This window comes from Halopseudomonas pachastrellae (assembly GCF_900114765.1).
GTDB classification, from domain to species: Bacteria; Pseudomonadota; Gammaproteobacteria; order Pseudomonadales; family Pseudomonadaceae; genus Halopseudomonas; species Halopseudomonas pachastrellae.
Window position 1 is genome coordinate 56,038 of the sequence record NZ_FOUD01000009.1, and the last position, 109,325, is coordinate 165,362.

General features: G+C 62.9%; 106 protein-coding genes, 1 other RNA gene, 1 pseudogene and 1 riboswitch (1 of these 109 running past the window's edge). Of the genes and pseudogenes, 57 read left to right on the top strand and 51 right to left on the bottom strand.

Annotation, left to right across the window (positions count from 1 at the left end):
* Positions 1-221 carry the 5' end (the start) of a DUF3530 family protein gene (locus BM116_RS08605; protein WP_083725769.1) on the bottom strand. 751 nt of this gene lie to the left of the window's left edge, so only the first 221 of its 972 coding nucleotides appear in the window; the start codon lies at positions 219-221; the stop codon falls past the left edge of the window.
* 93 nt (positions 222-314) lie between these two features.
* On the opposite strand from BM116_RS08605, the gene rpe reads away from it, so the two are divergent.
* From rpe to BM116_RS08645, 8 genes are all read left to right on the top strand, one after another.
* Positions 315-989 (top strand): ribulose-phosphate 3-epimerase, encoded by a 675-nt coding sequence (gene rpe, locus BM116_RS08610; protein WP_083725767.1) that lies wholly within the window; start codon positions 315-317, stop codon positions 987-989.
* Position 990: 1 nt separating this feature from the next.
* Positions 991-1,668 (top strand): phosphoglycolate phosphatase, encoded by a 678-nt coding sequence (locus BM116_RS08615; RefSeq protein WP_083725765.1) that lies wholly within the window; start codon positions 991-993, stop codon positions 1,666-1,668.
* A 175-nt stretch (positions 1,669-1,843) separates the two neighbouring features.
* Positions 1,844-3,322 carry an anthranilate synthase component I gene (gene trpE / locus BM116_RS08620; RefSeq protein WP_090475111.1) on the top strand — a complete coding sequence of 493 codons (1,479 nt, stop codon included), beginning with the start codon at positions 1,844-1,846 and terminating at the stop codon, positions 3,320-3,322.
* A 12-nt stretch (positions 3,323-3,334) separates the two neighbouring features.
* A complete protein-coding gene (locus BM116_RS08625) occupies positions 3,335-3,931 on the top strand; it encodes an aminodeoxychorismate/anthranilate synthase component II (protein WP_090475114.1) in 597 nt (198 codons plus the stop codon).
* 18 nt (positions 3,932-3,949) lie between these two features.
* On the top strand, positions 3,950-4,996 hold the full coding sequence (gene trpD, locus BM116_RS08630) for an anthranilate phosphoribosyltransferase (RefSeq protein WP_083725762.1): 1,047 nt from the start codon (positions 3,950-3,952) through the stop codon (positions 4,994-4,996).
* Positions 4,993-5,787, top strand: coding sequence for an indole-3-glycerol phosphate synthase TrpC (trpC, locus tag BM116_RS08635; RefSeq protein ID WP_083725760.1), 795 nt, complete (start codon positions 4,993-4,995; stop codon positions 5,785-5,787). Before trpD ends, trpC begins: the two co-directional genes overlap by 4 nt.
* A 169-nt stretch (positions 5,788-5,956) precedes the next feature.
* Complete coding sequence (locus BM116_RS08640) at positions 5,957-6,532, top strand: cytochrome b (RefSeq protein ID WP_083725857.1); 576 nt, start codon at positions 5,957-5,959, stop codon at positions 6,530-6,532.
* A complete protein-coding gene (locus BM116_RS08645; protein WP_083725758.1) occupies positions 6,529-7,104 on the top strand; it encodes a YceI family protein in 576 nt (191 codons plus the stop codon). The genes BM116_RS08640 and BM116_RS08645 overlap by 4 nt, the downstream gene beginning before the upstream one ends.
* Positions 7,105-7,313: 209 nt before the next feature.
* On the opposite strand, the gene BM116_RS08650 is transcribed toward BM116_RS08645, so the two are convergent.
* A complete protein-coding gene (locus BM116_RS08650; RefSeq protein WP_083725756.1) occupies positions 7,314-8,228 on the bottom strand; it encodes a LysR family transcriptional regulator in 915 nt (304 codons plus the stop codon).
* A gap of 308 nt (positions 8,229-8,536) precedes the next feature.
* On the opposite strand from BM116_RS08650, the gene BM116_RS08655 reads away from it, so the two are divergent.
* Positions 8,537-9,721 carry an acyl-CoA dehydrogenase gene (locus BM116_RS08655; RefSeq protein WP_083725755.1) on the top strand — a complete coding sequence of 395 codons (1,185 nt, stop codon included), beginning with the start codon at positions 8,537-8,539 and terminating at the stop codon, positions 9,719-9,721.
* Positions 9,722-9,879: 158 nt separating this feature from the next.
* The gene (locus BM116_RS08660) at positions 9,880-11,058 is read left to right on the top strand and encodes a CaiB/BaiF CoA transferase family protein (RefSeq protein WP_083725754.1); all 1,179 of its coding nucleotides are present in this window, start codon (positions 9,880-9,882) and stop codon (positions 11,056-11,058) included.
* Here the strand turns inward: BM116_RS08660 and BM116_RS08665 are convergent.
* Positions 11,048-11,824, bottom strand: a complete 777-nt coding sequence (locus BM116_RS08665; protein WP_083725753.1) for a GntR family transcriptional regulator — start codon at positions 11,822-11,824, stop codon at positions 11,048-11,050. The genes BM116_RS08660 and BM116_RS08665 overlap by 11 nt on opposite strands.
* 203 nt (positions 11,825-12,027) lie before the next feature.
* Between BM116_RS08665 and BM116_RS08670 the strand changes: the two genes are divergently transcribed.
* The 3 genes from BM116_RS08670 to dld all read left to right on the top strand — a co-directional run bounded on the left by BM116_RS08670 (position 12,028) and on the right by dld (position 16,670).
* On the top strand, positions 12,028-13,722 hold the full coding sequence (locus BM116_RS08670) for an L-lactate permease (protein ID WP_083725752.1): 1,695 nt from the start codon (positions 12,028-12,030) through the stop codon (positions 13,720-13,722).
* 69 nt (positions 13,723-13,791) lie between these two features.
* Positions 13,792-14,931 (top strand): FMN-dependent L-lactate dehydrogenase LldD, encoded by a 1,140-nt coding sequence (gene lldD / locus BM116_RS08675; protein WP_083725751.1) that lies wholly within the window; start codon positions 13,792-13,794, stop codon positions 14,929-14,931.
* Positions 14,928-16,670 carry a D-lactate dehydrogenase gene (dld, locus tag BM116_RS08680; RefSeq protein ID WP_083725750.1) on the top strand — a complete coding sequence of 581 codons (1,743 nt, stop codon included), beginning with the start codon at positions 14,928-14,930 and terminating at the stop codon, positions 16,668-16,670. The genes lldD and dld overlap by 4 nt, the downstream gene beginning before the upstream one ends.
* Before the next feature lie 21 nt (positions 16,671-16,691).
* On the opposite strand, the gene BM116_RS08685 is transcribed toward dld, so the two are convergent.
* From BM116_RS08685 to ahcY, 9 genes are all read right to left on the bottom strand, one after another.
* Positions 16,692-17,354, bottom strand: a complete 663-nt coding sequence (locus BM116_RS08685; protein ID WP_083725749.1) for a lysophospholipid acyltransferase family protein — start codon at positions 17,352-17,354, stop codon at positions 16,692-16,694.
* 7 nt (positions 17,355-17,361) lie between these two features.
* Positions 17,362-18,318, bottom strand: a complete 957-nt coding sequence (locus tag BM116_RS08690; RefSeq protein WP_211276257.1) for a phosphatidate cytidylyltransferase — start codon at positions 18,316-18,318, stop codon at positions 17,362-17,364.
* Entirely contained in the window at positions 18,318-18,974 is a 657-nt protein-coding gene (locus BM116_RS08695; RefSeq protein WP_083725748.1) for a CDP-alcohol phosphatidyltransferase family protein, read from the bottom strand. Before BM116_RS08695 ends, BM116_RS08690 begins: the two co-directional genes overlap by 1 nt.
* A complete protein-coding gene (locus tag BM116_RS08700; protein WP_083725747.1) occupies positions 18,971-19,384 on the bottom strand; it encodes a hypothetical protein in 414 nt (137 codons plus the stop codon). Before BM116_RS08700 ends, BM116_RS08695 begins: the two co-directional genes overlap by 4 nt.
* Before the next feature lie 110 nt (positions 19,385-19,494).
* Positions 19,495-20,094: a DUF3617 domain-containing protein gene (locus BM116_RS08705; RefSeq protein WP_083725746.1), complete on the bottom strand. Its 600-nt coding sequence runs from the start codon at positions 20,092-20,094 to the stop codon at positions 19,495-19,497.
* A 326-nt stretch (positions 20,095-20,420) separates the two neighbouring features.
* On the bottom strand, positions 20,421-22,052 hold the full coding sequence (locus tag BM116_RS08710; RefSeq protein WP_083725744.1) for a DEAD/DEAH box helicase: 1,632 nt from the start codon (positions 22,050-22,052) through the stop codon (positions 20,421-20,423).
* A 192-nt stretch (positions 22,053-22,244) separates the two neighbouring features.
* Entirely contained in the window at positions 22,245-22,973 is a 729-nt protein-coding gene (locus BM116_RS08715; protein WP_083725742.1) for a substrate-binding periplasmic protein, read from the bottom strand.
* Positions 22,974-23,096: 123 nt separating this feature from the next.
* Positions 23,097-23,939, bottom strand: a complete 843-nt coding sequence (gene metF / locus BM116_RS08720) for a methylenetetrahydrofolate reductase [NAD(P)H] (RefSeq protein ID WP_083725740.1) — start codon at positions 23,937-23,939, stop codon at positions 23,097-23,099.
* 166 nt (positions 23,940-24,105) lie between these two features.
* Entirely contained in the window at positions 24,106-25,509 is a 1,404-nt protein-coding gene (ahcY, locus tag BM116_RS08725) for an adenosylhomocysteinase (protein ID WP_083725738.1), read from the bottom strand.
* 20 nt (positions 25,510-25,529) lie between these two features.
* A riboswitch (S-adenosyl-L-homocysteine riboswitch) is annotated at positions 25,530-25,612 on the bottom strand.
* Positions 25,613-25,715: 103 nt separating this feature from the next.
* Here ahcY and BM116_RS08730 point away from each other — a divergent pair.
* Positions 25,716-26,177, top strand: a complete 462-nt coding sequence (locus tag BM116_RS08730; protein ID WP_083725736.1) for a c-type cytochrome — start codon at positions 25,716-25,718, stop codon at positions 26,175-26,177.
* A 170-nt stretch (positions 26,178-26,347) separates the two neighbouring features.
* Here BM116_RS08730 and metK read toward each other — a convergent pair whose 3' ends face one another.
* Entirely contained in the window at positions 26,348-27,532 is a 1,185-nt protein-coding gene (gene metK, locus BM116_RS08735) for a methionine adenosyltransferase (protein WP_083725734.1), read from the bottom strand.
* On the bottom strand, positions 27,529-28,545 hold the full coding sequence (locus tag BM116_RS08740) for an ArsR/SmtB family transcription factor (RefSeq protein ID WP_083725730.1): 1,017 nt from the start codon (positions 28,543-28,545) through the stop codon (positions 27,529-27,531). Before BM116_RS08740 ends, metK begins: the two co-directional genes overlap by 4 nt.
* A 219-nt stretch (positions 28,546-28,764) precedes the next feature.
* Between BM116_RS08740 and tkt the strand changes: the two genes are divergently transcribed.
* The 7 genes from tkt (at position 28,765) to BM116_RS08775 (ending at position 36,401) form a co-directional block, all read left to right on the top strand.
* On the top strand, positions 28,765-30,765 hold the full coding sequence (tkt, locus tag BM116_RS08745; protein WP_083725729.1) for a transketolase: 2,001 nt from the start codon (positions 28,765-28,767) through the stop codon (positions 30,763-30,765).
* 108 nt (positions 30,766-30,873) lie between these two features.
* Positions 30,874-31,911, top strand: coding sequence for an erythrose-4-phosphate dehydrogenase (gene epd, locus BM116_RS08750; RefSeq protein WP_083725728.1), 1,038 nt, complete (start codon positions 30,874-30,876; stop codon positions 31,909-31,911).
* A 72-nt stretch (positions 31,912-31,983) separates the two neighbouring features.
* Positions 31,984-33,144 (top strand): phosphoglycerate kinase, encoded by a 1,161-nt coding sequence (locus tag BM116_RS08755; protein ID WP_083725727.1) that lies wholly within the window; start codon positions 31,984-31,986, stop codon positions 33,142-33,144.
* A 239-nt stretch (positions 33,145-33,383) separates the two neighbouring features.
* Positions 33,384-34,448 carry a class II fructose-bisphosphate aldolase gene (fba, locus tag BM116_RS08760; protein ID WP_083725726.1) on the top strand — a complete coding sequence of 355 codons (1,065 nt, stop codon included), beginning with the start codon at positions 33,384-33,386 and terminating at the stop codon, positions 34,446-34,448.
* 50 nt (positions 34,449-34,498) lie between these two features.
* The gene (locus BM116_RS08765; protein WP_083725725.1) at positions 34,499-34,783 is read left to right on the top strand and encodes a hypothetical protein; all 285 of its coding nucleotides are present in this window, start codon (positions 34,499-34,501) and stop codon (positions 34,781-34,783) included.
* 30 nt (positions 34,784-34,813) lie between these two features.
* Complete coding sequence (locus BM116_RS08770) at positions 34,814-35,287, top strand: hypothetical protein (protein ID WP_083725724.1); 474 nt, start codon at positions 34,814-34,816, stop codon at positions 35,285-35,287.
* 19 nt (positions 35,288-35,306) lie between these two features.
* The gene (locus BM116_RS08775; RefSeq protein WP_083725723.1) at positions 35,307-36,401 is read left to right on the top strand and encodes a PQQ-dependent sugar dehydrogenase; all 1,095 of its coding nucleotides are present in this window, start codon (positions 35,307-35,309) and stop codon (positions 36,399-36,401) included.
* Here the strand turns inward: BM116_RS08775 and BM116_RS08780 are convergent, their stop codons facing one another.
* Positions 36,402-37,427, bottom strand: coding sequence for a helix-turn-helix transcriptional regulator (locus BM116_RS08780; protein WP_083725722.1), 1,026 nt, complete (start codon positions 37,425-37,427; stop codon positions 36,402-36,404).
* A gap of 153 nt (positions 37,428-37,580) precedes the next feature.
* On the opposite strand from BM116_RS08780, the gene BM116_RS08785 reads away from it, so the two are divergent.
* Complete coding sequence (locus BM116_RS08785) at positions 37,581-38,780, top strand: alkane 1-monooxygenase (RefSeq protein ID WP_083725721.1); 1,200 nt, start codon at positions 37,581-37,583, stop codon at positions 38,778-38,780.
* A complete protein-coding gene (locus BM116_RS08790; protein WP_083725720.1) occupies positions 38,777-38,944 on the top strand; it encodes a rubredoxin in 168 nt (55 codons plus the stop codon). The genes BM116_RS08785 and BM116_RS08790 overlap by 4 nt, the downstream gene beginning before the upstream one ends.
* Before the next feature lie 12 nt (positions 38,945-38,956).
* Here BM116_RS08790 and BM116_RS08795 read toward each other — a convergent pair whose 3' ends face one another.
* The 5 genes from BM116_RS08795 to BM116_RS08810 all read right to left on the bottom strand — a co-directional run bounded on the left by BM116_RS08795 (position 38,957) and on the right by BM116_RS08810 (position 44,663).
* Positions 38,957-40,831: an SLC13 family permease gene (locus BM116_RS08795; RefSeq protein WP_083725719.1), complete on the bottom strand. Its 1,875-nt coding sequence runs from the start codon at positions 40,829-40,831 to the stop codon at positions 38,957-38,959.
* Positions 40,832-40,911: 80 nt separating this feature from the next.
* Positions 40,912-42,291, bottom strand: coding sequence for an ATP-dependent RNA helicase DbpA (gene dbpA / locus BM116_RS08800; RefSeq protein WP_083725717.1), 1,380 nt, complete (start codon positions 42,289-42,291; stop codon positions 40,912-40,914).
* Between the two features lie 67 nt (positions 42,292-42,358).
* Complete coding sequence (locus BM116_RS18835; RefSeq protein WP_169847242.1) at positions 42,359-42,523, bottom strand: hypothetical protein; 165 nt, start codon at positions 42,521-42,523, stop codon at positions 42,359-42,361.
* A 162-nt stretch (positions 42,524-42,685) separates the two neighbouring features.
* Positions 42,686-43,639 (bottom strand): sensor domain-containing diguanylate cyclase, encoded by a 954-nt coding sequence (locus tag BM116_RS08805; RefSeq protein WP_083725715.1) that lies wholly within the window; start codon positions 43,637-43,639, stop codon positions 42,686-42,688.
* Positions 43,640-43,658: 19 nt separating this feature from the next.
* A complete protein-coding gene (locus BM116_RS08810; protein ID WP_083725713.1) occupies positions 43,659-44,663 on the bottom strand; it encodes a response regulator in 1,005 nt (334 codons plus the stop codon).
* Between the two features lie 394 nt (positions 44,664-45,057).
* On the opposite strand from BM116_RS08810, the gene BM116_RS08815 reads away from it, so the two are divergent.
* Positions 45,058-46,158: a GGDEF domain-containing protein gene (locus BM116_RS08815; protein ID WP_083725853.1), complete on the top strand. Its 1,101-nt coding sequence runs from the start codon at positions 45,058-45,060 to the stop codon at positions 46,156-46,158.
* 69 nt (positions 46,159-46,227) lie between these two features.
* On the top strand, positions 46,228-47,358 hold the full coding sequence (gene ald, locus BM116_RS08820) for an alanine dehydrogenase (protein WP_083725711.1): 1,131 nt from the start codon (positions 46,228-46,230) through the stop codon (positions 47,356-47,358).
* A gap of 22 nt (positions 47,359-47,380) precedes the next feature.
* Here the strand turns inward: ald and BM116_RS08825 are convergent, their stop codons facing one another.
* Positions 47,381-48,280, bottom strand: a complete 900-nt coding sequence (locus BM116_RS08825; RefSeq protein WP_083725709.1) for a 1-acylglycerol-3-phosphate O-acyltransferase, YihG family — start codon at positions 48,278-48,280, stop codon at positions 47,381-47,383.
* Positions 48,281-48,459: 179 nt separating this feature from the next.
* On the opposite strand from BM116_RS08825, the gene lnt reads away from it, so the two are divergent.
* Positions 48,460-50,082 (top strand): apolipoprotein N-acyltransferase, encoded by a 1,623-nt coding sequence (lnt, locus tag BM116_RS08830; RefSeq protein ID WP_139056958.1) that lies wholly within the window; start codon positions 48,460-48,462, stop codon positions 50,080-50,082.
* A gap of 10 nt (positions 50,083-50,092) precedes the next feature.
* Here the strand turns inward: lnt and BM116_RS08835 are convergent, their stop codons facing one another.
* Positions 50,093-51,307, bottom strand: coding sequence for a BaiN/RdsA family NAD(P)/FAD-dependent oxidoreductase (locus tag BM116_RS08835; protein ID WP_090475116.1), 1,215 nt, complete (start codon positions 51,305-51,307; stop codon positions 50,093-50,095).
* A 111-nt stretch (positions 51,308-51,418) separates the two neighbouring features.
* On the opposite strand from BM116_RS08835, the gene BM116_RS08840 reads away from it, so the two are divergent.
* Positions 51,419-51,646: a VF530 family protein gene (locus tag BM116_RS08840; protein WP_083728435.1), complete on the top strand. Its 228-nt coding sequence runs from the start codon at positions 51,419-51,421 to the stop codon at positions 51,644-51,646.
* 20 nt (positions 51,647-51,666) lie between these two features.
* On the opposite strand, the gene BM116_RS08845 is transcribed toward BM116_RS08840, so the two are convergent.
* Positions 51,667-52,107 carry a YqaA family protein gene (locus BM116_RS08845; RefSeq protein ID WP_083728434.1) on the bottom strand — a complete coding sequence of 147 codons (441 nt, stop codon included), beginning with the start codon at positions 52,105-52,107 and terminating at the stop codon, positions 51,667-51,669.
* 334 nt (positions 52,108-52,441) lie between these two features.
* On the opposite strand from BM116_RS08845, the gene BM116_RS08850 reads away from it, so the two are divergent.
* Positions 52,442-53,569, top strand: coding sequence for an MFS transporter (locus tag BM116_RS08850; RefSeq protein ID WP_407920309.1), 1,128 nt, complete (start codon positions 52,442-52,444; stop codon positions 53,567-53,569).
* Here the strand turns inward: BM116_RS08850 and BM116_RS08855 are convergent.
* The 4 genes from BM116_RS08855 to BM116_RS08870 all read right to left on the bottom strand — a co-directional run bounded on the left by BM116_RS08855 (position 53,541) and on the right by BM116_RS08870 (position 56,867).
* Positions 53,541-54,161, bottom strand: a complete 621-nt coding sequence (locus BM116_RS08855; protein WP_083728432.1) for a glutathione S-transferase family protein — start codon at positions 54,159-54,161, stop codon at positions 53,541-53,543. The genes BM116_RS08850 and BM116_RS08855 overlap by 29 nt on opposite strands.
* 49 nt (positions 54,162-54,210) lie before the next feature.
* On the bottom strand, positions 54,211-54,996 hold the full coding sequence (locus tag BM116_RS08860; RefSeq protein WP_083728431.1) for a sulfite exporter TauE/SafE family protein: 786 nt from the start codon (positions 54,994-54,996) through the stop codon (positions 54,211-54,213).
* A 105-nt stretch (positions 54,997-55,101) separates the two neighbouring features.
* Complete coding sequence (locus BM116_RS08865) at positions 55,102-55,908, bottom strand: metallophosphoesterase family protein (protein ID WP_083728430.1); 807 nt, start codon at positions 55,906-55,908, stop codon at positions 55,102-55,104.
* Complete coding sequence (locus BM116_RS08870; protein WP_083728429.1) at positions 55,905-56,867, bottom strand: diacylglycerol/lipid kinase family protein; 963 nt, start codon at positions 56,865-56,867, stop codon at positions 55,905-55,907. Before BM116_RS08870 ends, BM116_RS08865 begins: the two co-directional genes overlap by 4 nt.
* A gap of 161 nt (positions 56,868-57,028) precedes the next feature.
* Between BM116_RS08870 and BM116_RS08875 the strand changes: the two genes are divergently transcribed.
* Positions 57,029-57,568 (top strand): cytochrome b, encoded by a 540-nt coding sequence (locus BM116_RS08875; RefSeq protein WP_083728428.1) that lies wholly within the window; start codon positions 57,029-57,031, stop codon positions 57,566-57,568.
* A 23-nt stretch (positions 57,569-57,591) separates the two neighbouring features.
* Here the strand turns inward: BM116_RS08875 and BM116_RS08880 are convergent, their stop codons facing one another.
* Positions 57,592-58,290, bottom strand: a complete 699-nt coding sequence (locus BM116_RS08880; protein ID WP_083728427.1) for a phosphatase PAP2 family protein — start codon at positions 58,288-58,290, stop codon at positions 57,592-57,594.
* A gap of 45 nt (positions 58,291-58,335) precedes the next feature.
* Positions 58,336-59,169 carry a hypothetical protein gene (locus BM116_RS08885; protein ID WP_083728426.1) on the bottom strand — a complete coding sequence of 278 codons (834 nt, stop codon included), beginning with the start codon at positions 59,167-59,169 and terminating at the stop codon, positions 58,336-58,338.
* Positions 59,170-59,360: 191 nt separating this feature from the next.
* Between BM116_RS08885 and BM116_RS08890 the strand changes: the two genes are divergently transcribed.
* Positions 59,361-59,900: a DUF3087 family protein gene (locus BM116_RS08890; RefSeq protein WP_083728425.1), complete on the top strand. Its 540-nt coding sequence runs from the start codon at positions 59,361-59,363 to the stop codon at positions 59,898-59,900.
* Here BM116_RS08890 and BM116_RS08895 read toward each other — a convergent pair.
* The 4 genes from BM116_RS08895 to BM116_RS08910 all read right to left on the bottom strand — a co-directional run bounded on the left by BM116_RS08895 (position 59,890) and on the right by BM116_RS08910 (position 63,927).
* Positions 59,890-60,846: a quinone oxidoreductase family protein gene (locus tag BM116_RS08895; RefSeq protein WP_083728424.1), complete on the bottom strand. Its 957-nt coding sequence runs from the start codon at positions 60,844-60,846 to the stop codon at positions 59,890-59,892. The two genes, BM116_RS08890 and BM116_RS08895, sit on opposite strands and share 11 nt — an antisense overlap.
* Before the next feature lie 51 nt (positions 60,847-60,897).
* Positions 60,898-61,212 (bottom strand): antibiotic biosynthesis monooxygenase family protein, encoded by a 315-nt coding sequence (locus BM116_RS08900; RefSeq protein WP_083728423.1) that lies wholly within the window; start codon positions 61,210-61,212, stop codon positions 60,898-60,900.
* Positions 61,213-61,227: 15 nt separating this feature from the next.
* On the bottom strand, positions 61,228-61,506 hold the full coding sequence (locus BM116_RS08905) for a DUF2845 domain-containing protein (RefSeq protein WP_083728422.1): 279 nt from the start codon (positions 61,504-61,506) through the stop codon (positions 61,228-61,230).
* Positions 61,507-61,749: 243 nt separating this feature from the next.
* Positions 61,750-63,927, bottom strand: coding sequence for a malate synthase G (locus tag BM116_RS08910; RefSeq protein ID WP_083728421.1), 2,178 nt, complete (start codon positions 63,925-63,927; stop codon positions 61,750-61,752).
* Positions 63,928-64,103: 176 nt separating this feature from the next.
* Between BM116_RS08910 and BM116_RS08915 the strand changes: the two genes are divergently transcribed.
* A complete protein-coding gene (locus tag BM116_RS08915; RefSeq protein WP_083728420.1) occupies positions 64,104-65,036 on the top strand; it encodes a phospholipase BipL in 933 nt (310 codons plus the stop codon).
* A 15-nt stretch (positions 65,037-65,051) separates the two neighbouring features.
* On the opposite strand, the gene BM116_RS08920 is transcribed toward BM116_RS08915, so the two are convergent.
* Entirely contained in the window at positions 65,052-66,389 is a 1,338-nt protein-coding gene (locus BM116_RS08920) for a sensor histidine kinase (protein ID WP_083728419.1), read from the bottom strand.
* Positions 66,390-66,456: 67 nt separating this feature from the next.
* Here BM116_RS08920 and BM116_RS08925 point away from each other — a divergent pair, with 67 nt between their 5' ends.
* Entirely contained in the window at positions 66,457-68,448 is a 1,992-nt protein-coding gene (locus tag BM116_RS08925; protein WP_083728418.1) for a TonB-dependent receptor domain-containing protein, read from the top strand.
* A gap of 23 nt (positions 68,449-68,471) precedes the next feature.
* Here BM116_RS08925 and BM116_RS08930 read toward each other — a convergent pair whose 3' ends face one another.
* Entirely contained in the window at positions 68,472-69,155 is a 684-nt protein-coding gene (locus BM116_RS08930; protein WP_083728417.1) for a response regulator transcription factor, read from the bottom strand.
* A gap of 106 nt (positions 69,156-69,261) precedes the next feature.
* On the opposite strand from BM116_RS08930, the gene BM116_RS08935 reads away from it, so the two are divergent.
* From BM116_RS08935 to BM116_RS08945, 4 genes and pseudogenes are all read left to right on the top strand, one after another.
* Positions 69,262-69,573, top strand: coding sequence for a hypothetical protein (locus BM116_RS08935; RefSeq protein ID WP_083728416.1), 312 nt, complete (start codon positions 69,262-69,264; stop codon positions 69,571-69,573).
* Between the two features lie 5 nt (positions 69,574-69,578).
* Positions 69,579-70,259: pseudogene (locus tag BM116_RS19255) on the top strand (PepSY-associated TM helix domain-containing protein); the annotation flags it as partial.
* 194 nt (positions 70,260-70,453) lie between these two features.
* Entirely contained in the window at positions 70,454-71,161 is a 708-nt protein-coding gene (locus BM116_RS19260) for a PepSY-associated TM helix domain-containing protein (RefSeq protein WP_268874570.1), read from the top strand.
* Positions 71,158-71,496 (top strand): DUF3325 family protein, encoded by a 339-nt coding sequence (locus BM116_RS08945; RefSeq protein WP_083728415.1) that lies wholly within the window; start codon positions 71,158-71,160, stop codon positions 71,494-71,496. The genes BM116_RS19260 and BM116_RS08945 overlap by 4 nt, the downstream gene beginning before the upstream one ends.
* Before the next feature lie 4 nt (positions 71,497-71,500).
* On the opposite strand, the gene BM116_RS08950 is transcribed toward BM116_RS08945, so the two are convergent.
* Positions 71,501-72,247 (bottom strand): DUF2059 domain-containing protein, encoded by a 747-nt coding sequence (locus BM116_RS08950; RefSeq protein WP_169847303.1) that lies wholly within the window; start codon positions 72,245-72,247, stop codon positions 71,501-71,503.
* A gap of 190 nt (positions 72,248-72,437) precedes the next feature.
* Here BM116_RS08950 and BM116_RS08955 point away from each other — a divergent pair, with 190 nt between their 5' ends.
* Together BM116_RS08955 and BM116_RS08960 are read left to right on the top strand one after the other, a co-directional pair.
* Positions 72,438-73,073, top strand: a complete 636-nt coding sequence (locus tag BM116_RS08955; protein WP_083728413.1) for a 2OG-Fe(II) oxygenase — start codon at positions 72,438-72,440, stop codon at positions 73,071-73,073.
* 32 nt (positions 73,074-73,105) lie between these two features.
* The gene (locus tag BM116_RS08960; protein WP_083728412.1) at positions 73,106-73,579 is read left to right on the top strand and encodes a 2-thiouracil desulfurase family protein; all 474 of its coding nucleotides are present in this window, start codon (positions 73,106-73,108) and stop codon (positions 73,577-73,579) included.
* A 247-nt stretch (positions 73,580-73,826) separates the two neighbouring features.
* Here the strand turns inward: BM116_RS08960 and serA are convergent, their stop codons facing one another.
* Positions 73,827-75,056 carry a phosphoglycerate dehydrogenase gene (gene serA, locus BM116_RS08965; protein WP_083728411.1) on the bottom strand — a complete coding sequence of 410 codons (1,230 nt, stop codon included), beginning with the start codon at positions 75,054-75,056 and terminating at the stop codon, positions 73,827-73,829.
* A 176-nt stretch (positions 75,057-75,232) separates the two neighbouring features.
* Here serA and BM116_RS08970 point away from each other — a divergent pair, with 176 nt between their 5' ends.
* From BM116_RS08970 to BM116_RS08980, 3 genes are read left to right on the top strand one after another with little or no spacing between them, the layout of a single operon-like run.
* Entirely contained in the window at positions 75,233-76,624 is a 1,392-nt protein-coding gene (locus tag BM116_RS08970) for an FAD-binding oxidoreductase (RefSeq protein ID WP_083728410.1), read from the top strand.
* 54 nt (positions 76,625-76,678) lie between these two features.
* Positions 76,679-77,347 (top strand): fumarylacetoacetate hydrolase family protein, encoded by a 669-nt coding sequence (locus tag BM116_RS08975; protein WP_083728409.1) that lies wholly within the window; start codon positions 76,679-76,681, stop codon positions 77,345-77,347.
* Positions 77,348-77,399: 52 nt separating this feature from the next.
* Positions 77,400-78,293 carry an SdiA-regulated domain-containing protein gene (locus BM116_RS08980; protein ID WP_083728408.1) on the top strand — a complete coding sequence of 298 codons (894 nt, stop codon included), beginning with the start codon at positions 77,400-77,402 and terminating at the stop codon, positions 78,291-78,293.
* A gap of 14 nt (positions 78,294-78,307) precedes the next feature.
* Here the strand turns inward: BM116_RS08980 and rpiA are convergent, their stop codons facing one another.
* Positions 78,308-78,982 carry a ribose-5-phosphate isomerase RpiA gene (gene rpiA, locus BM116_RS08985; RefSeq protein ID WP_083728407.1) on the bottom strand — a complete coding sequence of 225 codons (675 nt, stop codon included), beginning with the start codon at positions 78,980-78,982 and terminating at the stop codon, positions 78,308-78,310.
* Between the two features lie 128 nt (positions 78,983-79,110).
* Between rpiA and ilvA the strand changes: the two genes are divergently transcribed.
* Positions 79,111-80,625, top strand: coding sequence for a threonine ammonia-lyase, biosynthetic (ilvA, locus tag BM116_RS08990; RefSeq protein WP_083728406.1), 1,515 nt, complete (start codon positions 79,111-79,113; stop codon positions 80,623-80,625).
* On the opposite strand, the gene BM116_RS08995 is transcribed toward ilvA, so the two are convergent.
* The 6 genes from BM116_RS08995 to BM116_RS09020 form a co-directional block, all read right to left on the bottom strand.
* On the bottom strand, positions 80,613-82,475 hold the full coding sequence (locus BM116_RS08995; protein ID WP_083728405.1) for a diguanylate cyclase: 1,863 nt from the start codon (positions 82,473-82,475) through the stop codon (positions 80,613-80,615). The genes ilvA and BM116_RS08995 overlap by 13 nt on opposite strands.
* A gap of 97 nt (positions 82,476-82,572) precedes the next feature.
* Positions 82,573-83,028, bottom strand: a complete 456-nt coding sequence (locus tag BM116_RS09000; protein ID WP_083728404.1) for an EVE domain-containing protein — start codon at positions 83,026-83,028, stop codon at positions 82,573-82,575.
* A gap of 262 nt (positions 83,029-83,290) precedes the next feature.
* Positions 83,291-83,878: a 5-formyltetrahydrofolate cyclo-ligase gene (locus BM116_RS09005; protein ID WP_083728403.1), complete on the bottom strand. Its 588-nt coding sequence runs from the start codon at positions 83,876-83,878 to the stop codon at positions 83,291-83,293.
* Positions 83,879-83,885: 7 nt separating this feature from the next.
* Positions 83,886-84,063, bottom strand: a non-coding RNA gene (ssrS, locus tag BM116_RS09010) — 6S RNA.
* Positions 84,064-84,135: 72 nt separating this feature from the next.
* Positions 84,136-84,438: a cell division protein ZapA gene (locus BM116_RS09015; protein ID WP_083728402.1), complete on the bottom strand. Its 303-nt coding sequence runs from the start codon at positions 84,436-84,438 to the stop codon at positions 84,136-84,138.
* Positions 84,435-84,644 carry a TIGR02449 family protein gene (locus BM116_RS09020; protein WP_065335686.1) on the bottom strand — a complete coding sequence of 70 codons (210 nt, stop codon included), beginning with the start codon at positions 84,642-84,644 and terminating at the stop codon, positions 84,435-84,437. The genes BM116_RS09015 and BM116_RS09020 overlap by 4 nt, the downstream gene beginning before the upstream one ends.
* A 246-nt stretch (positions 84,645-84,890) precedes the next feature.
* On the opposite strand from BM116_RS09020, the gene BM116_RS09025 reads away from it, so the two are divergent.
* The 9 genes from BM116_RS09025 to gcvP all read left to right on the top strand — a co-directional run bounded on the left by BM116_RS09025 (position 84,891) and on the right by gcvP (position 96,884).
* Positions 84,891-85,463, top strand: a complete 573-nt coding sequence (locus tag BM116_RS09025) for a UPF0149 family protein (RefSeq protein WP_235846723.1) — start codon at positions 84,891-84,893, stop codon at positions 85,461-85,463.
* Between the two features lie 11 nt (positions 85,464-85,474).
* Entirely contained in the window at positions 85,475-86,809 is a 1,335-nt protein-coding gene (pepP, locus tag BM116_RS09030; protein WP_083728401.1) for a Xaa-Pro aminopeptidase, read from the top strand.
* Positions 86,806-88,002 (top strand): 2-octaprenyl-6-methoxyphenyl hydroxylase, encoded by a 1,197-nt coding sequence (gene ubiH / locus BM116_RS09035; RefSeq protein WP_090475120.1) that lies wholly within the window; start codon positions 86,806-86,808, stop codon positions 88,000-88,002. The genes pepP and ubiH overlap by 4 nt, the downstream gene beginning before the upstream one ends.
* A 3-nt stretch (positions 88,003-88,005) precedes the next feature.
* Positions 88,006-89,232: an FAD-dependent monooxygenase gene (locus BM116_RS09040; protein ID WP_083728842.1), complete on the top strand. Its 1,227-nt coding sequence runs from the start codon at positions 88,006-88,008 to the stop codon at positions 89,230-89,232.
* 392 nt (positions 89,233-89,624) lie between these two features.
* Positions 89,625-90,626 (top strand): extracellular solute-binding protein, encoded by a 1,002-nt coding sequence (locus BM116_RS09045; protein ID WP_083728844.1) that lies wholly within the window; start codon positions 89,625-89,627, stop codon positions 90,624-90,626.
* 79 nt (positions 90,627-90,705) lie between these two features.
* Positions 90,706-92,349 (top strand): ABC transporter permease, encoded by a 1,644-nt coding sequence (locus BM116_RS09050; RefSeq protein WP_083728846.1) that lies wholly within the window; start codon positions 90,706-90,708, stop codon positions 92,347-92,349.
* Positions 92,350-92,424: 75 nt separating this feature from the next.
* Entirely contained in the window at positions 92,425-93,510 is a 1,086-nt protein-coding gene (gene gcvT / locus BM116_RS09055) for a glycine cleavage system aminomethyltransferase GcvT (protein ID WP_083728848.1), read from the top strand.
* Positions 93,511-93,539: 29 nt separating this feature from the next.
* Positions 93,540-93,920 carry a glycine cleavage system protein GcvH gene (gene gcvH / locus BM116_RS09060; protein WP_083728850.1) on the top strand — a complete coding sequence of 127 codons (381 nt, stop codon included), beginning with the start codon at positions 93,540-93,542 and terminating at the stop codon, positions 93,918-93,920.
* A 78-nt stretch (positions 93,921-93,998) separates the two neighbouring features.
* Entirely contained in the window at positions 93,999-96,884 is a 2,886-nt protein-coding gene (gene gcvP / locus BM116_RS09065; protein ID WP_083728852.1) for an aminomethyl-transferring glycine dehydrogenase, read from the top strand.
* A gap of 11 nt (positions 96,885-96,895) precedes the next feature.
* Here the strand turns inward: gcvP and creC are convergent, their stop codons facing one another.
* From creC to BM116_RS09085, 4 genes are all read right to left on the bottom strand, one after another.
* A complete protein-coding gene (gene creC / locus BM116_RS09070; RefSeq protein WP_083728854.1) occupies positions 96,896-98,359 on the bottom strand; it encodes a two-component system sensor histidine kinase CreC in 1,464 nt (487 codons plus the stop codon).
* The gene (gene creB / locus BM116_RS09075; RefSeq protein WP_083728876.1) at positions 98,356-99,060 is read right to left on the bottom strand and encodes a two-component system response regulator CreB; all 705 of its coding nucleotides are present in this window, start codon (positions 99,058-99,060) and stop codon (positions 98,356-98,358) included. Before creB ends, creC begins: the two co-directional genes overlap by 4 nt.
* A gap of 80 nt (positions 99,061-99,140) precedes the next feature.
* The gene (locus BM116_RS09080) at positions 99,141-99,707 is read right to left on the bottom strand and encodes a class GN sortase (RefSeq protein WP_083728856.1); all 567 of its coding nucleotides are present in this window, start codon (positions 99,705-99,707) and stop codon (positions 99,141-99,143) included.
* Complete coding sequence (locus tag BM116_RS09085) at positions 99,700-101,676, bottom strand: marine proteobacterial sortase target protein (protein ID WP_083728858.1); 1,977 nt, start codon at positions 101,674-101,676, stop codon at positions 99,700-99,702. The genes BM116_RS09080 and BM116_RS09085 overlap by 8 nt, the downstream gene beginning before the upstream one ends.
* A 208-nt stretch (positions 101,677-101,884) precedes the next feature.
* Between BM116_RS09085 and mgtE the strand changes: the two genes are divergently transcribed.
* Complete coding sequence (gene mgtE, locus BM116_RS09090) at positions 101,885-103,507, top strand: magnesium transporter (RefSeq protein ID WP_083728860.1); 1,623 nt, start codon at positions 101,885-101,887, stop codon at positions 103,505-103,507.
* 8 nt (positions 103,508-103,515) lie between these two features.
* Here mgtE and BM116_RS09095 read toward each other — a convergent pair whose 3' ends face one another.
* Complete coding sequence (locus tag BM116_RS09095) at positions 103,516-103,926, bottom strand: PH domain-containing protein (RefSeq protein WP_083728862.1); 411 nt, start codon at positions 103,924-103,926, stop codon at positions 103,516-103,518.
* 165 nt (positions 103,927-104,091) lie between these two features.
* Between BM116_RS09095 and BM116_RS09100 the strand changes: the two genes are divergently transcribed.
* The 5 genes from BM116_RS09100 to BM116_RS09120 are packed head-to-tail and all read left to right on the top strand — an operon-like array spanning position 104,092 to position 107,738.
* Complete coding sequence (locus tag BM116_RS09100; RefSeq protein ID WP_083728864.1) at positions 104,092-104,571, top strand: MarR family winged helix-turn-helix transcriptional regulator; 480 nt, start codon at positions 104,092-104,094, stop codon at positions 104,569-104,571.
* Complete coding sequence (locus BM116_RS09105) at positions 104,568-105,629, top strand: HlyD family secretion protein (RefSeq protein ID WP_083728866.1); 1,062 nt, start codon at positions 104,568-104,570, stop codon at positions 105,627-105,629. Before BM116_RS09100 ends, BM116_RS09105 begins: the two co-directional genes overlap by 4 nt.
* Before the next feature lie 9 nt (positions 105,630-105,638).
* Positions 105,639-106,676, top strand: a complete 1,038-nt coding sequence (locus tag BM116_RS09110; RefSeq protein ID WP_083728868.1) for a DUF2955 domain-containing protein — start codon at positions 105,639-105,641, stop codon at positions 106,674-106,676.
* A gap of 35 nt (positions 106,677-106,711) precedes the next feature.
* Positions 106,712-107,410, top strand: coding sequence for an SDR family oxidoreductase (locus BM116_RS09115; protein ID WP_083728870.1), 699 nt, complete (start codon positions 106,712-106,714; stop codon positions 107,408-107,410).
* Between the two features lie 16 nt (positions 107,411-107,426).
* Positions 107,427-107,738: a DUF6482 family protein gene (locus BM116_RS09120; RefSeq protein WP_083728872.1), complete on the top strand. Its 312-nt coding sequence runs from the start codon at positions 107,427-107,429 to the stop codon at positions 107,736-107,738.
* A 167-nt stretch (positions 107,739-107,905) separates the two neighbouring features.
* Here the strand turns inward: BM116_RS09120 and BM116_RS09125 are convergent, their stop codons facing one another.
* On the bottom strand, positions 107,906-108,850 hold the full coding sequence (locus tag BM116_RS09125; RefSeq protein WP_083728874.1) for a sodium-dependent bicarbonate transport family permease: 945 nt from the start codon (positions 108,848-108,850) through the stop codon (positions 107,906-107,908).
* A gap of 238 nt (positions 108,851-109,088) precedes the next feature.
* A partial coding sequence (locus tag BM116_RS09130; protein ID WP_175494034.1) for a transposase occupies positions 109,089-109,325 on the bottom strand: 237 nt, incomplete at its 5' end.

Here is a 109,325-nt window from a genome sequence, read left to right on the forward strand (position 1 = left end):
GCTGGCAGAAACAGGCCAAATAGCGACTCGCCGTTGAACTCCAGCTGTCGTTGCTCCTCGGTTGGCGTTTCACGCTGTAGCACGTCGCGGTACAGGGCGCTGCGTGACAGCGCATCGACGCGTTCGCTCGGCGCACTGATCGCACCGGCATCGGGCTCAGGCTCTTGGGCGGCGGCGTGGTTGGCGAGGCAGAGCAGCGCAATCAGGGCTGGCAGGCGCATGGGCAGGTTCCGTTAGGGTCTGCGCCGAGTATAACAGCGGCGGATGGGGTACACTGGCGGCCTTTTCCGTGTTCGTTTCTGTCGAGGTTTGCCATGCCTGATTACGCCATCGCGCCGTCCATTCTGTCTGCCGATTTTGCCCGTCTTGGTGAAGACGTCGACCGGGTGCTGGCAGCGGGTGCCGATATTGTTCACTTTGATGTCATGGACAACCACTATGTGCCCAACCTGACCATTGGACCGATGGTGTGCACTGCGCTGCGCAAGTATGGCGTAACGGCGCCGATCGATGTGCATCTGATGGTTAAGCCGGTCGACCGTATCATCGGCGACTTTCTCGAAGCCGGTGCCAGCTATATCACCTTCCACCCGGAAGCCTCCGAGCACATTGACCGGTCATTGCAGCTGATCAAGAACGGCGGCGCCAAGGCTGGCCTGGTATTCAACCCGGCGACCTCGCTGGATGCCCTCAAGTACGTGATGGACAAGGTCGACATGGTGCTGCTGATGAGCGTGAACCCGGGCTTTGGTGGCCAGAAGTTTATTCCGGGCACGCTGGACAAACTGCGTGAAGCCCGCGCCCTGATCGACGCCAGCGGCCGTGAGATTCGTCTGGAAATCGATGGTGGCGTGAACGAGCAGAACATCCGCGCCATCGCTGAAGCGGGCGCCGATACCTTCGTTGCCGGCTCCGCGATCTTCAACAAGCCGGACTACAAGGCCGTGATCGACAGCATGCGCGCGGAGCTGGCGCAGGTAAAACGCTGACATGCCATTGCGCGATCTGTTTGCTGGAGAACTGCCAAAGCTGGTGATGTTTGATCTGGACGGCACCTTGATCGACTCGGTGCCGGATCTGGCGGGCGCGGTTGATGTGATGCTGGGCCAGTTGGGGCGCGCGCCGGCGGGTGTCGACAAGGTGCGTCACTGGGTCGGCAATGGCGCGCGGGTACTGGTGCGCCGGGCGCTGGCCGACGATATCGAGCACGCATCCATCAGCGAAGGCGAGACCGAGCAGGCGCTGGCGCTGTTTCTTGAGGCCTATGCCGGCGACCATTCGCGCAGCACCCTGTACCCGGGGGTGCGTGTCTTTCTTGATGCCCTGCAGCAGGCCGGTGTGCCGCTGGCGCTGGTCACCAACAAGCCGAGCCGCTTTGTGCCGGAGCTGCTCGCCGACAAACAGCTCGACGGGTATTTCTGCTGGCTGGTGGGCGGCGATACATTGCCGGTGCAGAAGCCCGATCCGGCTGCGCTTAACTGGGTGATGCAGCAGGCGGGCGTGGTGGCGTCGCAGGCGCTGTTTGTTGGCGACTCGCGTAGCGACGTGCTGGCAGCCAAGGCAGCCGGGGTGCCGGTGGTGGCGGTCAGCTACGGCTACAATCACGGCCAGCCGATTGCCGCCGAAAACCCCGACCTGCTGGTTGATTCGCTAGACGCGCTCATATAGGCTTGCTCGAGTATCCCCTCCAGTGATGGATCAGCCGTGTTTGTCAGCAACCGCAAACTGATGAGAGTTATCAAGGCGCTCGCCCGCTGGCGTTGGCGTACCTGAACTGTCTCGCTCGCCCCTGAGTGCGAGCACCCCTGTTTGCGTGTGACTTACCCTGCCTTTGAGGCTGATCATGACCCGAGACGAATTCCTTCGCCTGGCTGCCCAGGATTGCAACCGTGTACCCGTTGTACGCGAGGTGCTGGCAGACCTTGAAACCCCGCTTTCTACCTATCTGAAACTGGCCGATGGTGCCTACTCCTACCTGCTCGAATCAGTGCAGGGCGGTGAAAAGTGGGGGCGCTATTCCATCATCGGCCTGCCGGCGCGTACCGTGCTGCGCGTTGATGGCCACACCGCCACCGTGCTGGTCGACGGCGTCGAGCAGGAGCGTCACGAGTGTGCCGATCCGCTGGAGTTTGTAGAAACCTTCAAGGCCCGGTACCGGGTGCCGAGCATCCCCGGCTTGCCGCGTTTCAACGGTGGTCTGGTGGGCTACTTCGGTTACGACTGCGTGCGTTACGTCGAGCCGCGCCTGGCGGCCACCGTTAATCCGGATGTGCTGGGCACGCCCGACATCCTGCTGATGGTGTCGGATGAAGTCGTGGTGTTCGACAACCTGGCCGGCAAGCTGCACGCCATCGTGCTGGCCGACCCCTGCGCCGACGATGCCTTCGAGCAGGCCAATGCGAGGCTGGATCAACTGCTTGAGCAGCTACGGCAGCCGACGCCGCCGCGCAAGCTGCTGGACCTCGCCGCGCCGGTCGACACCGATCTGGATTACCGCGCCAGCTTCACCCGTGAGGACTACGAGCGGGCAGTCGACACCATCAAGGAATATATCCTTGCCGGCGACTGCATGCAGGTGGTGCCGTCCCAGCGCATGAGCATCGACTTCAAGGCCGAGCCGATTGATCTGTACCGCGCGCTGCGCAGTCAGAACCCGACGCCGTATATGTATTTCTTCAACTTCGGTGATTTTCACGTGGTTGGCAGCTCGCCCGAAGTGCTGGTGCGCGTTGAAGAGGGTGAAGTCACCGTGCGCCCGATCGCCGGCACCCGCCCGCGTGGTGCGACCGAAGAGGCCGATCTGGCGCTGGAGCAGGATCTGCTGTCCGACGCCAAGGAGATCGCCGAGCACCTGATGCTGATCGACCTGGGCCGCAACGACGTGGGCCGCGTGGCTGAGATCGGCAAGGTTAAGGTGACCGAGAAGATGGTCATCGAGCGCTACTCCAACGTGATGCACATCGTCTCCAACGTGCAAGGCCAGCTCAAGCCGGAGCTGACCGCGATGGACGCCCTGCGCGCCATTCTGCCGGCCGGCACCCTGTCCGGTGCGCCGAAGATTCGGGCGATGGAAATCATCGACGAGCTGGAGCCGGTCAAGCGCGGTGTCTACGGCGGCGCGGTTGGTTACTGGGCGTGGAACGGCAACATGGACACCGCTATCGCGATTCGTACCGCGGTGATCAAGGATGGTGAGCTGCATGTGCAGGCCGGTGGCGGCATTGTTGCCGACTCGGTGCCCGCGCTGGAGTGGGAAGAGACCATCAACAAGCGTCGCGCCATGTTCCGTGCGATTGCACTAGCTGAACAATCGGCCCGGTAAAGGAGAAAAGCCATGCTGCTGATGATCGATAACTACGACTCCTTTACCTACAACGTGGTGCAGTACCTCGGCGAACTGGGGGCTGACGTTAAAGTCGTGCGCAACGACGAACTGACCGTCGCCGAGATCGAAGCCCTCAACCCCGAGCGCATTGTTGTCTCCCCCGGTCCGTGCACCCCCAACGAAGCAGGCGTCTCGGTGCCGGTGCTCAAGCACTTTGCCGGCAAGCTGCCGATTCTCGGCATTTGCCTTGGCCACCAGAGTATCGGTCAGGCCTTCGGCGGTGACGTGGTGCGTGCCCGTCAGGTCATGCACGGCAAGACCAGCCCGGTCTACCATGAAGGCTTGGGCGTGTTCGCCGGCTTGAACAACCCGCTGACGGTGACCCGTTATCACTCGCTGGTGATCAGTCGCGATACGCTGCCCGATTGCCTGGAGCTGACCGCCTGGACGCAGCACGACGACGGCAGCGTCGACGAGATCATGGGTGTGCGCCATCGCGACTACATGATCGAAGGGGTGCAGTTTCACCCCGAGTCGATCCTCTCCGAGCAGGGACACGAGATGCTCGCCAACTTCCTCAAGCAGCAGGGCGGCCTGCGCCGCTGACCAGCAAGGAGAGACGGTATGGATATCAAGACAGCGCTCGGTAAGGTAGTCGATCAACTCGACCTCTCCACCGAAGAGATGCAGGACGTCATGCGCCAGATCATGACCGGTCAGTGCACCGACGCGCAGATCGGCGGCTTTCTGGTTGCCCTGCGCATGAAGAGCGAGACCCTCGACGAGATTACCGGCGCGGCCTTGGTCATGCGCGAGCTGGCCTCCGGGGTGAAGATCAACGCCGAGCGCCTGGTCGACACCTGCGGCACCGGCGGTGACGGCGCCAACATCTTCAACGTGTCCACCGCCGCTGCGCTGGTGGTGGCCGCTGCCGGTGGCAAGGTTGCCAAGCACGGCAACCGCGCCGTGTCCGGAAAGAGCGGCAGCGCCGATCTGCTGGAAGCCGCCGGTGTGAATCTCAATCTGACGCCCGAGCAAGTTGCGCGCTGTGTGGAAAGCGTTGGCGTGGGCTTCATGTTCGCGCCGGCCCATCACGGCGCCATGAAGCACGCGATCGGCCCGCGCCGTGAGCTGGGCATGCGCACCATCTTTAATATGCTGGGCCCCATGACCAACCCCGCCGGGGTTAAACATCAGGTTATCGGTGTGTTTACCCAGGCGCTGTGCCGCCCGATTGCCGAGGTGCTCAAGCGCCTTGGCAGTGAGCACGTGCTGGTGGTGCACTCCAAAGATGGCCTGGACGAGCTGAGCCTAGCGTCGACCAGCTATATTGCCGAGCTGAAAGACGGTGAAGTGCGCGAGTACGAGGTCAGCCCGGAAGAGCTTGGCATTCAGAGTCGTTCACTGATCGGCTTGACCGTCGACGATGCAGCCGCGTCGCTCAAACTGATTCGCGACGCACTTGGTAAGCGCGAAACAGAGGCGGGTGAAAAGGCCGCCGACATTATTATTCTCAACGCCGGTGCCGCGCTGTACGCGGCAGATCACGCCACCAGCCTGGTCGAAGGCGTCAAGCTTGCCTCCGATGCGCTCTACTCCGGGCTGGCGCGGGAGAAACTCAACGAACTCATCGCCTTTACCGAGGTATTCCGGGAGGAAGCAGCACAATGAGTGTGCCGACTATTTTGCAGAACATCGTCGCGCGCAAGCACGAGGAAGTGGCAGAGCGCCTCCAGCGCCGCAGTCTGGCTGAGTTGGAGCAACTGGCCGCAGCGGCATCGCCCACCCGCGGCTTTGCCAAGGCTATCCAGAATGCCGCAGCAGCGCGTCGGCCCGGCGTAATTGCCGAGATCAAGAAGGCGTCACCGAGCAAGGGCGTGCTGCGCGAGGACTTTCAACCGGCCGAAATCGCGGCCAGCTACGAGGCGGGCGGTGCGGCCTGTCTATCGGTGCTGACCGATGTGGACTTCTTCCAGGGGCACGATGACTACCTGCAGCAGGCGCGCGCCGCGTGCTCACTGCCGGTTATCCGCAAGGATTTCATGGTTGATCCGTATCAGATCGTCGAAGCCCGTGCGCTGGGCGCCGACTGTGTGCTGCTGATCGCCGCCTGCCTGGATGACGTGCAAATGAGCGAGCTGGCAGCGACTGCGAAGCAACACGGTCTGGATGTGCTGGTTGAAGTGCATGACGCGGCCGAGCTGGAGCGCGGCCTCAAGCTGGACACGCCGCTGATCGGCATCAATAACCGCAACCTGCACACCTTTGAGGTGACCCTGGATACCACGCTTGAGCTGCTGCCGCAGATTCCGCAGGGCAAGATCCTGGTAACCGAGAGCGGCATTTTGCACCGCGCCGACGTCGAGCTGATGCTGGCGCACGAGGTGTATGGCTTTCTGGTGGGTGAGGCGTTTATGCGTGCGGTTAATCCGGGGCAGGAGCTCAAGCGTCTGTTCTTCTGACGCGGTTTGCCTGGCTGTGACAAAACCTCCTTCGGGAGGTTTTTTGTGCCTGCAGGGCGGCTGCGTGGCGGACGGAAATATCGAGAAATCTGTTTGGAGTGAACCAAATTTTGCGCTTTTTATCTCACTTACTCGATGGGATTATCGCCCCATCGAAAGCGAGGTCATGATGCAGTGGCGTAACAGCAGCGACAGATTTGGTCTGGTAACCGGCAGCCTGCATTGGCTGATGGCACTACTGGTGATTGGCCTCACGGCGCTGGGGCTGTGGATGACCAGCCTGACGTATTACAGCCCCTACTACACCAGTGCGCCGTCCTGGCACAAAAGTCTGGGCTTGGTGTTTGCTGCCCTGTTGGTGCTGCGGCTGATCTGGCGTGCGGCAACCCCGTCGCCAGGGCACCTGGCGAGCCATAAGAACTGGGAGCGCCTGCTGGCGTCCGGTGCGCAGTGGCTGATGTACGGCGCCATGCTGCTGATCGTGACCAGCGGCTATCTTATTTCAACCGCCAAGGGCAGCGGTGTTAGCCTGTTTGGCTGGTTTGAGGTGCCGGCGCTGGTCAGCGGCTTGCCCGAGCAGGCCGATGTCGCTGGTGCTGTGCATTACTGGTTGGCGCTGGGCTTGCTCGCTCTGGCGGGTCTGCACGCGCTGGGTGCGCTCAAGCATCACCTTATCGACAAGGACAACACTCTGCGGCGCATGCTGGGCATGCGGCTGCTCAACGCAACGGAGAACGGCAAATGAAGAAACTGATGGTAGCAGCCACCCTCGGTGGTCTGATGATGGCAGGTGGCGCGGCGCAGGCAGCGGACTACCAGATCGACAAGCAGGGGCAGCACGCCTCGGTCAACTTCAAGATCAGCCACCTGGGTTACAGCTGGATCTATGGCCGCTTCAACGATTTCGAAGGCACCTTCAGCTGGGATGCCGACAAGCCGGAAGCCAGTGCCATCAACGTGACCGTCAACACCGAGAGTGTCGACACAAATCACGCTGAGCGCGACAAGCACATCCGCAGCGAAGACTTCCTCAATGTGGCCGAGAACGCTACCGCCACCTTTACCTCGACCGGTGTTGAAGTGACGGGTGACAACAGTGCCAAGGTATCTGGCGACCTCACCCTGAACGGCGTGACCAAGCCGGTGGTACTGGATGCCAACTTTATCGGTGAAGGCGATGACCCGTGGGGCGGCTACCGCGCCGGTTTTGACGCGACCACAACGCTGAAACTGGCCGACTTCGGCATCGACTACAACCTGGGCCCCGCCTCGGAAACCGTCGAGCTGATCCTCACGGTAGAAGGCGTTCGCCAGTAATCGCAACAAGCTTCATGTGTGCTTCAGGGGCCTTCGGGCCCCTTTTTTTGAGCTGCAAGCGGCAAGCTTCAAGCTGCAAGCAAAACCCGCGTGTTGGCGAGTCGTGCGGGTTCTCTTTGGGCTGAGATAGCTGCTCGATGCTGCGGAAAATCCCAGAAAGCTGCCGTCAATGCCATCCTGCTTGAAGCTTGAAGCTTGAAGCTTGAAGCTCAGAGCTTGAGGTTTGCGGCTTCTTTAACCCAGGCGTGTGCCTGCTGCAAAATCCAGTCGCGGAACGCCAGGAGTGCAGCTGACTCCGCCTTGCGCTCGGGGATTACCAGGTAGTAACCGTTATCGGTTTCAAAGCTGCGCGGGCAGGGGCTGATGAGTCGGCCATCGGCCAGCTCCTGGCGAATCAGAAACGGCGGAATCAGCGCAACGCCCATGCCGTGCATCGCCGCCTGTGCGAGCATCGAGAACAGTTCCAGTCGGGTGCCGTTGAGGTCGTGCTCAACACGCATATCGGCGGCCGCAAACCACTGGCGCCAGGCATAGGGGCGGGTGGTCTGCTGCAACAGCGGCAGGCGAGCGATGTCGTCTGGAGACAGTTCGCTGGCTGGTGCAATCAGCGCCGGGCTGCAGACCGGAATCGGCGCCTCGGGCATAAGGTAGTGGGTCTGGGTACCGGACCAGTCGCCATCGCCGAAGTAAATGGCCGCATCAAACTCCGTATCAGCAAACAGGAACGGCCGCGTGCGGTTGGTCAGGTTGACCGTGATTTGCGGATGCTGGCTGAGAAAGTGACCGAGCCGTGGCAGTAGCCATTGAGTGCCGAAGGTCGGCACCAGCGCCACTTCCAGCGTCGCCGTGCCCTGGTTGCCCATGACCGAGAGAGTGTCGCGCTCCACGGCGTCCAGTCGGCTGGCAATGCGCCGGCTGTAGATATGCCCAGCGTCGGTCAGCTTCACGCCGCGGCGGGTACGGCGGAATAACTGGATATCAAGAAAGGCCTCCAGGTTCGCGATCTGCCGGCAGACTGCACTTTGGGTCAGCGACAACTCTTCTGCCGCCTTGGTGAAGCTTTCGTGGCGAGCAGACGACTCGAAGCAGACCAGGGCTTGGGTAGGGGGAATCTTGCGGCGCATGGAGGGGCATCCTTTGGATGGCTTGAGGCGGAAGGCTGTAGGCTGGAAGTCCAGTCTCTCAGCGGTCGTCATTGCTGTGCGTGGGCTATGCTCGGAAAGTCAGCCACTCACGCCGGGCTTTGGCTTCCAGCTTCCAGCTTAAGGCTTATAGCCTCCGACCAAGCCTGCGGCTTGGTCGGAGTTCCAATTTAGCACAGGTGTCTGCATAAAAGACGCTTGTTTGTGGTTTTCTCTGTGCGTAGAGTCGCTGTCACCTTGTGGTTTCTTATTGGAACCAGACCCCTAACAAATCGAATATCGGAGAGCTCATGGCCGCATCCAAGGCAAGTTTCAACTGGGAAGATCCGCTGCTGCTGGACCAGCAACTGACTGAAGAAGAGCGCATGGTGCGTGACAGCGCGCGCCAGTACTGCCAGGACAAACTCATGCCGCGGGTGCTGAACTCGTTCCGCAACGAGCAGACCGATGCGGAAATCTTCCGCGAAATGGGTGAGCTGGGCCTGCTGGGCGCGACCATTCCTACCGAGTACGGTGGAAGCGGCCTGAACTATGTCTGCTACGGCCTGATCGCCCGTGAAGTTGAGCGCGTCGACTCCGGTTACCGTTCGATGATGAGCGTGCAGTCTTCGTTGGTGATGGTGCCGATCAACGAGTTTGGTTCTGAGGAGCAGAAGCAGAAGTACCTGCCCAAGCTGGCCAGCGGCGAGTTTATCGGCTGCTTCGGCCTGACCGAGCCGAACCACGGCTCCGATCCGGGCTCCATGGTTACTCGTGCGCGTAGCACCGAAGGCGGCTACCTGCTCAAGGGTGCCAAGATGTGGATCACCAACAGCCCCATTGCGGACGTCTTCGTGGTCTGGGCAAAGACCGATGATGACGTGATTCGCGGCTTCATTCTGGAAAAAGGCTGGAAAGGTCTGAGCGCGCCTGCCATCAAGGGTAAGGTTGGTCTGCGTACCTCCATCACCGGCGAGATCGTGATGGACGACGTGTTCGTACCGGAAGAGAACATGCTGCCGCACGTGACCGGTCTGAAAGGCCCGTTCACCTGCCTGAACTCTGCCCGTTACGGTATCTCCTGGGGCGCGCTGGGCGCTGCCGAGTTCTGCTGGCACACCGCCCGTCAGTACACCCTGGATCGTCTGCAGTTCGGCCGCCCGCTGGCGCAGACTCAGCTGGTGCAGAAGAAACTGGCTGACATGCAGACTGAAATCACTCTGGCTCTGCAAGGCTGCCTGCGTCTGGGTCGCATGAAGGACGAAGGCACCGCTGCCGTTGAAATCACCTCCATCATGAAGCGCAACTCCTGCGGCAAGTCGCTGGACATCGCCCGCGTTGCTCGCGACATGCTGGGTGGAAACGGTATCTCCGACGAGTACGGCGTTATCCGCCACGTGGTCAACCTGGAAGTGGTTAACACTTACGAAGGTACCCACGACGTGCACGCGCTGATCCTCGGTCGCGCGCAGACTGGCCTTCAGGCGTTTTTCTAACGCCTGAAGGCAGCGGCAAGCCATAAGCTGCAAGCGACAAGCCGCCCGCGTTGGGTCGGCTTGTCCTGTTTTTCTCGCGCAGCATGTCGCTACCTTCTCCTCCCCCTATCTTGCACGGCCAGCTTGTGGCTTGAAGCTTGCCGCTTGGAGCTAAAGGCATGAGTGCATTATCCGGTTTACGCGTCCTCGATCTCTCCCGCGTACTGGCTGGCCCCTGGGCCGGGCAGATGCTGGCGGATCTGGGCGCGGATGTGGTCAAGGTTGAACGTCCGGGGGCGGGTGATGACACCCGTGCCTGGGGGCCGCCGTACCTGCGTGACGCCGATGGTCGCGACACCTCCGAGGCGGCGTATTTTCTGTCGGCCAACCGCAACAAGCGCTCGATCACCATCGACTTTACTCAGCCCGCAGGGCAACAGCAGGTGCGAGAGCTGGTGCAGCGCGCTGATGTGCTGATCGAGAACTTCAAGGTTGGCGGGCTGGCGGCCTATGGGTTGGACTACGCCAGCCTGCAGGCGCTTAATCCTCGCTTGATCTACTGCTCGGTGACCGGCTTTGGTCAGCAGGGGCCCTATGCCAAGCGAGCGGGTTATGACTTCATGATTCAGGCGATGGGCGGCCTGATGAGCATCACCGGAAAGGCGGACGGCGAAGAGGGTGCAGGGCCGGTCAAGGTGGGCGTGGCGCTGACCGATATTCTGACCGGGCTCTACGCCAGTAATGCCATTCTTGCCGCGCTGGCCGAGCGTGAGCGCAGCGGTCTGGGCCAGTACATCGACCTGGCGCTGCTGGATGTGCAGATCGCCTGTCTTGGCAATCAGGCGCTGAACTACCTCACCACCGGTGTGCCACCCAAGCGTTTGGGTAACGCGCACCCGAACATCGTGCCCTATCAGGACTTTCCAACTGCCGATGGTGACTTCATTCTGACGGTCGGTAACGACGGTCAGTTTCGCAAGTTCTGTGAGGTGGCCGGCCGCCCCGAGTGGGCGACGGACGCGCGCTTTGCGACTAACTCAGCCCGCGTGGCTAATCGCGACGAGCTGATTCCCCTGATCCGTCAGGTCACGGTGTTTCGCACCACTGCCGAGTGGATTGCCGCGCTGGAGCGGGCCGGCGTGCCCTGCGGGCCGATCAACGATCTGGCGCAGGTGTTCACCGATCCGCAGGTGCAGGCGCGTGGCACCCGTATTCGCATGGCGCATCCGCTGGCTGGCGAGGTCGATCTGGTCGCCAACCCGATCCGGCTGTCACGTACGCCGGTCGACTACCGCCGTCCGCCACCGCTGCTGGGTGAGCACAACACCGAGGTGCTGGCCGACTGGCTCAGCGACTGACCGGCCGCTCGCGCCGCTGGGCGCGGGCCAGTCGGCGGCTTTCCTCTTCCCGCTCTTCCAGCACGTCCTGCACATAACTGATGTGCTCGCTGGCTATGCGCCGCGCGTCGTCGGCACGGCCCTGCATGATGGCGTCGAACAGCGCCTGATGCTGTTCGACCAGCATGCGTCGGGTCTCGCTGCGCAGCGCGTACATGCCGCCGATGTTGGTCACCACGTTGCGTTTGAGCAAATCGAACAGCCCGCGAATGGTGTGCAGCAGCACCAGGTTGTGGCTGGCCTCGGCAATGGCCAGATGAAAGCGCGCGTCAGCTGCGCCTTCCTCGGCGCGTGAGGCTTTGCCTTCGCGGGCGTAGCACGCCTGCAGGGCATCAAAGGCGGCCAGCAGGTGTTCACGGTCCAGATCGGTCGCGCGTTGGGCGGCGTAGTAGGCGCAGTCGGCTTCCAGCGTGTGGCGAAACTCCAGCAGATCGCGCTGTGCCTCGGGGCGACCTTCCAGCAGGGCCAGCAACGGATCGCTGAAGCTGGAGCCGAGCGAATCGCTGACATAATTTCCGCCGCCCTGGCGGCTGATCAACAGGCCCTTGGCGACCAGCTTTTGTACCGCCTCGCGCAGCGACGGGCGGGACACACCGAACTGTTCAGCCAGTGCGCGCTCGGCGGGCAGACGTTGGCCCGGTTGCAGCGTGCCCTCAAGAATCATGGTTTCCAGCTGCTCAACGATGTTGTCGGACAGTCTGCGCTGCCGAATCTGACCTACTTCCATTGCTGTTCCTTTGGTCTTACCAATCGCGAGGAAAGGGTAGCGGGCCTGTTGTGCTCAGGCAACCCGAAGATACCTATCTATACCAAAGTCTACCGTTAGGGGTTTGACATGCTTCTGGTGCTTTTTTAATCTGTTCATCCAGTTTTGTAAATTGGTATTACCGATTGGTGCTCGAACGCCAATAACAATTACAGGAGCGCTTCATGTCTTCCGGTTTTCTCGCCTTCATGGCCTTTGCCCCGATCCTGCTTGCAGGTGTGTTGCTGATTGGCCTGCGCTGGCCTGCCCGGCGCGCCATGCCGCTGGTCTATCTGCTCAGCGCCGGTATTGCGCTGTTTGTCTGGGATATGAGCTTCAACCGGGTACTGGCATCGACCCTGCAAGGGTTGGTCGTTACCGTGGGTGTGCTGTGGATCATTTTCGGCGCCATTTTGCTGCTCAACACCCTCAAGCACTCCGGCGGCATCACTGCCATTCGCGCCGGCTTTACCACCATCAGCCCGGACCGCCGTATTCAGGCGATCATCATTGCCTGGCTGTTTGGCTGCTTTATCGAAGGCGCCTCCGGCTTCGGCACACCGGCTGCCATCGCTGCGCCGTTGCTGGTAGCCATCGGCTTTCCGGCCATGGCTGCGGTGCTGATGGGCATGCTGGTGCAGAGCACACCGGTCTCCTTTGGTGCGGTAGGTACGCCGATCATCGTGGGTGTGAACACCGGCCTTGATCACGCTGCAATCGGTGAGCAGTTGGCGGCCGCGGGCTCCAGTTGGGAGGCCTATCTGCAGTTGATCACCAGCCAGGTGGCGATTGTTCACGCGCTGGTGGGTACCGTCATGCCCCTGGTGATGGTCATCATGCTGGTGCGCTTCTTTGGTCAGGACAAGAGCTGGCGCGCGGTGTTTGAAGTGCTGCCGTTCGCCCTGTTTGCCGGTGTCTCCATGACCATCCCCTATGTGCTGGGCGGTGTCTTTCTGGGGCCGGAATTCCCGTCGCTGATTGGTGGTCTGGTCGGTCTGGCGATCGTCACCACCGCCGCTCGCGCAGGTTTTCTGGTGCCCAAGCGTCAGTGGGACTTTGCACCGCGTGACAGTTGGCCGGCGGCCTGGATGGGTACCGTCGAGATGAGGCTGGAAGAGCTGACCGCACGCCCCATGAGCAGCTTCCGCGCCTGGCTGCCGTACCTGCTGGTTGGTGTGCTGCTGGTAATCAGCCGTGTCTTCCCCGAGGTCACTGCCGCGTTCAAGGCGGTTGCCGTCAACTTTACCGATATCCTGGGTGAAGCTGGCGTCAGCGCTGGCGTACAGCCGCTGTACCTGCCGGGCGGTATTCTGGTCATGGTGGTGATTGCGACCTTCTTCCTGCATCGCATGAAAGCCAGCGAGCTGGGCAAGGCGGCGGGCGAGTCCTTTGGCGTGCTGCTCAGCGCCGGCTTTGTGCTGCTGTTCACTGTGCCGATGGTGCGTATCCTGATCAACTCCGGCGTCAACGCCGCCGACCTGCCGAGCATGCCGATTGTCATGGCCCGTTATGTCGCTGACAGCGTGGGCGGTATCTATCCGCTGCTGGCGCCGAGCATCGGTGCGCTGGGTGCTTTCCTGGCCGGCTCCAACACCGTGTCCAACATGATGTTCAGCCAGTTCCAGTTTGGCGTAGCGAGCAACCTCGGCCTGTCCACGGCGCTGATCGTGGCGGCGCAGGCGATTGGTGCCGCGGCCGGTAACATGATTGCCATTCACAACGTGGTGGCGGCCTCGGCTACCGTTGGCCTGCTTGGCCGCGAGGGTACGACTCTGCGCCGTACCATCTGGCCGACCCTCTACTACGTGCTGATGACAGGTTTGATTGCGCTCTTTGCTGCCTATGTTATGGGTGTCCGCGACCCGCTGATGGCGGGCTGATACCCTACTGCTGTCGCCCCGGCCTGGTGCCGGGGCGTCGTCCGTTGAAGATTCGATGGGAACTCCGTGATGATCATTTCTGCCTCGACCGATTACCGTGCCGCCGCTCAGCGCCGCTTGCCGCCCTTTCTGTTCCACTACATTGATGGTGGCGCCTACGCCGAGCACACGCTCAAGCGCAATGTCGCGGATCTGGCTGATATCGCCCTGCGTCAGCGGGTGCTGAAAGACATGGCGGAGCTGAGCCTGGAAACCCGCCTGTTCGACGAAACCCTGAGCATGCCGGTGGCGCTGTCGCCAGTCGGTCTGACCGGCATGTACGCCCGTCGTGGTGAAGTGCAGGCGGCGCGCGCTGCTGCCGACAAGGGCATTCCCTTTACCCTGTCGACCGTGTCCGTGTGCCCGATTGAAGAGGTCGCCCCGGCCATCAGCCGCCCGATGTGGTTTCAGCTGTACGTGCTGAAAGATCGCGGCTTTATGAAGAACGCACTGGAACGCGCCAAGGCCGCCGGTGTGACCACCTTGGTGTTCACCGTTGACATGCCGGTGCCGGGCGCGCGTTATCGCGATGCGCACTCCGGTATGAGTGGCCCGAATGCCGCCATGCGACGCTATCTGCAGGCGGTCATGCATCCGCGCTGGGCCTTCGACGTGGGCCTGCTGGGCAAGCCGCACGATCTGGGCAATATCTCCGCCTACCGCGGCAACCCGACCGGCCTGGAAGACTACATGGGCTGGCTGGGCGCCAACTTTGATGCGTCCATCTCCTGGAAGGATCTGGAGTGGATTCGCGAGTTCTGGGACGGCCCCATGGTGATCAAAGGCATTCTCGACCCCGAGGACGCCCGCGACGCGGTGCGCTTTGGCGCCGACGGCATCATCGTCTCCAATCACGGTGGCCGCCAGTTGGACGGCGTTCTGTCCAGTGCACGCGCGCTGCCGCCGATTGCCGATGCTGTAAAGGGCGAGCTGAAGATTCTGGTCGACTCGGGTATTCGTACCGGTCTGGATGTGGTGCGCATGCTGGCGCTGGGCGCTGACTGCACCATGCTTGGCCGTGCCTTCATCTACGCGCTGGCTGCCGATGGGCAGGCCGGTGTAACCAATCTGCTGGAACTGATCGAGAAGGAAATGCGCGTCGCCATGGTGCTGACCGGCGCCAAGTCGATCAGTGAGATCAATGCCGATCTGCTGGTAGGCGCGTCGTGAGTGTTGCGCAAACCCAACCCCACCAGCGTGACGCCTTGCTGGAGCAGCTGCGTAGCCTGGTTGGCCGCCGTTATGTGCTGACCGGTGAGCAGCAGACCCGACGTTTTCGCAAGGGCCACCGTACCGGTGAGGGTCAGGTGCTGGCAGTGATTCAGCCGGGCACCCTGCTGGAGCAGTGGCAGGTGCTGCGCGCCGCCGTTGCCGCCGATTGCATCGTGATCATGCAGGCCGCCAACACCGGCCTGACCGGTGGCTCCACCCCGGATGGCGACAACTACGACCGCGATATCGTACTGATCAGCACCCGTCGTCTGGATGGTGTGCAACTGATCAATCAGGGCGAGCAGGTGGTGTGTCTGCCGGGTGCCACGCTGGACCGGCTGGAGCGCGAACTGGCGCCGCTGGGCCGTGAGCCGCACTCGGTGATTGGCTCCTCCTGCATCGGTGCTTCGGTGCTGGGCGGTGTATGTAACAACTCCGGCGGCGCTCTGGTGCGGCGCGGCCCTGCCTATACCGAGCTGGCGCTCTACGCGCAGGTGCAGGCCGACGGCACGCTCACGCTGGTCAACCACCTGGGTATCGAGCTGGGCGACAGCCCGGAAGAGATCCTGACGCGTTTGCAGCGTGGCGACTATCAGCCTGATGCCGTGCTCAACGAGGCCGCCAGGGCTTCGGATGCCGGCTACGCCGAGCACGTACGCGATGTCGATGCCGATACCCCGGCGCGCTTTAATGCCGACCCCTCGCGTCTGTTCGAGGCCTCCGGGTCGGCTGGCAAACTGTGTCTGTTTGCCGTGCGACTGGATACCTTTGTGAAGGAAGCCAGCACCGTTTTCTACATCGGCAGCAACGACCCGCAGGATCTGACCGACCTGCGTCGCCACCTGCTGACCAATCTGCCGAGCTTGCCTATTGCCGGTGAGTACATTCACCGTACCGCCTTTGATATCGGAGAGCGCTACGGTAAGGACACCTACCTGATCATCGACCGTTTTGGCACCGCCCGGGTGCCGGCAGCCTTTGCCATCAAGAGCCGCGTTGACGGCTTCTTCGAGCGGCTGGGCCTACGCGGCGTCAGCGATCGCGTGATTCAGACGGTGATGAACCTGCTGCCCAGTCACCTGCCGGAGCGCATGCGCGAGTACCGTAATCGCTTTGAGCATCACCTGCTGCTGCGCGTGTCCAACGATACCGCTGCGCAGACCCGTGAGCACCTGAGCAGCTTCTTTGCCGGACGCGATACCGGTGACTATTTCGAGTGTGACGAAGACGAGGGCCGGCGGGCCTTTCTGCACCGCTTTGCCGTAGCCGGTGCAGCGATTCGCTACCGTGAGGTGCACCGCCGCGAGGTGGAAGACATTGTGGCGCTGGATATTGCCCTGCGCCGTAATGATCGGGACTGGGTAGAGACGCTACCGGCCGAGCTGGAAAAGGACATGGTGCACAAGCTGTATTACGGGCACTTCTTCTGCCACGTTTTCCACCAGGATTACATCGTGCGCAAGGGCGTTGATCCGCTGGCGATGGAGCACCGCATGTGGGCGCTGCTGGATGAGCGCCGCGCCGAATACCCGGCCGAGCATAACGTTGGCCATCTGTATGTGGCCAAGCCGGCGCTGGCCGGCTTCTATAAGGAGCTGGACCCGACCAACAGCTTCAACCCCGGCATCGGCCATACCTCACGTCAGCGTGGCTGGGGTGAGTGTTGTGGTGGGCATGAGGAATCGCATGGGCACTGAGCCCATACAGGCGTCGAACCCTTAATCCTCCCAGCGCGCGTCGCGGCGGGTGATGCAGGCTGCCAACAGGCTTTCCAGTGAGGCCTGCAGCTGCTCCATAAAGGGCGCGCATTCCTGCTCGGCGCTCAGCGCCTCGCCGATGGCTACGTCGGCATTGAACGGCACAATCATCGAGCCGCCCTTGGGCAGAGCGCGGCCAAGCCCGTGCATGGCAATCGGCACCACCTGGGTGCCTGCGTGGCTGCGGGCCAGATGATAGATGCCCTTGCGCAGCGGCTGCAGTTCTTCTGCTTCGCCGCGGCTGCCTTCCGGAAACAGCAGCAGAATCTGGCCGTCGGCCAGGGCCTGCTGGCACTGTTCAAACACTTGCTCCTTGTCTACCTGGCCCTGCCGATCCAGCGGGATAATGCCGATCAGGTTGAGTGACAGCCAGGTGGTGAAGCGGTTACGCAGGAAGTAGTCTGCCGCCGCCACCGGGCGTACCCGGTGCAGCTCGCCCAGCGGGTAGAGGGCCATCAGCACCAGTGTATCCAGGTGGCTGTTGTGGTTGGCCGCCAGAATTGCCGGGCCGTGGCTGGGCAGGCGTTGCTTGTTGTAGATGTTCAGGCCAAGCAGCAGGTACACCACCGGCTTGACGATCAGCAGAAAGAACAGCTGTTTGGGCAGGCGCTTGATCACGGACATGGCGACCTCAGTAGGTGGTGTAAACGAGGAAGTGGAAGAACAGCGGCGCGGTGTACATCAGGCTGTCGATACGGTCGAGAATGCCGCCGTGGCCCGGAATCAGCTGGCTGGTGTCCTTGATGCGCAGGTCGCGTTTGACCGCCGACACGGTCAGGTCGCCAATAAAGCCGGCCAGGCCGATCAACAGGCCTGCGCCAAGGCCCAGCCACCAGGGCAGCGGCGTCAGCCAGGGCGCAAGCAGCGCGCCGAACAGGGTGGTGGTGGCCACGCCGCCGAGAAAGCCCGCCCAGGTCTTGTTCGGGCTGATGGCCGGGACAATCTTGCGGTTGCCGAACTTCTTGCCCCAGATGTACTGGGCGACGTCATTGAACTGGGTCAGGAACACCAGATAGATCACCAGGCCAACCCCGCCGCCGGCCGGGTTTTCTTCGGCCGGCAGCATCAGCAGGTAGGCAACGTGACTGATGGCAAACACCGTGGTCATGGTGGCCCACTGGTAGGAGCCGACTGCGCGGATAAAGCCCTTGGTCTCGCCCAGCATCAACAGACCGAAGGGGATCAGCAGGAACAGGTAGACCGGAATAAACACGATGAACATGCCATACCAGCCCATACCGACCCAGTAGTATTGCAGCGGCACCGCCAGATACAGGGCGAGAATCAGGCGGCGGTCGGTAACGCGCACCGGCAGGATCGAGAAGAACTCACGCAGCGCAATAAAGCTCAGAATGGTGAAGAAGATCAGCGATGCGGTGGGGCCGATCATCAGCGCGGTGAACACCACGCCGACCATCACCCACCAGGAGTTGATGCGCTGTTTCAGCTCCAGATAGCCATCGGCGCTGAGTCGCGAGCGCAGCAGCAGCTGGGTCACGCTGGCGATGACCAGCATGGCCACCACTACCAGCATCGCGCACAGGGTGTTGGGCGTCAGATCGAGCATGAAGGGCAGGCCGATATCCATTATTCAATCCCCCGGCGTTGTAGTCGCAGATAGGCGCCTACCAGGCGGCGCACAACCGTCAGGCCACTGCCGGCGGCGATGATGATCAGGCTGATCCACAGGATCAGGCCCGGCTGGTGCCACAGCGGGTCGAATGCCGAGAACACGCAGGCACCGGTCAGGACCGCCATGCGCTGCTGCTTGGCGAGCGGCCCGCGAAAGTCTGCTGGCAGGCCAAGTGAGACACCCAGTACGCGCACATAGGCGGTCATCACCGCTAGCAGCGCACCCAGCCAGGCCAGCCACTGGGCTGACTCAAAACCGGGTACGGCAAAGCCGCAGGCAACGATCAGCAGCGGGTCGGCGATGCGGTCGGGGACGTCGTTGAACAGCTCGCCGGCCGGTGTCTGTTTACCGCCCTCCATCGCCACCATACCGTCAAACAGATTGCACAGCAGACGCAGCTGGATGCACAGAGCAGCTATAACCAGCCAGATCGAGCGCTCGCTACCCAACTGCTGACCCGAGCAGACCAGTGCAGCGGCACCGGCCAGGGCAAACAGCACGCTGAGTACGGAAATCTGGTTGGGTGTCACGCTGCGCTGACTGAGCCAGGCGGCAAAGCGGGTCATGATGCGCTGATCGCGAATCTTCAGGGGACGGCGGTTGTCGGTCATGGGGCCTCGTTACAGAGCTGTTCGCGCTGCAGGCGCAGACACAGGAACAGACAGTAGATGAATGCCAGAGAGGTCGGCGGGACAATGGTCTGCCAGAGGGCGTGGGTCTGGTGCCAGCTGTGGACCAGATACAGCAGGGTGAAGCTGGCACTGACGATCAGTACGGCTGGCAGCAGCAGGCGCGGGGCACCTGCGGGGAGCCGATAGAACAGTGCCTTGGCGGCGATGGCCATGACCAGCGTCATCAAGGCGCTGGCGGTGCCCTGCAACAGGCCGGCGATCAGGGCATGCTGCGGGTCGCTCGACCAGTTGGCCAGCAGCGCCCAGCCGCCCCACAGCGCGAAGGCCAGTGCGGCGGCGAGTAAGCGCCCGGCCAGACTATTGGCAAAGGAAGCGGCGGTTGGCTGCATGGACGTCCCTGTGGCGGCAGTGCGGCCCGTCAGCTTACGCCGGAAGTCCGTTGCTGGCGAGTCTCAGGCTGGCGCGCTGTGATGCGCATCAAACCCGGCAGACGCCTTGCTCAGAGCGCCGGGGTATTGCCGCAATCGGCGCCGCTCCAGCGGCTGACCTGCGAATGCTCCAGCTTCACTTTGCCATCGCTGGCGCCAGCGTTCTCGCCCAGCAGCCCGGCCGGCAGGGCGTAGCTGCCGTTGCCGTTGAAGGTGGAGCGCATCTCGCGGCTGGATACAATCTCGACGCTGCCACTGAGGTCGCCGGTGAAGCCGTCCGGGTCATTGCAGTGCCCGGAGAACTGCAGGGCGTCGCCGCCGGACTGCTCAACCTTGAGGTCGCAGTTGGGCATGTTCTCACGCGCGTCTGCCAGCAGGGCGTCGGGGTCGGCCATGGTCTGCGCGGTTTCGGCGGTGATGCATTGGCGCTCGCCGACCTGCTCCTCACTGCCGAGCATGTCTTCGGCCAGGGCGCGCTGCTCAGGTGGCAGCGTCTTGAGCATGTTCTCACGCATCTCGCGCATGCGGGCCTGCATGTCGATGCCGTTGATCAGGGTGGTGCTTTCGCTGATCCACAGGCCTGGCTCGGGCTGGGTGTCCAGGCTGGCAGCCTGGGTAGCAAGGGCGCTCAGGCTGAGTGAGCAAAACAGGGCGAGACGAGAGAGGTGCATACGACAGTCCTTGGTAGCGAGTGCAGGACTGTGACTATAGCGTTGTTGCCAAGGTTGTGCTGTGCGGCGAGGCTGTTTTAACGATCAGTGCAAGTCGTAGGGACACAGCATGCTGTGTCCGAATGGTCACTGCACCTCAGCCTGGTTAGGTAGGCTGCAGCTGCCAACCTGTACGGACGCGACATGTCGCCTCCCTACGCCTGAATTGGGTGCATGCCTGCATGCCGGGACGAGTCTGGAGGCGCGCCGCAGGTAAGCGTGATTAAGACACCTTTCGTGCTGCAACAAAAACGGGGCCGAGGCCCCGTTTTCTGGTCAAGCGTGGTTTAGCGAGCGCCGAGCAGCGCTGGCTTTTCCCGTTGCTTGCGGTTACCGCCACCGTTTGGCTTACGATTGCCGTTGCCGTTGCCGTTGCCGTTGTTTTGTTTGCGGGCAGCGGGCTTGCGCTCTTCCGGGGCCTCAATGCGATTGCCCAGTGCCTGACGGCGGCGTTCGAGAGCAACGGCATCTTCCGGTTCGTGGATGCCTGGCATTACCCGCGGCTGGCCGGCGGCGCGTTGGCGCTGCTGGTGCGGACGCTGCTCGCCACGTTGGCGCTCGTTACGGCGCTGGCCACGCTGCTGGCCATTGCCATTGCCATTGCCATTGCCATTGCCATTGCCATTGCCGCCGTTGCCGCTTTTCTGGGCGGATTGGCCGTTGCCGGCACGCTTGCCCTGCTGACCCTGGCCGCGGTTGTTGCGTTGCTGGCCGCCGCGACCATTTTGCTCGCGCGGACGCTCCGGACGGTCGTTGTTCAACTCGGCCTGAGCGGGCGGTTCAAAGCCGTCCAGGCTGCCTTCGTCGATACGCTGCTTGGTCATGCGCTCGATGGCGCGCAGCAGCTTCTCTTCGTCGGGGCTGACCAGTGAAACGGCTTCGCCGCTGCGACCAGCACGGCCGGTACGGCCGATACGGTGGACGTAGTCTTCCGAGACGTTGGGCAGCTCGAAGTTGATCACGTGGGGCAGTTGGTCAATATCCAGGCCGCGGGCGGCGATGTCGGTAGCGACCAGAATGCGCAGGCTGTTGGCCTTGAAGTCGGCCAGGGCCTTGGTGCGCGCGCTCTGGCTCTTGTTGCCGTGAATCGCGGCAGCCGGCAGACCGTTCTTGACCAGGTACTCGGCCAGGCGGTTGGCGCCGTGCTTGGTGCGGGTGAAGATCAGCACCTGCTCCCACGCGCCCTGGGTGACCAGGTGAGCAACCAGTGCACGTTTGTGACCGGCGGCAACGCGGTAAACCTTCTGGTTGATGCGCTCGACCGTGGTGTTCGGCGGGGTGACTTCGATGCGGGCCGGGTTGTCGAGCAGCTTGTTCGCCAGATCGACAATATCCTTGGAGAAGGTGGCCGAGAACAGCAGGTTCTGGCGCTTGGCCGGCAGCTTGGCGATGACCTTTTTGACGTCATGGACAAAGCCCATGTCGAGCATGCGGTCGGCTTCGTCGAGCACAAGAATCTCGACCTGCGACAGGTCGACGGCCTTTTGGCCGACCAAATCCAGCAGGCGGCCAGGGCAGGCGACCAGGATATCCAGGCCGGGTGCGATGGCTTTCATCTGCGGGTTGGCGCCGACGCCGCCGAAGATACAGGCGGATTTCAGCGGCAGTTCGGTAGCGTAGGCGCGGATGCTGTCGTGCACCTGGGCGGCCAGTTCGCGGGTCGGGGTCAATACCAGTACGCGCACCTGCTTGGGCTTGGCGCGCTGGCCGTCGGACTCGCCGTTGGGGAACAGGCGTTCGATTACCGGCAGGGCAAAGCCGGCGGTTTTGCCGGTACCGGTCTGGGCGGCAACCATCAGGTCGCGGCCTTCGAGAACCGCCGGAACCGCTTGCTGCTGAACCGGCGTGGGTGTGGTGTAACCAGTGGCCGCCACCGCGCGTACCAGCGCGTCGGACAGCCCCAGAGAGGCAAAGGACATGAGCAATCCTGTTGGGCCGAGGCCCGTTGATGTAATCAAGAGAATATCGTCAGGCACAAATCGCCACGCTGTGGACTAGGGGCGATTCCGTTCAGGCCTGCCGAAAGAGGTATACGGCATCCGAACGCGGGATTGACGGGAGCCCGGAGTATAACAGAGCTGTACGGGGAGTCTGCAAGCAGGGCGGCCGCCTTAAACACCGTAGGTTCTCAGGATTTGCTGGTAGTTGGCTGTCTGCTTGAAGGTGCGCAGGGCGTCAGCAAAGCGGTCGGCCAGATCGGCCAATTCCGGGCGGCGGGCGAAGGCCAGGTAGACCGGTCCGCCGCTCAAAGGCTCGGTGTGATGGGTGATATCGCTAATCCCCAACAGCTTTAGGGTGTAGCGTCCCACGCTGCGATTGATCAGCGCCATGTCGATGCGGCCCCGCTCTAGCATCAGCAGGCAGGCTTCAATGGACGGGCAGGGCTCGCGGCTCAGGTAGTCCGCCTCCAGAAAGGCCTGATTGCCGTAACTGTAACCCGCTGACACGCCAATGCGCCGTCCGCGCAGGTCGTCCAGCTTAGTAAATGGAAAGGGCTGGCTGCTGCGATAGAACAGCACTGATTCGCTGGTCGACAGCGGTTCGTCAGGGTAGTGGTACTGGGTCTGGCGTTCAGGGTTGATGCCAATGTCGAGGATGGCGTCGGCGTGGCCGGCAAGCACGTCGTGCTGGGCGCGCTTCCAGGGCATCAGGCGCCACTCGGGCTGGTAGCCAAGGCCTGACAGGAGTTGCTGGCTGGCCTCATAGTGGGCGCCGCGCAGTTGGCCGTCCTGTAGGAAGACGTAGGGCGGCCAGGGTTCGGTGACAACAGTGATAGGCTCTGCCCGCAGTCCGCCGGTAACCAGGGCGAGGGCGAGCAGCAGCGGAGCAGTCGGCTTCATACGGCGAGTCTAGAGCGTCTTCAGGTTGCTTCACAAGCGCTTGGCCCGGGCCAGCAGGCGCTTTGCCCCGCTCGCCTTGAGTGCCGCAGGTGCCGGCGTCACCCAAGGCTGGCGTGCCTAGGCTTAGCCGCGCAGGTTGCGCAGCACCGCGACGGTAGGCTCGGCCTGGTTCAGAGTGTAAAAGTGCAGACCCGGCGCGCCGCCCTCGATCAGGCGCTCGCACAGCTGGCTGATCACCTCGGTACCGAACGCCTTGATGCTGTCGCTATCGTCACCGTAGGCCTCCAGCTGCTTGCGAATCCAGCGCGGAATCTCGGCGCCGCAGGCGTCGGAGAAGCGCGCCAGCTTGCTGTAGTTGGTGATCGGCATGATGCCCGGGATGATCGGGATATCAACACCGGCCTGGCGCACGCGGTCGACAAAGTGGAAGTAGCAGTCGGCGTTGAAAAAGTACTGGGTGATGGCGCTGTCGGCACCGGCCTGGGCCTTGCGAATGAAGTTCTTCAGGTCGGTCTCAAAGTTCGGCGCTTGCGGATGGGATTCCGGGTAGGCGGCGACTTCCAGCTTGAAGTGATCGCCGGTCTCGGCGCGAATGAACTCCACCAGCTCATTGGCGTAGCGCAGCTCGCCACTGGCGTGCCCCATACCGGAGGGCAGGTCGCCACGCAGGGCAACAATGCGCTGGATGCCTTGGGCGCGGTAGTCGTTCAGCAGGGTGCGCAGATCCTCGCGCGAGTCACCCACGCAGGACAGGTGCGGCGCCGCCGGCACGCCAACCTCGTTGTTCAGCTGCAGCACGGTACGGCGCGTGCCGTCACGGGTCGAGCCACCGGCACCGTAGGTGACGGAGAAGAACTCGGGCTGCTCATCGGCCAGCACATTGGCTACCGCAACCAGCTTGGCCTGGCCTGCTTCGGTCTTCGGCGGGAAGAACTCGAAGTTGATGGGAATGTTTCTGTTGGTCATCGCAGATGGTCACTCAAACGTGTTGTAAAAGCGGCTGGAAGCCTGAAGCTGAAAGCTTGAAGCAATCCCGGGTGCTGGGCGAGAGCTGTTTCTGCTGCAGCTCTCGCTTGTCGGGGCTTGCTCCTGACTCAATCTGATTAAGCTTCCAGCTTCCAGCTTCCAGCTATTAGTACCGATAGCTCTCAGGCTTGAACGGGCCTTCGACGGTGACGCCTATGTAGTCGGCCTGGGTCTTGGTCAGCTGGGTGACAACGCCACCGAAGCCTTTGACCATTTCCAGTGCGACTTCTTCGTCCAGCTTCTTCGGCAGCACTTCAACGGTCAGTGCAGCGGCTTTGTCCTCGGCAGACTGATCGGCAAACTTGCGCTCGAACAGGTGGATTTGCGCCAGTACCTGGTTGGCGAAGGAGCCGTCCATGATGCGTGAGGGGTGGCCGGTGGCGTTACCCAGGTTCACCAGGCGGCCTTCGGCCAGCAGGATCAGGTAGTCGTCGTTGGTGGCGTCGATGGTCTTGCCGGTGCGGTGAATCTTGTGCACCTGCGGCTTGACCTCTTCCCAGCCCCAGTTGGCGCGCATGAAGGCGGTGTCGATCTCGTTGTCGAAGTGACCGATGTTGCAGACCACGGCGCGCTTTTTCAGTGCTTTGAGCATGCCGGCGTCACAGACGTTGGCGTTACCGGTGGTGGTGACGATCAGGTCGATCTTGCCGAGCAGAGCGGTGTCGATGCAGGCGTCGGTGCCGTCATTGATGCCGTTCAGGTACGGGGAAACCAGCTCAAAGCCGTCCATGCAGGCCTGCATGGCGCAGATCGGGTCGATCTCGGAGACCTTGACGATCATGCCTTCCTGACGCAGCGACTGCGCAGAGCCCTTGCCCACGTCGCCGTAACCGACAACCAGCGCCTGCTTGCCGGACAGCAGGTGGTCGGTGCCGCGCTTGATGGCATCGTTCAGGCTGTGACGGCAGCCGTATTTGTTGTCGTTCTTGCTCTTGGTGACCGAGTCGTTGACGTTGATCGCCGGGACTTTCAGGGTGCCGGCCTTGAGCATGTCCAGCAGGCGGTGTACGCCGGTGGTGGTTTCTTCGGTGATGCCGTGGATCTTGTCCAGCATGGCCGGGTATTTCTTGTGCAGGATTTCGGTTAGGTCACCGCCGTCATCCAGCACCATGTTGGCGTCCCACGGCTGGCCGTCCTTGAGGATGGTCTGCTCGATGCACCACTCGTACTCTTCTTCGGTCTCGCCTTTCCAGGCAAATACCGGGATGCCGGCAGCGGCGATGGCAGCGGCGGCCTGATCCTGAGTAGAGAAGATGTTGCAGGAAGACCAGCGTACTTCGGCGCCCAGTGCAGTCAGGGTTTCGATCAGCACGGCGGTCTGGATGGTCATGTGGATGCAGCCCAGAATCTTGGCACCCTTGAGCGGTTGCTCGCCGGCGTACTTGCGGCGCAGGCCCATCAGTGCGGGCATTTCCGACTCGGCGATGATGACTTCGCGGCGGCCCCAGTCGGCCAGGCTGATGTCAGCGACCTTGTAGTCGGTGAAGGCGTTGTTGATCACGGCACTCATCTGATTTCTCCATTCGTGGTTGCGAATGGGCGCGGTTAAATGTCGCACGCCGCGGACGAGCCTGGCAGCGGCTGGAGCCCCTGCTGCAGCGCCCCTCGTCCGGGGCTGAAGTTACCCGGCCTGTGCTCTCCTCAGGGGAGACGCCTTGGCCGGAATCGGTTCAGAGGCGATACTGTCGCCCCTCCTGTATGTCGTCTGGATGAAACATGACCTCTGTTCCACACCGAAAACTCGTTGTCGCCCTGTTGCTTGGCGCGGCCTTGGCCGGCTGCAGCAACGAGCCTGACCCCAATTCGCACGAAGGCAAACGTCAGGCGCTGTTCAAGCAGATGCTGCGCCAGACCGAGCCCATGAGCGGCATGCTGACTGGCCGCGTTACGCCCAGCATGGGCGAATTCATGAGCAAGGCCGATACCCTGGCCGAACTCGCCGATCAGCCCTGGCAGCACTTCCCCACGCCCGGCGATGACCCGGAGCCGAACCGCACCAAGGACACCGTGTGGTCCGACCCTGAAGGCTTTGCCCTGGCCATCGATGACTTCAAGACCAAGGTCGCCGAGCTGCATGCCGTTACCTCTATCGGCATCAAATCCCTGGACCAGGCAGCCGATGAGCTGCGCGCGGTGCAGGAGTCCTGCAAGAGTTGTCATGACAGCTATCGCCAGTAAACCCAGCTGGAAGCCTTAAGCTGGAAGCTTCAAGCAGTCCGAGTTGTATTGGGCTGCTTCTATCGGTCTGCCCGGCGCTTGATAGTGCTGGGCGTAGATCCACGCTGACTTGGCTTCCAGCTTCCAGCTTCCAGCTTCCAGCTTCCAGCTTCCAGCTTGCCGCGACGCCGTCAGGCGTCCGCGCGCAGCGCGTCGGCCTTGTCCGTCTTCTCCCACGGGAAGGCCGTGAAGGTGTCACCCTTGACGGTCATCTCGAACGGGTTGCGGCCGAAGTGGCCGTAGGCGGCGGTGGCGCGGTACATCGGGTGCAGCAGGTCGAGCATGCGGGTGATTGCGTACGGGCGCAGGTCGAAGTGCTGACGGACCAGCTGGATGATTTTCTCGTCGCTGATCTTGCCGGTGCCGAAGGTGTTGATCGATACCGAGGTCGGCTGCGCCACGCCGATGGCGTAGGACACCTGAATTTCGCACTTGTCGGCCAGGCCGGCAGCCACGATGTTCTTGGCCACGTAGCGGCCGGCATAGGCGGCGCTGCGGTCAACCTTGGACGGATCCTTGCCGGAGAACGCGCCGCCGCCGTGGCGAGCCATGCCGCCGTAAGTGTCGACGATGATCTTGCGACCGGTCAGGCCGCAGTCGCCCACCGGGCCGCCAATGACGAACTTGCCGGTCGGGTTGATGTGGTACTGGGTGTCTGCGTGCAGCAGCTCGGCCGGGATCACCTGCTTGACGATCTCTTCCATTACCGCTTCGCGCAGGTCCGCCTGGCTGATGTCCGGGTTGTGCTGGGTCGACAGCACGATGGCGTCGATACCGGTGACGATGCCGTTCTCGTAGCGGCAGGTAACCTGGGACTTGGCGTCCGGGCGCAACCAGGCGAGGGTGCCGTTTTTGCGTGCTTCGGCCTGACGCTCGACCAGACGGTGAGCGAAGGTGATCGGCGCCGGCATCAGCACGTCGGTTTCGTTGCTGGCGTAGCCGAACATCAGGCCTTGGTCGCCGGCGCCCTGATCTTCCGGCTTCTGACGATCAACGCCCTGGGCGATGTCTGGCGACTGCTTGCCGATGATGTTGATCACGCCGCAGGTGTCGGCGTCGTAGCCAACCTCGGACGAGGTATAGCCGATGTCCTTGATGACGCTGCGTACCAGGTCTTCCAGGTCGACCCAGGCGCTGGTGGTGATTTCACCGCCGACGATTGCCACACCGGTCTTGACCATGGTTTCGCAGGCCACGCGGGCGAACTTGTCTTCGGCCAGAATGGCGTCCAGCACCGCATCGGAGATCTGGTCTGCCAGCTTGTCCGGATGGCCTTCGGACACGGATTCAGAGGTGAAAATCGAATAATCGCTCATGGGTCTTTCCTGTCCTCGGGAGAAAGAGAATCGGGTTTGGCCAGCTGCAGCAGTTGCAGCTGAAAGCCGTTACGCAGGCCGATGTACTGGCTGTTGCCCGGACGCAGTCCGGCAGCCTCGGCCCAGCGCGCAATATCGTCCTGATCAAAGCCTAGCCACAGGTCGCCGCAACTGTCGCGCACCCAGCTCTGGTCGTGGCTGCACAGTTCGGTCAGCACCAGGCTGCCGCCGGGCTTGAGTAGCGCGGCAAAGCGTTTGAGTGCTTCGGCGGGTGCCGGCATGTGGTGCAGCACCATATTGCAGACCACACAGTCGGCAGCAGGCAATTGCTGGGGCTGCAGGGCATCGGCCAGCAGGCAGTCAACGTTGCTCAGGCCGGCGTCATTGCACTGCTGGCGCGCGCGCTCCAGCATGGCGTCGGCGTTGTCGAGCGCGACCACACGCTGGAAGCGGCTGGCCAGGCTCGGCAAGAAGCCGCCTTCGCCCGGGCCGATCTCGATGGCCAGCTGCGTGGCGGGCAGCGGAAGGGCGTCGATCAGGCTCAGCAGCGGCTCGCGGTAGATGCCGAAGTGGGCGATCAAGTCCTGCTGGGCCGGGGTGCCGTCGGCAAAGCGAGCAAAGAACTGACGCGACAACTCGGCGCGCTGGGCATGCACGGCGGCAATGGCATGTTGCAGCTGGGCGTCGTCTGGCTGGTTGTCGAGTTCGCTCAGCAGTTGGCTGTGCAGGCGATGCCAGGGCTGGTCGCTGACCGGCAGGCTGCGGCGATAGAAGATCGAGTTGCCTTCACGCCGTGTGCTGACCAGGCCCGCGTTAGCCAGCACCTTGAGGTGGTGGCTCATGCCGGATTGGCGCATGTCGAAGATCTGCGCCAACTCCAGCACACCAAAGGAATCGCTGCGCAGCACGCGCAGGATATCCAGCCGCAGCGCATCGCCCGCTGCCTTGCAAAAGGCGGCGAGGTCGTCGGTCTGGCTGGGTTTGGCGGCGGGAATGCGCGCAATCTGGTTCATGCGGCGCAGTGTAGTAGCGAACGGCCGGTGTCGCAACGGCTATATCAAAATACTTTGATATAGGTCTGGCCGTTCGTCTGGCAAGAAAGGGATAAGCGCAGCTGAAACGGGGTTTTCGTTGCCGGGGACGGCGGATTGCGCGAAAATGCCCGCCTCTTTTTCCCGGCCAGTCGCTTTGCCGACTGAAAGCCCACGCCTTGCAAGCCACAGGAGTTGTTCATGCCCAGTCGTCGTGACCGTGCCAATGCCATTCGTGCCCTCAGCATGGATGCCGTGCAGAAAGCCAACAGCGGCCACCCCGGTGCGCCCATGGGTATGGCGGATATCGCCGAAGTCCTGTGGCGCGACTATCTGAAGCACAACCCGGCCAACCCGAACTTTGCCGACCGCGACCGCTTTGTGCTGTCCAACGGTCACGGCTCCATGCTGATCTACTCCCTGCTGCACCTGACCGGCTATGACGTCAGTATCGACGACATCAAGAACTTCCGTCAGCTGCACAGCAAAACTCCGGGTCACCCCGAATACGGCTACACCCCGGGCGTTGAAACCACCACCGGCCCGCTGGGTCAGGGCATCGCCAATGCCGTGGGCATGGCGATTGCCGAGAAGGTGCTGGCGGCGCAGTTCAACCGCGAAGGCCATGAGGTGGTTGACCACAACACCTACGTGTTCCTGGGCGACGGCTGCATGATGGAAGGCATCTCCCACGAGGTGTCCTCGCTGGCAGGTACTCTGGGTCTGGGCAAGCTGGTCGCCTTCTACGACGACAACGGCATCTCCATCGACGGTGAAGTGGAAGGCTGGTTCACCGACGACACGCCCAAGCGCTTCGAGGCTTACGGCTGGCAGGTCATCCGCAATGTCGACGGCCACGACGCTGACGAGATCAAGACCGCCATCGAAACCGCCCGCAAGAACACCGAGCAACCGACGCTGATCTGCTGCAAAACCATCATCGGTTTCGGCTCGCCGAACAAGCAGGGCAAGGAAGAGTGCCACGGCGCCGCACTGGGCGAGGCGGAAATCGCTGCCACCCGTGAAGCGCTGAACTGGCCGCACGCCGCCTTTGAGATTCCGGCAGACATCAAAGCCGAGTGGGATGCCCACGAAGCTGGTGCCAAGGCTGAAGCGGCCTGGAACGAAAAGTTCGCCGCCTATCAGGCTGCCTTCCCGGAACTGGCTGCCGAGCTGCAGCGTCGTCTGGCAGGGGACTTGCCGGCCGACTTCAGCGAAAAGGCTGATGCCTATATCGCCGAGGTTGTCGCCAAGGAGGAGACCATCGCCAGCCGCAAGGCCAGCCAGAACACCCTGAACGCCTTTGGCCCGCTGCTGCCGGAAATGCTCGGCGGTTCCGCTGACCTGGCTGGTTCCAACCTGACCCTGTGGAAGGGCTGCAAGGGCGTCGAGTCTGCCGACGCCTCCGGCAACTACCTGTTCTACGGCGTGCGCGAATTCGGCATGACCGCGATCATGAACGGTATCGCTCTGCACGGCGGCTTTGTGCCCTACGGCGCGACCTTCCTGATCTTTATGGAATACGCTCGCAACGCGGTGCGCATGTCGGCACTGATGAAGCAGCGCGTGATCCACGTCTACACCCACGACTCCATCGGTCTGGGCGAAGACGGCCCGACCCACCAGCCGATCGAGCAGCTGGCCAGCCTGCGTGGCACACCGAATCTGGACACCTGGCGCCCGGCTGACGCGGTTGAATCGGCGGTTGCCTGGAAGTACGCGCTGGAGCGTGCCGACGGCCCGAGTGCGCTGGTCTTCTCGCGTCAGAACCTGCCGCACCAGAGCCGCGATGCCGAGCAACTGGCCAACGTCGCCCGTGGTGGCTACGTGCTGAAGGACTGTGACGGCGAGCCCGAGCTGATCCTGATTGCAACCGGCTCCGAAGTCGGTCTGGCGGTTAACGCCTGGACTGCACTGAACGAGCAGGGCCACAAGGTGCGCGTGGTGTCCATGCCGTCTACCAGCGTGTTCGACCAGCAAGACGCTGCCTACAAGCAGTCGGTGCTGCCGCTGGAAGTCGGTGCGCGCATTGCTATCGAAGCCTCCCACGCCGACTTCTGGTACAAGTACGTCGGCCTCGACGGCCGCATCATCGGTATGCAGAGCTTCGGCGAATCCGCCCCGGCTGCCGCGCTGTTCGAGGAATTCGGTTTCACCCTCGACAACGTCCTCGCCGCCGCGCAAGAGTTGTTGGAAGACTAAAGCTTGAAGCTTGAAGTCGTTAGCTGGAAGTTGAAGCGCGCCGTCGCCGAGTCGCAGGCGCTTCTTCCAGCTTCCGGCTTCCAGCTTCCAGCTGTATGGAGCCGCTGAGTGTCTCGCAACCAACCCTTTCGCATCGCCCTGAACGGCTACGGCCGGATCGGTCGTTGTGTGCTGCGTGCGCTGCACGAGTCGGCGCAGGCGGACATTGAGGTGGTGGCGCTGAATGATCTGGCTGATCGCGAGAGCATCGAGTACCTGACCCGCTTTGATTCGACCCACGGGCGTTTCCCCGGGAAGGTACAGCTGCAGGGCGAGCAGTTGCTGATCAACGGCCAGCCCATCGAGGTGCTGCGCTCGGCTGAGCCTGAGGGCGTTGACTGGCGCGCGCTGGATGTCGATCTGCTGCTGGAGTGCTCCGGTCAGTACACCACCCGCGAACAGGGCCTGCGCTTTGTGCATGCCGGGGTGCCGCGGGTGCTGTTCTCCCAGCCGATGGTCAACGAGGAGGCGGTGGATGCCACTTTGGTGTATGGCGTTAATCACGCCAGTCTGCCGGCCGATGCGCGGCTGGTATCCAACGCGTCCTGCACCACCAACTGCAGTGTGCCGCTGCTCAAGCTGCTGAACGAGGCGGTGGGGCTGGAGTACGTCTCCATTACCACCATTCACTCGGCGATGAACGACCAGCCGGTGATTGATGCCTACCACCACGCCGACCTGCGGCGCACGCGCTCGGCGTTCCAGTCGATGATTCCGGTGTCCACCGGATTGGCGCGTGGTATCGAGCGCCTGCTGCCGGAGCTGTCGGGGCGCATTCAGGCCAAGGCTATCCGAGTGCCGACGGTGAATGTCTCGGCGCTGGATATCACCTTGCAGACGGCGCGCGACACCACTGGCGACGAGATTAATCGTCTGCTGCGCGCTGCTGCCGATGGGCAGTACGCCGGGCTGCTGGACTACACCGAGTTGCCGCACGCCAGCTGCGACTTCAACCACGACCCGCATTCGGCGATTGTCGATGGCAGCCAGACCCGCGTGTCCGGCCCGCGGCTGGTGAATCTGCTGGTCTGGTTTGATAACGAGTGGGGTTTTGCCAATCGCATGCTGGATGTGGCGCGCTACTGGCTGTCGCGCTCAGCGAACTGAATACAAGCGGCGTGGTCGCAGGCTGCGGCGGCGCTGAAAAGATTGACACACTTACCAAGCAAGGAGCGGGCTATGACCGTATTGACCATGAGCGAGCTGGACCTGAACGGCCAGCGTGTACTGATTCGTGAAGACCTCAACGTGCCGGTCAAGAACGGCAAGGTATCCAGCGATGCGCGTATCGTTGCCTCGCTGCCCACCATCAAGCTGGCGCTGGAAAAGGGCGCTGCCGTGATGGTCTGCTCGCACCTGGGTCGCCCGGAAGAGGGCGTGTTCAGCGAAGAAAACAGCCTGGCGCCGGTTGCCGCCTACCTGAGCGAAGCGCTGGGCCGTGAGGTGCCGCTGGTGCGTGACTACCTCGGCGGCGTCGAGGTCAAGCCGGGCGAGCTGGTGCTGCTGGAAAACGTGCGCTTCAACAAGGGCGAAAAGAAGAACACCGACGAGCTGGCCCAGCAGTACGCTGCCCTGTGCGACGTGTTCGTAATGGACGCCTTTGGGACTGCCCACCGCGCTCAGGGCTCGACCCACGGCGTAGCCAAGTTCGCCAAGGTCGCCTGCGCAGGCCCGCTGCTGGCAGCCGAGCTGGATGCCCTGGCCAAGGCGCTGGATAAACCTGCTCGCCCGATGCTGGCCATTGTTGCCGGCTCCAAGGTCTCCACCAAACTGGACGTGCTGAACGCGCTGTCTGAAAAGTGCGATCAGCTGATCGTTGGCGGCGGTATCGCCAACACTTTCCTGGCGGCGGCCGGTTACCCGGTTGGCAAGTCGCTGTATGAAGCCGATCTGGTCGACACCGCCAAGGCGATTGCCGCCAAGGTCAGCGTGCCGCTGCCGGTTGACGTGGTGGTTGCCAAGGAATTTGCCGAAACCGCTACTGCGACCACCAAGGCGGTAGCCGACGTCGCTGAAGACGACATGATTCTGGACATCGGCCCGCAGACTGCTGCGCTGTTCGGTGAAATGCTCAAGGCCTCCGGCACCATCCTCTGGAACGGTCCGGTCGGTGTATTCGAGTTTGACCAGTTTGGTGAAGGCACCAAGGCGTTGGCGCTGGCCATCGCTGCCGGGGACGGCTTCTCGATTGCTGGCGGTGGCGACACCCTGGCCGCGATCGACAAATACGGCGTCGCCGACCAGATTTCCTACATTTCCACCGGCGGTGGCGCCTTCCTCGAGTTTGTCGAGGGCAAGGTTCTGCCGGCGGTAGAGATTCTGGAAGCGCGAGCGCAGTAAAACACGAGCTGGAAGCTTGAAGCTGAAAGCTGGAAGACGAAGGTTTGCGTGGGTGGCTCGCTTTTCACGCAGATTGCTTGACAAGGACTGGCTAGACTAGAACCCTGTTCGCTTTCAGCTTTCAGCTTTCAGCTTTCAGCTTTCAGCTTTCAGCTTTCAGCTTTCAGCTTTCAGCTTTCAGCTTTCAGCTTTCAGCTTCGAGCGATAGAGTTTCGATATTTAAACGGAGAGATACCCCCATGGCCCTGATCAGCCTGCGCCAGATGCTCGACCACGCCGCCGAATACGGTTACGGCGTACCCGCTTTCAACGTCAACAACCTGGAGCAGATGCGCGCCATCATGGAAGCGGCGGACAAGACCGATTCCCCGGTGATCGTGCAGGCCTCTGCCGGTGCTCGCAAATACGCTGGCGCGCCTTTCCTGCGTCACTTGATTCTGGCTGCAGTGGAAGAGTTTCCGCATATTCCGGTGTGCATGCACCAGGATCACGGCACCAGCCCGGCGGTGTGCCAGCGCTCCATCCAGCTGGGGTTCTCCTCGGTGATGATGGACGGCTCCCTGGGTACCGACGGCAAGACCCCGACCAGCTACGAATACAACGTTGACGTTACCCGTCGCACCGTTGAAATGGCCCACGCTTGCGGCGTGTCCGTCGAGGGTGAGCTGGGTTGCCTGGGCAGCCTGGAAACCGGTATGGCCGGTGAAGAAGACGGCATCGGCGCCGAAGGCGTGCTGGATCACAGCCAGCTGCTGACTGACCCGGAAGAAGCTGCTGACTTCGTCAAGCAAACCGGTGTGGACGCCCTGGCGATTGCCATCGGCACCAGCCACGGCGCTTACAAGTTCACCAAGCCGCCGACAGGCGACACCCTGTCTATCCAGCGCATCAAGGAAATTCACGCGCGCATCCCGGATACTCATCTGGTCATGCACGGTTCTTCCTCTGTGCCGCAGGAATGGCTGGCGATCATCAACGAGTTTGGTGGCGAGATTCCGGAAACCTACGGTGTACCGGTTGAAGAGATCGTTGAGGGCATCAAGTACGGCGTGCGCAAGGTCAACATCGATACCGATCTGCGTCTGGCCTCTACCGGTGCCGTACGCCGCTTCCTGGCGCAGAACCCCAGCGAGTTCGACCCGCGTAAGTATCTGGCCAAGACCGTCGATGCCATGCGCGACGTCTGTATCGCCCGTTACGAAGCCTTTGGTACCGCCGGCAATGCGTCCAAGATCAAGCCGATCTCGCTGGACGACATGTTCGAGCGCTATGCTCGTGGCGAGCTGGACCCCAAGGTCAACTAAGCAGACCAGAGGGCGGCGACAGCCGCCCTTTTTGCGACAGGATCAATGCGATGAGTAATCAGGACGAGCAGGACGACGAGTCCTTTGCCGAGGCCCGACTGGTCGAGGCTATTGAAAATCAGCTGGCCGCGGGTGAGCCGCCGGCGGCCCAGGCGACGCTGAACAAGCTGACGCTGGTTGGCTATGCGCGCGAGGACAGCATCGATCTGATGGCTCAGGTCCTGGCCTACAGCATCAACCGCATGCTGGAAGATGACGCCCCCTTTGACACCCCGGCCTACGAGCAGGCATTACGTAATCTGCCGACCCTGCCCGATGGCTCTGAGGCGAGCTGAGCGCTCGCACTGCGTAACAGGATAACGACAATGAAACTGATGACCGTACTGCGGATCGTCTTCTTCTATCTGCTGGCTGTGCTGGTGGCCACCGTGCTGGGCTCGCTGGTGCAGACTCAATTCAATCTGGCCGCGCTGCAGGCCATGGGTGTGCCGGTTGACGGCACCACGCGGCTGCATAGCAGCCTGCATGACCTGCGCTTTTTCAGCCCCTTTCTGGCCGTGATGGTGGCCGCCTGCCTGTTGCTGGCGCTGCCGCTGGCCGAAGCACTGGGGCGTATCTTCAAGCCCTGGCGCTGGCTGCTGTATTTTCTCGCCGGCTTTGTCGGCATCTGGGCCGCCTGTGAGCTGGCCAACTATCTGCTGCCAATGCCAACCTTTATCGCTGCTACTCGCGAAACGCCCGGTCTGCTGTCATTAATGGCTGCTGTGGGCCTGGGTAGTGCACTGTTTGGCCGCTTGACCAAACCCAAGGCGCGGCGCGGTCTGCGCGTGCTCGGTTGATTGTGCAAGGAGAATGGCAATGAACAAAACGACGTTACTGGGTACCTCGCTGCTGCTCTGTGCCGGCGCTGCCACGGCAGCCGACTATCAGGTTGAAACCCTGGCCGACGGCCTGTCCAACCCCTGGTCGCTGGCCTTTCTGCCGGACGGCGGCATGCTGGTCACCGAGCGCAGCGGCCAGTTGCGACTGATTGATGCCGCAGGCCAGCTACGCGCGGAGCCGGTTGCGGGCGTGCCCGAGGCATTCGTCAACGGCCAGAGCGGTTTAATGGAAGTCGCGCTGGCGCCGGATTTTGCCGAGTCCGGCGAGCTGTTTCTCAGCTACAGCTGCGGCACCCGCGAGGCTAACCACACCTGCCTGGCGGCGGCGACCTTCAACGGCGAAGCGCTGGAGAACACGCACGAGATCTTCCGCGTACAGCCGGCCAAGAAGGGCAGCGCCCACTACGGTGGACGCATCGCCTTTTTGCCGGACAACACCCTGCTGCTTACCCTGGGCGACGGCTTTGATTATCGCGAGCAGGCGCAGAACACAGCTAACCATCTGGGCAGCATTGTGCGTCTCAACCGCGATGGTTCGGCGCCAGAGGACAACCCCTTCGTTGGTCAGGCAGATGCCATGCCCGAGCTGTACAGCATCGGCCATCGCAACGTGCAGGGCATTCTGGTCGATGACGCCGGGCGCGTATTCAGCCACGAGCACGGCCCACGCGGCGGCGACGAGATCAACCTGATCGAGGCTGGCAAGAACTACGGCTGGCCGAAGATCACCTACGGCATCGACTATAACGGCTCGCAGATCTCGCCCTATACCGAGCTGCCCGGCCTGGAGCAGCCGCTGGTTTACTGGGATCCGTCCATCGCGCCGTCCGGCATGACCTTGTATCAGGGCGAGCTGTTCCCCGAGTGGCAGGGCAGCCTGCTGGTGTCAGCGCTGGCCGGCAAGGAGGTGCGTCGTGTCGAGCTGAAGGGCAATGCGGCCGGTGAGCAGGAGTCGCTGTTTACCGAGCTGGGAGAGCGTTTCCGTGATGTGCGCACTGGCCCCGATGGCGCCGTCTATCTGCTGACCGACAGCCCCAGCGGCCAGCTGCTGCGCGTGGTGCCGGCCAACTGATCAGCTGCCCGTCACGCGCTGGCGATAGCTGCGTGGCGGGCAGCCCTGCCAGCGCCGGAAGGTGCGGCTGAAGTTGCTGGTGTCCTGATAGCCGAGGCGTTCGGCGATCACCTCCATGCTCAACTCGGTGTGTTCCAGCAGCCAGCAGGCCTGCTCGCTGCGCACCTGATCCAGAATCTGCTGATAGCGTACCCCCTCGCTGCCCAGGTGGCGGATCAGGGTGCGTGCTGTCAGGTGTTCCTGCTCTGCCATTTGCGCCAGCGTGGGGTAGTGGTACTCACACTGCAGAAGGCGCTGCTTGATGCGTTGGCTCAGGTCGCCGCCGCTTTGCTGACGCTGTAGCTGGTGCTCGCAGTCACGCAGCGCGTGGCGGTGCAGCTCGGCGTCGGCGCCCAGGCAGGGCTGCTCCAGCAGGCCGGCTGGCAGATGCAGGCGCAGGGCGTCGCCGTCGAATACCCAGTTGGCGGCGTAGTCGCGGACGGCATCTGCCCAGTCCGGTTTGGCGCCCGGCCACTCCAGCGTCAACTCCGGCCCCAATGGTTGGCCGCTGACTGTTTCCAGCAGGCGCAGCATGCCGGTGGTGAAATGGCCTAGCAGATAGTCGCGTACCGCCAGCGGCACCAGGTGTTCGTCCAGGCGCAGCACGGGCGGGTCACGTTGTTCGACGACGAAGGTTGCCAGGTGCTGGCGCAGCGGCGCGTAGTGCTGTGCCAGCTCAATGGCTTCGCCAATGGTGGCCGCGGTGACGGCGGCGTAGCCGCCAGGGCCGTGGGTGGATACATCGGTGTGCATGCCGGCAGCAAAGCCCAGGCCGGGGTGGCCGGTGCGCAGGATAACGGCCTGCAGCAGATGGCAGAGTGTCTCCAGATTGAGAAACTGGTTGCCTTGCAGTTGCTGTTCCCAGTTCTGCCCCAGCACGCTGAGCGCCGGATTGTCCTGGTAGCCCTGACGACGCAGTTCGGCCAGCACCAGGCGGGCGTAGATCGGGTGAACGGCCGGGCTCAGCCAGTAGTGTTCGGACGGCATGGTAGCTCTTGTTGGTTTCTTATGCTGTCACAATATGACGGTTATTTGCCGCTTGCAACGGGTGGCGCTGTCTTGGCGCCGGCGCATGATTGGGCGCAGAAGGAGTGCGCCCTCAAGCGCGCTCCTTAAACACAATAATAAGAGGACGCCCCCATGCAACACGCTGCTGCAGATAACGGCCTGGCCGGCTACGTAGACCGCAAGCGCAGGCTCTGGTTGTTTTCCCTCATGGTCCCCGGGCTGGCGTTGGTCGGGCCGCTGATGTACATGCTGGTGTCGCCCAATGTGCTCTGGCTGTGGCTGTCGACGATTTTCGGCTACGTGGTAATTCCGATGCTGGACGGCGTGCTGGGCGAAGACCTGAGCAACCCGCCGGAGGAGGCCGTGCCGGCGCTGGAGGCGGACCCCTATTACCGCTATGTGACCTATGCCCTGGTGCCCATCCTGTGGATCAGCTTTATCGTCAATATTGCCTTTTTAGGGATGCATGAACTGCCTTGGTACGGCACGCTGGCGGTGATTCTGGCAACCGGCGGCAGCCTGGGCTTTGGGCTGAATCTGGGGCATGAGATGGGTCACAAGAAGACCACGCTGGAGCGCTGGCTGGCCAAGATCACGCTGGCGCTGGGGTGTTATGGCCACTTCTTTGTCGAACACAACCGCGGTCATCACCGCGATGTTGCCACCCCCGAAGACCCGGCCTCCGCGCGCATGGGCGAGAGTATCTATCGCTTTGTCTTTCGTGAGATGCCCGGCGCTTTCTTCCGTGCCTGGGATCTGGAAGCGCAACGCCTTGAGCGTTGCGGCAAGTCGGTCTGGAGTCTCGACAACGAGGTGCTGCAACCGGCGCTGATCAGTGCGGCGCTGTATGCGCTGCTGATCGCCTGGCTGGGCATCGAGATTCTGCCGGTGATGCTGCTGATTGCCTTCTGGGGCGCCTTTCAGTTGACCCAGGCCAACTACATCGAGCACTACGGGCTGCTGCGCCGCAAGGAGCCCAGTGGGCGCTATGAGCGTTGTCAGCCGCATCACTCGTGGAACAGCAATCACCTGTTCTCCAACTGGGCGCTGTTTCACCTGCAGCGGCATTCCGATCACCACGCCCACCCGACTCGGCGATATCAGTCGCTGCGCGATTTTCCTGATTTACCGCGCCTACCCAATGGCTACTTTGGCATGTATCTGCTGGCCTACTTTCCGCCGCTGTGGCAGCGGGTCATGGACCCGCGCCTGCTGGAAGCGGTGGGGCATGATCCGCAGCGCATCAACTTTTTGCCGGCCAAGCGTGAGCAGCTGATGCGCCGATACGGGCTGAGTGAGGCGCCGTTGGACGGCGCAGGAGCGGCAGCATGACGCGCTACCAATGCCCCGAGTGTGGTTATGAATATCACGAGGCAGCGGGTGATCCGCATCAGGGGTATCCGGCGGGCACCACTTGGGACATCCTGCCCGATACCTTTACCTGCCCGGATTGCGCGGTGCGCTACAAGGAAGACTTTCGCGCCCTTGAGGAGTGAGCCGGTGGCCGCTTACAACGGCCACACCCACAGCAGCATGGGGATGCTGATGGCCACTACCAGAAGCTCCATCGGCAGGCCCAAACGCCAGTAGTCGCCAAAGCGGAAGCCGCCCGGGCCAAGAATCAGGGTGTTGTTCTGGTGGCCGATGGGGGTGAGGAAGGCGCAGGATGCGCCAATGGCCACGGCCATCAAAAAGCTGTCGGGGTTTACGCCGAGCTGGCTGGCCACGCTCAGGGCAATCGGGCACATGACGGCGGCGGTTGCTGCGTTGTTCATGAAGTCGGACAGCGTCATGGTGACCACCAGCATCAGCGTCAGGGCGATGATCGGGCTGCCCTGGGCTATGTGCTCCAGCAGGGTCCGCGCCAGTACATCTGCTGCACCGGTGTCGGCCATGGCGCCGGCCAGCGGCATCAGCGCGCCGAGCAGGACAATGATGGGCCAGTCGATGGCCTCGTACAGGCGCCGCAGCGGGATAACCCGTGTCAGCATGTAGCCCAGCACGCCGGCGGTGAAGGCGACCGCCGCCGGTAGAATGCCAAAGGCGGCCAGGCCGACCGAGCCCAGCATGATCAGCACCGCCGTCAGTGCCAGGCGGCGATCCGGAATCAGGATACTGCGTGGTGCCAGCGGCGCACAGCCGTACTCGCTGGCAAAGCCGGCAATCGCCTCCGGGTCGCCCTGCAGCAGCAGTACGTCGCCGGCCTGGATCTCGGTCCAGCGCAGGCGGCGGATGGAGCGGTGGCCCTGGCGGGAGATGGCGAGCAGGTTGATGCCAAAACGGGTACGCAGGGCGATATCGGATGCGCTGCGGCCGAGAATATCAGCGCCGGGCTGGACGACCATTTCCTGCAGCACGATCTCGTCGCTATGGCGCAGCGGTGGTGTCTCTTCCTGCTCGGCTTCTTCGGCGGTGGCAGCGTCCTCCGGCGTGGGCTCGTCTGCGCGCGGCTCCTGCTCGTCCTTTTCCTTTTCTTTGTCTGCGCCGCCCGGTGGCACGGCTTCTTCCAGTTTCAGACCCAGGCGTGTCAGCGAGGCGCCCAGTGCTTCGGGGTCGGACTCGATGACCAGGATGTCGCCGGCGCGCAGGATGCGGCTGGACAGCGGCGCGATGACACGAAAGTCGTTGCGTACCATGCCGACAATTTGGGCATCGCCGTCATCCAGCAGCTTTTCCACTTCGCGCAGGGGCTTGCCGTCGATCTTGCTGTCGGCATCAATGTGCACCTCGGTCAGGTAGGTGCCGGTATCAAAACTGCCTGCCTCGGGCTGCGGGCGGTGGGGCACCAGCCAGCGGCTGGCCAGCACTGCCAGCAACACGCCGCCCAGGGCGACCGCCAGCCCCACCGGCGTGAAGTCGAACATGCTGTAGGGGCCGAGTTCGGTCTGCGCGCGAAAGCCCGACACGATCAGGTTGGGTGGGGTGCCGATCAGGGTGGTCATGCCGCCGAGAATGGTGCCAAAGGCCAGCGGCATGAGGACGCGCCCAGGTGGCACACCCTGGCGGTTGGCCAGTTGCATGGCAATGGGCATGAGCAGCGCCATGGCGCCGACGTTGTTCATAAAGGCGGACAGGGCGGCGCCGAGCAGGGTCAGAAAGCCCAGCCCCAGCAGCACGCCGCCGCGTTGCGGCAGGGCGCGCTGGGCCAGTGCTTCGACCGCCCCCGTGGTCTGCAGGCCCTTGCTGAGGATCAGCACGGCGGCGACGGTGATCACGGCAGGGTGGCCAAAACCGACAAAGGCATCGGCGGCAGGGGTGAGCCCGGTCACCACGCAGGCCAGCAGCGCCGCCAGGGCAACAATGTCGTGGCGCCAGCGGCCCCAGAGGAAGAGTCCGACGGTGCAGGCGAGGATGAGCAGAATAAGCTGCTGGCTGGCGTCCATGATGTACTGCTCCGGTTGGCCCTGCGAGCCTGCGGCGCCCAGACATGGAAGGGCGCGCTCAGGGCCGGTTGGGGCCGGGGTTAAATCAGGCGCACCTTGAAGCGCCTTCCCTTGATCTTGCCATCACTCAGGCGTTGCAGTGCCTGCTTGGCCTGCTCGCGGCGGATGGCTACCAGCGCCTGAAAGTCGCTGATGCTGATCTTGCCGATGGCATCGCCTGGCAGGCCGGCGTCGCCGGTCAGGGCGCCCAGCAGGTCGCCGGGGCGCAGCTTGTCCTTGCGCCCACCGGCCACTGCCAGGGTGCGCATCGGCGCGATCAGCGGTCGCTCGGGACGTTCCGGCAACTGCTCTATCTCGCCCCACTGCAGCGGGCCCTGATGATTCTCTTCGATCGGGCGCAGGCGTTTGAGTTCCCGCGGAGCAACCAGGCTGAGGGCCAGGCCAGGTTGGCCGGCGCGGCCGCTGCGACCGATGCGGTGGGTGTGTGCGGCGGGGTCTGCGGCCAGTTCGACGTTGATTACTGCGGCAACGCCAGCGATATCGATGCCGCGCGCAGCCACGTCGGTTGCGGTCAGCACGCTGCAGCTCTGGTTGGCGAATAGAGCCAGTACCTGATCACGCTCGCGCTGTTCCATGTCGCCGTGCAGAGCCTGTGCGCTGATGCCCTCGGCGCCGAGATAGTCGGCCAGTTCCTGACATTGCTGGCGGGTGTGACAGAAGGCGATGCAGGGCTGCGGGCGATTGGCAGCCAGCAGGCGCAATACCGACGCGAAGCGCTGCTCGGGCTCTATCTCGTAGAAGAGCTGCTCGATAGGGTTGTCGGCGCTTGCGCGCTCTACCTTCACTTGCGCCGGGTCGCGCAGCAGGTCACCGGTCAGCTGCGCCAGGCTCGGCGGATAGGTCGCAGAGAACAGCAGGGTCTGGCGTCGCGACGGCGTATGACCCACGATCTCGCGGATGGCATCGACGAAGCCCATGTCGAGCATGCGGTCCGCTTCGTCGAGCACCAGACAGTTCAGGCTGTCCAGTTGCAGCGTGCCCCGGCTGAGATGATCCTGGACCCGGCCCGGCGTACCGACAATGACGTGTGCGCCCTGTTCCAGCGAGGCTGCCTGCGGACCGAAGGGGATGCCGCCGCTGAGGGTGACTATCTTGATGTTGCCCATGCCGCGAGCCAGCTTGCGTAGTTCCTCGGTGATCTGGGCGGCCAGCTCGCGCGTTGGGCTCAGCACCAGTGACTGGCAGCCAAAAAAGCGCGGGTTGAGCGGTGCCAGCAGGCCGAGACCAAAGGCGGCGGTCTTGCCGCTGCCGGTCGGTGCCTGGGCGATCAGATCTCGGCCCGCCAGAATCAGCGGCAGAGCGCTGGCCTGAATGTCGGTGGTGTTTTCATAACCGAGCTGCGCAAGAGACTGCAGCAGCGAAGCGGGCAAAGGGAGAGAGCTGAAGGGTACGTGAGTCACGGGTGCCGGAGCCTGATCTGCGCAATGAGGTTGTGCAGTGTATCAGAGCCCCGGGCGGCGGCTGGCGTCAGCGACGGATACGTGTCTTGCGAAAGCCGCCGTGGCTGACAAACGAGCCAGTGTCACCGGTAATCCAGAAGCGTGTGGCGCGGTAAAACGCCTGGGGCATGCTGGTGTGATAGCTGCGGGTTTTGCGATATGCCCAGAGCCACCCTCGTTTGCGCTCTTTCATACTGACTACCTTGTCCAGAGGCCTGAAATTTTTCGTCAAAAAGCCGCCTTTTTGTGGGCGGCTTATGGGTTTATTGTTTTTTTGACGGTTTGTTGGTGAAGCATATCGCGAATTTGTCTTTTGTGAAACGTTTCTCAACTGACCAAGCGTGCCTGTAAGGGTTCAGCGGGACACAGTCACCTGGTTACGCCCGCCTTCCTTGGACTGGTATAGCGCTTTATCCGCGCGTTCCAGCAACGCTTGATAACCAGCCATGTCGTCCGCCAGAGTGGCAACGCCCAAGCTGATGGTGAAGGTCAGCGGGCTGCCCTGGTAGTCAAGTTGCTGGCGCTCAATGGTGCTACGCAGGCGCTCGGCAAACTGCGCAGCGCCATCCAGGGTGGTGCCGGGTAGCAGTACCACGAACTCCTCACCACCGTAGCGACCGGCAAAATCGGTTTCACGAACCAGTTGCGAGGTGATGCGCGCTGTTTCGCGGATCACCTCGTCCCCGGTCTGGTGGCCATAGGTGTCGTTGACCCGTTTGAAATGGTCGATGTCAAAGATCACCAGGCTGACCGGGTTGTCGTAACGCTGATGGCGTGCAAACTCTCGTTCCAGGCAGGATTCCCAGTACCGGCGATTGAGCAGGCCGGTCAGGCCGTCACGCAGGGCCAGTTCCTGCAGCTTAGTATTGGCCGACTCCAGTTGCCGTTTGTTTACAGCAACGCCGGTGACATCATAAATAATCAGGCAGACATGGTCGGTTTTGCCGGTGCTGCTGCGCAGTGGCAGGATGGTGACGTTCTGGTACATCTCGTCAGCCATGCCGGTGATCGGCTGATAGCTTTTAAAGTGCACCAGGTTGGGCCGTTGCTCCCAGATGGTGAAGGCGCGGGTGCCCAGCATTACCGCGGTTTCTACCTTGTGGGTAAACCAGCCCTGGTCAATCTCGGGGAACAGGGTAAACAGCGACTGCCGGGCGGCCTTGTCAGCGCCGACCCCGGAGTGGTTTTCCATGAAGCTGTTCCAGACCTCGACGTTGTAGTCACGGTCCATGACCACTACGCCGACATCAATGCTCTGCACGATGTCGAGCAACCAGTGGAGTTCGTTGATATCGATGTGTTCGGCCATCTGTAGGGTCCGGTTGTGCTCAGTCAATCAAGTAATCGAGCCGCTCCCGCAACTTGGGCACCGAGTCCTCGGTAAACAGCAGCAGAAGATCAAAGTGAATGTCGAGGTTTTCCAGCCCGTAGCTGATTTCCACCGCCAACGTACGCTTCCAGCGACGCTGGTTGATACGGATCAGATCCTCGATGGGACAATGCTGGCCCAGCACCAGCGGGTGACCCTGCGACAGGGTGATGTTCAGCTGTTCTGACAGGCCGTTGAGGCAGGCGCCGATAATGATGCTGGCCAGGTCAAGCTGCATTTCCAGCTGTGCGCCTTCGTCGCGCTGGGTATTGAGCAGCTTGGCAACGTCGTCGATTTCCGAGTCATGAAAGATCAGCAGCGCCTCGCCGGCGATGCCGCCGCCGATATAGCCCTGGCAGATGGCCGACAGACGCTCGTCGCGCTGGGCGTCGGCCAGTGCCATGTGCAGCTCGCCCACCTCGAGGATATTGACGTTGGGGATCGGCAGCTTGATGAATACGCCGAGCACCCGCCCGAGCAGGTCCGCTGCACGGCCCATGGCAACGTTGGATATTTCACGGAAGGCGTCGCGGAAGGAGACGTTGGGCAGCGGCCGGTAGATATCATCCTGCGGAGCTGGCGCCGGCGCCAGCGGTACATCCACACCGAGGGAGTTGAGGGCCTCGGCCAGTTGCATCGGGTCGGCCGGTTTTTTCAGAAAGGCACGGGCTCCCAGTGCCTTGGCACGGCGAACCGCTTCCTCCTGCACGTCGCCTGAGACGACAATGACCTCCGGGCTGAGGCCTTCCTCGCGCAGCTGGGTCAGCACGCCAAAGCCGTCCAGCTCGGGCATGGTCAGGTCAAGCAGAACAATCTGGCCATTACCCTGACGGATGGCCTCCAGGCCTTCGAGGCCATTGGCGGCTTGGGTGATGCGAAACGGCCAATTAGCCGGCAGGGCTCGGATCAGCTGCTTCCGAGCCATGTTGGAGTCGTCGCATACGAGCAGTGGGATAGCACTCACGGTGTAGTCCTGGTTGCTAATCTGTGCCGCGGGGCTTTAGTTATCGCGGTGGTGGCCGACAAGGACACATGGCCAATAGCCAGCGTGCCGCCCAAGCATGACAACTTATTGACCTCTTGAGAAGCAATCATGCAGAAATGTCGGGCCTTTTTCGGAGAAAGGTTGCACATTTCAGGGATACAGACAGTGCTAGCGTCTATTCTGATCCGTGGGAAGCACTGATTAATGTCGCATGACCTCTGGTGTTCTGGTCGGGCCGCGTTCGGTCGGGCCGCAATCAAGGCGTGGTTTCGCAGGCATGCATGGCGCTGTCGATCAATCACCGAGCAGAGTGTACTGTGTCATTAATCAGTGGGCTCTCAGTCGGCCGCTGTGCACTTGAATGGGGATGTGGATGCCAGAGCGTCTGGGACAGAGTGAAGAACATCGCCGTTCGGTGTTGCGCGCCCTGCTGTGGATTACCCTGGTGGCGGGGCTGGTGTTCGCCGCCATCAACTTTTCGCGCGGGCTCAATGCGCTGGCTAGCCTGGAAGTAGCCTACGCGCTGTTTGCCGGTGCTCTGCTGCCGATTATCGGCACTACTCCGCACCTGTGGCGCTGGACGGTGGCCTACCTGGTGCCGTTTTTCTGCATCATGGAGTTTGCGCTGGTGCTGCCCAACACCTCCTTTACGGTGTTCGCCTGGATTCAGACCATTCCCATTATTTCCTACCTGCTGCTGGGGCGGCGCGGCGGTTTCTGGATGTCCCTGGTGTTTATCGGTCTGGGCGTAGTGGCTTTTAACGTCCGCTACCTGACCGGTGACAGCGCTCTGCTGCAGATGGTGGTGGTGGCCAATATTGGCTTCAGTAGTCTGGCGATGATGGTGTTCTCGCATATCTATGAGCGTAGTCGAGTCGATAACGAGCTGCGGCTTATCGAGCTGGCCGGTACCGACAGTCTGACCGGGCTGGCCAACCGTATGCGGCTGACTGAAGAGTATCGGCGTATTCGCAGCCAGGTCGAGCGCAACGATGAGGCTCTGTCGCTGGTGGTGCTGGACCTGGACTGGTTCAAGCGCCTGAACGATCGCTATGGGCATGAGGTGGGGGACCGCGCGTTGCAACATACGGCGCGGCTGGTGGAGGCGCGGTTGCGCGACTCGGATCTGCCCTGCCGCATCGGCGGCGAGGAGTTCGCCTTGCTGCTGCCGGGGGCGAGCCTGACGCAGGCCGCCGACCTGGCTGACGGTTTGCGCGCGCAGCTGGCGCAGACGCCGCTGCAGGTAGGGCAGGAGCAGGTGGTGATTACCTTCAGCGGCGGTGTTGCCACCCTGGGTGAGGATGGTGCTGATCTCAGCGCGCTGCTGCGTATCGCAGACCGGCGCATGTACGAGGCCAAGCACAGCGGTCGGGATCAGGTGGTCGCCGCAGGTCAGCGCTATCCCCTTGGCGCCGAATTGGCCGGGAGCACCGCAGCAAGCCGTGCTGCTGCTGCTCCATCTACGGATACCTGAACGCCCTGGTTGTGGCGCGGCAGCGCTCTTCTACACTGTGGGGTAGTTGCAGTGAGGAGACGAGCAATCATGTATATCGGTGTGCCGACTGAGATAAAGAACCACGAGTACCGCGTGGGGCTGACGCCCGACTCGGTGCGTGAATTGACTGGCCACGGGCATCAGTTGCTGGTGCAGTCCGGCGCTGGCAGTGCCATTGGATTCTCTGACGAAGCCTACCGTGAGGCAGGTGCCCGGCTGGTATCACGCGAGCAGGTCTTCAGCGACAGCGAGCTGGTGGTCAAGGTCAAGGAGCCTCAGGCTGAAGAGCGGCGCCTGCTGCGTCCGGGGCAAACGCTGTTCACCTATCTGCATCTGGCGCCGGATCCGGCCCAGACCCGCGATCTGCTGGCCTCAGGCGCGACCTGCGTCGCCTATGAAACCGTCACCGATGCGCAGGGGCGCTTGCCGTTGCTGGCGCCGATGTCCGAAGTGGCGGGTCGTATGGCCATTCAGGCCGGTGCCGGTTGTCTGGAGAAGGCGCGCGGTGGGCGCGGCGTACTGCTGGGCGGGGTGCCCGGCGTGCCGGCGGGCCGCGTCGTCATTCTGGGCGGCGGCGTGGTGGGCAGCAATGCGCTGGCCATGGCGGTGGGGCTGGGCGCGCAGGTGATGGTGCTCGACAAGAGCCTGGATGTGCTGCGCCGGCTCGATGCTCAGTACGGCAATCGCATCGAGACCCGCTACGCCACGGCGACAGCGGTGGAGGCGGCGCTATTACAGGCGGATCTGGTGATTGGTGCGGTGCTGGTGCCCGGCGCCGCTGCGCCCAAGCTGATCAGTGCGGACCTGATCCAGCGCATGCCGGCCGGCAGCGTGCTGGTTGATGTGGCGATTGATCAGGGTGGCTGTGCGCAAACCTCAAAACCAACCACCCACGCCGAGCCGACCTACGTGGTGGATGAGGTGGTGCACTATTGCGTGGCCAACATGCCGGGAGGCGTCGCGCGTACCGCCACTCAGGCGTTGAATAATGCCACGCTGCCCTTTGTGCAGGCGCTGGCCGAGAAGGGCGTGGCGCGAGCGCTGCGTGAAGATGCGCATCTGGCCAATGGTCTGAACGTGAGTCACGGCGCGTTATGTAACGCCGAGGTTGGCGCTGCGCTGGATCTCCCGGTGCAGTCGCTGGAGGAAGCGTTGGCCACCCTAGGGAGCACCTCCTGAGCAGGGCCGTGGCAGGCGGCGCTCAGCCACCTGCCCGGGTGTTCTCGGCGCGCAGGGCGCCGATGCGCTCGTCCTTTGCCTGCCACAGGTCTGAGACCCACTGCTGAAAGGCGGCCCGGTACGCCGGGTCTTCGCTGTAATCCCCCTGCAGCAGCTCGCCCGGCAGCTGACATTCGCGAATATCAACGATGACGCGCGCAACCTGGCCGCTGACCAGGCGCCAGAAGCCTGGTGGTTTTGCCTCGGGGTAGACGATGGTGACATCCAGCACGGTGCGCATTTGGGCACCCAGGGCGGCGACTACAAAAGCAATGCCGCCCGCCTTGGGTTTGAGCAGGTGGCGGTAAGGAGACTGTTGTTGCTGTTGCTTGGCCGGCGTGAAGCGCGTGCCTTCCAGATAGTTGACCACGGTCACCGGCAGGCTCTGGAATTTTTCGCAGGCGCGGCGGGTAATCTCCAGGTCCTTGCCACGATCTTCGGGGTGGCGGTCCAGATGCGCCTTGCTGTAACGCTTCATGAAGGGGTAGTCCAGCGCCCAGAACGCCAGCCCGAGAAACGGCACCCAGATCAGTTCGCGCTTGAGGAAAAACTTGAAGTACGGCGTCTTGCGATTGAACGCCTTGACCAGCGCGGGGATGTCGACCCAGGACTGGTGGTTGCTGATAACCAGATAGGAATGCTGGCTGCTGAGCTGTGCATCGCAGCGGATGTCCCAGTGGGTCGGGGTGAGCAGGGCGAAAATCGCCTTGTTGCCCTCGGCCCAGGTCTCGGCGATCCACATCACGCCGGCCGAGCAGGCGCGTTGCAGGGTCGGCCACGGCAGCAGCTTGATCAGGCCCAGCAGCAGCATCGGGCCGATACCGATAAGGGTGTTGAGCAAGATCAGCAGGCAGGTCAGCAGGCCTGTCATCCAGTGAGGCATGGCGGGTTCCTTGTCGCAGGCAAGCGCCAAGCATAGCGAGTTTTGTGGCCGGGCGGCCAGCAAGCGTTCACCCGTTCAGGTGATGGGCAGCAGGGTAAGCGGTTTCTATCGTCAATGGCCGGGGTGTGGGTGCCCCGCACGCGCGCTGACTCGTCGCCGGCTGGCGCACCGGCAAGGCTGTGGAGCAGGTCATTATGGCGGCGGTGGGTAAGCCTGAGCTGAAGTACGCTGCAACAACGTCGCTGTGCGTCCAGGTGCGTCAGCGTGCGCTGACTCGCTTATTGCTGGCGCTGCTCTCCGGGGCAATGCTGTCATTGCCCTGGGTCGACGGCGGGCTCTATTGGAGCGGCTGGATTGGCTGGGTACCGCTACTGTTTGCCCTGCACGCCAGCAGCCTGCGTCAGGCCGCGCTGCTGGGCTGGTGCTGCGGCACGGTGTTTTACATCGGCACTGCCTATTGGATGGTCGATTTTGTCATTCACCTGAAGGGGCTGTCGCTGCCGGTCAGTTTGCTGCTGGCCTCTTTGTTCTGGCTGTATGCCGGCGCCTCCATTGCCGTCGGCTGCGTGCTGTTTCGTCTGATCTCGCGGCGGCTGCCGCAGCTTGATCTGATCAGCTTCCCGCTGGCGCTGGTGATCGCCTGCGCGCTGTACCCGACGCTGTTTGACCTGCGCTTTAGTGAAACCCAGGCGGCGTTTGTGCTGGCGATACAGGGGGTTGACCTGGTGGGCGCTCAGGGCTTGGACATGCTGATGCTGTTGACCAGCGCGCTGTTGTTCCAGTGGCTGCAGCGTGATCTTGGCGGCCTCAAGGGGCAGTTGGCGCTGGGCGGCAGCGCGCTGGTGCTGATCTGGTTCGTTTATGGCTGGTTTGCCCTGGGCCACTGGGATCGCCAGGCTGCGGCCTGGCCCACCATGCGTATTGGTCTGGTGCAGCCCAATGACGCGCCAACCCGGCGTATTCCTGCGCCGCCAGAGGGCTACTCGCGCGAGTACCCAGAAGAAATGGTAGCTACCCGCCGGCTGTCCGCTGCAGGCGCGCGCTGGGTGGCCTGGCCGGAGGCGCGTTACAAGGGCTACTTTGACCAGCAAAGTGTGCGCCAAGCCTGGGCCGATCAGATATTGGGCATGTCCTCGGACCTGTTTTTTCACGACGTGGAAACCCGTAACCGCCACGCCACACCGGTCAGTTACAACACCCTGGGCTGGCTTGGGCAGGAGGGGGCGCTGGTAGATCAGTACCGCAAGATGCAGCGGGTGCCCTTTGGCGAGTACCTGCCCGACTTCTGGACGCTGCCGGGTATCAACTGGCTGACAACCCGGTTTTTTGGCGACTATCTGCGTGAGGTAGGCGAGGGGCAGGAACATGTGTTCTTTCCCATCGAGGGCATGCGCGTAGTGCCCAAGATCTGCTACGAAACCGCCTTCCCCGAATTTATCGCCGAGGCCATTGGCAGCGATGCCGGCGGCAAGGTGCTGCTGTTTGTCTCCCAGGACAACTGGTTCGGGGAAAGCTCACAGCCCTTTCAGCATCGCGCGATGTCGATCGTCCGCGCTGTTGAGAACCGCGTGCCCATGCTGCACCTGATCAACAATGGCCCCTCGGTGGCGGCTTTGCCCAGTGGGCGCGCGATTGCCGGTACGCCGGCCTTTAGCCGCGCCGAAATGCTGGTTGATCTGCCCTATTCGCCAACGCGTGGTGGCAGCTTCTTTACCCGTCATGCGCAGCATCTGAACTGGTTCTGGTACACCGCTCTGGCCGTTTTGCTGGGCTGTGCCCTGTGGCCGCGCCGTCGGCGCTGAGTCTGCCGGTTCAGGCGAACTGGCCGGCGGTATAGCCAGAGGACCAGGCCCACTGGAAGTTGAAACCGCCCAGATGCCCGCTGACATCCAGTACCTCGCCAATAAAGAACAGCCCCGGACAGGCCTTGGCCTCCATGGTCTTGGAGCTGACGTCATCGGTACTGACACCCCCCAGGGTGACCTCCGCCGTGCGGTAGCCCTCGGTGCCCGAGGGCTTGAGCTGCCAGCCGTTGAGCAGGGCGCCAATCTCGCGCAGTTGGCGGTCAGGCATCTCGGCCAGCGCGGTATCGTCATCGGCTGGCCACCAGAGCGTTTGCAGCTCCGCCACCAGCGATTTGGCCAGATGAATGCAGAGGCGCGTCTTCAGCCGGCTGCGCGGTTGATGCTGTTTTTCATCCAGCAGCCATTGGGCGGCGTCCAGGCTGGGCAGCAGGTCAACGCGCAGGGTATCGCCGCTGTGCCAGTAGTTGGATATCTGCAGCATCGCCGGGCCGCTCAGGCCGCGATGGGTAAACAGCATCGCTTCGCTGAAATGTTGCCCGTTGCAGCTGACGTCGACGTCCAGCGCGAGGCCGGCCAGGCGCTCGCAAACGGCCTTGAACTGGTCGCTGAAGGTGAAGGGCACGAGGCCGGCGTGGCGAGGCGTCAGTTTGAGGCCGAACTGCTCGGCGAGCTGATAGCCGATGCCGCTGCCGCCCAGGGTCGGAATCGACAGCCCGCCGGTGGCGACCACCAGTGACTGGCAGCGAAGGGTGACTGGGCGGCCCTGCTGTTCAACCTGCAGGGTGAAGCCGCCACTCTCCTGGCGCTCTACGCTGCTCAGCTCACAGTGGGTGCGAATGTCCACCTGGGCTTGCAGGCACTCATTCTCCAGCATGTCGAGAATCGGCTTGGCCGAGTCACGGCAGAACAGCTGCTGGTGTTTGCGCTCCTCATAGTCGATGGCGTAGCTGCCGACCATTGAGATGAAGTCCCACTGGTTGTAGCGCTTGAGGGCGGATTTGCAGAAGTGCGGGTTGGCGGAAATGAAGTTGTCCGCCTCCACACTGTAATTGGTGAAGTTGCAGCGACCGCCGCCGGACATAAGGATCTTCTTGCCGATGCGGTTGGCCCGCTCCAGCACCAGCACCCGGCGTCCGCGCTGGCCTGCCGTTGCGGCGCACATCAGCCCGGAGGCGCCTGCGCCCAGTACGATAACGTCAAAGTCGGAGGCTGGCTGGGGCACGTCGGAAGTCCGCGAATGGCTGGGTGGAAGCGGCGAATTCTAGCATTGTTGGGGTGTTAGGGGCTGGGCTGGCGTAGAATGCAGCGTTATCGGCTATTGAAGGAAAGCGGCATGTCATTGAACCAACCCCCGTGCGCTGTTGACCCCTTGCACGGCGTAACCCTCAAGGCTCTGCTGGAGTCTCTGGTGGAATGCTACGGCTGGGAGGAGTTGGGCCGTCAGGTACCGATCAACTGCTTCGTGCATGAGCCGAGCATGAATTCCAGCCTGAAGTTTCTGCGCCGCACGCCCTGGGCGCGCGCCAAGGTAGAAGCGCTGTATATCGCCAGCCAGCGCTGAGCCTGGTTTGCTCTGGCCCCTTAGGCCATCCATCCCAGCGTAGCAGCGGTCAGCAGCAGATAGCGCCCACCCTTGGCGATTGCCACGATCAGGGTGAAGCGCCACAGCGGCTCACGCATCACACCGGCAACAATGGTCAGCGGGTCGCCGATAAAGGGGGCCCAGCTCAGCAGCAGCGACCAATACCCCCAGCGGTGATAGGCCGCCTGGGTGCGGGCCAGGCGCTCGGGTGTGAGCGGAAACCAGCGGCGCTGCTGAAAATGCGTGATATAGCGCCCCAACCACCAGTTGAGCATGGCCCCCAGCAGGTTGCCGGCGGTGGCGACCAGCAGGACCGGCTGCGGGTCGTAGTGACCGCTCAGCAGCATGGCGACCAGTGCAAACTCCGACTGCAGCGGCAGCACCGTGGCGGCGCCAAATGCGATCAGAAACAGGCCTATGTAACTACTCAGCTCCCACATGGGGTCTCCGGCGAGGCTCGGCGGGCCAGCATAGCAGCCAAGGCTGGACGTTGGCCGCGTTTGGTCCGGTGATTATGTGTCGGCGTACGTCTGAGGCGGGTTGACGGCAACGATTTATTCCTAATTTCCATAAATATCGAATCAATGCTTCACCCTGTCGGATAAAGCAGGAATAATGGCGCGTTTTTCCCGCCGTTCTGGAGTATGCATGTCCGAGTTGTCTGCAGACCTGACCGATGTTTCCCCCGCTCACCCTGCTGGCTCATTATCCTGGCTGATTTTGCTGGCGCTGGCCGTGGGTGGCTTTGGCATTGGCACCGGTGAGTTCGTGATCATGGGGCTGATGCCCACCATCGCCGCCGATCTGGGGGTTACCGAACCGCAGGTAGGACATGTGATCAGCAGCTACGCACTGGGCGTGGTGGTCGGGGCACCGATTCTGGCGATCTTTGGCGCCATGCTGTACCGCCGGCATCTGCTGTTGCTGCTGATGGTGTTCTTTGCTCTGGGCAATCTGGCCAGCGCACTGGCCCCGGACTACCACAGCCTGCTATTGGCGCGCTTTGTCGCCGGCCTGCCGCACGGCGCCTACTTTGGTGTGGCGGCGTTGGTGGCGGCCTCGCTGGTGGCGCCGAACAAGCGCGCGGCGGCGATCAGCTTGGTAATGCTGGGCCTGACACTGGCGATCCTGGTGGGCAACCCGCTGGCGACCCTGCTCGGGCAGCAGATTGACTGGCGCTACGCCTTTGTTGCGGTGGCCGTGATTGCGCTGCTCACGGTGCTGTTGATCGCGCTGTTTTTGCCGCTGGATCGGAGTGTGGTGCGCAGCAACCCATTGGCCGAGCTGCAAGCCTTTCGCCGTATTCAGGTGTGGTATGCGCTGGGCATCGGCGCCATTGGCTTTGCCGGCATGTTTTGCGTATTCAGCTACCTGGCGGTAACCCTGCTTGTGGTGACCGGGGTTGCGCCCCTGGTTGTGCCGCTGGCGGTAGCCACCTTTGGCGCTGGCACCCTGGTGGGCAATCTGGCCGGAGGCTGGCTGTTTGAGCGCCTGCAGTTTGCTGCGGTCGGGGTGGTTCTGCTCTGGAGTGTGGCGGTGCTGCTGCTGTTTCCCTTTGCCGTGCAGACCTTATGGAGTGCGCTGCTGGCGGCGTTTTTGGTCGGCACCATGGTGGCCTTGTCGCCCCCGCTGCAGACCCGTTTGATGGATGTGGCCGCAGATGCACAGACGCTGGCTGCAGCCTCCCATCACGCCGCATTTAACGTGGCCAATGCGCTGGGGCCCTGGCTGGGCGGTCTGGCGATTGGTGCCAGCTTGGGCTGGACTGTGACCGGCTACGTTGGTGCGTTGACCGCCGTAGCCGGTTTGGGGCTGTTTTTGCTGTCCTGGCTGCGGCAGCGTCGTCACCCCGAGGAGTTGGTGGCAACAGACCCTACCTGCCGGCCATGTATTGATCGTTAAAGGCCTTTGCCCGGATGGCCGCCGGGCGCTCAAAGGCGGTCGCCACAAACTCGGCAAAGCCCGGACGCTCGGGCACGATGCCCTCGCTCATCGCCCAGCCTAGCTGCGCTGCCAGGTAGAGGTCGGCGGCGGTGAAGTGGTTGCCGCACAGCCAGGGGCCGCCCAGCAGCGCCTGCTGCACGGTGGCCAGGGTGTCTTCAAAGCTGCCGAAGCCGACCATGCGCTCGCGTCCCTCCGGCACCTCCCAGTCAAGTTTGCGGGCGGTGATGGCCTGCTCCAGCGGACCGGCGGCAAAGAATAGCCAGCGCAGGTAGGCGGCGCGGCGCGGGTCGTCGACCGGCGGCGCCAGTTGGGTGCGGGGGAAGCGGTCGGCCAGATAGGCGCAGATGGCGGCACATTCGGTGATCAGCAGGTCACCGTGCATCAGCGCAGGCACCTTGCCCATCGGGTTGATGGCGCGATAGTGCGCGCTTTTTATCTCGTCGCCGTAGTCGATCCAGACGGTTTCATACGGCATCTGCAGTTCTTCAAGCATCCAGTGTACGAGGCGGCCGCGTGATTGCGGATTGCTGTACAGGGTCAGTCCATGCATGGGTGTCTCTCCTTGTTTGCTGCACCCAAGCATAGACCCTGATTGCCTGTCAGGTCATGAAAACCTTGCCCAGCCCCACGGCGCTGGTCACCAGCAGGGTTACGCCGAGCACGCGGAAGAACTGGCCGCTGTCGTTGTGCAGCATGCGGTTATGAAAGCGCAGGCCGATCAGGTGGCCAACGGTCACGCAGGGCAGCAGCCAGAGATGATGGATCAGTTGCAGATCTACGCCGGCCCAGACAAAGGCGGCCATCTTGATCGAAACCAGCACGAACCAGAGTACGAACAGCGTGTCGCGCAGTTTTTCGCGCGCAACATGCTGCGCCGCCACCGCAATGATCAATGGCGCGCCGATCAGCGAGGTGCCGCTGATATAGCCGCCCAGCATCAGGAACAGGGTATCGACTACCCGGCTGTTGCTGCGAAAGGGACGGTTGAAGATGTACGACAGGGCGTAGCCAGAGACGATCACAAAGATGATCAGACTCATGATCTTCGGCGGCAGGGTCAGCAGGCCGAATACGCCGATCAGCTTGGGGATCATCATCACCAGCAGCATGTGACCAAGGTAGCGCCAGTCGACCGAGCCGCCTGCGCTGCCGGTCTGCTGCGCCGTCTCGGGTTGCCTTCGGTTGTTCATGATCACCGTGAGTGAGGAGAACAGCAGCAGGTGAGCGGCAATCAGCGGCAGGAATACCAGCGGGTCATCGTGTATCAGCAGCAGAAAGGGGAGCGCCAGTACTGCGCCGCCAAAGCCCAGGCCGGAGCGTACGAAGCCGCTCCAGACAAAGACCAGACCGATTAATGCGTATTGCCAGAGACTCAAGTCGGTCATGGGTACCCGCCAGATCAGCAAAGCCGCTCAGTATACCGATCTTGCTGCCAGGTTTGCGTTGCGCTGTGGCGGACGCTCTGTTGCCCAGGCGGATCAGCGGGCGAGTCAGGCGCTGCGATCCAGCGCCAGATCGGTGTGGCTGTAGAGACGGAAGCTTTGGCTGGTGTCGGCGTAGTCCCAGCGGGCCACCGAACAGGCGTGGAAAGGGCCGTCTGTGCTGTGCTCGATGAGATTCACCGAGTTGGGGATCTCGCCGCGCACACGTGACGACAGCGCAGTGCCGGCCTGCGCTGTCCAGGCCTGGCGGCCGCTGGTTTGACCGTTCAGCGGGCGCACGTAGGGCAGGTGAATGTGTCCGGCAAGCAGCAGGTCCAGCCCGGCATCAACCCAGCGCGGCACCACGGCATCGCCACCGATCAGCAGGTTGCTGCGGTCCGAGCTTTCCACCGCGCGCACCGGATGGTGCTGCATGACGATGCGCAGCTGACGGGCACTGGCCCGGCGCAGGCGCTGCTCAACGCGTTGGATCTGCTCATCGGTCAGCTCCCCGTTCTTGTGCCGGTCCGCGCGCGAGGAGTTCACGCCCAGTACCAGCAGGCGTTCGGTTTCCAGCACGGGTTCCAGGTCGGCGGCAAAGTTGTCCTGATAGTGGCCGTAGGGGCGCAATAGCCGCTTGAACGGGTTGAACAGCGGCATGTCATGGTTGCCGGGCACCGCCAGCATCGGTATGCCGAGCTGCTCCATGAAGCGCCGGGCGCGGCGAAACTGATCTGGTCGGGCACGCTGAGTGATATCGCCGCTGAGCAGTGCCAGGGTCGGGCGCTGCTGCTCTACCAGCTGCATCAGCGCCGTCATGACTGTTTGCTGCTCAGTGCCAAAGTGCGGGTCGGAGAGGTGCAGGATACGCGTCATGCACGCTCCCGCAGGCTGTCGTCGCGCGGCACCAGCAGGGGCAGCGGCTGCTCGGCAACGCGGAACTCCAGCGGCGACTGCATCCAGCGTATCTCGCCATCCATCGCCACTTTGACCCGGCGGCGGCGATGGCTGAGGTTTACCCGCAGATGTTTGAAACCAAAGCTGATGACGTGCTCGTCTTCGCCCATGCGGCTCAGCAGGCCGCGCAATACCAGGCCGTAGAGCGCCAGGGTGCCAAGTGGACGCGCGGTCATGGCCACCAGCTGGCCTTGCTGCAGACGTGTCTGCTCATGAATGCCGATATGCTCCAGCTGCAACTCGTTGTTGCCAACCACGATGGTCTGGGTGCGCAGATGACGTGTCTGCTCGCCATTGTCCAGTTGCAGGTTGAGCTGGCGGTGCGCGCGCATTAGGGTGACCAGGGCGGACCAGAGCGCCACCCAGCGGCTGCGGCCATAGCGCTGCTTATAGGCCTCGCGGTCTTCCAGTAGGTCCGGGTACAGGCCCAGGCTGGCGTTGACCAGAAACACGTGGCCGTTGAGCTGGCCGACCTGAACCGGCTCTACCACGGAGTCGAGCAGGCTGCGGGTGGCGGTCTCGGTATCCTGGGAGATGCCGTAGGTGCGTCCGAAATAGTTGAAGGTGCCCTGGGGGAGAATGCCGAAGGGCACATCCGCGCCCAGCACGACATTGCTGACGGCGTTGAGCGTGCCGTCGCCGCCCGCGGCGATCACCGCTCCGCCTTCGCTGCGGGCACGTTGCAGTGCCTGCCGGGCTGCGTTTTCAAGGTCGCTGCCGGAGCCAACCTTGAACAGCTCGTAGCGCCGCCCGGCCTTATCCAATACGCGGCGGATGCTGTCTTCCACTTCGTTGCCCCGGTGACGGCCGGAGCCGGTGTTGAGCACAATGAACAGCGGTGTGTCCGCTGCCAGTGGCGTCCCTGCGGTGATGGGCATGGTCGGTCTCTAACCTGGTGGCAAGATGGGTTTGGTTTTTAGTCCTGATCCGCCGGCCGAAGGTTCAATCGCCGCGTCATGACAGGCCAAGCCTTAAGGCTGGGTTAAGGTGGCCGGCGTAATGTCGCGACCACGTTCGCAACTGCCTACAGGTACCCGCCATGCACGCCTCTCCACGCCGTTATCACGGCCTTTCCATTGCCCTCCACTGGCTCATGCTGCTGCTGATCGCAGCGGTCTACGCCTGTATTGAGCTCAAGGGGAATTTCCCCCGTGGCAGTGAACCCAGGGAGCTGCTCAAGCAGTGGCACTTTGCGCTGGGCATGCTGGTTTGGGTGATGGTTTGGGCTCGCTTGTTGGCACGCCTGCTGTTGCCTGCGCCCGCCGCCGTGTCGGCGGGCTGGCAGAACACGCTGGCAGCGGCCATGCACCTGGCGTTATATGGCCTGATGATCGGTCTGCCGCTGCTTGGCTGGCTGGTACTCAGTGCGGCGGACAAGACGCAGATCCTCGGTATTGCGCTACCGCCATTGCTGGCGCCGAACCAGGCGCTGGCCGGCCAGCTGAAGGAAGTTCATGAGTGGCTTGGTGTGGCTGGTTACTGGCTGATTGGCCTGCATGCCGCTGCGGCGGTGCTGCACCACTGTGTGCTGCGCGACGATACGCTACGACGCATGCTGCCCGCGCGGCAGGCGCGCTGACGTTGACTCGCCCCGGCGGGGCCTCAGGGCTGCTGGCGGCAACCGGGCAGCCTGCTGACCAGTAACGTCAGGGCGATGCCCAGGGTTGCTCCGGTAAACACGTCGGTTGGCCAGTGCACCCCAAGCGTCAGGCGCGACAGACCCACCAGCGCAACCCAGCCTAGAGCCAGCCCCCACCAAGTGCGGCTCTGTGCCGGGGACACCCGGCACAGGACAACGGCCAGTGCGCTGGCGCAGGCGGCCGTGCCCATGGTGTGGCCGCTGGGAAAGCTGAAGCTGCTCAGCTCCAGAGTGTCCCACAGCGCAGGGCGCTGGCGTGCGAACAGCATCTTCAGCAGAACCACCAGCAGTGCGCCTGCCAGTCCGCTAAGGCTGAGCAACAGGGCGTTGGCGCGCTGGCCCCGGGCCAACAGGTAGCCGCTGGCCGATGCCATCAGTAGTGTAAGAAACACGGAAGAGCCGCTATGGGTAATCCAGCCCAGTAGCGCTATCAGCGCGGGCGGCAGATGCGTGCGTAGGCTGAGTAATATCTGCTGGTCCAGCTCGTTGACCAGGCCGCTGAGCATCAGTGCGGTGCTGACCAGCGCCAGTGCGAGCAGAAACAGGGGTAGATGCAGCCTGGGTATCGGGGCGGGCGTGGTGCCGTCAGCGGGCCGCCGCAGCGCCAGCCAGAGGCCGTAACCTGTGGCCAGCAACAGTGGCAGCATCCAGGGGGTGGGCATTGATTTGCACCGCAGAGGCCGCCCGCAGCGCGGGCAGCGGGTGAGTCAGAAGGTGTAGGTGCCCGGTGTCGGGTCCAGCACGGGCGGCAGCGCCGGCGTGACTGTCGGCTCGGGCGTTTGCCTGGGCGTGGGCACGATGACCGGTTCTGGCTCGACGACTGTCAGATGCTCTGCCAGGGTGGCTTGCCAGAGGCGCTCGAACTCGCCAACAAAGCTGTGGAAGCTCTGCGCTTCTGCCTGCTGGCGCGCGGAGTCAATGGCTTCCCGGCTGTTCCACATGGTCGCGCGCTGGGATTCGCGCTCGGTCGCCTCGGCCGCCCCGTATACAAAACCGGTGCGCACATCGACCAGCAGAGCCGAGGTGGTGGCGCTGACAAAGGCCTGTTTGTTCGGCAGAAAGCCCAGGGTAATGGCAGACAGCGGGCCCAGCGCCGTGCTCTCGACATTGAAGCTGGTGTCCAGCGTGTAGACCAGTAGCAGGTCGGCTTTCAGGCGAGCAGCGCCAAGGCGCAGGTCGCGCAGGGTGTTGAGTTCCTGCGGCAGAATCAGGCGCGTCATGGGCGCTACCGCGCTGAGCTGATCCTGGCTGGCCAGACGCTGTAGATCGTCGGCGCTTTCGATATCGCGGGTCGTGACCACGCTGAACTGACCGCTGCCATAGCTGTCTGCTGTCAGTGAGTGGTAGCCGGACGACTGCACGCGTACGGTAGCCAGTCGCGCCGGGAATTGGACTGCCGGCTCCAGCGCCATCAGGGCGCTGATGTCAGCATCGCCCAGAGCGGCCATGTTTACCCCGGCAGCAGGTGTGGTGTAGGTCGCGCAGCCTTGCAGGATCGCCAGACCCAGAGCAAGCAGCGGGGCGAGTAAACGTCGATTCACGGCGTAACGGTTCCTCGGGAAAGAGATGGGCAGACCGGCCAGCGTCAGGCGGCCTCGGTCGTGCGGACCGCAAATGGTATCGCGTTGAGGGCAGGGCAACAATCGGCGGGCCAATCTTTATTGGTATGGCTGCGCTCTGTGCTGTCCAGCGCTTACACTGTCGCCTTTGCATGTTGTCAGGGTAATAGCCAGTGAGCGAACTATTTCGTATCGAACATCGTGACCCAGAAACCTTCCGTAGCCAGACGCGGCGCAGCACCATCATTGTGGTGGCTATCTTTGCCGTGTTCGGCATGGGGCTGCCGGCGTTGCTGATCGGCCTGTTCGGCAGTGCGCAGGAGAGCAACTTCGGGCTGAATGTCACCGGGGTGGCCCTGGCTGCGGCACTGACCGCGATTCTGGTGCGCACGGTGTTTCTCAAGCAGCCGTGGATGGACTCGGCCGCCTATGGCTGGCGGCTCAAGCGCGCGTTGATGCGCGTGACCAATCAGATGCATCAGGTCAAAGAGGGGGTGCAGGCCGGAGACGAGAACGCCATGCGGGTGATGCGCTTCTACCACCTGGGGTTGCAGGAGATGCATCACCTGGAGGGCAATAGCAGCGATATGCTGGAGCTGGTGGCCGAGCGTGAAGCCTTGCGCCGCGAGCTGGCTGCGCGCGGCCTGCCCGAAGAGCAGCTGAGCCTGCAGAGCGAGTGGCTGGATGCCCTGAAGCCTGCGGCTAAAGGGTAAAGACCACGCGGCTGCGGTCCTGGCTATTGGCCCAGACCTGCTCGACCTCTGTCAGTGGACGACCCACGGCGTCGATCTCCAGGCCGATGTGCCGCATCACCTTGAACATCTCGCCGATGCAGCGCACCAGGTCGGCATTGGATACGCTGCTCAGGCCGCTGCCCATCAACTCCAGACCAGTGCTTCGCAGCAGGCCGGCTGGCAGGTTAATGTTCAGCCCGCCCAGTGAGCCAATATTGACGAAGCGTATCCGTTGCGCGGCCTCACCGGGTGCATGGCTGGTGGCCGCCTGCATGATGGTTTCAGCCGAACTGCCCCAGACATAGTCCAGTACCACGCCAATGCCCTTGTCGATCTCGGCGCGCAGGGCAGCCTGCAGCGCGTCCGGCTCTTGGCCCAAGGCGATGAATACGTCTGCGCCCAGCGCCCTCAGGTCGGCCTCGGCCGCCGTGTTGCGGGCGGTGACCACGATACGTCCGGCGCCCAGGTGGCGGGCAATGCGAATCGCCAGTCGCCCGGAGGCGCCGTTGGCGCCATTGATCAGTACGCCTTCGCCTTGCTGCAGCTGCGCCCGTTCTGTCAGTGCGGCCCAGGACGACATGCCGGGGTTGGCGATGGCGGCGGCGGTGATGTCGTCGATGCCATCCGGCAGGGGGACCACGCAGTCGGCCTGCACGCAGACCTGCTCGGCCATGGCGCCGACCGGGTTGCGCGGAAAGGCAAAGTAGACGCGTTGACCATTTTCAAGCACGCCCACACCGTCTGCGCCCGGCGCAAAGGGTGGCTTCGGGCTGGTGTAGTGACGACCAGACGCTTGCGCGCGTACCAGTTGGCTAAGTGCGCTGGCGCGCACCGTCACCAGCAATTCGCCTGGCTGCGGCCTAGGGGCGGGGAAGTCTGCGTAGGTCGGGGCTTTGGATACGTCGGTGACGACAGCTGCTTTCATGGTGCGCTCGCTGGGCGGGTCAGTGGGCTGCGCTGAGTGTACCGCAAGCCGTTACTGGCCGGGCGGCATGACCACCCACTCCGGCTCGTCGAACTCGCCAATCAGGCGGATCTCGCAAAAGTGCGCTGCGCCGCGAATGATCTCGGCTACCTCGGCGTTCGGCTTGCCCTCCATCGCATCGCGCTGGGCCTTGCTGTCCCAGTGGGCGATGGCAATCAGCTTGTCTGGCGATTGCAGGCTGCGGTGCAGCTCGGTGCCGCGGGCGCCCGGGGCGCGCTGGATCAGCTCGCTGGCATGCACCCAGGCCTCGGCGTAATCCTCGGCGCGGTAGCCGGTTTTGATGGTTACCTCGAATATGTATTTCATCTCTTGCTCCTGGGCTCAGCGTCGTGTGCTCTCGATATCGACCAGCCGCCCGTCAATAAAGCGCAGCTCGCGGACCATGCCGTTGCTTGGACCATAGACCCAGTGATCGACCGTGACGCTGCCGTCGGCCGGGTAGCCATCGGCGTCGATATGACGCGGGGTGTGTTGGCGCGAGTCAGGCTCGCCGCATTGCTCTAAGACTTCGGCCTGCAGCGCGCCGGTAGCAATGATGCCGTGATCGCAGCGCATGCTTGCGGCCTCTGCAGCCGAGGCGCTGACAAGGGTAATGAGCATGGCCAACAGGTTTTTGACTGAACTGGAACGCCTCCTGCGTTGAATGTGCCTGCTGTCATCATGCCTGCGTTGTGCGGGCAGGTCGAATGGGCATGCAACAGTCAAAGCTGATTCAGCAGCGGCCCAACGCCGGAGTAGTGCGCGCGGTCACGCCCTTGTCTTCGCCCGCCCTGCGGCGCTTGCCGGGTTGGGAGGCACAAAAAAGCCCGGCGCGGTGGCCGGGCTTCTTCGTTGCTGCAAGTATTACAGGCCGAACTTGGCCTTGAACTCGCGGCGGCGGCGGTGCAGGACCGGCTCGGTGTAGCCGTTCGGCTGCTTGGTGCCTTCAACGCAGAGCTCAACGGCGGCCTGGAAGGCAACGCTGTCGTCAAAGTTCGGCGCCATCGGCTTGTAGGCCGGGTCGCTTTCGTTCTGACGGTCAACCACTGCAGCCATGCGCTTCATGGTTTCCATGACCTGATCTTCGGTGCAGATGCCGTGACGCAGCCAGTTGGCGATGTGCTGGCTGGAGATACGCAGGGTAGCGCGGTCTTCCATCAGGCCCACATCGTTGATGTCCGGTACCTTGGAGCAGCCAACACCCTGGTCGATCCAGCGTACAACGTAGCCGAGGATGCCCTGGGCGTTGTTGTCCAGTTCCTGCTGGATGTCGGCAGCGGACCAGTCGGTGCTGGGCGCCAGCGGGATGGTCAGGATGTCGTCAACCGAGGCCGGGGTGCGCTTGGCCAGCTCGTCCTGACGCTCGGCAACGTTGACCTTGTGGTAGTGCAGGGCGTGCAGGGTGGCGGCAGTCGGGGACGGAACCCACGCGGTGTTGGCGCCAGCCATCGGGTGACCGATCTTCTGCTCCAGCATGGCCGCCATCAGGTCGGGCATGGCCCACATGCCTTTACCGATCTGCGCGCGGCCTTTCAGGCCGGTGGCCAGACCGATGTCGACGTTGTTGTTTTCGTACGCGCCGATCCAGACTGCGCCCTTGATCTCACCCTTGCGAATGAACGCGCCGGCTTCCATGGAGGTGTGGATCTCGTCACCGGTGCGGTCGAGGAAGCCGGTGTTGATGAACACAACGCGCTCGCTGGCGGCCTTGATGCAGGCTTTCAGGTTGATGGTGGTGCGGCGCTCTTCGTCCATGATGCCGACTTTCAGCGTGTTGCGGGTCAGGCCCAGCATGTCTTCAACACGGCCGAACAGCTCGTTGGTGAAGGCCACTTCTTCCGGACCGTGCATTTTCGGCTTAACGATGTAAACCGAACCGGTGCGGGTGTTCTTGCGGCTGGTGTTGCCGTTCAGGTTGTGGATCGCGATCAGGCTGGTGACCGCAGCATCCATGATGCCTTCCGGTACTTCGTTGCCGTCCTGGTCGAGGATCGCATCGTTGGTCATCAGGTGGCCAACGTTACGCACGAACAGCAGCGAGCGGCCGTGCAGGGTCAGGGTGGAACCGTCGGCTTTGGTGTATTCGCGGTCGGGGTTCATGGTGCGGGTGAAGCTGCTGCCGCCCTTGCTGACGGACTCGGCCAGATCACCTTTCATCAGGCCCAGCCAGTTGGTGTAGACAACGGTCTTGTCGTCGGCATCAACAGCGGCAACGGAGTCTTCGCAGTCCATGATGGTGGTCAGTGCCGATTCCATCAGCACGTCTTTCACGCCGGCAGCGTCGGTCTGGCCGATGTTGCTGGTTGCATCGATCTGGATTTCGAAGTGCAGGCCGTTGTGCTTGAGCAGCACGGCAGTCGGGGCCGCAGCGTCGCCCTGGAAGGCGATGAACTGGGCGGCGTCTTTCAGGCCGGTGGTGCTGCCGTCTTTCAGGGCAACGCTCAGTTGGCCGTCCTTGACGGTGTAGCTGGTGGAGTCAACGTGGGAACCATTGGCCAGCGGAGCTGCCTCATCAAGGAAGGCGCGGGCAAAGGCGATGACCTTGTTGCCACGGATCTCGTTGTAGCCCGGGCCCTTGGTGGCGCCGTTTTCTTCGGAGATGGCGTCGGTACCGTACAGTGCGTCGTACAGCGAACCCCAGCGGGCGTTGGCGGCGTTCAGGGCAAAACGGGCGTTCATCACCGGCACAACCAGCTGCGGGCCGGCCATGGTGGCGATTTCTTCGTCGACGTTCTGGGTAGTGGCCTGGAAGTCAGCCGGCTCGGGCAGCAGGTAGCCGATTTCCTGGAGGAAGGCTTTGTATTCGGCGGCGTTGTGCGCCTGACCGGCACGAGCCTGGTGCCAGGCATCAATCTGGGCCTGGAAGTCGTCGCGCTTGGCCAGCAGTGCCTTGTTCTTGGGAGCCAGGTCCTTGATCAGCGCTTCGACACCGGACCAGAAGGCGGCGGCGTCAACACCGGTGCCGGGAATGGCACGCTCGTTGATGAAATCGTGGAGAACCTTGGCTACTTGCAAACTGCCAACTTGGACGCGATCTGTCATGTTACACCCTCACTGTGCTGACAACCTGCGCGCTACGCGCATCAGGACGTGGAAATTGGAGACGCGGTATGTTACACGATGATCTGTTGCAAAGCATGCCCGACGGGCGCAATTGTGCCGGGGCCCCCGCAGATCAGGGAGTGACTCGCGGGTCATACCACCAGACGAGACACTCGATGGATCAGGCTTTTTTTTCTTCCCTTGCCGACTCCCTGCCGCAGCTGGAACCGGGCCGCGCTGCCGACGAGGCTGCGCGTCGTTACGCCGGCTACTACGGCATTGACTTCCACGACCGCGCGGCTCAGCACCTGGGTCGCATCGAGGTGGATGGTTTCAGCGTTGCCACGCAGATATGGAAGCCGCCGGTCGCGCGCGGCACGCTGCTGATTCTGCATGGCTATTACGATCACATGGGGCTGTATCGGCACCTGATCCAGTGGGCGCTGGAGCAGCACTACGCGGTGCTGGCCTTTGATCTGCCCGGACACGGCCTGTCCAGCGGCGAGCGCGCCAGTATCGATTGTTTCCTGCGCTACCAGAAGGTGCTTGACGGTGTGCTGGAGCAAGCCTTGCTCTGGCAGCTACCGGCGCCCTGGCACATGCTGGGGCAGAGCACCGGTGGCGCGATTCTGATTGATCGCCTGCTGCACGGCGAATTGCCCGCCCAGCTTGGGCGCACGGTGTTGATGGCGCCACTGGTGCGTCCTCGCCAGTGGCTGTTCTCGCAAATGGGGTTGAAGCTGCTTGGCGGCTTTGTGCAGCAGCTGGGGCGGCGCTTTACCGATAACTCCACCGACGAGGCCTTTCTCGAGTTCATCCGCTCGCGCGATCCGCTGCAGCCGCAGGTGCTGCCGGTGGCCTGGGTGCAGGCGCTGGAGCGCTGGATTCCGCGCATCGAATCGGCGGCGGCGGTGGAGCATCAGCCGCTGATTATTCAGGGGCAGGAAGACGGTACCGTGGACTGGCAGCACAACATCCAGGTTCTGGAGAGCAAGTTCGCCGGCCTGGATACCTTCTATCTGCCCACTGCCCGTCACCACCTGGCCAACGAACACCAGAGCCTGCGACAGCAGTATCTCGACTGGCTGGGGCCGCGGTTGTTGTCCTAAGGTCTGTTGCCGACCTCAGTCGGCGGCCGGCAGGCTGAGACGCAGGGTGCTCGGTAGCGCCGCGTCAAAGCGCACGCTGCCGCCGGCGTTTTCGACCACCCGCCGAACAATCGGCAGGCCAAGCCCGGTGCCGCTGCTGCCCTGCCTGCCCTTGCGAAAGCGCTCGAACATCGCCTCCTGCTGCACCGGCGGCACGCCCTGGCCCTCATCGCCGACGCTGACCTCAACCCATTGCCCGTTCCGCCTGGCCTGCAGCCGTACCTTGCCCTGGCCGTGCAGCAGCGCATTCTCCAGCAGGTTGACCAGCGCCTGACGCAACTCCTCTGCCTGTCCATTGGAGTGCAGGCCATCCTCTACCGCCACCTCCAGCGCACGTTGCTGCTCCTCGAACAGCGGCAGCAGTGATGCCGCTACCTCGCGCACCAGGCGTGACAGTGCGGTGCGCTCGCCCGTTGCGGTTGCCCGCTGTCCCTCATCCTGCCGCGCCAATGCCAGCAGCTGCTCGACCAGGCGGGTGAGTTGACGCATTTCCTGTTCCAGCGCTGGCCAGTCCGGATTGCCGCTCCGGCGCGCGTCCTGCAAACGCAGGTCCAGCACTGTCAGCGGTGTGCGCAGCTCGTGGGCGGCATCGGCAATAAAGCGCTGGGAGGCGTCGTAGGCGCTGGCCAGGCGGTCCAGTGCCCGGTTCGCGGCTTCGGCCAGGGGTTGTACTTCCCTTGGCAGGTCGGCCAGCGGGATGCGCTGGTCCGGTGCCTGCGGGCCGATCTCCGCTGCCAGCGCGGTGGCCCGGCGCACGGGGCGCAGAGTCCAGTGCAGCAGGGCCAGAATCAGCCCGGCAGCCAGCAAACCGAGGGGGATGACAAACAACACACTGTGACGCAGGCGATCCAGCAGCAGCTGGTTGAGCATGGCGCGCTCCGCCGCGTCGTTGCGAGAGACCATCAAGACCGAGCCGTCGGGCAGGGCAATGGGCACATTGATTACCTGCCCGCCAAAGGGGCTCCAGTGCCACCAGCTGTCGTGATCCTCGGGGGCGGGCAGGCGCAGACGCCGCGGTTGCGGCATGTAGTCGGCAAAGCTGTGCAGGCTGCCGTCGGGGCCGTAGAGGGTGTACTCCATTTCGCTACCAGCGTGGTAGCGCGGCAATGCGCTGATCGGCTGGTCGGCACTGTAGCCCTCGCTGACCGTGCGCGCCAGCAGCAGAATGCTGCGCCGCAGATCGTCCCGAGTGCCGTAGGTGTGCATCGCTGACAGACAGGAACCCAGCACAAAGACCAGCAGCAGGGCGACGAGAATGCGCAGACGCAGGCTGCGCCGCGATCTTGTCAGCTTGCCGTCAGTAAGTGCTGGCATAGTGTTGCCCGCCAATAATATTAAGAATATTTATCATTTGCGTTTTCATGAGAGGAAGTCAGCACGCATGCCAGCACAAAGCACACACCTGCACAAGCAATTCAGTCCGGCATTGTTGGCCTTGGCCGTCTTTGCTGCGCCGGCCTATGCCGAGCAAGTCGACAATGGTGAGGTGGTCGAGCTCAACGAGGTGGTGGTCACCGCCGCCGGTTACGAGCAGCAACTGATCGATGCGCCAGCGTCCATTACGGTGATCACCCAGGAGGATCTGGAGGGCAAATACTATCGCGATGTCACCGATGCCCTGCAGGACATTCCCGGCGTATCCATCGAGGGCGGCGCTGGCGGCAAGCTGGAGAGCACCAGCATCAACATTCGCGGCCTGGGTGAGAGCTACACGTTGTTCCTGATCAACGGCAAGCCCCTGGGCGCCTCCACCGAGGCTTACTACAACGGCTTTGGCAGCGCGACGCAGGTCGGCTGGCTGCCGCCGCTCAATGCTATCGAGCGGATCGAGGTCATTCGCGGGCCGATGTCTTCACTCTATGGCTCCAGCGCCCTGGCCGGGGTGATCAACATCATTACCAAGGAAGTGGCTGATGAATGGGGCGGCCGTATCAGCTACGACCACTTGCTGCAGGAAGACGATGACGCCGGTGCCGCGCGTCAGGCCAACTTCTACCTCAGCGGGCCGCTGGTCGCTGATCGCCTTGGACTGACACTTTACGGCTCCAGCTACCAGCGCGACGAAGACGATATCCAGGGCGGCTACACTGAGAAGGAGCGGGTCGATGGCACCGCTACGCTGAATCTGAAGATCAACGAGGCCAACAGCCTGGAGTTGGAAGGTGGCCGGGCCGAGCATGACAACGAGCGGACCGCCAAGTCCGGCTCCCCGAGCGAGATGAACAACATCCGCACCCACTACGGCCTGACCCACACCCTGCGTTGGGGCGAGCGTTTCGAGACGCGCAGCTACGTTATCGATGAAGAAGTCGAGATCGAGAACGGCAATGTCGAGTCTGCCTACACCAGCACCCTGGCCAACACCAAGACAGTGCTGCCGCTGGCAAATCAGACCATGACACTGGGTGCCGAGTACAAATGGGAAACCACCGATCACGACGCCAGCCGCTTCTACGGCCGCGCTAACAATCTTGAGCTGGAACGCTGGCAGCGCGCGCTGTTCATCGAAGATGAATACTATGTCACCGATGATCTGTCGGTGACCGGCGGCCTGCGTTATGACGAGAACGAGCACTACGGTGAGGAGCTGATTCCGCGACTGTACGCGGTGTACCGTATGACCGACGCGTGGGTGCTCAAAGGTGGTGTGAGTGGTGGCTACAAGGCGCCGACCCTCAAGCAGGCTGATCCGAACATTGTCGAGAACGCCGCCCGCAGCCGCGCCTTTGACATGGGCAACGCCGATCTCAAACCGGAAAGCAGCATCAACTACGAAGCCGGTCTGATGTGGGATGCGGCCAACGGCATCAACGCTGGCGCCACGGTCTACTACACCGAATTTGAAGATCAGATCGGTCGCAAGGTGATCTGTGATACCCGCGACGGCTCTGACCCTGTCTGCGAAGTTAACGGAGTGCAGCGCCAGTACATCAACCAGTACACCAATCACGACTCGGCCGAGCTGCGCGGTGTAGAGCTGTTCTTTAATGTGCCGCTGGGGCCGGTTGATCTAAAGACCAACTACACCTATTCCGACAGTGAAATCACCGAGTCCAAGGATTCGCCGGAGAGCGTTGGTCAGCCGTTCAATAACCTGCCCAAGCATATGGTCAACGTGGGCGTGGACTGGGCCGCAACCGAGGCTTTGGGCGTCTGGGCCAAAGCCCGTTACAAGAGCAGCACGGTGGAAGACTCCACCAGTCAACGGCCGTCCTACACCCTGGTTGATGTCGGCGCGCTGTATGGCGTGAGCGACAACTTTGATGTCTACGGCGGGCTCTACAACCTGTTCGACAAGCAAGTGACCGCCGAGGATTACGGCAAGACCCTGGACGGGCGCCGCCTGAACCTGGGTGTTGCCTTTAATTTCTAGGCCGCAGGCTGCGGCGTCAGGTGTTATATGGCCTGACGCTGCGTGAGGCGGTAACCCAGACCGCGCAGGGTTTCAATGCTGGCGTCGGCACCCGCCTTCGCCAGCTTGCGGCGCAGCCGTGAGACCGCCGCTTCAATGGCGTTGGGCGTGACGGCCTGGTCCAGTGCGTACAGGCGCTCTTCGAGGTGGTCCTTGACCACCACCCGTGGCGCGCTGCGCAACAATTCTTCGAGTAACGCCAGCTCGCGTTTGGGCAGGACCAGCGGGCGGGCATCGACCTGCACATCGCGGTGCTGTTCGCAGAAGCTCAGGTTGCCGATGTACAGGCGGGTGTCCGGGCGCGGCCCGGCACGGCGCAGCACGGCGCGCAGGCGGGCCTCGAGTTCGCCCATCTCAAAGGGCTTGAGCAGGTAGTCGTCAGCGCCGGCGTCAAGGCCGGCGATACGGCTGTGCAGCGCATCGCGGGCGGTGAGAATCAGGCAGGGCAGGTGCGGGTTGCGGCTACGGCTGCGCAGGCTCAACAGCTGCAGGCCGTCCATGTCCGGCAGCCCCAGGTCCAGCAGCATGGCGTCGTATTGGCTGAGCTCAAGCATCGCCAGCGCTGCCTTGCCGTCCTCGGCGGCGTCCACCACAAAGCCGCTGCGGCGCAGGTGGCGAGCCAACAGGTCGCGCAGGGAGGGGTGGTCTTCGACGATGAGCAGCTTCATGACGCGGATTTCCTGCCAGCTGTCAGTCTCTGGTCAGCCGGGTTTGAGATAGTGAGATGCATTCTTATTCAGAGCGGGCGCCTGACGCAAGCCATGGACTTATGACATGAACGACGTTTTTCCGCAGACACCCCGGTTGTCTGCGCCGGCGCAGCGGCGCCTTGATCTTGTGGCGCGTTGCCTGCTGGCCGCGCCAGGCGGGTATCTGCTGACAGCGCTGTGTACCGCCAGCCTCGCGTTACTGCTGCCGGGTGAGCCGGCGCAGGCGGTGTTGGCCGCGACGCAGCTGTCCTTTTTGCTCTACTGCGTGCTGGTGATCTGGGCGTTTTGTGCGCGCAGTGCCGCACGCGCCTGGTTAATCGCCGTACTGAGTTGTCTGCCAGCGGCGTTGCACCTGATTTGGCGGGAGCTGCTATGAACGGTATGGGCTTTCGCCAGAGCAATGCCTGGCTGCACACCTGGGTGGGGTTGCTGCTGGGGTGGCTGCTGTACGCGGTGTTTCTGACCGGCACCCTAAGCTTTTTTCAGGACGAAATCAGTTACTGGATGAAGCCGGAGCTGCACGCCGCGACGCCGGGGCCGCAGAGCACCGAGCTGGCGTTGCAGCAATTGCAGCAGCGCGCCGCTGATGCGCAGCTGTGGCAGATTGATCTGCCGGATGAGCGCGATCCGGAGCTTCAGGTACAGTGGTTTGCTCCGGGTGAGCGAATCGGTCGGGGCGGGGGAGAGCGTCTGACGCTGGACTCGGCCAGTGGTGAGCCTCTGCAGGTACGCGAAACCAGGGGCGGCGGCTTTCTCTATCGCTTTCACTTCGAGCTGTATGCCATGCCGCGCCAGACCGCGCGCTGGATCGTCGGCATCGCGACCTTTGTGATGCTGGTGGCCATTGTCAGCGGGGTGGTGACGCACAAGAAGATCTTCAAGGATTTTTTCACCTTCCGCCCGGCCAAGGGGCAGCGCTCCTGGCTGGACGCCCACAACGCCACCGCTGTGCTGGCGCTGCCTTTTCATTTCATGATCACCTACAGCGGCTTGCTGCTGCTGATGTTTATGCTGATGCCTTGGGGCGTGCAGAGTCAGTATCAGGGCAATATGCAGGCGTTCTTTAGTGAGCTGCGCAGTCGCGGCGAGGCGCCAACGACAGTCACTGCTGAACCGGCGCCCTTGACGGCGCTGGCGCCATTACTTGCAGATGCCAACGCGCGCTGGGAACGGGGCGTGGCGAGTATTCGCATTACCCAACCCAACCCAACACCACTGCGGCGCAAATTGAGCTGCGTGAGCAGGGCGGCGACAGCTTGCTGCAGCGCGGCGGCGCCGAGCGACTGCTGTTCGATGGCGTCAGCGGCGCTGCACTGGAGCAGCCGGCAGATAGCGCGCCGGCGGTGGCCAGTGCGGTTTATAACGTGTTTTCCAGTCTGCACCTGATCCGCTTTGCCGGCCCGCCGCTGCGCTGGCTGTTCTTTGTCAGCGGCCTGCTGGGCACGGCGATGATCGCTACCGGCCTGGTGCTGTGGGTGGTCAAGCGTCTGCCGCAGCGTATCAAGGCAGGGCATACACCACTGGGGCATCGCCTGGTTGAGGTGCTGAACGTTGGCACCATTGCCGGTTTGCCCTGCGCCATCGCGGCCTACTTTCTAGCCAATCGGCTGTTGCCGGCGCAAATGCCGGGGCGGCTGGACTGGGAGATCAATGCGTTCTTTCTGGTCTGGGCGCTGTGCCTGCTGCATCCGCTGCTGCGTACGTCGCGGCAAGCCTGGCTGGAGCAACTGGCGCTGGGCGCGGCATTGTTTGTCAGTTTGCCGCTGCTCGGCCTGCTGACGGCGCACAGTGGGCTCTTCAGTAGCCTGGGGCGCGCTGACTGGCTGTTGGCCGGCATGGACCTGACCCTGCTGGCAACCGCGACGGGGTTGGCGTTTGCTGCCTGGAAGCTGGCCCGACACAAGCCGCCCGTGCGCGTTGCCCGCCCGCGCCCGGCACCACGTCAGAAGGAGGTCGCGCTGTGATCCTGTTGATGCTGTTGCTGTGTCTGTTGGGCATGGCTTGTCTCTGCCTGGCGATGCCCAGGCATTTTGAGGCGGCATGTGGGGGCAAGCCGACCGCCGCTCAGGCGCGAGCGCTGCGGCTGCTCGGCTGGGGGTTGCTGCTGCTGGCGCTGTGGCCTGCTGTGCGTGCGGCGGGCCCGTCGGTGGGGCTTGCGCTGTGGGCTGCCGCGCTAACGCCCGCGGCTTTGCTCAGCTTGCTGCTGCTCTGTTACCGGCCGCGCTGGCTGGCGCCGTTACTGCTGCCGTTGCTGGTTTGGGCGCCCGCAGCGGGGCGCGGGCGCAAGCAAGTAGGCTGAGCTATCAGGGATTCAGCGCGTCGCGCGCCGCAGCGCTGCTGGCCCGGAAGAACGCCTGGCCGCTGTCGGTTTCGCTCCAGTCTGCGTAGGCATTGAGCTGCGCGTCGGTCAGGTCGCGATAAACGTAGGCCAGCGTCTGCGGCAGATTGGGTTCCATCTGCGCGCGAATGCTGCCGCGGCGCTGGTTGGCAAACCCCTCGGGGATGGTCAGCAGGCCGCCAAGCATGTCGTTGGCACTTTGCGTGGCCAGGCTGGCCAGCGCCAGAGAGACTTCTTCACCCATATCCAGTGCCGGCAGCTGCTGGCCAAGGCGCCGCAGCGTAGCCTCGCGCTCGGCGCTCAGGGCTATCGGCGGCAGCCCGTTCTGCATGCGACGCACCTCTGCCGGAGAGGTGGCGCGGGTTTCGGCGGCTACCACGGCTTCACCCAGCTCGGAACGGTAGAATTCGCGGGCGCCATTGAGTTGCTCATCTGACAGGTTGACCGCCAGACTCGCCATGGCGCGGGCGTGCATGCGGTCGGGTTCAAAGCGTTCGTTGCTTTTGCGTACCAGATTCTCGGCGACCGCTGCAGGCAGTTGCGCAGCATAGCGGCTGCGCGCTTTCTCCAGCGCCTGCTGAAAGTGGGCCTGGTGGGTTTCCATACCGGAGGCGCGGTACAGCTGGGATGTGTCGGCCAAGGCGCTCGTGGCAAGGCCGAGCAGGCCGGCGAAAAGCGCGCCGCAGGTGGCGCGTAGCAGTAGTCGGGTCATGATGTGCTCTGTTATTGAACGAGATTGTGATGCAGTCGCATGAAATATCTTGCCTGCGTTTTGTGTTGGGATAACAATGCGATGCTCGCTTCGTCGCTGCCCACACTGGCGGATGTTCATCCTCCGAGTGTGACTCAGCCCTCCGTATCAGCGGCGGACAGGCGTCCTTCCCCCTTTGAGTAATGTTGCTATGCCCGAGTTCCCTTTGGTGCCGGCCAGCCGCTTCGTGCGGATGGCTGATGAGTTGGCCGAGCGTGGCTGGTCGGTGCAGGAGCAACTGTTGCCTGAGCCTCTGGCGCAGGCGCTGGAGCGAGACTGTCGTGCCCTTTGGCAGCAGGATGACCTGACCCCGGCAGCGATCGGTCGCGGGGACGGCCAGTTGGTGATGCCCGGTATTCGCGGCGACTATACGCGCTGGCTGGACGACTGCCCACAGACGTCTGCCAGCCGCACGTATCTCGGCTTGATGGATGGCGTGCGCGAAACCCTCAATCGCAGCCTGTTTCTTGGTCTGGACACCTTTGAGACCCACTATGCCCTGTATCCGCCGGGGGCCGGCTATCAGCGCCATCTGGACCGCTTTCAGGACAACCCGCTGCGCACCATCTCGGTGGTAAGCTACCTGAACACGGCCTGGCAGCCGGGCGATGGCGGCGAGCTGCGTCTCTACCTGCCGGACGGCGAATTTGATGTGGCGCCACTCGCCGGCACTGTTGTGGTGTTTACCAGTGCCGACGTGGAGCACGAGGTGTTGGCATCGCGCTTTGAGCGCGCCAGCCTCACCGGCTGGTTCCGCCGTCGGCCGGATAATCCGCTGCTGCGTTGACTTGTGTTCGCGCAGCTTGGACAGGAGTGTGCGTGGAAAAGATTCTGGTCAGCGCCTGCCTGCTTGGGCGACGCGTGCGCTATGACGGCGGCGGTTTTGATCCGCTGCAGCAATTGTTGGCGTGGCAGGCGCAGGGCCGTCTGGTTGTCGTCTGCCCTGAAGTGGCGGGTGGGTTGTCAACGCCGCGCCCGCCGGCAGAAATTCCGGGCGGGCAGGGTGCCCTGGTACTGAACGGTGAACGTCCGGTGCGCACCGATCAGGGCGAGGACGTGACCCAGGCCTTTGTTCGCGGTGCCGAGCAGGCCGTGGCGCTGGTACGTCAGCATGGCATCCGCTACGCGCTGCTCAAGGCGCGCAGTCCGTCCTGTGGCAATGTCGAGAACTACGATGGCAGCTTTTCTGGCGTGCGGGTAAGCGGTGAAGGGGTTACCGCTGCTGCGTTGCGGCAGGTGGGGGTGCGGGTTTTCAATGAAGAGCAGGTCGCTGAGCTGGCGGCGTTGCTCTGAGCTGGCCGCAGTCCCGCGCAGAGGCTGTAAGGCATGGCGAAGGCAAGCTAGCAGCAGTGCAGGCATCAGAGGCGCGGACACGCCTTTGGCTTAGTCCGCCCGCGCCCTGCATCAGCAGAGCGGTTGATCGCGCTATCAGCCTTGGCTTTGGCAGCGAAACGCCCGGCGATAATCCTGCTATTACGCGAGAACAAAAAAGGGGCGCAACCTTGTGGGTGCGCCCCTTTTTGCGTTGCTGCGAGCTGTCTTAGAACAGTACGCGAACGCGGATAGTGCCTTTGACCTGCTGGATTTTCTCCAGAGCCAGGTCCGAGTACTCGGCGTCGACGTCGATGACGACGTAGCCGACTTTCTCGTTGGTCTGCAGGAACTGACCACAGATGTTGATGCCGTTGGCAGCGAACACCTGGTTGATCTCGCTCATGACGCCCGGCACGTTCTCGTGGATGTGCAGCAGGCGGTGCTTGCCCGGGTGCGACGGCAGCGCCACTTCCGGGAAGTTGACCGAGGTGATGGAGGTGCCGTTGTCGCTGTAACGTACCAGCTTCTCGGCGACTTCCAGACCGATGTTGGCCTGCGCTTCCATGGTTGAACCACCGATGTGCGGGGTCAGGATGCAGTTCTGGAACTCGCGCAGCGGGCTGATGAACTCTTCACCGTTGGCACGCGGCTCAACCGGGAATACGTCGATTGCCGCACCGCTCAGGTGCTTGTCGCCCAGTGCTGCGGCCAGCGCGTCGATATCGACGACGGTGCCGCGAGCGGCGTTGATCAGGATGCCGCCCTTTTTCATGGTGCGGATTTCCTTCTCGCCGATCATCCACTTGGTGGCAGCGGTTTCCGGCACGTGCAAGGTGACGATGTCAGCCTCGGCCAGCAGTTCTGCCAGCGAGCCTACCTGAGTGGCGTTACCCAGCGGCAGCTTGGTGACCACATCGTAGAACAGCACCTGCATGCCCAGGCTTTCAGCTAGCACGGACAGCTGGGTGCCGATGGAGCCGTAGCCAATGATGCCGAGCTTCTTGCCGCGGATTTCATAGGAGCCAGTTGCGCTCTTGCTCCAGCCACCTTCGTGACAGGCAGCGTTCTTTTCCGGAATACCGCGCAGCAGCAGGATCGCCTCGGCCAGCACCAGCTCGGCAACCGAGCGGGTGTTGGAGTAGGGGGCGTTGAATACGGCTACGCCACGACGCATGGCCGCGTCCAGGTCAACCTGGTTGGTGCCGATACAGAAGCAGCCAACCGCGACCAGTTTGTGCGCCTGCGCAAAGACCTCTTCGGTCAGTTGGGTGCGCGAGCGAATGCCGACGAAATGGGCGTCGGCAATGGACTCCTTCAGCTGCTCTTCAGGCAGCGAGCCGGTGTGGTACTCGATGTTGGTGTAACCGGCTGCCTTCAGTGTATCGACGGCGGTCTGGTGTACGCCCTCGAGCAGCAGGAACTTGATCTTGCTTTTGTCCAGCGAGGTGTTGGCCATGGTGTGAGTTACCCGGGTGCTGATATCGGAAAGTCCGAGGCAGGCCACTTTGGCTGCAGATGACAGAAGGGGCCTGTTTCGGAAGTCGCGTATGCTAGCATAATCTGCCTTTTTTGATGCCCGCAGACGCATGAAAAGTCTTCAGGTACTGCATTAATTCCCTTTGAGAGCGCACCATGACCCCTGATGCTGTGATTGAAACCCTCAAGACCCTGGTGGACGCGGACAAGGTCCGTGTGGATGCCGAGTCCCTCGATAACTGGGGCAAGGACTGGACCAAGCACTTTGCACCGGCACCGCTGGCGATTGTGTTCCCCAAGACCGTTGAGCAGGTGCAGGCAATCGTTCGCTTTGCCAATGAGCAGAAGCTGGCGCTGGTGCCCTCCGGTGGGCGTACCGGCCTGTCTGCCGCGGCGGTAGCGGCCAACGGCGAGATTGTGGTGTCGTTTGACTACATGAACCAGATCGGCGAGTTCAACGCCTTTGATCGCACTGTGGTGTGCCAGCCGGGTGTTGTGACCGCGCAGCTGCAGCAATTTGCTGAAGAAAAGGGCCTGTACTATCCGGTTGATTTTGCCTCTGCCGGTTCCAGCCAGATTGGTGGCAATATCGGCACCAATGCCGGCGGTATCAAGGTGATTCGCTACGGCATGACCCGTAACTGGGTCGCCGGTCTGAAAGTGGTTACCGGCACCGGCGAGCTGCTGGAGCTGAATCGTGACCTGATCAAGAACGCCACCGGCTACGATCTGCGTCAGCTGTTTATCGGCGCAGAAGGCACCCTGGGCTTCGTCGTTGAGGCGACCATGCGGCTGGAGCGCGCACCGAAGAATCTGACGGCGATGGTACTCGGCACGCCGGACTTTGATTCCATCATGCCGGTACTGCACGCCTTTCAGGGCAAGCTCGACCTGACCGCGTTCGAGTTCTTCTCTGACAAAGCCATGGCCAAAATCATGGGCCGTGGCGATGTGCCTGCGCCGTTCGAAACCGAATGCCCCTTCTACGCGCTGCTGGAGTTTGAAGCGGTCAGCGAAGATATCGCCAATGATGCGCTGGCTACCTTTGAGCACTGCGTCGAACAGGGCTGGGTGCTGGATGGCGTCATGAGCCAGAGCCAGCAGCAGCTGGAAAACCTGTGGAAGCTGCGCGAGTTTATCTCCGAGACCATCTCCCACTGGACGCCCTACAAAAATGATATCTCGGTGACCGTCGGCAAGGTGCCAGCCTTCCTGCACGACATCGACAGCATTGTCGGCGAGCATTATCCGGACTTCGAGATCGTCTGGTTCGGCCATATCGGCGACGGCAACCTGCACCTGAACATCCTCAAGCCCGAGAATCTGTCCAAGGACGAGTTCTTCGCCAAGTGCGCGACGGTCAACAAGTGGGTGTTCGAGATCGTCGAAAAATACAACGGCTCAATCTCTGCCGAGCACGGCGTGGGCATGACCAAGCGCGATTATCTGACCTACAGCCGCAGCCCGGCGGAAATCGCGGTGATGAAGTCGATCAAGGCAGTATTTGACCCCAACGGCATCATGAACCCCGGCAAGATATTTAACTGACAGCTGCAAGCAAAGGCAAAGGCAAAGGCAAAGGCAAAAGCGAGAGCAGGGCATATGACCTATCAGCATCAGTATGTAGACGGCAGTGTGATTGACCTACCGATGGGCAAGGTGGTGTGTGTCGGGCGCAACTACGCCGAGCACGCCCGCGAACTGAATAACCCGGTGCCGGCCGAGCCGCTGCTGTTTATCAAGCCGGCAACCTCTGTGGTGCCGATGACGCCGTCGATCGAGCTGGTGCAGGGCCGTGGTCCGGTGCATTACGAAACCGAGATCGCTCTGCTGGTCGGTGCGCCCTTGAGCGGCATGGTCAGTGAAGAAGAGGCAGAGGCGGCAATTATTGGTGTTGGTCTGGCGCTCGACCTGACCCTGCGTGAATTGCAGGATCAGTTGAAGAGCAAGAGCCATCCTTGGGAGCGCGCAAAGTGCTTTGACGGCGCCTGCCCGCTGTCGCCCTTTGTGCCGAAAGCCGAGGCGGGTGATCTGCATACCCTGGCCTTGCAACTGGATATCAACGGTGAGCGCCGCCAGTCCGGTACGGCGGCCGAGATGATTACGCCGATTTTGGCGCTGCTGCGGCATATCGCGACCCAATTTACGCTGCTGCCAGGGGATGTGGTCATTACCGGCACGCCGGCAGGCGTAGGTGTGCTCAACCCGGGCGATGCGCTGTGTCTGGCTATTCCTGGCCGGTTGCAGGTCGACACCCGTATCGCCGGGTGAACCGGCGGCGTTGGCGCTGGTCCGAGTGGGGCCGTTAACCTCTGGAGCGCCGATGAAAAAATTGCTGATTGCCCTTGTCCTGCTGCTGCTGGTGCTGGGCGGGGGCGTACTTCATTACCTGCATCTGGACGTGCTCTGGTGGCACAGTTGGCGAATGCAACAGGCGCCAGCGCACCACGACTCGCTGGCGCTGGACCGCTATCGGGTGGATATCCAGAGGCAGCCTATTGAAGGGCTGGACGATGATGTGTCGGCCCTGACCTTCAACCCGCAGACCGGTACTCTTTTTGCGGTGCTAAACGGCGAGCCGTTGCTGGTGGAGCTGTCGGTTGAAGGCCAACTGCTGCGCAAGGTGCGTATCAACGGCGTGCAGGATATGGAAGGCCTGACCTATGTGGCAGGTAACCGCTTTGTGATCGCCGAGGAGCGCACCCAGCGGTTGATCGAAATTGAAGTGGCCGATGACGCCGTAGAACTTGATGTGGCAGGGGCGCCCAGTCTGACCATTGGCCTTGACCTCAATGGCAACAAGGGCTTCGAGGGCTTGTCCTGGGATCAGCGGCTGCAGCGCTTGCTGGTGGTCAAAGAGCGCGACCCCTTGCGCGTACTGGCGGTGAGCGGCTTTATCGGTGCGTCGCCGGGTAGTCCGATCGCCGTCCGTATCGAGGAGCTGAAATCCCCTGACTCACCCTGGCTGTTCGTGCGCGACCTGTCCTCTTTGAGTCTGCACGATGAGACTGGGCACCTGCTGCTGCTCAGCGACGAGTCAAACATGCTGGTCGAATACGACGAAGACAGCCACCCGCGCAGCCTGCTGGGGTTGTGGCGTGGCATGCACGGCCTGGAGCACACGGTGCCGCAGGCCGAAGGCTTGGCGATGGACGAGCAGCAGCGACTGTATCTGGTCAGCGAGCCGAACCTGTTCTATCGCTTTGTGCCGGAGTAGGGCGGCGCAGCGATTCAGCTGCGCTCGATAGTGCGCACGCCCTGAGGGGTGCCAAGCAGCAGCACATCTGCCGGGCGGGCGGCGAACAGGCCGTTGCAGACCACGCCGACAATGGCGTTGAGGTCGGCTTCCAGTTGCTTGGGGTTAACGATCGACATGTTGTATACGTCGAGGATGACGTTACCGTTGTCCGTGATGCAGCCTTCGCGGTAGACCGGGTCGCCACCGAGTCTGACGATCTCGCGCGCGACGTGGCTGCGGGCCATCGGGATGACCTCGACCGGTAGCGGAAACTCGCCCAGCACCGGCACCAGTTTGCTTTCATCGGCGATACAGATGAAGGTTTTGGCAACCGCAGCGACGATTTTTTCGCGGGTCAGCGCAGCGCCACCACCCTTGATCAGTTCCAGGTTCTCGTTGCTTTCATCGGCGCCGTCTACGTAGAAGTCGAGTTGCGGTGCGCCGTTGAGGTCATAAACGGTGATGCCGTGGCTTTTCAGGCGCTCGGCGGTGGCTTCGGAGCTGGCGACGGCACCGTCGAAGGCCAGTTTGTGTTTGGCCAGTGCGTCGATAAAGCAGTTGGCGGTGGAGCCGGTACCGACGCCGACGATGCTGTCTGCATCCAGATGCGGCAACAGACGCTCAACGGCGGCCTGTCCTACCGCCTGTTTCATTTCGTCCTGGGTCATCTTGGCTCCTCATCGCGGGCTGTGCAAAAGCGCGATTATACGGTGCAGCACGGGGCGCGTGTAGTCGCGGGGGCTGTGATTCGCTAGACTTGCGCCTTTCCCATTTCCCCGATCAGTTGGCCTCTCCCATGCTGGAAACCTACGTCAAGAAGATCCTCTGCTCACCGGTTTACGATGTGGCGGTGGAAACCCCGGTGCACGCGGCGCCCTTTCTCTCCGAGCGACTGGGCAACACTGTCCTGCTCAAGCGCGAAGATCTGCAGCCGGTGTTCTCCTTCAAGATTCGCGGTGCCTATAACAAGCTGGCGCAGTTGACCGACGAGCAGCGCGCCTGCGGTGTGGTAGCGGCGTCTGCCGGCAACCATGCCCAGGGCCTGGCCTACGCGGCACGGCACATGGGCGTGAAGGCGACCATCGTGATGCCGCGTACCACGCCCGAGATCAAGGTCAAGGCGGTGCGTGCACGGGGCGGCAAGGTGGTATTGCACGGTGATGCCTTCGATGAAGCGCTGGCCTACTCGCAGAAGCTGGTCAAGGAAAAGGGCTACGTCTACATCCACCCCTACGATGATCCAGACACCATTGCCGGTCAGGGCACCGTGGCAATGGAGATTCTGCGCCAGGTGCAGGGGCCGCTGAACGCGATCTTTGTGCCGGTCGGCGGCGGCGGCCTGGTGGCGGGTATCGCCGCTTACGTCAAATACCTGCGTCCGGACATCAAGGTGATCGGCGTCGAGCCGCAAGACTCGGCTTGTCTGCACGCTGCCCTGGCCGCTGACGAGCGCGTTGTGCTCGGGCAGGTCGGGCTGTTTGCCGATGGCGTTGCGGTTGCCCAGATTGGTGAGCACACCTTTGAGGTGTGTCGTCAGTACGTTGATGAGGTCATCACCGTGACCACCGACGAGATGTGCGCGGCGATCAAGGATATCTACGACGATACCCGCTCGATCTGCGAGCCGGCAGGCTGTCTGGGTGTTGCCGGGATCAAGAAGTACGTCGAGCGTGAAGGCTGCAGCGGTCAGGTGCTGGTCGCCATCGACTCGGGCGCCAACATCAACTTTGACCGTTTGCGTCATGTCGCCGAGCGTGCCGAGATCGGCGAGAAGCGTGAAGCCCTGCTGGCGGTGACCATTCCGGAAAAGCCCGGCAGCTTCAAGCACTTCTGCGAAGCCATTGGCAAACGCGCTATCACCGAATTCAACTACCGCTACCACACCGGCAGCGAGGCGCACATCTTCGTGGGTGTGCAGACCCATCCCGAGCTTGATCCGCGCGACAAGCTGGTCAGTCAGCTGGCCGAAGATGGCTTCCCGGTGCTGGATTTGACCGACAATGAGCTGGCCAAGCTGCACATTCGTCATATGGTCGGTGGTCACGCCGAGCACGTAACCGATGAGCAGGTGTTCCGCTTCGAGTTTCCGGAGCGCCCAGGCGCGTTGTTCAACTTCCTCAACAAGCTGGGCGGGCGCTGGAATATTTCGATGTTCCACTACCGCAACCATGGCGCGGCTTATGGCCGCGTGGTCGCCGGCCTGCAGGTGCCGGAAAGCGAGCGTCACCTGCTCCCGGCGGCGCTCGATGGTATCGGCTACCAGTACTGGGATGAGACCGACAACCCGGCCTATCGACTTTACCTGGGCTGAGATTCTTCTGGCTTGCTGAGCTGCGAGCGGTTGCGCCCGCCGGACTTGGCCTGGTAAAGCGCCGTGTCGGCCTGATGGACCAGGTCGTGCGGGCTCCATTGCGGTTGCGGTATCAGGCTGGCCGCGCCAATGCTGACTGTCAGGCGTCCGTGCTCCACGGTAGTGTGCGGATGCCGGATATTCAGTTTGGCGATGGCGTTATGAATACGCTCGGCAACCTGCAGGCATTGACTGGCGCCCGCGCCCGGCAAAATGACGGCAAATTCCTCCCCGCCGTAGCGGCACACGCAATCTCCCTCGCGCATCAGGCAGCTGTTCAGCGCAGTGGCAACCTGCTGCAGCGCATCGTCCCCGGCCTGGTGTCCCAGCTCATCGTTAAAGTGCTTGAAGTGATCCACATCCAGCATCAGCAGCCCAAGCGGCGTCTGCTCGCGCCGCAGGCGTCGCCATTCGCTGATCAGGGTCTTGTCAAAGTAGCGCCGGTTGAACAGGCCGGTGAGTCCGTCCTGGTGCGAGAGCTGCTGCAGGCGTGCCGCCAGTTGCAGTTGCTCGCTGTTGTCGCGCCCCACGCAGATCAGGTAGTCGCGGCCCAGGCGGCGCAGGTGACGTACGCTGACTTCCAGCGGCCGGGTCTGGCCGTCGCGTCTTGTCACCCGTTTCTGGTAGATGGCATCGCCCTGGCTGTGAATCATGCTGCTCAGTTCTTTCAGCCACGTGATCGCGCCGGGCATGATGTCGTTGGGCGCGATGCGCAGAATCTCGCGCAGCTCCGCTTCGCTGTAGCCGAGACTTTGCCAGCAGGTACGGTTGAGATAGACGACCTCAAGCGGCTCCAGCCCCAGTATGAACAGGGCGTCGTGGCTGTGGTCGGTCATGTCGTGGATGAGCTTGAGCCGAGCCTGGTTGTGCTGCAGGGTTTCCTCAGTCTCCTGGCGGCGCTTTATCTCGGCCTGCAGTTGATGATTGCTGCGCGCCAATTGCTGGCTGCGCTGGGCGCCGCGCCCGGCCAGCATGAGTGAAATACACAGCAGCAGTGCGGCCAGCGCGCCGGAGATTACAACCATCAGTGGCAGCTGTGTGGTGGTACTGGCGAGTAGTTGATCGGTGGGGCGCATGACCAGTACAAAGTTGCTGTTGTCGGCCAGAGTGACCGGGCTGCTGACACTCCATGGAGCAGCCTGATCGTCGCTCTCGGCGCGGTACAGCGCCTTGCCGTTTTCCTCAAAGCGCAGGCTCCGATCTGCTGCCCGCAGCTCGCTGAGCAGATCGTTGATCAATACCTCGACGCGAAAGATGCCCAGCAAAAAGCCATCAAAGCGGCGCACATCGCCGCTGATGCGGTGCAGCGGTATGTAGTAGGCGAGCCCCAATCCGCCCTGCACCAGCTCAAAGGAGTTGCTCAGGCGTGGCTGGCCGCTGTCTCGTGCTGCCAGCAGAAATGGGTAGTTGGGGTGGGTCGGCTTGTAGGTCAGGCCAATGGCCGCCTCGTTGCCGCGAAGTGGCTCGATCCAGCGCATGCGAAAGCTGGCGTCCAGCCACTCGATGGCCTGAAGGTTGTCATCGTCGCGTAGCAGCTGTGCGGCGTTGGCGGTCCACAGGTCTCGGCTTTCGCGGTGTTGTGGCCAGCGTTCGGCTAGGCGCACCAGGGTGGCGGCCTGTTGCTCGAAGCGGGTTTGGATCTGATGGGCGAGGGCGTCGGCCTCCAGTTGCAGGCGCGCGCGGGCTTGCTCTTGCTCTGCGTTCAGCAGTGCTTGCCACAGCAGGTACAGGGCTAATGCCAGGATGCAGAACAGCGCAAGAACCAGTCGCGGAAACTGTTTGATTGGCGTGGGCATGGCATTAGCGGGCATGGCTGTTCTCTAAACGACAGAAGCTGGGCTATTCCGCGTGTTGTTGCCCAGCTTCGTTGTCATAGTGATAGCACAGTGCTTGCAGCCAGACCAGTGCCTAGCTGCGTGCAGCTGCCAGCATAATCTGCCACTGCTCTGGTTCTACAGGCATGACCGACAGGCGGCTGCCGCGCTGCAGCAAGGCCAGCCCCTCCAGGCCGGCCAGCGCGCGTAGCTGGTCGAGGCTGAACAGACGCGGGAACTTTTCTTCAAAGGCGACGTCCACCGCGACCCACGGAAGGCGATCCTCGCTGGCCCGGGCGTCGTGATACGGATTGTTCGGATCCAGCGCTGTGCGGTCGGGGTAGGGGGCGCTGGTAATACGGCCGATTCCGGCCAGCCCCGGCGGTTGGCAGCTGGAGTGGTAGAACAGAAAGCTGTCGCCGGGCTGCATGTCGCGCATGAAATTGCGCGCCTGATAGTTGCGGACCCCATCCCAGACGCCCTGCTGCAGGCGCTGCAGGTCGTCGATCGAGAAGGCGTCGGGTTCGGACTTGAGCAGCCAGTAGGCCATGATATGTTCCCTGTTTGTTGACAGATTTGTGACAAGGGTGTAGGTAAACGTTCGATACGCAGCGACAATTAGTCTCATTCGGGGGGCGCTGCGTAATTCATATTATTAGATTGCCGTAATCGTCAGGAGGCAACGCGTGCGACGCAAACCAGATTTGCTGTGGGTATTGGTTATCGTATTCGGGTTGGGGGTGGTGACCACGGGGTATACCCAGAGTTACCTTGACCGCAGCGCTGAGACACAAATGCAGCGCGCGCCCTGATCAGGGGCGGCGGTCGGTGACAACGGCGTCGAGCGGGATATCCCAGCTCGCGCCATCCAGATGTTCAACTTGTTGACAGTGGTGCGCCAGCCCCAGCAAGCGCGGCCTGCGCGTGTGGGTGCGCCAGCGTCGCCAGGCAAAGGCCCGGTCGTAGAAGCCGCCACCCATGCCCAGGCGGTTGCCCGCCGCATCAAACCCCACGAGTGGTAATAACACCAGATCAAGACGCCAGGCTTTCACCTGCAGGGTTCGCTGCGCCCGTGGCTCGCGTATGCCAAAGCGATTGTGCTGCCAGAGCTGGCCTGTGATCAGGCGCTGAAAACGCATGGCTGTGCTGGGCCAGCGGCTGAGTACCGGCAGGTAGCAGTGCTTGCCCAGGCGCCGGGCGTGCTGCATCAGTGGTGCGGGGTCGATCTCGCCATCGTTGGCCAGGTAAAAGGCGATATGCCGGGCGCGTATGAACCGCAGGTCCTGGGCCATGGCGCGCTGCAGACGGCGTGCGGCGGCGCGTTGCTGGGCGCGGCTGAGCGCGCGGCGGCGTTGGCGCAGTTGACGTCGTAATTGGGCGCGTGAAACAGGCTGGTTCATGCTGAAAGGAGTCCCCAGAGTGCCGCTGCCGGGTTAGCCCTTGAACCCGAAAGTTCAAGGCGGAGAATACGGCGATACCTCAGGCTTTCCGTCATGCGGACATGCACACTGGCACCGCGCGTAGTCCCCTGGTACAGGAGTATCGGCTCAGGGACATCTCCGGCTGGCCAACACCCCAGGGACGGGAGTAACTATACAGAAGTTTGTCGCCGACTTCGATGGTTGTTTGCTCGTGCCGCGTGCGCGCAGGGCAGCAGTTAGCTCTGGTGGCCTTCCAACGCCTGGTCCAGGCGTTTGACCAGCTCGCTGATCTGGGCCTGCTGGGCGCTAAGGTCTGCGGTTTGCTGATGGCTGCCGGTGAGCATGTCGTGGCTGATATTCAGCGCGGCCATGACGGCAATACGCTCGACACCGACCACCTTGCCGCTGTTGCGGATGTCGCGCATGGTGGTGTCCAGATGGCGTGCAGCCTGCTCCAGATTGGAGCGCTCTTCCGGCGGGCAGCTGACGCGGTATTCCTTGTCGAGGATGTGCAGGGTGACGGTCAGGGGTTGGCTCATGAGTCGTGCTCCAGGGATTTGAGTCGCAGAATCATGGCTTCGACCTTCTGACGGGCCAAATCGTTCTTTTCAATTAACTGCAGTCGTTCATCGCGCCACAAACGCTCCTGCGCCTGCAGGTGCTGATTCTGCAGTTTCAGCTGGTCGCACAGATCAATCAGCTGGCTGATGCGCTGGGTCAGTGCCTGGATATCCAAATCGTCCATTGCCGCCATTCTGTCTTCCCGGGGGGTTGAGCCACTATAGAGGCGCCCTGCAGGGTGGTCAAACCCGCAGCCGGTGGCTGCCTGGGGCGGCTGGCCGGCGCTGCATCAGCGGCCCGGGCGGTAGATTTAAACCGCTGCGCACAGGCACAATAGCCCCATTGGGTTCACCCGCTGCAATGCGGTGCCGGCGACAGCATACCTGTATCCGCGCCGCTCGGCAGCGACTGTTTTTTGTGGGAGCACCGCATGGCCTTGATGCACGCTGTATTTGACTACGACCGTTACGCGCAGATCTGCAGTGATCTGGCTGCCGTGGGCCGTCCGCCTGAACTGCACGGCCACCTGGTTGGCCGCCTGAGCGCCGGTTCGCGCCTGGATCACACCACCTGGCTGAATGTTGCCCAGGAGTTGCTGGACGGGCGCGGCAGTCTGTCCGAGGCCGGCAAGGTTGCGCTGATCCAGCTCTACGACGCCAGTCTTGCCGAGCTGGCCGGCAGCGGCTTCAGCCTGACCTTGTTGCTGCCTGACGATGACGCCGGTATCGACCTGCGCACCGCCGCGCTGGGGCAGTGGTGCGACGGCTTTCTGGCCGGCTTTGGCCTGGTCGAGCGCAGCGCCGAGCTGAGCGAGGAGGCCGATGGCGTGCTGCGTGATTTTGCCGCCATTGCCCAGGTGCAGTCCGATCTGGATGACTCCGAAGGTAACGAGGTCGACTTCATGGAGGTCATGGAATACGTGCGCATGGCCACACTGATGGTGTTCAGCGAATGTCAGAGCAATGATAAGCAACAGGACGCCCCGCCCGCCGCACTGCATTGATTGAGGTGAAGATGCGAATCAGCAAGCAGGAATATGCCCGCCGCCGCAAGGCGCTGATGAACCAGATGGAAGCCAACAGCATTGCCGTGCTGCCGGCGGCCCAGGTGTTTATCCGTAACCGTGATGTCGAGCACAACTACCGCCAGGACAGCGATTTTCAGTATCTTACCGGCTTCCCCGAGCCTGAGGCCGTGGCTGTTCTGATTCCCGGCCGCGAGCACGGCGAATATGTGCTGTTCTGCCGCGAGAAGGACAAGGAGCGCGAGCTGTGGGATGGCTATCGTGCCGGGCAAGAGGGTGCGGTCGTCGAGTACGGCGCCAATGACGCGTTCCCCATCAGTGATATCGACGACATTCTGCCCGGGCTGATTGAGGGTCGCGAGCGCGTCTATTACGCCATGGGTGCCAACGCCGAGTTTGATCGCCGGCTGACCAACTGGATCAACCTGATTCGCAGCAAGGCGCGCCTGGGCGCGCAGCCGCCGAAGGAGTTTGTCGCGCTGGATCACCTGCTGCACGACATGCGTCTGTACAAGAGCGCCGGTGAGCAGAAGGTCATGCAGGCTGCGGCCGATATCTCTGCCGAGGCCCATGTGCGGGCCATGCAGTTCTGCCGTCCCGGTTGCTACGAGTACCAGCTCGAAGCCGAGCTGCAGCACTGCTTCATGCACCACGGCAGCCGCTCACCGGCCTATTCCTCCATTGTTGCCGCCGGCAAGAACGCCTGCATCCTGCATTACACCGAGAACACCGCGCAGGTACGCGATGGCGATCTGGTGCTGATTGATGCCGGCTGCGAGCTGGACTGCTACGCCAGCGACATTACCCGTACTTTCCCGGCCAACGGCAAGTTCAGCCCCGAGCAACGCGCCATTTACGACATCGTGCTGGCGGCGCAGGAGGCGGCCATGGCGGTGATCGGGCCTGAGCACAGCTGGAACGAATCTCACGACGCCAGTGTGCGCGCTATCACCGCTGGGCTGGTCGAGCTGGGCCTGCTGCAAGGCGATGTTGACGCCTTGATCGCCGGTGAGGCCTATCGTCGCTTCTACATGCACCGCCTCGGCCACTGGCTGGGTATGGACGTGCACGACGTGGGTGAATACCGCGTTGGTGGCGTCTGGCGCCAGCTGGAGCCGGGCATGGTGATGACCGTGGAACCCGGCATCTACATCTCGCCAGATGATGACAGCGTGCCGCGCAAGTGGCGCGGTATCGGCGTGCGGATCGAAGACGATGTAGTGGTGACCAAAACCGGCTACGAGGTGCTGACGGCCAAGGTGCCCAAGGACCCCGACGAGATTGAGGCGCTGATGGCCGCTGCACGTCAGGCTGAGCCTGCGTGAGCCGCCGCATCAGCATTGTTGGTGGCGGCATGGTCGGCGCCAGCCTGGCGCTGGCGTTGCAGCCACAGGCCAGACAGCGCGGCTGGCGCATCGAGTTGATCGAAGCGCAGCCGCCGGCCAGTGGTGCACTGCAACCGAGTTTTGATGCGCGCTCCACGGCGCTGTCCCACGGCAGTCGGCTGTTGTTCGAACGGTTGGGCGTGTGGGCGGGCGTGCAGGCCGAGGCGGCGCCCGAGCCGATCCGGCAGATTCATGTATCTGACCGCGGTCATCCGGGTGTTACCCGTCTGCATGCCGAGCAGGAGCGGGTGCCGGCGCTCGGCTATGTTGTCGAAAACGCACAGCTGGGCCGAGCGCTGCTGGGCGCGCTGGACGAGCGGGTGGTGCAGTGGCAGGCGCCGGCGCGGGTTGTGCGCGCCGAGCCGGCCCGTACTGGCTGGTTGCTGCAGGTCGAGCAGGACGGGCAGTTGCACGAGCAAGCGACTGATCTGCTGGTGCTGGCCGATGGTGGCCGCTCGGGGCTGCTGGAGCAGTTGGGCATCCACCGCCAGGTGCGCCCTTACGGGCAGACCGCCATTATCGCCAATATCACCAGCAGCCAAGGGCATGCGGGTGTGGCCTATGAGCGCTTCACCGAGAGCGGCCCGTTGGCGCTGCTGCCGATGTCCGCCGGGCGCAGTGCGCTGGTGTGGACCCAGCCCGAGGCGCAGGCTGAGGATGTGATGGCGCTGTCTGACGCAGCCTTTTTGCACGCGCTGCAGGACGCGTTTGGCTTTCGCATGGGTGCGCTCAAGCGCGTCGGTGCACGTCACAGTTATCCGCTCAGTCTGATCGAGGCCGAAGAGCAGGTGCGCACCGGGCTGGTGGTGCTGGGTAATGCAGCGCACAGCCTGCATCCGATTGCCGGCCAGGGATTCAACCTCAGCCTGCGCGATGTCATGGCGCTGGCCGATACGCTGTCCGGCGCCGCGTCCGATCAGTCACCGGGTGAGTTGGCGCTGCTCAATGGCTATCTGCAGCGCCAGCGCCAGGATCAGCAACAGACCATTGCTTTCAGTGACGGTCTGACGCGCCTGTTCAGCAATCGCAGGCCGGTGCTGGCGGCCGGGCGCAACCTCGGGTTGCTGGGGATGGATATCGTCGCGCCGCTGAAGTCGGTCTTCGCCCGGCAGGCAATGGGACTCAAGGGATAGGGCATGCAAAGCGGACAATTTGATCTGATCGTCGTCGGGGCCGGTATGGTCGGCTCGGTACTGGCCTGTGCGCTGGTGGGCAAGGGGCTGCGTCTGGCACTGCTGGACGCCCAGCCGCTCGCGGCGCTACCCGAACCGCGCAGCGCCTCGGGCTACGACCCGCGTGTCAGTGCGCTGAGTGCGGCCTCCGAGCAGATCCTGCGCGCTGTCGGCGCCTGGCAGCGGATTCCGGCGGAGCGTCTTTGCGCCTACCGGCACATGTGTGTCTGGGATGCAGAGGGCACTGGTGAGGTGCGCTTTGATGCTGACGCGCTGAGCGAGCCGCGCCTCGGGCATATTGTCGAGAACTGGCAGGTGCAGAACGCACTGCTGGCTCGCCTGCAGGAGACCGATGTGAGCTTGCTGGGCGAAAGCCGGGTGCAAGGCCTGGTGCGCGAAGACGAGGGCTGGCGGCTGAACCTGGACGATGGCCGGCAGCTGCGCGCGCCGCTGGTGCTGGGCGCAGATGGCGCACGCTCCCGGCTGCGTGATCTGGCCGGTTTTGCCATGCGCGAGTGGGACTATCTGCACCACGCGGTAGTGACCACGATCGAGCTGGACCAGCCCCATCAGGACACCGCCTGGCAGCGCTTTTTGCCGAGCGGGCCACTGGCCTATCTGCCGTTGCCGCCGCGCGACGGCCGGCATTTCTGCTCGATTGTCTGGTCGCTGTTGCCGGACGCTGCCGAGCGCGTCATGGCGCTGAATGATCAGGCCTTCTGTCTGGCTCTGACCGAGGCGTTGGAAGGCCGTCTTGGCGCGGTAAAAGCCGCTGATCCGCGGGTCTGCATTCCGCTGCGCCAGCGCCATGCCAAACGCTACGTCATGCCGGGGCTGGCGCTGCTGGGGGACGCCGCGCACAGTATTCATCCGCTGGCAGGGCAGGGGGTTAATCTCGGCTTTCTTGACGCTGCCCAACTGGCTGATGTGCTGCTGGCTGCCCGCGAGCGCGGAGAGGCTATTGCCGATCTGGCGGTACTGGAGCGTTACGAGCGCGCGCGCATGGGCAACAACCTGGCGGTGATGGCGGCTATGGAGGGCTTTGAGCGGCTGTTTCACGCCGATGCGTTGCCGCTGCGCTGGCTGCGCAACGCTGGCATGCAGCTGTTTGACCGTGCGCCGCTGCTCAAGGCGCGGGTCATGCGTCAGGCAATGGGGCTGGATGGCGAGTTGCCAAGCCTGGCGCGCTAGGGTCTGTTGCCATTTCGTTCACCCGCCTGCCGGAGGCCATTTTTCGGCCACGCAAGGCGGAGGGAGTGCAGTGTGGTTAGTCCACATGAGCGACCGACAACGCAGCATGGCCGAAAAATGACCCCGGCCCTGCGGGTGGGGCAGCCGAGGTTGCGCCTGTAAAGCCGCCACTCGGCGTCGCTCGTCGCTTACGTGGAATGACCACGCTACGCTTCTTGCTCCTTGATTGGCGGCTTTACAGGCTGCAACAGGCGGGTGAACGAAACGGCACCAGACCCTAAGGCCCCTAGCCTTTGGCAACATCTGGCGACGTAATGAGGCGCAACGCCGCATTGCCAGTTAAAACAGGAATTATTATCATCCGCCATCCACACGCAACGGAGCGACCTTTCATGTCTGTGATCCGCAAGCTCGCCGCCCTCGGGCTGGCCGTCAGCACTCTGGGTGGCGTCGCCCAGGCCGAAGAACTGGTAGTGTACTCGGCCCGTCAGGACCACCTGATCAAGCCGGTATTCGATCTCTATACCGAGAAGACCGGTACCACCTTCAAATACATCACCGACAGTGAAGCGCCGCTGCTGGCTCGCCTGAAGGCCGAAGGTGCCAATACCCCGGCTGACCTGCTGATCACCGTGGACGCCGGTAACCTGTGGCAGGCCGAGCAGCAGGGCGTTCTGCGCGCGGTCGACTCCGAGACCATCAGCGCCAACATCCCGGCCAAGTACCGCTCCGCCGAGGGTCAGTGGACCGGCCTGTCGCTGCGTGCACGGACCATCGCCTACTCCACCGAACGGGTCGATCCGGCCGAGCTGAGCACCTACGAGGCGCTGGCGGATGAAGCCTGGGCTGGCCGTCTGTGTCTGCGTACCTCGCGCAAGGTGTACAACCAGTCGCTGACCGCGACCATGATGGAAAGCATCGGCGTTGAGCGCACCACCGAGGTCCTGCAGGGCTGGGTCAACAACCTGGCGACGCCGGCCTTTGGTGATGACACCGCGCTGCTCAATGCTATTGCTGCCGGCCAGTGTGACGTTGGGATCGTCAACAGCTACTACTTCGGTCGTCTGGAAAAGGCTGACCCGTCCTTCCCGGTCAAGCTGTTCTGGCCGAACCAGGAAGACCGTGGTGTGCACGTCAATATCTCCGGTGCCGGTGTCACTGCTCACGCCAAGCACGCGGATGAGGCTGTTGCCTTCCTCGAGTGGCTGACCACCGAAGAAGCGCAGCGTGTGTTCGCCGACGTTAACCAGGAATTCCCAGCCAACGAGTCGGTCGCCCCGTCTGAAGAAGTGGCCTCCTGGGGTGACTTCAAGCGTGACGACGTCAATGTCGAAGTGGCTGGTCGCCGTCAGGCAGAAGCCATCATGCTGATGGATCGTGTCGGCTGGCACTGATCCTGCGCGGTTTTGCCGATATACTGCACGCCCAGCTCTGCTGGGCGTTGTTGTTTTTCTGACTTGTGCAGGAGTTCCGGTGCCGTCTTCTTCCGTTGTTTCCAAGCCCCAGTGGCGCGTTGTTGCCTACGCCGGCGCCGTGCTGGTGTTGCTGCCGCTGCTGGTGTTGGCGCTGAGCTGGAACTCGCTGGACGGCACCATCTGGAATCATCTGCTGGAAACCCAGATGGCGCGCCTGCTGGGCAATACGCTGGTGCTGGCCGTTGGCGTGATCGTCGGGGTAGTGCTGCTGGGTGTCAGTCTGGCCTGGCTGACCAGTCTGTGTAACTTCCCTGGCCGGCGCTGGCTGGACTGGGCCTTGATGCTGCCCTTTGCGGTGCCAGCCTATGTGCTGGCCTTTGTCATGATCGGCATTCTGGACTTTGCCGGGCCGCTGCAAACCACCTTGCGCGGCTGGCTGGGCAACGACTTTCGCATGGTCTCGATCCGTTCCACCGGCGGTGTGATTTTTGTGCTGGTGCTGGTGTTCTATCCCTACGTCTACATGCTCGCTCGGGGCGCCTTTCTGGCGCAGGGGCGCGGCTTGATGGAAGCGGCGCGGATTTTAGGCCACAGCCCCTGGCAGGCCTTTTGGCGGGTGGCCTTGCCGATGGCGCGGCCGGCGATCGGCGCCGGCGCGGCGCTGGCCGTGATGGAAACCCTGGCTGATTTTGGCGCGGTGTCGGTGTTCAACTACGACACCTTTACCACTGCGATCTATAAAACCTGGTACGGCTTCTACAGCCTGCAGACGGCAACCCAGCTGGCCAGCCTGCTGCTGCTGTTTGTGCTGCTGGCGCTGTATGCCGAGCGGCGAGCGCAGGGCAGCAAGCGTTTTCCGGGTAGCGACAAGCCGCGTCAGGGGCCGCTGTTTCAGCTGCGCGGCGTGCGCGCCTGGCTCGCCACGGGGTATTGCCTGCTGATACTGGCGGTCGCGTTTGTGATTCCGCTTGTTCAGCTGTTTTACTGGTTGTTCACCAGCGGCAGTGACTTTGACGAGCGCTACTGGTCGCTGATCCGCAATACCCTGACCCTTGGCGGCATCGCCGCTGTAACCACGGTGGTGGTGGCGATGCTGCTGGTGCTGGCCCGGCGTCTGCAGCCCATGCGCCGGGTGCGTTCGGCGGTAGCGCTGGCCAACCTGGGTTATGCCTTGCCCGGCTCGGTACTGGCGGTGGGCATCATGTTTGCGTTCAGCGTGGCGGATAACCAGCTGGTGGTGCCGCTGCAGGCCTGGCTGGGCGTCGATTCGCCGGCCCCGCTGTTGCTGGGTAGCCTGTTTGCCCTGTTGCTGGCCTATCTGATTCGCTTTATGGCGGTGGCCAGCGGGCCGCTGGATACCGCGCTGGCGCGTATCCGGCCGGCGCTGCCTGAGGCGGCGCACAGCCTTGGGCACACCGGTGCCAGTGTCTTCTGGCGCGTCTATTTGCCGCTGCTGATGCCGGGGCTGCTGAGCGCCGGACTGCTGGTGTTTGTTGACGTGCTGAAGGAAATGCCGGCGACCCTGCTGATGCGGCCCTTTGGCTGGGACACCCTGGCCGTGCGTATCCACAGCCTGACCGCTGAAGGCAACTGGCCCGAGGCGGCGCTGCCGGCCATTACCCTGGTTGCAACCGGCCTGCTGCCGGTGATTGTGTTGATCCGCCGTTCGGCCCAGCCGGTCAGTCGGCGCCGGACGCACTGATCGGCGGGCTGCACAGCGACCGGGTTTGCGGCTACAATTCGCCCTTTGCAACCCCCCGAACCGAAGGATGGCGCAATGGCACTGCGGACTCCCCTGTACGACCAGCACCTGGCTGCTGGCGCCAAGATGGTCGATTTTGGCGGCTGGGATATGCCAATCAACTATGGCTCCCAGCTGGAAGAACACCATCAGGTACGTCGCGCCGTCGGCATGTTTGATGTGTCGCACATGACCGTGGTCGATGTGAATGGCAGCGAAGCGCAGGCCTACCTGCAGTATTTGCTGGCCAACGACGTGGCGCGTCTGAAAACGCCGGGCAAGGCGCTGTACAGCGGCATGCTGAACGAGCAGGGTGGCGTTATCGACGACCTGATTGTCTACCTGGCCGGTGATGGCTACCGCGTGGTAGTCAATGCCGCGACCCGCGAAAAAGACCTGGCCTGGATGAGCAAACAGGCCGACACCTTTGCCGTGAACCTGACCGAGCGCAGTGAGCTGGCGATGATCGCGGTGCAGGGCCCGCAGGCGCTGGAACTGGTCAAATCCGTTGTCAGCGATGATCGCGCCGCACTGATCAGCGACCTCAAGCCCTTCCAGGGTTTGCCGTCTGGCGACTGGTTTATCGGTCGTACCGGTTACACCGGTGAGGACGGTCTGGAGATCATGCTGCCGGCTGAGCAATCCGCCGATTTCTGGCAGGCGCTGCTGGGCGCGGGCTGCAAACCTTGCGGTCTGGGTGCGCGTGACACCCTGCGTCTGGAAGCCGGCATGAATCTGTACGGCTCCGACATGGACGAAAGCATTTCTCCGCTGGCGGCCAACATGGCCTGGACCATCGCCTGGGAGCCGGCCGAGCGCGACTTTATCGGTCGTCAGGCGCTGGAAGCCCAGAAAGCCGCCGGCGATCAGCCCAAGCTGGTGGGCCTGGTGCTGGAAGAGCGCGCCGTGCTGCGCGGCCACCAGAAAGTCATCGTCGACGGCGTCGGCGAAGGCGAAATCACCAGCGGTACCTTCTCCCCGACTCTGGGTTACTCCATCGCACTGGCCCGTGTGCCCCGTGCGACCGGCAGCAGCGCCAAGGTCGAGATTCGCGGCAAGCTGCTGGACGTACGCGTGGTCAAGCCCAGCTTCGTGCGTAACGGCCAGTCGGTCATCGAATAAGCATTGATTCAACTCCCGAGGATATTTCCATGAGCAACATTCCCGCCGAACTGCGTTATGCCTCCAGCCACGAGTGGACCCGTCTGGAAGCCGATGGCACCGTGACTGTTGGTATCACCGATCACGCGCAGGACCTGCTGGGCGACGTCGTGTTTGTCGAGTGCCCCGAGGTAGGTCGTGAAGTCGCTGCCGGTGAAGAGTGCGCAGTCGTTGAGTCGGTCAAGGCCGCCTCCGACATCTACGCGCCGATCAGCGGCGAGATCATTGCCGTCAACGACGCACTGGCTGACTCCCCCGAGCTGGTCAACAGCGCACCGTACGGTGAGGCCTGGTTCTTCAAGATCAAGCCGAGTGACGCTGCCGAACTGGACAAGCTGATGGACGCCGCAGCCTACGGCGCCTCCATCTGACCGGTTTTTTTGCTGTAGTGCTGAAGCCCTGATTCGCGTCGGGGCTTTTTGCTTTCACACTTTGCACAGGTACACCCCATGAGCCACACCCCGAGCCTCGTCGAGCTGGAACAGACCGACGCCTTCATTCGTCGTCACATCGGCCCGGACGCCGCAGAGCAGCAAGCCATGCTGTCGACCCTGGGCGCCTCCTCGCTGGAAGCGCTGGTTGCCGAGACCGTGCCGCAGAGCATTCTGCGCACTGATCTGCTGGCGCTGGACGGCCCGCGCAGCGAGGCCGAGGTGCTGGACTATCTGAAGCAGGTTGCCAGCCGCAACCAGATCTTCACCTCCTGCATCGGCATGGGTTACCACGGCGCGTTGACGCCGACCGTGATCCTGCGCAACGTGCTGGAAAACCCGGGCTGGTACACCGCCTACACCCCGTATCAGCCGGAGATTGCCCAGGGTCGCCTGGAGTCGCTGCTGAACTTCCAGCAATTGACCATCGACCTGACCGGCATGGAGCTGGCCAGCGCTTCGCTGCTGGACGAAGCCACCGCTGCGGCCGAAGCGATGGCGCTGGCCAAGCGGGTTGCCAAGAGTAAGAGCAACCTGTTCTTTGTTGATCAGGATTGCCATCCGCAGACCATCTCCGTGGTGCTGACCCGCGCCGAGGCCTTCGGCTTCGACGTGGTGGTCGACGACGTCAGCACGCTGGGCGACTACGAGGTGTTCGGGGCGCTGTTCCAGTACCCGACAACCTGGGGTGAGATCCGCGACCTCAAGCCGCTGATCGAACAGGTTCAGGCGCAGAAAGGTCTGGCCTGCGTGGGCGCCGACCTGCTCGGCCTGACCCTGCTGACCCCGCCGGGTGAGCTGGGCGCCGACGTGGTCTTCGGCTCGGCGCAGCGCTTTGGCGTGCCGATGGGCTACGGCGGACCGCACGCGGCGTTCTTTGCCACCCGCGACGCGTACAAGCGTGCGATGCCGGGTCGCATCATCGGTGTGTCTGTCGATACCCGTGGCAACCGCGCCCTGCGTATGGCGCTGCAGACCCGTGAGCAGCACATTCGCCGCGAGAAGGCCAACTCGAACATCTGTACCGCACAGGTGCTGCTGGCCAATATCGCCAGCTTCTACGCGGTCTACCACGGCCCGCAGGGTCTCAAGCAGATCGCCGAGCGGGTGCAGCGCTTTACCGCGATTCTGGCTGAAGGCCTGAGTGCGCAGGGCATCGAGCGTCGCAACGCGACCTTCTTCGACACCCTGACCCTGAAGGTGCCGGGCAAGGCCCGCGAGATTCTGGAACGCGCCCGCGCCGCCCGTATCAACCTGCGCGTGATCGATGCCGATCACCTGGGCGTCAGCCTGGATGAAACCACCACCCGCGCTACCATCGACCAACTGCTGGCTGCCTTCGCCGGTGCCGCGCACGGTCAGGATATTGCCGCGCTGGACGCCAAGGTCAGCGCCACCGAGATGGGCATTCCGGCGGCTCTGCGTCGCACGTCCGCCTATCTGACTCACCCGGTGTTCAACAGCTACCACTCGGAAACCGAGATGCTGCGCTACATCAAGTCGCTGGAGAACAAGGATCTGGCGCTGAACCACGCGATGATCCCGCTCGGCTCGTGCACCATGAAGCTGAACGCCACCACCGAGATGATCCCGATCACCTGGCCGGAATTTGGTCAGCTGCACCCGTTTGCGCCGCTGGCGCAGGCCGAGGGCTACAAGCAGATGATCGACGAGCTGGAAGCCATGCTGCGCACCATCACCGGCTTCGATGCCATCTGCATGCAGCCGAACTCCGGCGCGCAGGGTGAGTACGCCGGTCTGCTGGCGATCCGCAAGTTCCACGAAAGCAACGACGAGGCGCACCGCAACGTCTGTCTGATTCCGACCTCGGCCCACGGCACCAACCCGGCCTCGGCGATGATGGCAAGCATGCGCGTGGTGCTGGTCAACTGCGACGAGCAGGGCAACGTGGATGTGGCGGACCTGCGCCAGAAGGCGGCCGACAACGCCGACAACCTGTCTTGCCTGATGATCACCTACCCGTCGACCCACGGTGTGTACGAGGAAGGTATCCGCGAGATTTGCGAGATCATCCACCAGCACGGTGGTCAGGTGTACATGGATGGCGCCAACCTGAACGCGCAGGTGGGTTTGACCCGTCCGGCCGACATCGGCGCCGACGTGTCGCACATGAACCTGCACAAGACCTTCTGCATTCCGCACGGCGGCGGTGGCCCGGGCATGGGCCCGATCGGCGTCAAGGCGCACCTGGCGCCCTTCGTAGCCAACCACCCGGTAGTTCCGCTGGATGGCCCGAACCCGGAAAACGGTGCGGTCAGCGCGGCGCCCTGGGGCAGTGCGAGCATTCTGCCGATCAGTTGGACCTACATCGCGCTGATGGGCGCCATCGGTCTGCGTCAGGCCACCTCGGTTGCGATCCTCAACGCCAACTACCTGGCCAAGCGTCTGGGCGATGCCTACCCGGTGCTGTACAGCGGCCGTAACGGTCGGGTGGCGCACGAGTGCATCATCGACATCCGTCCGCTCAAGGCGGCCTCGGGTATCAGTGAAGAAGACGTCGCCAAGCGCCTGATGGACTTTGGTTTCCACGCACCGACCATGTCCTTCCCGGTGGCCGGCACTCTGATGATCGAGCCGACCGAGAGTGAGTCCAAGGCCGAGCTGGATCGCTTTATCGACGCGATGCTGACCATTCGCGCCGAGATCCGTAAGGTTGAGCAGGGCGAGTGGACGGCAGAGGACAACCCGCTGCACAACGCGCCGCACACCTTGGCCGACATCACCGGTGACTGGCAGCGTGCCTACAGCCGTGAAGAAGCGGTGTTCCCGCAGCCCTGGGTCGCGGCCAACAAGTTCTGGCCGAGCGTGAACCGTATCGACAACGTGTACGGTGACCGCAACCTGTTCTGCGCCTGCCCGCCGATCGAGGCCTACGAAGGCTAAGATCGACCCAGTCAGGAGAGAGAGGCAGCGTCCTCTCTCTCCTGGTGGTTTCTGTTCAGCATCATCTCCACTTCCACGCCGCCTTCCGCGCGGTTATACAGGCTCACCCGGCCGCGGTGCAGTCTGGCGATTTCCCTGACAAAACTCAGCCCCAGCCCGGTGCTCTTGCGCTGGCCGTCTGGCCGCGGCAGGGAATAGAAGCGTTCAAACACCCGTCCCAATGCATAGTCCGGCACCGCCGGCCCGTGGTTGCGCACGCGCAGACTCAGGGTCGAGCCGCTGCCGGTAATCTGCAGCGCAACGGCACCATCGGGCAGGCTGAACTCGATGGCGTTGTCGAGCAGATTGCTGATCGCCTGCTCCAGCAGGAAGCGATCCCCCGCCAGTGAGCAGTCAGCGTCACATTCCAGTGTGAGCGTCAGGCCCTTGCGTTCTGCCAGCGGGCGCTTGGCCTCCAGCTCGATGGCGGCAATCTCTGCTAGATCAACTCGCTCGGTTTGCTCCAGTTGCTGGCGCTTTTCGACCCCCGCCAGTGACAACAGACGATCCACCAGCCGCTGCAGACGCAGCGACTCGCCGTCGATATTGGCCAGAAAACGCGCGCGCATGGGCTCGGGGACGTCGGCTTCCTGCAGCAGTTCGGCCGCGCCGCGGATCGCCGACAGCGGCGACTTCATCTCGTGGGTCAGGGTATGCACGTACTGCTCGACGTAGGCCTTGCCGTCAATCTCGCGGCGCATCGCCTCGGTGGCAGCGGCCAGCCGTGCCAGCTCCTTGTCGGCCAATTGCGGCGGGCTGACCCGCTCGCCGTGGCGCACCCGCTCGACGTAATCCACCAGCCGTCTGACCGAACGATTCAGCCAGAAGGCCATGCCGGCACCGAGCAGCAGAGCGCCGAACAGAATGACGCCGCCGCGCTGCCAAAAGTAGCCGTGCGCCAGGGTGATAAACGGATGCAGGCTGGCGTTGGGTTTGGCGAGCGTCAGCACGCCGGCGAGTTGATCGCCCTGATACACCGGTGCGGCGATGTACATCAGGCTGCTGGTGTCGTCATCGGGGTCGATGCGCGTGGTGCGCGCGCCGTATTCGCCGCGCAGGGTCAGGGCAACATCGCGCCAGCGCGAGTAGTCGGCGCCGATCTGGCTTGGGTCGGTGTGGTAGAGCACGGTGCCGTTTAGGTCGGTCAGGTAGATCACCAGTTCGGTGCCGGTCTTGTGGCGTGACCAGATTTGCGCGTCCAACTGGCGGGCCAGGTAGCGATTGATGGCGGTGGCGAAGGCGCTGTCTGGCGCAAAGCCCTGTTGCCAGTGCTGCTCGGCGATCTCGGCCAGCAGGTTGGCGCTGTCGACCATGACCTCCTCGCTGGCCTGGCGCACCGACGAGGGCACCTGATTGAGGATGCTGTTGAGAAACAGCACGGTGGCCAGCCCGGCGATGACGAACCACCCGAGCAGCAGCCGGGTGCTCAGGCTCATCCGTCTGCACCCGGCCGCTGCGGGTTGATGCTGTAGCCCAGTCCGCGGTGGGTCACGATCGGGTCGTGGCTCGGGAGGATGCGTTTGAGCTTGGTGCGGATGCCCTTGATATGGGTGTCGATTACCCGGTCGAGACTGGCGCCGGGGTCGGCCCAGACTGCCTCCATCAGCTGATCACGACTGAGCACGTGCTCGGGGCGGCGCAGCAGGGTGCTGAGAATCAGATACTCGTAGCGAGTCAGTTCCAGCCACTGCATGTGGTAGCGAATGCGGCGGCGTTCGACGTCGTGCAGAAACAGCTCGGCCGGCTCTGGCTGCTCGCTGGACAGCGGCTCGGCTCGGGTGCGGCGCAGGATGGCGCGCACTCGGGCGGAAATTTCTCGCGGGCTGAAGGGTTTGACCACGTAGTCGTCGGCGCCGATTTCCAGCCCGACGATACGGTCGACCTCTTCCTTGCGCGCGGTCAGAAACATGATCGGCATGGCCGAGAACTGGCGGATACGGCGGCAGACTTCGAAGCCGCTTTCGTCGGGCAGGCCAACGTCGAGTACCAGCAGGTCGACCGGGTTGTCACGCAGCCACTGCATGCCGTCGCCCGCCAAGCCGCACCAGTGCACCTCGAAGCCTTCGGTGCCCAGTGCGTAGACCAGCGCATCGGCGATGGCGGGCTCGTCTTCGATAATCAGAATCCTGTCCGGCATGGTTTGCTCTGTCCGTGAATCATCCGCCGATTGTCGCGGGTTCTCCGTGCTCAGCGCAATCATGCTAGGGGCCCGCGCAATCACGAAGCAGGTTCCTCCAGCCAGGCGGTGACCACGTAGCGCAGCGGCCCGCCGCTGGTCAGGGCGCGGAACGGGTAGCAGGTCACCAGCCGCAGTTCCGCGCGGTCGTATTGCAGCACCATCGGTTCATTGCGGCTGTCGACGATGCGCTGGGTCGCGACGCGGTAGCGGTACTCGCGCCCACTGGCATCCTGCAGGGCCAGCACCTGACCGGTCTGCAACTGCTCGACGAAGGCAAAGTGGCTGTCCTGATGACCGGCCAGCAGCAGGGTGCCGGTTTGCCCCGGCGCCACGCCGTTGTCCAGCTGGCCCGGCCCGAAGGCCAGCGCCTGACCGCTGACGCTGTCGAGTACGTAGCGGGCCTCGCCGCCGGGCGTGGTCAGCTTGGCAACCGGCCAGGTGTCGGCCCAGGGCCAGGGTTTGCTCGGCGTGCCTGCCTGCAGCTGCTCGGCCCAGGCATCGGCGATCAACCATTGAGCCAGCCACGCCTTGGCCTGTAGCCAGCTGCCTTGAGCGGCGACAGCGACGGCCCCCAGCAGCAGGGCGGCGGCAATCAGCTTACGCATGGCGCGGCTTCCAGTTGAGGACCAGGAACGCGGCGAGCAGCAGCGCCAGTGCCAGTGCCCAGAGACCAGTGAGACCGAGCGAGGTCTGCGGATACAGGCGATGGTCGACCGGGTTCAGGTTGGGCACCAGCTGACTGTCCAGCGGCTCGTCGGCGGCGCGCACCGGTTGCTCCTCGACTGCGACAAAGCTGGTAAAGCGGCTCATCAGTTGGTGTTCCAGCGCCACCGGCAGCACCTGGTCGCGGACCTCATCTTCACCGGCGCCTTGGTTCAGGCGGTCCATGGCGGCTTCGATCTTGCGGCGGGCCCACAGCTTGGCAATGCCGTTGCCCTGTTGTGGCTCGGGGATCTGCAGATGCTGCTCCCAGGCTTCCGGCTGTTGACCGTGCAGGGCGATCTTCTCGGGCAGCTGGTTGAGTTTCATGGCGATCAGCAGCGGCTGGTCGCTGTAGAGGTCGGGCAGCTTCTGCGGCCAGATTTCTGCCTCGATACCTTCTGGCAGCTCCAGCTGCAGGTGGGTCAGCACCGGTGATTCGAGTTTCTCGAACAGGCGCTCCATGGCGGCGCCGATGCCAGCCCGATCGTCGATGGAGGTGAATTGCCCGCGGCCTACTTCGGCGGCCTTGCGCAGCAGGAAGCTGTTCGGGGAGGCGCCAATGCCGACGGTAAAGACACGGGCCTGACGCAGGCGCTGCTCAATCATTTTCAGTACCTCGCGCTCGTTGCTGACCGAGCCGTCGGTGATAAAGATCAGCTGGCGCAGATAGCCGGGCTCGTTCGGTTGGGTCAGCGCGGCGCGCAGCACCGGCAGCATCTCGGTGCCGCCACCGGCGGGCAGGCCGGCTACCCAGCTGCGGGCCTCACTCAGGTTGTCTTCCGTGGCGTTGACCGGCTCACGGTAGAGCATGCTGAACTCGCTGTTGAATTCGAGCACGTTGAAGCGGTCTTCGGGCTGCAGGCGGCCAAGGGCATGAATCAGGCTGTCGCGTGCCTGACGAATGCGCTCACCCTGCATCGAGCCGGAGGTGTCGAGAATCAGGAATACCTCGCGAGGCTGGCGCTCACGGCTGACCGGCGCGGCCGCAGGCGACAGCATCATCAGCGCGTAGTGATCGTCGCCCACCTGTTCGGTGAATACGGCAACCTGGTTGCCGGCCTCGCTTGGCAGCTGCCAGTTGAGGACAAAGTCGCGATCCATCACCACCGGGTTGTCCTGCAGCGCAATGCGGTACTGGCGGCCGTCAAAGTGGCTGCTGATAGCGTGACTGGGGCTGCTGATTTCATGCAGGGCAAATCCGCTATCCAGGGTGACATGTATGTCGGCCTGATGGGATGGGCCGTCACGCCACAGGCTGCCGACAATCGGGCCTTCCGGGCTGGCAGAGCTGCCGCGTTGCGGGCGTTGCTGACCGTCCACTGGCTGGGGGCGGGCGTTGTAGCGCGGGGTCATGGTCAACGGCAGGCGCAGGCTGTAGCGGCCAGCGTCCGGTTGCAGTACTTCGGTGTAACGGATGATCACGCTGATGGTGTCGCCTGCGCCGATGTTGGCGACCGAGGTGGTGAACAGGTTGGGGCGTTCCTGCTCGACTAGGCCGGTCTGCTGGCCGTTGTCGCGGGCTTGCTCATAGGTCTTGCGGGCCTGTTCGCGCTCCTGGATCACGCCGTTGATGCGACGCTCACCGATCTCCAGCGTCATGGCGTGCACGGCGGAGCCCTCGCTGGTCGGCAACACATAGCGGCCCTCGGCAAAGGCGCCGCCGGGGTTGCTGAAGGATTGACGAATCTGCACTTCAGCGACCGGACCGCTTACCTGGACCTGCATGTCGGTATTGAGCAGCAGGGCGGGTTGCCAGCTGCCGTCGTCCGAGCGAAAGAGGAACATGCCGGTCTCGGGGCTGTCTGTATATGCCTGAATGGCGGTGCTGATGAGGCTGACACACAGCAGTAGCCAGGTGATTGCGGTTTTCATGTCGGGTCTCCCTGATGGACTATGCCGGCAGTGTCGCGACCCTGTTTGTGCTGTTTATGTGGTTTGTGTGTGGTTTGGGGCGTCTCTCAACGGTACATTATCCAAACCTGTTTGCGCCGCGCGTGATTGAGTGTCGCCACGCTACCTTTGCTAGCCCGCTTTCAGGTCTCACCCCTCTGTTTGGATCTTGCAGGAGCACCGCTTGCCTATGACTGACACCGACAGCCAAACCACCCGCACCGAGCTGGATGCCATTGTTGAGGCGTTGCACCGGGACAAGCGCAAGCGGGTGCGCAAGCTGCTGCGTGGCATGCATGTGGGCAAGGTTGCCAGTCTGCTGGAGGCGCTCGACGGACCGCAGCGCATGGCGCTGTGGCAGCACATCGATGATGACCGTGAAGAGCAGGTGCTCAAGCATCTGACGCCGCTGCTCGGTGCTCAGCTGCGCCGTGAGCCCGATACCTCCGACCTGACTGATGAAGACGAAGAGGTCGAGGGCGCAGCGACGCAGATCGCCCGCGTGCGTGATGCGCTGGAGGCGGGTAAGTTCAAGCGCGTCGGCAAGGCGTTCCGGCAGATGCACCCGGCCAAGGCGGCAGGCCTGCTCGAAGCCTTGCCGCCGGCCGAGCGCAGCAGCGTCTGGGAGATGCTCGACGCCGAGCGCGCCGGTAAAGTGCTGGTCCACCTGCATGATGAGGTACGGGCGCGGCTGGCGCTGGAGATGGATGAAGACGAGCTGGTCGCCGCAGCGCGCAAGCTCGATCTGGACGATCTGGTTGACTTGATTCAGGCGCTGCCGAGTGACAGCGGCCGCCAGCTGCTGCAGGCCATGGACGTGCGCAAGCGACAGCAGCTGATGTCGATGCTCTCGTATCCCGAGGATTCTGCCGGTGGTCTGATGAATACCGACCACCTGTCGGTGCGCGCCGACGTGCGGGTCGGATCGGTGCTGCGCTATCTGCGCCTGCTCGAAGATCTGCCCGACCATACCGACAAGGTGATGGTGGTGGATCGCAAGAATCGCTATCAGGGCGTGCTGCGTCTCAGCCGTCTGGTCACCAGTCCGCCGGAGGTGCCGGTCAGCGAGGTTATGGATGGAGACTTCCTGCCGCTGGACGTCATGCTGCCAAGTCAGGACGTTGCCCGCCGGTTTGAGGATCTGGACATTCTCTCCGCTGCGGTGGTGGATGAAGACGGGTTGCTGCTCGGTCGTATCACCGTCGACGATGTGATGGACCTTATTCGTGAAGAGTCCGAGCGCACGATGATGAACATGGCGGGTCTGGATGATGAGGCCGACATGTTTGCGCCGATTCTCACCAGCAGCCGTCGCCGCGCCGTCTGGTTGGGGATCAATCTGGTAACCGCTTTTCTGGCTGCCTGGGTAATCGGTTTGTTCCAGGGCACGCTGGAGCAACTGGTTGCGCTGGCGGTGCTGATGCCGATTGTTGCCAGCATGGGCGGCATCGCCGGCAGTCAGACGCTGACGCTGGTGGTGCGCGGTATGGCACTGGGGCAGGTTGAAGGGGGGAACGCCCGCTTACTGCTCGGCAAGGAATTGGGCATCGCCTCGCTCAATGGCGTGCTCTGGGCGCTGGTGGTGGCGGGGCTGGCGGTGGCCTGGTTTGGCAGTTGGGAATTGGGCGGGGTGATCGCCGCTGCGATCTTGCTCAACCTGCTGTGCGCGGCGGTATCCGGCCTGGCTATCCCGCTGTTGTTACGCCGCTTTGGCGTGGACCCGGCATTGGCCGGCAGCGTGATTCTGACTACGGTCACCGACGTGGTCGGTTTTCTGGCCTTCCTTGGCCTGGCGACCCTGTTCCTGCTTTGAAGCCCGGCTCAGTCGATCGGGTTACTGACGCTCTCGATGTCGCGTTTGACCTGCATGGGGTCGTCGATATTGCGGAATTTCACGTCACTGATGCCGCGGCCGGTCAACTTGACCGTGCCGTAGCCGAACATCCGCCCCCAGATACCCTGTTCGATTTCCACGGTTTCGATGGAGCTGAGCTTCATTTCCTCGGTGTGCCGGCTGATGATGCCGTTCTTGAGAATCACCCGCTTGTTGGTCACGCCCTGCTCGATCGAGCGCAGACGAAAATACTCGTACAACGCAATCAGCCAGGTCAGGCCAAAGGTGACCAGGCCGAGTACCAGCCAGCAGTACATCGGTACCTTGGCGAACCAGTGCAGTTGAAAAACCTTGTGAATGACCTCGCCGCTGGAAAGCGAGTCTTCGATGTAGGACATGCGCGGGCTCCCTTGTAGTAACTCAAACGCTGAATGTAACGAATAGACAAGCCCTGTGACAGTGGGCGCGACGGCTTGTTGCAATAATGCATCAATAGTTAGCTTGCTAAATAATGGTGAGGGCGTAGACTAATGATTAGCAAGCTAATTAATTTGAGGTGAGGCATGAGTAACAAGGCGCCTGCGCTGCACGAAACCCTGCGTCCTTCTATGGGCGCGGCCATGGGGCGGATACACCGCCTGTGGCGCAGCGCGATCAACCAGGCGGTCGGTGAGCTGGGCATGACTGAGGCTCGCTGGGCGGTGCTGCTGCACCTGGTCAAGGTGGGCGAGGGCTGCACCCAGCAGGTGCTGGCCGATGAGTTGGCTATCGAAATGCCCTCGCTGACGCGCACGCTCAATCAGCTGCAGGAGCAGGAGCTGATCGAGCGCCGCCGTGACCCGGCTGATGGTCGGGTGCATACCCTGTGGTTTACACCGGCAGGGCGTCAGCGGGTGGATGATCTGGCGGTACATGTGGCAAAGGTGCGAGAGCAGATCTATCAGGGCCTGAGCACCGAGCAGCTTGATGCCTTTGCTGAAGTGCTGCTGCAGATGGAAACCAATGTGCGCGGGATGCTGAATCCCGGGGAGGCGTCAGCATGACGCCCGATCAGATATTTGCGCGTTGGGTGCGCGCATCGCTCCTGCTGTTTGCGCTGGTGTTTGTGTACTTTCTGGCTGCCGATCTGTGGATGCCGTTGACGCCGCAGTCGCGTGTGATGCACCCGGTGGTGCGGGTGGCTCCGCAAGTCAGCGGGCAGGTGGTGTCGGTGCCGGTCACCGACAACCAGCATGTGCAGGCTGGCGAGGTGCTGTTCAGGATTGATCCGCGCCCCTACGAGCTGGCGGTGCAGCAAGCGCAACTGGCGCTGGAAGCGGCCGAGCGTGATAACGCAGGCTACGATGCCTCGCTGGCCGCGGCCGAAGCCGATGTGCGTGCCGCGCAGGTAGAGGTGAACGAGCTGTCGCGCGAGCACAGCCGGCTATCTACGCTGCTGGCCAGCCGCAATGTGTCTCAGCAGATGTATGACCAGACCCAGTCGCGCTACCAGTCGGCGCAGTCCGCCCTGTCTAGTGCCAAGGCACGGGCCGAGCAGCTGCGCGTGCAGCGCGGCCTGACCGACGAAGACAACCTGCGCCTGCGTCAGGCACGCAATGATCTGGAACGCGCCGAGCTTAACCTTGGCTATACCGAAGTGCGTGCGCAGGAAGTCGGCATCGTCTCCAACCTGCAGGTCAAGCCGGGTACCTTTGCCAGTGTGGGTGGTTCGCTGGCTGCACTGGTCAGTGATGATGCCGATGTGATCGCCGATTTTCGCGAGAAGTCGCTGGTGCACATGCAGCGTGGCGAGGCCGCAGCGGTGGTGTTTGATGCCTTGCCGGGTGAGGTCTTCGCTGCGCATGTCACCGCGGTGGATGCCGGTACCCAACAAGGCCAGCTGCTGCCTGACGGCACGCTGGCCGCGCCGGAAACCTCTGACCGCTGGGTACGCGATGCGCAGCGCCAGCGCATTCATCTGCAACTGGAGGAGCCAGCACTGCTCAGCGAGCTGCCCTCCGGTGCGCGCGCGACCGTCCAGCTCTACCCCGTAGGCGGCCTGGCTGCGCTGCTTGGTAGTACCCAGATTCGCCTGGTCAGCCTCATGCACTACATCTACTGAGGCCCGCGCATGAAACCCATTTTGCTGATGAGCAAACGCCAGCTGGACGCCAATGACGTGCGCCAGTGCCTGCGCATTGCCTTTGGCGGCACCCTCGGCTTTGTGCTGTGCAAGCTGATGGGCTGGAACTACGGCGCCTTTTTTGTCGTGCAACCGATCCTGCTGCTGGGCATGGTGCCAACGCTTAATGGCCACATCATGCGGCAGTTTATTGCCAACATGCTGGTGGTCACGCTGTCGGTGCTGGTGGTGCAGGGGCTGTTCGGCGACAAGCCGGTGCCGATGACGCTGCTGGTGGCGGGCATGTTCGCCATGCTGTTCCTGCGTATGAGCCGTGGTGCCCACTTTCTTTTCGGTGCCATGTCGATCGTCAACATGTCGATGCAGCTGCATTTTGCCAGTTACCCGACCGCGGACATCGGCGATATCGTGGCGTCCAATATCGTGTCGGTGTTCACCACCCTGGGTATCGCCATGCTGATGCATGTGCTGTTTGCCGATGTGGCACCGCGCCAGCCCCGGCAGATGCCCAGCAAGCCGCTGACCAATCAGCGTCATGAGGTGATACTGGCCACCACGGTGGCGACGCTGTCATATATCGTTTTTCAGGTGTTTAACCTGCAGAGCGGGCTGTCGGCGCAGGTGGCGAGTATTCTGGTGCTGTTCCCGCTGAACTGGAAAGGCGCCGGGCCGGCAGGCTGGAACCGCGCCTTGGGTACATTGGTTGGGTGCAACGTCGGCTTGCTGGTGCAATTTGTGCTGATGGACCACTTTGACGTGCTGCCTTTTGTGGCTGCCGGGCTGTGGGTCAGCCTGATGCTGTTTGCCCGTATCCACTTGCTGGAAGGGGGCACGGGCGCCGGCTTTGCCGCGCTGACCACCATGTCGATCCTGTTTGGCCAGTACCTCTCTCCCCGGCAAGACCTGTTCTATAGTGACCTTTATCGATTCTGGTCGCTGTCTGTTGCGGTGTTGCTCTCGCTCACGGCGGTGTATCTAATGCACCTGCTGCTGAACCGCTTCACGGCTACCCGTCTGCAGGTCTGAGGGCGGCCAGGCTAGCGTTTTAACAGGGGGTTGTCTTGCAGCTAACGTCGTTTGGCGCTGATTATCGCGCGCTGGTAGTGGGTAGTAGCGGCGCTCTGGGGCAGGCCTTTTGCCAATTGCTGCGCGAGGATCCGGGCTGCGCAGGAGTAACTGAGTTGAGCCGCGCCACCCAGCCCGGCTTCGATCTGCTGGAGCCGGCCAGCATCGCCGCTGCCGTGCAATCTCTGGCCGCGCAAGCGCCCTATCAGCTGGTGCTGATCGCAACCGGTGTACTGCATGACGCCGAGATTCAGCCGGAGAAGTCGCTCGCCGCAATAGACGCCGAGGCAATGCAGAAAGTTTTTCAAATCAACAGTATCGGGCCTGCTGTACTGCTGCAGCAGCTGCTGCCTTTGCTCGATCGCAAGGGAGCGCTGGCCGTGCTGTCGGCGCGGGTCGGCAGTATTGCCGACAACCGGCTCGGTGGCTGGTACGCCTACCGTGCGTCCAAGGCGGCGCTCAACATGCTGCTGAAAACGGCTGCCATCGAACATGCGCGGCGCTACCCCGAGGCGCGTTTGCTGAGTTTGCACCCGGGCACTGTGGTCTCGCCGTTGTCACAGCCTTTCAGAGGCTCTGCAGCGGCGCGTCCGGCGCTGCAGGCAGCCGCTGAGTTGCTGGCGGTGGTGGATAACAGCAAGGCAGCTGACAGCGGCAGTTTCGTTGCCTATGACGGCGCGTCCGTGCCTTGGTAGTCGGGGGAGTGATCACATGACGTTGGGAGAGCTGGTCAGACTGGCTGAAGCGGGGCAAGTGCGCGCGCTTGAGGTGGTGTCGCTGCCGGGGAGTCATTACCTGGTGCGCGCGCAGCTGGCAGAGCGCTGCCTGACTCTGCATGATGCCCGTGGCAGCAGCGCTCATCTGCGCTCGACTGGCGAGGTGCGAGAGCTGCTGGGCAACTGGCCTGTGCTGCAGAAGCTGCCCTGCACGCTGGTTCAGCACGTCGCCCAGGACGAGGCCTGCGCTGTGCGCAGCGGGCCGATTGAGCCGCTGCGCATGCCATTCAGGCTGGGCGCAGCCTAGGCCGGTTGAAGCACTTTGTTGTGGGCAAGCACTGATCAATTGCCCGCGTCCTCTGCTGTTCAGCCATGCAGCTGCAGCGTTGCACCGCTTGCCAACAAAGGCACTCACTCTTGGCTGCCCCAGATGTCCTGCGCCTGAGGCTATAGCTCTTGCTGAGGGCGGCTTGCTTAGCTGAGCCTGTGCAGCAGGCCGGCGTACAGCTCGATACCGATCAATACATTGAAGGGGAACGTGACGCCTAACGAGGCCAGCATCACCAGTCCGATGTCCGCTTCTTCGATAGCGTGTCGCACGGCGACGGGCGCGGCAATATAAGACGCGCTGGCGGTGAGCGTTGCCAGCACGACGGTGCTGCCGGGTGTCAGATCGAGCGCCAGGCCCGTGAACAGACCGGTCAGCGACAGCAGGGGCGGCGCACCCAAGGCGAAGGCAATCACCCGCCAGTGACGCCACTGGATCTTGCGCAGTGTTTCGGCGGCCACCAACCCCATCTCCAGTAGGAACAGGGCAAGGATTAGTGGAAACCCTTGGGTCAAGAGGGCGGTTACCTGGCTACCGTTGTCCTTGCCGTAAAGCATGCCGATCACCAGCCCGCCTACCAGCAGGATTACGCTGCGGTTGGTCAGGGTTTCCTGCCATAGCGGGGTGGCGTTGTCGTCGTGCTGCTGGTTGGCCGTAGTGAAGCGGCGATAGAGCCACAGGCCAGTGAGAATGGCGGGCAGTTCAAGTAGCACCAGATAGAGGGTTACCTGTCCGCTGGTAGCCAGACCGCGCGCCTCGGTCCATGCCAGCGCGACGGCAAAGGTGCCGGCACTGACCGAGCCGTAGTGCGCACAAAAGCTCGCGGCGTCGGCCAATGTCAGCCTGACCAGATGGCGCAGCAGCGGATAGAGTAGTAGTGGAATCAGAAAGCCGAGTGCGGTGACCGCCAGGGCTTCGCTCAGCAATGACCAGCTTAGATTGCCATGCAGGGCCATACCGCCCTTCAAGCCGATGGTCAGCATCAGTAGTAATGAAAGGATATCGTAGACCGCCTTGGGGATGGCCAGATCTGAACGCACCGAACCTGCGATCAGGCCGAGTACAAAGAACATGACAATAATGTCGGGCATTGCGTGGGTATCCTGTTGGCGGTGAGTGTAGGAAGTACTGATTTACTCCGCATGCCCAGCCTTAACCCGTCGCAGAAGGCGTGTGGCATTGGTCGGCACTTCTTTTAGGGCGGGCAAAAAAGAGCCCCGGTACCGGGGCTCTCAGACTGCTGACGAACCCCGTGTTTTCGCGGGGTTTCGTTTTTCTGGGGTGTTTGTAATGATTTTGCAGGTGTCGGGTAATTTAGCCTGCTAACCGCTAAAAACCGTCCGAGCAGCTCCATTTCCAGCCTCGCAGCCAAGTGCCGCGTCTTATCCCGGATTGCAGGCGTAAAAGCATCGCCAGCAGGCGGGCAATCTTCTTCATGTTTTGGCAGGCGGCTGCCAGCAGGCACTGTTTCATTACCTTGCGCAGCCCACGGAATCGGGCATAACGGTGCCCGTGCAGCTCCTTGGCGTCCGCAAAGCTGCGCTCGACGGTTTCCTTGCGCCTGGC

Bases quoted from the DNA above. Each gene is read 5' to 3' on its own strand.
- pepP (WP_083728401.1), top strand. From the start codon at position 85,475: ATGCGAATCAGCAAGCAGGAATATGCCCGCCGCCGCAAGGCGCTGATG.
- BM116_RS08950 (WP_169847303.1), bottom strand. From the start codon at position 72,247: ATGACCCGACTACTGCTACGCGCCACCTGCGGCGCGCTTTTCGCCGGC.
- BM116_RS08865 (WP_083728430.1), bottom strand. From the start codon at position 55,908: ATGACGCGTATCCTGCACCTCTCCGACCCGCACTTTGGCACTGAGCAG.
- BM116_RS08670 (WP_083725752.1), top strand. From the start codon at position 12,028: ATGTCTTCCGGTTTTCTCGCCTTCATGGCCTTTGCCCCGATCCTGCTT.
- BM116_RS08850 (WP_407920309.1), top strand. From the start codon at position 52,442: ATGGGGCTGATGCCCACCATCGCCGCCGATCTGGGGGTTACCGAACCG.
- BM116_RS08795 (WP_083725719.1), bottom strand. From the start codon at position 40,831: ATGGACGCCAGCCAGCAGCTTATTCTGCTCATCCTCGCCTGCACCGTC.
- BM116_RS08935 (WP_083728416.1), top strand. From the start codon at position 69,262: ATGAACGACGTTTTTCCGCAGACACCCCGGTTGTCTGCGCCGGCGCAG.
- ilvA (WP_083728406.1), top strand. From the start codon at position 79,111: ATGCTGGAAACCTACGTCAAGAAGATCCTCTGCTCACCGGTTTACGAT.
- serA (WP_083728411.1), bottom strand. From the start codon at position 75,056: ATGGCCAACACCTCGCTGGACAAAAGCAAGATCAAGTTCCTGCTGCTC.
- BM116_RS08690 (WP_211276257.1), bottom strand. From the start codon at position 18,318: ATGGATATCGGCCTGCCCTTCATGCTCGATCTGACGCCCAACACCCTG.
- fba (WP_083725726.1), top strand. From the start codon at position 33,384: ATGGCCCTGATCAGCCTGCGCCAGATGCTCGACCACGCCGCCGAATAC.
- BM116_RS09100 (WP_083728864.1), top strand. From the start codon at position 104,092: ATGAGTAACAAGGCGCCTGCGCTGCACGAAACCCTGCGTCCTTCTATG.
- rpiA (WP_083728407.1), bottom strand. From the start codon at position 78,982: ATGACCCAGGACGAAATGAAACAGGCGGTAGGACAGGCCGCCGTTGAG.
- BM116_RS09020 (WP_065335686.1), bottom strand. From the start codon at position 84,644: ATGGACGATTTGGATATCCAGGCACTGACCCAGCGCATCAGCCAGCTG.
- gcvH (WP_083728850.1), top strand. From the start codon at position 93,540: ATGAGCAACATTCCCGCCGAACTGCGTTATGCCTCCAGCCACGAGTGG.
- BM116_RS08780 (WP_083725722.1), bottom strand. From the start codon at position 37,427: ATGCCGTCCGAACACTACTGGCTGAGCCCGGCCGTTCACCCGATCTAC.
- BM116_RS08685 (WP_083725749.1), bottom strand. From the start codon at position 17,354: ATGTCCGTGATCAAGCGCCTGCCCAAACAGCTGTTCTTTCTGCTGATC.
- BM116_RS09110 (WP_083728868.1), top strand. From the start codon at position 105,639: ATGAAACCCATTTTGCTGATGAGCAAACGCCAGCTGGACGCCAATGAC.
- BM116_RS18835 (WP_169847242.1), bottom strand. From the start codon at position 42,523: ATGAAAGAGCGCAAACGAGGGTGGCTCTGGGCATATCGCAAAACCCGC.
- BM116_RS08710 (WP_083725744.1), bottom strand. From the start codon at position 22,052: ATGTCCTTTGCCTCTCTGGGGCTGTCCGACGCGCTGGTACGCGCGGTG.
- BM116_RS08640 (WP_083725857.1), top strand. From the start codon at position 5,957: ATGCAGTGGCGTAACAGCAGCGACAGATTTGGTCTGGTAACCGGCAGC.
- BM116_RS09015 (WP_083728402.1), bottom strand. From the start codon at position 84,438: ATGAGCCAACCCCTGACCGTCACCCTGCACATCCTCGACAAGGAATAC.
- rpe (WP_083725767.1), top strand. From the start codon at position 315: ATGCCTGATTACGCCATCGCGCCGTCCATTCTGTCTGCCGATTTTGCC.
- BM116_RS08645 (WP_083725758.1), top strand. From the start codon at position 6,529: ATGAAGAAACTGATGGTAGCAGCCACCCTCGGTGGTCTGATGATGGCA.
- BM116_RS08740 (WP_083725730.1), bottom strand. From the start codon at position 28,545: ATGAACCAGATTGCGCGCATTCCCGCCGCCAAACCCAGCCAGACCGAC.
- BM116_RS09120 (WP_083728872.1), top strand. From the start codon at position 107,427: ATGACGTTGGGAGAGCTGGTCAGACTGGCTGAAGCGGGGCAAGTGCGC.
- trpD (WP_083725762.1), top strand. From the start codon at position 3,950: ATGGATATCAAGACAGCGCTCGGTAAGGTAGTCGATCAACTCGACCTC.
- trpE (WP_090475111.1), top strand. From the start codon at position 1,844: ATGACCCGAGACGAATTCCTTCGCCTGGCTGCCCAGGATTGCAACCGT.
- BM116_RS09045 (WP_083728844.1), top strand. From the start codon at position 89,625: ATGTCTGTGATCCGCAAGCTCGCCGCCCTCGGGCTGGCCGTCAGCACT.
- BM116_RS08870 (WP_083728429.1), bottom strand. From the start codon at position 56,867: ATGCCCATCACCGCAGGGACGCCACTGGCAGCGGACACACCGCTGTTC.
- BM116_RS09080 (WP_083728856.1), bottom strand. From the start codon at position 99,707: ATGCGTAAGCTGATTGCCGCCGCCCTGCTGCTGGGGGCCGTCGCTGTC.
- BM116_RS08785 (WP_083725721.1), top strand. From the start codon at position 37,581: ATGCAACACGCTGCTGCAGATAACGGCCTGGCCGGCTACGTAGACCGC.
- trpC (WP_083725760.1), top strand. From the start codon at position 4,993: ATGAGTGTGCCGACTATTTTGCAGAACATCGTCGCGCGCAAGCACGAG.
- BM116_RS08930 (WP_083728417.1), bottom strand. From the start codon at position 69,155: ATGAAGCTGCTCATCGTCGAAGACCACCCCTCCCTGCGCGACCTGTTG.
- BM116_RS09105 (WP_083728866.1), top strand. From the start codon at position 104,568: ATGACGCCCGATCAGATATTTGCGCGTTGGGTGCGCGCATCGCTCCTG.
- creB (WP_083728876.1), bottom strand. From the start codon at position 99,060: ATGCCGGACAGGATTCTGATTATCGAAGACGAGCCCGCCATCGCCGAT.
- BM116_RS08765 (WP_083725725.1), top strand. From the start codon at position 34,499: ATGAGTAATCAGGACGAGCAGGACGACGAGTCCTTTGCCGAGGCCCGA.
- BM116_RS09040 (WP_083728842.1), top strand. From the start codon at position 88,006: ATGCAAAGCGGACAATTTGATCTGATCGTCGTCGGGGCCGGTATGGTC.
- BM116_RS08805 (WP_083725715.1), bottom strand. From the start codon at position 43,639: ATGGCCGAACACATCGATATCAACGAACTCCACTGGTTGCTCGACATC.
- BM116_RS08730 (WP_083725736.1), top strand. From the start codon at position 25,716: ATGACCTCTGTTCCACACCGAAAACTCGTTGTCGCCCTGTTGCTTGGC.
- BM116_RS08660 (WP_083725754.1), top strand. From the start codon at position 9,880: ATGAGTGCATTATCCGGTTTACGCGTCCTCGATCTCTCCCGCGTACTG.
- BM116_RS08910 (WP_083728421.1), bottom strand. From the start codon at position 63,927: ATGACAGATCGCGTCCAAGTTGGCAGTTTGCAAGTAGCCAAGGTTCTC.
- BM116_RS08970 (WP_083728410.1), top strand. From the start codon at position 75,233: ATGACCCCTGATGCTGTGATTGAAACCCTCAAGACCCTGGTGGACGCG.
- BM116_RS08775 (WP_083725723.1), top strand. From the start codon at position 35,307: ATGAACAAAACGACGTTACTGGGTACCTCGCTGCTGCTCTGTGCCGGC.
- BM116_RS08975 (WP_083728409.1), top strand. From the start codon at position 76,679: ATGACCTATCAGCATCAGTATGTAGACGGCAGTGTGATTGACCTACCG.
- BM116_RS09095 (WP_083728862.1), bottom strand. From the start codon at position 103,926: ATGTCCTACATCGAAGACTCGCTTTCCAGCGGCGAGGTCATTCACAAG.
- ald (WP_083725711.1), top strand. From the start codon at position 46,228: ATGTATATCGGTGTGCCGACTGAGATAAAGAACCACGAGTACCGCGTG.
- creC (WP_083728854.1), bottom strand. From the start codon at position 98,359: ATGAGCCTGAGCACCCGGCTGCTGCTCGGGTGGTTCGTCATCGCCGGG.
- BM116_RS08840 (WP_083728435.1), top strand. From the start codon at position 51,419: ATGTCATTGAACCAACCCCCGTGCGCTGTTGACCCCTTGCACGGCGTA.
- BM116_RS09000 (WP_083728404.1), bottom strand. From the start codon at position 83,028: ATGGCCTACTGGCTGCTCAAGTCCGAACCCGACGCCTTCTCGATCGAC.
- lldD (WP_083725751.1), top strand. From the start codon at position 13,792: ATGATCATTTCTGCCTCGACCGATTACCGTGCCGCCGCTCAGCGCCGC.
- BM116_RS08755 (WP_083725727.1), top strand. From the start codon at position 31,984: ATGACCGTATTGACCATGAGCGAGCTGGACCTGAACGGCCAGCGTGTA.
- mgtE (WP_083728860.1), top strand. From the start codon at position 101,885: ATGACTGACACCGACAGCCAAACCACCCGCACCGAGCTGGATGCCATT.
- gcvP (WP_083728852.1), top strand. From the start codon at position 93,999: ATGAGCCACACCCCGAGCCTCGTCGAGCTGGAACAGACCGACGCCTTC.
- BM116_RS09005 (WP_083728403.1), bottom strand. From the start codon at position 83,878: ATGAACCAGCCTGTTTCACGCGCCCAATTACGACGTCAACTGCGCCAA.
- BM116_RS09125 (WP_083728874.1), bottom strand. From the start codon at position 108,850: ATGCCCGACATTATTGTCATGTTCTTTGTACTCGGCCTGATCGCAGGT.
- BM116_RS08880 (WP_083728427.1), bottom strand. From the start codon at position 58,290: ATGCCCACCCCCTGGATGCTGCCACTGTTGCTGGCCACAGGTTACGGC.
- BM116_RS08895 (WP_083728424.1), bottom strand. From the start codon at position 60,846: ATGAAAGCAGCTGTCGTCACCGACGTATCCAAAGCCCCGACCTACGCA.
- tkt (WP_083725729.1), top strand. From the start codon at position 28,765: ATGCCCAGTCGTCGTGACCGTGCCAATGCCATTCGTGCCCTCAGCATG.
- BM116_RS08900 (WP_083728423.1), bottom strand. From the start codon at position 61,212: ATGAAATACATATTCGAGGTAACCATCAAAACCGGCTACCGCGCCGAG.
- BM116_RS08980 (WP_083728408.1), top strand. From the start codon at position 77,400: ATGAAAAAATTGCTGATTGCCCTTGTCCTGCTGCTGCTGGTGCTGGGC.
- BM116_RS08825 (WP_083725709.1), bottom strand. From the start codon at position 48,280: ATGCCTCACTGGATGACAGGCCTGCTGACCTGCCTGCTGATCTTGCTC.
- BM116_RS08915 (WP_083728420.1), top strand. From the start codon at position 64,104: ATGGATCAGGCTTTTTTTTCTTCCCTTGCCGACTCCCTGCCGCAGCTG.
- BM116_RS08905 (WP_083728422.1), bottom strand. From the start codon at position 61,506: ATGCTCATTACCCTTGTCAGCGCCTCGGCTGCAGAGGCCGCAAGCATG.
- ahcY (WP_083725738.1), bottom strand. From the start codon at position 25,509: ATGAGTGCCGTGATCAACAACGCCTTCACCGACTACAAGGTCGCTGAC.
- BM116_RS08790 (WP_083725720.1), top strand. From the start codon at position 38,777: ATGACGCGCTACCAATGCCCCGAGTGTGGTTATGAATATCACGAGGCA.
- BM116_RS08815 (WP_083725853.1), top strand. From the start codon at position 45,058: ATGCCAGAGCGTCTGGGACAGAGTGAAGAACATCGCCGTTCGGTGTTG.
- BM116_RS08920 (WP_083728419.1), bottom strand. From the start codon at position 66,389: ATGCCAGCACTTACTGACGGCAAGCTGACAAGATCGCGGCGCAGCCTG.
- BM116_RS08655 (WP_083725755.1), top strand. From the start codon at position 8,537: ATGGCCGCATCCAAGGCAAGTTTCAACTGGGAAGATCCGCTGCTGCTG.
- BM116_RS08860 (WP_083728431.1), bottom strand. From the start codon at position 54,996: ATGACCGACTTGAGTCTCTGGCAATACGCATTAATCGGTCTGGTCTTT.
- BM116_RS09085 (WP_083728858.1), bottom strand. From the start codon at position 101,676: ATGAAAACCGCAATCACCTGGCTACTGCTGTGTGTCAGCCTCATCAGC.
- BM116_RS08625 (WP_090475114.1), top strand. From the start codon at position 3,335: ATGCTGCTGATGATCGATAACTACGACTCCTTTACCTACAACGTGGTG.
- metK (WP_083725734.1), bottom strand. From the start codon at position 27,532: ATGAGCGATTATTCGATTTTCACCTCTGAATCCGTGTCCGAAGGCCAT.
- BM116_RS08615 (WP_083725765.1), top strand. From the start codon at position 991: ATGCCATTGCGCGATCTGTTTGCTGGAGAACTGCCAAAGCTGGTGATG.
- gcvT (WP_083728848.1), top strand. From the start codon at position 92,425: ATGGCACTGCGGACTCCCCTGTACGACCAGCACCTGGCTGCTGGCGCC.
- BM116_RS08925 (WP_083728418.1), top strand. From the start codon at position 66,457: ATGCCAGCACAAAGCACACACCTGCACAAGCAATTCAGTCCGGCATTG.
- BM116_RS08665 (WP_083725753.1), bottom strand. From the start codon at position 11,824: ATGGAAGTAGGTCAGATTCGGCAGCGCAGACTGTCCGACAACATCGTT.
- BM116_RS08705 (WP_083725746.1), bottom strand. From the start codon at position 20,094: ATGCACCTCTCTCGTCTCGCCCTGTTTTGCTCACTCAGCCTGAGCGCC.
- BM116_RS08995 (WP_083728405.1), bottom strand. From the start codon at position 82,475: ATGCCCGCTAATGCCATGCCCACGCCAATCAAACAGTTTCCGCGACTG.
- BM116_RS08715 (WP_083725742.1), bottom strand. From the start codon at position 22,973: ATGAAGCCGACTGCTCCGCTGCTGCTCGCCCTCGCCCTGGTTACCGGC.
- BM116_RS08855 (WP_083728432.1), bottom strand. From the start codon at position 54,161: ATGCATGGACTGACCCTGTACAGCAATCCGCAATCACGCGGCCGCCTC.
- BM116_RS08650 (WP_083725756.1), bottom strand. From the start codon at position 8,228: ATGCGCCGCAAGATTCCCCCTACCCAAGCCCTGGTCTGCTTCGAGTCG.
- BM116_RS08875 (WP_083728428.1), top strand. From the start codon at position 57,029: ATGCACGCCTCTCCACGCCGTTATCACGGCCTTTCCATTGCCCTCCAC.
- metF (WP_083725740.1), bottom strand. From the start codon at position 23,939: ATGACCAACAGAAACATTCCCATCAACTTCGAGTTCTTCCCGCCGAAG.
- BM116_RS08770 (WP_083725724.1), top strand. From the start codon at position 34,814: ATGAAACTGATGACCGTACTGCGGATCGTCTTCTTCTATCTGCTGGCT.
- BM116_RS08955 (WP_083728413.1), top strand. From the start codon at position 72,438: ATGCCCGAGTTCCCTTTGGTGCCGGCCAGCCGCTTCGTGCGGATGGCT.
- BM116_RS08700 (WP_083725747.1), bottom strand. From the start codon at position 19,384: ATGCAGCCAACCGCCGCTTCCTTTGCCAATAGTCTGGCCGGGCGCTTA.
- BM116_RS09025 (WP_235846723.1), top strand. From the start codon at position 84,891: ATGGCCTTGATGCACGCTGTATTTGACTACGACCGTTACGCGCAGATC.
- BM116_RS08845 (WP_083728434.1), bottom strand. From the start codon at position 52,107: ATGTGGGAGCTGAGTAGTTACATAGGCCTGTTTCTGATCGCATTTGGC.
- BM116_RS08695 (WP_083725748.1), bottom strand. From the start codon at position 18,974: ATGACCGACAACCGCCGTCCCCTGAAGATTCGCGATCAGCGCATCATG.